Raw genomic sequence first — 109,375 nt, 5'->3', positions numbered from 1 at the left:
GGCCTCGCGGCCTGCCACGCCTGGGCGCTCACGCCCGAGGAGGTGTTCCGCAAGGTCTCGCCCGCCGTCTGGACCGTGAAAGGCGAACGCGGTAACAACCAGACCGCCATCGGCAGCGCGGTGGCCGTGACCTCGGGCGCGCTGGCCACGGCCTGCCACGTGGTCGACGGCGCCGTCTCCGTCACCGTGGAGCAGGGCCCGACCACGCTGCGCATTGCCCGCATCGTGCGCGACCCCGATCCGTCGCGCGATCTGTGCGTGCTCACGAGCGAAGCGCCGCTGCAGCTGCCCGCCGTGCAGATCGTGCCCGCCGCCGAGTTGCGCGTCGGCCAGCGCGTGTTCGCCGTCGGCAGCCCGCACGGCCTCGAACGCACGCTGAGCGAAGGCCTGATCTCGGCGCTGCGTCCGCGCGCGCCCGGGCAACTGCCGATCGTGCAGACGTCGGCGCCCGTGTCTTCAGGCTCCAGCGGCGGCGGGTTGTTCGACACCGAGGGCCGGCTGGTCGGCGTGACCGACAGCATCGCGCCCGGCGGCGCGAACCTCGGCTTCGCCTACCCGGCGCAATGGGTGATGGAACTGCCGCAGCGCGTGACCACGGAGCTGGCGACATGGCGCGATCTGCTGAAGAGCACCGGCGTGGTGTTCGGCCCCAACGGAGAACCCGCGCCTTCCGGCCACGCCGAGCTGTCGGACCTGCAGGCCCTGCCCTCCATCGGCGCCGACCCGACCCCGGTGCGCAACGCCTACCGCCAGTTCCTGCTGCAGGCCCGTCCCCGCATCTTCCTGATCACGAGCGACCAGAAGTTCGGCACCGCGACCAGCTCGGCCGCGCTGACCGCGCATCTGAAAGGTTGCACTGAACGCAAGGTGACGTGTGCGGCCTATGCGGTGGATGACACGGTGGTGTGGGGCCAGCAGCAGGCCGCGAAGTAGCCGGGGCTTACTTGACGCCGGCCTTGCGGAGCTCTTCCGCCGTGATACGGACGGGCTTCTGGCCCCGCTGAACCACGATGGCGGTGTTGGTACGCACCGCGGCCTCGCGCGCGGCCCGCGCGGCGCGCCGGATCGCAACCAGCGAAGCGGCCAGATCCTTGTCCTTGGCTTGCATGAGCTGTTCACGGGTCATGGTGCTTCTCCCCATTCGATGAGATCCGGCTCTTCGCCGGCGTTGTCGTACAGCGCCCACGCGTCTACCGCGACGCGATAGCGGTCGTCGAAATTCCGGCGCCCCGCCTCGAATCGGCGGCGAATCACATCTTCGGGAATGTGATGCCCGCCCTGCCGGACACGCTCGGCGACGCGCGCCACTGCAAATTCTGCCGTCGGAAGGGCCAGAAAGAAAAGGCTCACGTGGTAGCCCGACTTTCTCCACGCATCAATGTGGCGCAGATAGCCCAGTCCCGACAGGGTCGTCTCGAAAGCAAAGCTCTCTCGGCGACGGGCGCACTCCGCAATCTCCACCAGCATCAATCGCCCGGCCTTGATGGCCTCGGCCTCCGGTGCGAAAGGCGACAGCCCGGCTGCGATCAGGTCGGCATTGATGAAGCGCGCGATTTGCGCTTCCTGTGGAAGAAAGGCGCGGGCGAAAGTGGTCTTGCCCGCACCGTTCGGTCCCGCAATGATGACGATCTTGGGATGGCTCATCAAAGCAGGAGATGCGCGCTCAGGAACTGAACAAGAAGTTCATCACGTCGCCATCCTTGACAACGTATTCCTTGCCTTCCGAACGCATCTTCCCCGCGTCCTTCGCACCCTGCTCGCCCTTGAAGGCGATGTAGTCGTCGAACGCAATGGTCTGGGCGCGGATGTAGCCCTTTTCGAAGTCGCCGTGGATCACGCCGGCGGCCTGCGGGCCGGTGTCGCCGATGTGGATGGTCCAGGCGCGCACTTCCTTCACGCCGGCCGTGAAGTACGTTTGCAGGCCCAGCAGCTTGAAGGCGGCGCGAATGAGGCGGTTCAGGCCCGGCTCTTCCTGGCCGATTTCGGCGAGGAACATCTTCTTGTCTTCGTCGTCCATCTCGGCCAGGTCGGCTTCGATCTTGGCGCAGATGGCGACCACGGGCGCGCCCTGCTTGGCGGCGTACTCGCGCAGGCGGTCGAGGTAGGGGTTGTTCTCGAAACCGTCCTCGGCCACGTTGCCCACGAACATCGCGGGCTTGGCGGTGATGAGCGTGAAGCTCTTCACCAGCGGCTGTTCTTCCTTTGTGAACTCGAGCGCGCGCACCGGCGTGTTCTCGTTCAGCGCGGCCTGGCAGCGCTCGAGCAGGCCGACGAGCTTCTGCGCGTCCTTGTCGCCCGAGCGGGCCACCTTGGTGTGGCGGTGCAGCGCCTTCTCGACCGTGGCCAGGTCGGCCAGGCAGAGTTCGGTCTGGATCACTTCGATGTCGGAGATCGGGTCGACCTTGCCGGCCACGTGGATCACGTTCTCGTCGTCGAAGCAGCGCACCACGTTCACGGTGGCGTCGGTCTCGCGGATGTGCGCCAGGAACTTGTTGCCCAGGCCTTCACCGGTGCTGGCACCGGCCACCAGGCCGGCGATGTCGACGAACTCGACGATGGCGGGCACCACGCGCTCGGGCTTGACGATCTCGCTCAGCTGGTCGAGCCGCGGATCGGGCACTTCCACCACGCCCACGTTGGGCTCGATGGTGCAGAACGGATAGTTTTCCGCTGCGATGCCGGCCTTGGTCAACGCATTGAAAAGGGTGGATTTACCGACGTTGGGCAGGCCGACGATGCCGCATTGCAAACTCATGGGAGGTCCTCTTGGGTAACCCCCGATTTTAGGCTGACCGGGTTCTCCCCCGGGCTGGGCCCACTTCCGGCCACTGCCGCGAACCTTTTCCCAGACGTTCAGCGGCGCACGAAGACCCTCTGGCAGCAGGTTTCCGGCCCCAAAAGCTCAGGGTTAGACCCGACTCGCAAACGTTTGCGCAAACGTTTCCCTCGATTAACATCGGAGCCCCCGGCACAGACCGGCGTTCCGCTCTGACCCCTCATTTCAGGAGACATCCACCATGAAGTTCACCCGCCGTACCCTGCAAAGCGCTGCCGCACTGACCTTGCTGGGCGCCATCGCCGGAACGCCCGCCTTCGCGCAGGACAAGCCGAAGGTCGCGCTGGTCATGAAGTCGCTGGCCAACGAGTTCTTCCGCACCATGGAAGACGGCGCCAAGGCGCACCAGAAGGCCAACGCCGCGCAGTACACGCTGGTGGCCAACGGCATCAAGGACGAGACCGACACCGCCGCCCAGATCAAGATGGTCGAGCAGATGGTGGCGCAGAAGATCAACGCGCTGGTCATCGCGCCCGCCGATTCGAAGGCGCTGGTGCCGGTGATCAAGGCCGCCATCGACAAGGGCATCCTGGTCGTGAACATCGACAACCAGCTCGACGGGGCCGCCCTGAAGGAAAAGGGCATCCAGGTGCCCTTCGTCGGCCCCGACAACCGCGCCGGCGCCAAGCTGGTGGGCGACGCGCTCGCCAAGGAGCTGAAGTCGGGCGACAAGGTCGGCATCATCGAAGGCGTGTCGACCACCTTCAATGCGCAGCAGCGCACGCTGGGCTACCAGGACGCCATGAAGGCCGGCGGCATGACCGTGGTCGGCGTGCAGTCGGGCCAGTGGGAAATCGACAAGGGCAACACCGTGGCCGCCGGCATGATGCGCGAGCACCCCGACCTGAAGGCCCTGCTGGCCGGCAACGACAGCATGGCGCTGGGCGCGGTGGCCGCCGTCAAGGCCGCGGGCAAGACCGGCAAGGTGCTGGTGGTGGGCTACGACAACATCGGCGCCATCAAGCCGATGCTGAAGGACGGCCGCGTGCTCGCCACCGCCGACCAGTTCGCCGCCAAGCAGGCCGTGTTCGGCATCGAGACCGCGCTGAAGGCCATCGCCGACAAGAAGAAGCAGTCGGAAATGCCGGCTGAAGTGAAGACCGACGTGGTGCTGGTCACCAAGTCGTCCAAGTAAGCCCGAGCCCTCCGTTTCCCTCGACAAGAAGAAGACTCCGTTTTGACTGCCGCCACCGACGCCGCCCTGCACCCGCCCTTACCCACCGCGGTGCTCTCTTTGAGCACCGTGGGCAAGGACTACGCGGCGCCGGTGCTTGATGGCGTCTCGCTCGAGTTGCACGCCGGCGAAGTGCTGGCGCTCACGGGCGAGAACGGCGCAGGCAAGAGCACGCTGTCGAAGATCGTCTGCGGGCTGGTGCAGCCCACGCGCGGCGGCATGCTGCTGGACGGCCAGCCCTTCGCGCCGGCCTCGCGCCGCGACGCCGAGCGCCTGGGCGTGCGCATGGTCATGCAGGAACTCGGCCTCGTCACCACGCTGTCGGTGGCCGAGAACCTGCTGCTCGACCGCCTGCCGCACAAGAGCGGCTGGATCCGCCGCGCCACGCTGCACGAGCTGGCTGAGCGCCAGCTCGCCAAGATCGGCCTGGACGGCATCGACCCGGCCACGCCGGTGGCGCGGCTGGGCATCGGCCAGCAGCAGATGGTGGAAATTGCGCGCAACCTGCAGGACGACACGCGCGTGCTGGTGCTCGACGAGCCCACCGCCATGCTCACGCCGCGCGAAACCGCGCACCTGTTCGAACAGATCGAGCTGCTGAAGCTGCGCGGCGTGGCGATCGTCTACGTGTCGCACCGCCTCGAAGAACTGCAGCGCATCGCCGACCGCGTGGCGGTGCTGCGCGACGGCAAGCTGGTCGACGTGCGCGCCATGGCCGGCGTGCGCGAATCCGAACTGGTGCAGCGCATGGTCGGACGCGCGGTGCACGAGCACGAAGGCCGCGCGCGCCGCGTGGCGGGCCCGGTGCTGCTGAGCGCGCGCGGCATCGGCCGGGCGCAGGTGGTGCGCGACGTCGATCTCGAACTGCGCGCGGGCGAAGTCATGGGCCTGGCCGGGCTGGTCGGCTCGGGCCGCACCGAACTCGTGCGGCTGCTGTTCGGCGCCGACCGCGCCGACCGCGGCGAGGTCGTACTGCACGACGGCACGCCCGCCGCGCAGCCCGTGCAACATGCGCGCAAGGGCTGGCGCTCGCCGATGCAGGCCATTCGCGCGGGCATCGGCCTCGTCACCGAAGACCGCAAGTCGCAGGGCCTGCTGCTGTCGCAGCCGATCCGCGTCAACGCCACGCTGAGCGACCTCGGCGCGATCTCGCATGCCGGCTGGCTGCGCCGCACCAAGGAGCGGCAGATTGCACGCCGACTGGTGGAGCTGCTGCGCATCCGCTCGCGCAGCATCGAACAACCCGTGTCCACGCTCAGCGGCGGCAACCAGCAGAAGGTGGTGTTCGCGCGCTGGCTGCACCGCGAATGCAAGGTGCTGCTGCTGGACGAGCCCACGCGCGGCGTGGACGTGGGCGCGCGCGCCGACCTGTACGCCGAACTCGACCGCATGACCGACGCCGGCAAGGCGCTCCTGATGGTGTCCAGCGACCTGCGCGAGCTGATGGCCATGTGCGACCGCATCGGCGTGATGAGCGCCGGCCGGCTGGTCGCGGTGTTCGAGCGCGGCGAATGGAGCGAACAGTCGCTGCTCGCCGCCGCCTTCAGCGACGCCACGGGCCGCGTGCCCGGTTCCCCGGCGGATTCCGCCCCTTCCGCATCCGCCCCGACTTCCGCCGACGCCTGACGACCATGAACGCAGCCTCTCCCTCTTCTCCTGCTTCCGCCGCCACCAGCAAGCCGCCGTCCGCACTCAAGGGCCAGCTCGGCACCTACCTCGGCCTCACGGTCGTGCTGCTGGGCATGATTGCGCTCTTCGGCTCGATGAGCGAATACTTCCTCACGCGCGAGACCTTCATCTCCATCGCCAACGAAATCCCGGCGCTGGCCGTGATGGCGGTGGGCATGACCTTCGTGCTGATCATCGCGGGCATCGACCTGTCGGTGGGCTCGGTGCTGGCGCTGAGCGCGGCCGTCACGGCCGCCGCCATCCTCGAATGGAAGCTCTCGGTGCCGCTGGCCGCGGTGCTGGGCCTGGCCACTGGCCTCATCTGCGGCACGGTGACGGGCGCGGTGTCGGTCGCCTGGCGGCTGCCGAGCTTCATCGTCTCGCTGGGCATGCTCGAAGCCGTGCGCGGCGGCGCCTACCTGGTCACCGACTCGCGCACGCAGTACGTGGGCGACGCCATCTCGGGCCTGGCCGCGCCGTGGATCGGCGGCATCTCGGCCGCCTTCGTGCTCGCCGTGGTGCTGGTGGCCGTGGGGCAGCTGGTGCTCACGCGCAGCGTGTTCGGCCGCCACGTGGTGGGCATCGGCACGAATGAAGAAGCCATGCGCCTGGCGGGCATCGACCCGCGGCCGATCCGCATCATCGTGTTCGCCGTGACCGGCCTCTTGGCCGGGCTCGCGGGCCTGATGCAGTCGGCCCGCCTCGAAGCGGCCGACCCGAACGCGGGCGTGGGCATCGAGTTGCAGGTGATCGCGGCCGTGGTCATCGGCGGCACCAGCCTCATGGGCGGGCGCGGCTCGGTGGTCAACACCTTCTTCGGCGTGCTGATCATCGCGGTGCTCGAGGCCGGCCTGGCGCAGGTGGGCGCGAGCGAACCGAGCAAGCGCATCATCACGGGCGCGGTGATCGTGGTGGCCGTCATCATCGACACCCTGCGCCAGCGCCGGGCCGATCGTCGACTGGCCTGAGCTTCCACAGGAACAAAGACAACCATGGCCACCATCAAGGACGTCGCCCTCCAGGCGGGCGTTTCCGTCACCACCGTGTCGCACGTCGTCAACGACACGCGCCACGTGAGCGCCAAGGTGCGCGAGCGCGTCGAGCTGGCGATCCGCGAGCTGGGCTACGTGCCCAACGCGATGGCGCGCAGCCTCAAGAGCAACACCACCTCGACGCTGGGCATGCTCATTCCCAACAGCTCGAACCCCTACTTCGCCGAGATCGTGCGCATCGTGGAAGACCGCTGCTTCGGCGCCGGCTACACGCTGGTGCTGTGCAACACCGACGACGAGCCCCGGCGCCAGAGCGTGTACCTGCAGGTGCTGGCCGAGCGCCGCATCGACGGGCTCATCGTGGTGTCGACCGGCGCCGACGAGGACGACTCGCTCGCCACCCAGCTGCGCGGCCTGCGCATTCCCACCGTGCTGGTCGACCGCGAGATCGCCGACCCGGCCTGCGACCTGGTGGAAACCGCCCACATGCAGGGCGGCCTGCTCGCGGTGCGGCACCTGCTGTCGCTGGGCCACAAGCGCATCGCCTGCATTGGCGGGCCGCTGGGCGTGACCTCGAGCGAGCAGCGCATCGAAGGCTGGCGCATGGCGCTGGCGGAAACCGGCTCGCCGCCGAACGCCGACGCGCTGCTGTGGCGCGGCGGCTTCACCAGCCAGGGCGGCTACGAGGCGATGCACGCCATCCTGCGCACCGAGCAGAAGCCCTCGGCCGTGTTCGTGTGCAACGACCTGATGGCCATCGGCGCGCTGCGCGCCGCGCATGAAAGCGGCGTGCGCGTGCCCGACGAACTGTCCATCGTGGGCTTCGACGACATCGAACTGTCGGCCTACACCAGCCCGCCGCTCACCACCGTGGCCCAGCCCAAGGAGCGCATCGGCGCGCTGGCGGTCGACATGCTGCTGGAACGCATGGGCGGCAAGCGCCGCGACGCACGCAAGGTCGTGCTGCAGCCCGAGCTGCGCGTGCGCGCCTCGACCGCGCGCCACGCGGGCTTTCGCGAAACCGGCGTGACCCCCGCCCCTTCCACCACCGCCACACCTTCCAAGTCCCGCACCTCGTGAGCCTTCAGCCTCTTTCTTCCTCCAAGGCACCGCGCATCGTGGTGCTCGGCAGCCTGAACATGGACATCGTGCTGCGCGTGCCGCACGCGCCGGCCGCGGGCGAAACCCTGCTGGGCCGCTCGATCGACGCCATCCCCGGCGGCAAGGGCGCCAACCAGGCCGTGAGCTGCGCGCGCGAAGGCGCGCAGGTGCAGATGATCGGCTGCGTGGGCGACGACGCGCATGGCGCGGCCCTGCGCGAGGCGCTCGCGCGCGACGGCATCGACACCGCCGCGCTGCGCACCGTGGCGGGCGAGCCGACCGGCACGGCGCTGATCCTCGTGGAAGACAGCGGCCAGAACCGCATCGTGATGATCCCCGGCGCCAATGCGCAGGTCGCCATCGACGAGGCCTCGCTGACGCAGCAGGTGCAGGGCGCGGCCTTCCTCGTCGCGCAGTTCGAGACCCCGATGGACCAGGTCGCGCGCGCCATCGCACTCGCGCACGGCACGGGCTGCAAGGTGCTGCTCAACCCCTCGCCGGTGCAGCCAATCGCCGAGGCGCTGTGGCCGCAGATCGACACGCTGGTCGTCAACGAGATCGAGGCGCAGACGCTGTGCGGCCAGTCCGCCGACAGCCCGCAGGACGCCGCCCGGGCCGGCCAGGCGCTGCGCGCGCGCGGCATCGCCCGCGTGGTCGTGACGCTGGGTTCGCGCGGCGCCGTGGCCATCGACGCCGACGGTGCGCGCCACCATCCCGCGCCGAAGGTGCAGGCCGTCGACACCACCGCCGCCGGCGACACCTTCCTGGGCGCGCTCGCCGTGGCCCTGGGCGAAGGCCAGTCCTTCGACGAGGCCGTGCGCCTGGGTGTCCGCGCCGCCGCGCTGTGCATCCAGCAGCCCGGTGCCCAACCCTCCATTCCGCTGCGCGACGCCGTGCTGCGCAGCCCCCTGCCCCCCGACTGGATCACGCTGTGAAACGCTCTCCCCTGCTGCACGCCGAACTCTCCCACGTGATCGCCTCGATGGGCCACGGCGACATGCTGGTGATCGGCGACGCCGGCCTGCCCATTCCCGACGGCCCGCGCCGCATCGACCTGGCCGTGGCGCGCGGTGTGCCGGGGATCACCGATGTGCTCAAGGCGGTGCTGTCGGAGATGCAGGTGGAAAGCGCGCTGATCGCGCGCGAGGCGCTGGAGCCCTTGCCTGCCGGCACGCTGCCCGCGTGGTGCGAAGGCCAACTGGGCGTGGTGCCGCAGGTCATCTCGCACGAAGAACTGAAACGCGTGAGCGCACGCGCCAAGGCCGTGGTGCGCACGGGCGAATGCACGCCCTACGCGAACATCATCCTGGTCGCGGGGGTGGCGTTCTGAATGGGCCTCGACGCATCGGTCCGCTGCAACTGCTGGGAGCGCGGCCTGACCCGGCCGACGCCCCTGGCACCGCGCATCGTCATCGACGAAGAGGGCTATCCCGCGTTGAAGGACGACGACGACCCGGACTTCGGCGTGTTCTGGGAGTGGCTTCAGACATGCTGCGTCCACCCGGGCATGAAGCAGGCCCACGAGCACCTCGCGAACTGGCACGGCTATCGGGAGTTCTTGCATGCGCTGCACCAGGCAGGAGATGCCGAGCGCTTCCCGACGCTGTTCGACAACCTGCCGGTGGCGAATGGCGGTCTGGCACCCGCCGCCGTGGCATCGCGCATGCTCGCGGAGCTGTCGGACTTCGAACAGTCCGCGCGCTTCGGCCAACGCTTCGTGCTGCTGGACTCGACCTCAGGCGATGAACTGCGCAGTGCCTCGGCGTCGCACGAGTTTGTGCTGACGTCCGAGCTGCGTCTGGGCGTTGATGCCGAGGGCTTCTTCGTCGTGTCGGGAGACGCCGACGTGCTGTTTCGCAGCAAGCGCTTCACGCAGGCCCTGCTGGTGCCTGAAGACTCAGACCCGGTCAGGTCGGGCCCTGCGCTTTTGACTGATCTGGATTCAGGCAGGAGCTTTCGCTGCGCGCTTGCGATGCCTGGCCCCGACATTGCCTGGCCCGACGGTCGCATGCAGAACGATGCGGGTCAGTGTTGCTCCAGCTACCCGACGGCGGTTCATTTCGAGATGCGCGACCGCACGAGTGCCGACTTCAACTACATCGTCGAGCCGCTTCGAATTTTGTGCAGCGCAGCCATCGAAACGGGAAATCCGATTCGCTGGTCGTAAAGACCACGGCGCTTACTCGAACCTGTAGTTCGCGCCCACCACCTGCCCCACCTTGAGCATGTGCTCCACGCCCTGCACCACGATGCAGTTCATGCCGAAGGTGATGCCGCCGTCCACGCGCGCGTCGGCGCGGTAGGTGCGCAGCATGTCGCCGACCTCGGGGCTGCTGAGCGCGGTGGCCGGGTCGATGTCGGGAATGGGGCAGCGCGTGCAGGGCTTGACCGGGCGCAGCTCGGCCTCGCCTTCGCCGGTGGTGACGTGCAGCGCGTCGACCCGGTCTTCGTCGTGCGACTCGATGCCGGCCAGCACGATGTTCGGGCGGAAGCGCTCGATGCCGACCGGGCCGTGGCCCGCCGCCGCCAGGCGCTCGTTGAGCTCGGCGATCGAGCCCTCGCTGGCCACCAAGAGCGGGAAGCCGTCGGCGAACTGGTTCAGCGCCTCGACGCCGTCGGTCCACTTCAGGCTCGACAGGCGCTGGTGCTCGGGGTCGAAGCGCACCAGGCGCAAGGTCTGCGGCTTGCCGGGCTCGGAAAGAAAGTCGCTGAACCACTGGGCGGCGATGTCGCCCATGTCGTAGGCCGCCACCTCGTCCTTCCACACACGCACGCGCACCGGCTGCTCGACGCGGTCGAAGGCCAGGTGCAGCGCCAGCATGCCGGGCGCGCGCAGCACGACCTCGGTGTGCTTCATCTGCGGCTGGATGAGCGCCATGCGCGGCAGCTGCCGCTGGGTGACGAACTCGCCCTGCGCGTCGACCACCATCCAGGCGCGGTCGAACTCCAGGCCGGTTTCGGTGAGCAGCATCTCGTCGAGCTCGACGCCGGCGCACGACTTGACGGGGTACACGAACAGGCGGGCGATGGTGGCCTGGAGATCGAAAGCGGACGGCTGCGACACGGTGGGGGTTCCTTTGAAATCGCTGGGCATTCTCCCGCATGAACGGGTATCGGCGCCCGTGCGCGAGGCAACTCCTACAATCATCCGATGGCCCTTTCCCCCGAAGTTTGTATCCGCGGCGCCGGCATCGTCGGCCGCACGCTGGCGCTGCTGCTGGCGCGCGAACGCGTGCGTGTCGCGCTCGTGGTGCCGCCGGCCCCTGCGGGCAAGGAAGACATCCGGGCGTACGCGCTCAACGCGGCGTCCCGCACCATGCTCGAATCGCTGCGCGCCTGGCCCGATACGGCCCATGCCACGCCGGTGCACGAGATGCAGGTCCACGGCGACGATGGCGGCCGCGTGCAGTTCAGCGCCGCGCGCCAGAAGGTCGAGGCGCTGGCCTGGATCGTCGACGTGCCCGCGCTCGAACAGCAACTGGCCGACGCGGTGCGCTTCCAACCCCTGATCGACGTGGTGACCGAGCCCGTGGCCGCGCCGCTCACGGTGGTGTGCGAAGGCAAGGCCAGCGCCTCGCGCGCGGCGCTGGGCGTGAGCTACGAGGTCACGCGCTACCCGCAACACGCCATTGCCGCGCGGCTCGAGGCCGCGCACACGCACGACGGCATCGCACGCCAGTGGTTCAACGACCGCGGCGAGGTGTTCGCCCTGCTGCCGCTGGGCGGCGTGCACGGCAAGACGCTGGCGCTGGTGTGGTCGGTCGACCAGCTGCGCGTGCCCGAGCTGGTCGCGCAAGGCGCCGATGAATTCAACGCCGCGGTGAGCGAAGCCAGCCACGGCGAGCTGGGCTCGCTGCGGCTCACGAGCGAACGCGCCGTGTGGCCGCTGTCGCGCGCCATCGCCGACCGCTGGTCCGGCACGATGCCCGGCCAGCCCACCCAGTCCTGGGTGCTCGCGGGGGACGCCGCGCACACGGTGCATCCGCTGGCGGGCCAGGGCCTGAACCTCGGCCTGGCCGACGCGGCCGCGCTGGCCGACGTGATCCGCACCCGCGACTACTGGCGCAGCGTGGGCGACGCCCGCCTGCTGCGCCGCTACGAACGCGCCCGCCGCGCCGACGTGCTGCAGATGAGCCTGGCCACCGACGGATTGCAGCAACTTTTCTCGCACAACCTGGGTCCATTGCCTGCGTTGCGCAACTGGGGCATGCGCGGTTTCGACCGCACGCGCTTCGTGAAGCACTGGATCACCGCGCAAGCCATGGGCCTGAAGTCCTGACACCCCGCGCCCTCCAGCCCTCCACCTTTTTCCCGAAACCTTCCCGATGACCTTCGTCCGCCACCTTCTCGTCGCCGCCTGCGCGCTGCTCACGCTCTCCACCGCCGGCGCGGGCGAGGCCGAGATCCGCAAGAACCTGCCGACGCACATCCCGCAGCTGCCGCCCATCGAGGAAGTCACCAAGACGCCCGTGCCGGGCCTGTACGAAGTGCGCGTGGGCGGCAGCCAGCTGCTCTACACCGACGAGCAGGGCAACTACCTGCTGCAGGGCAATCTGATCGACGCCAAGACCCGCCGCAACCTCACCGAGGAGCGCGTCGAGAAGCTCACCGCCGTCGCCTTCGACAAGCTGCCGCTGAAAGACGCGATCAAGATCGTGCGCGGCAACGGCAAGCGCAAGGTTGCGGTCTTCGAAGACCCGAACTGCGGCTACTGCAAGCGCTTCGAGAAGGACATGAAGAAGGTCGACAACGTGACCGTCTACATGTTCCTGTACCCCGTGCTCGGCCCGGATTCGACCGCCAAGTCGCGCGACATCTGGTGCAGCAAGGACCCGGGCAAGGCCTGGGGCGACTGGATGGAAAACAGCGTCAAGCCCGCCGCCGCAGCCACCAGCTGCAACGTGACGGCGCTGGAGCGCAACGTGGAGTTCGGCCGCAAGTACAACATCACCGGCACGCCCACGCTGATCTTCACCGACGGCAGCCGCGTCCCGGGTGCGATTCCCGCCGAGCAGGTCGAGAAGCAGCTCGCCGCCGCCAACTGATCCGATGGCGACCACCTCGACTTCCCGGCGCACGGCCGCAGCCACCGCCACGCCCGCCGTGCATTGCCGCGTCGAGTGCGCCGACCTGCATGCGCGCCTGTTCGCCGTCACGCTGACCATCGCCGCACCCGCCGCGCAGCAGCGCGTGGCGCTGCCGGTGTGGATTCCGGGCAGCTACCTCGTGCGCGAGTTCGCCAAGAACCTGCAGGGCCTGCGCGCCACGCAGGGCCGCCGCAAGCCGTTGCTGACGCAGCTGGACAAGTGCAGCTGGCAGATCGACTGCGTGCCGGGGCAGCCGCTGGTGCTGCACTACCAGGTGTGCGCCTACGACAACTCGGTGCGCACCGCCTGGCTCGACGCCACGCGCGGCTTCTTCAACGGCACCAGCGTCTGCCTGCGTGTCGAGGGCCAGACCGAGGCGCCGCACGCGCTGGAGATCGTGCCGCCCGCGCTGCCGGCCGACGCCGCGCGCTGGTCGTGCGCCACCGCGCTCGTGCCGACGAAGGCCGACAAGCACGGCTTCGGCAGCTACCGCGCCGCCGGCTACGACGAACTGGCCGACAGCCCGGTCGAGATGGGCGCCTTCTGGAGCGCCGAGTTCGAGGCCTGCGGCGTGCCGCACCGCTTCGTGATCGCGGGCGCCGCGGCCTCGTTCGACGGCGAGCGCCTCATCGCCGACACCAAGGCCATCTGCGAAGCCGAGATCCGCTTCTGGCACGGCGACAAGGCCGGCAAGCGGGGTGGCCCCAAGCTGCCGATCGACCGCTACGTGTTCATGCTCAATGCGGTGGACGACGGCTATGGCGGGCTCGAGCACCGCCATTCCACCGCACTCATCTGCAACCGCCGCGACCTGCCGCTGCGCGGCGAAAAGAAAAAGCAGCCCGAGGGCTACACCACGCTGCTGGGCCTCATCAGCCACGAGTACTTCCACACCTGGAACGTCAAGCGCATGCGCCCGGCGGAGTTCGCCAGCTACGACTACAGCCGCGAGAACTACACGCAGCTGCTGTGGTTCTTCGAGGGCTTCACGAGCTACTACGACGACCTGCTGCTGCGCCGCGCCGGCCGCATCGACGACGCCGCGTACCTGCGCCTGCTCAACAAGACCATCAACCAGGTGCTGCAGACGCCCGGCCGGCTGGTGCAGCCTGTGGCCGACGCGAGCTTCGACGCCTGGGTCAAGTACTACCGCCAGGACGAGCAGACGCCCAACAGCACCGTCAGCTACTACACCAAGGGCGCGCTGGTGGCGCTGTGCTTCGACCTCACGCTGCGCCAGGAAGGCAAGGGCACGCTCGACGACGTGATGCGCCACCTCTGGACGCACAGCAACGGCGGCCCGATCAGCGAGGCCGACATTGCCGCCGCGCTCGAAGCCGTGGGCGGACGCTCGTACGCCCCGGAACTCGCGCGCTGGGTGCATTCGACCGACGAACTCCCGCTGGCCGATTTGCTGCGCGCGCACGGCGTGGCCACGCTCGACGACCCCTCGCAACCCGCGCAGGCGCTCGGCCTGCGCGTGGCCGAAACCGGCGGCAGCGTGCAGATCAAGGTGGTGCTGCGCGGCGGCGCCGCCGAAAAGGCCGGCTTCTCGGCCAACGACGAATGGATCGGCATCGAGCTGCCGGCCGTCGGTGGCCGCAAGGGTGCGGCGCAACCTGCACAGGCCTGGCGCCTGACCAAGCTCGACGACCTGGCGCTGTACCTCGGCGATGCCAGCAAGTGCACCGCCATCGTCGCGCGCGACCGCCGGCTGCTGCGCCTGCCGCTCACGCTGCCGACGGGCTCGACCACGTGGCGGCTGTTCTCGCACGACGCGGCCAAGATCACGGCCTGGCTCGCCGCCAAGCCTTGATTTCTTCCGTTCAGGCCGGGTGATCGACGGCCGCCGCCAGCGGCGGCCGCACGAACAGCATCAGCTGCGGCTCGCCCACCAGTACGCAGGGCTTGCCGGTGCGGCGGCAGTGGTCCTGCACGCGCCAGTAGGCGCCGTGGCTCACGCAACCGGTCTGGCAGATCACAAGGTCGGCGGCGCGCAGGCCCGCCTCGAGCGCCGCAGGGTCGTCGGCCTCGTCGCCGCCGTCGTGGTGCAGGTAGTGGCCGCCGGCAATCTCCACGAGCTGGCGCGCCAGCGAAGGCGCCTCGGGCGCCGCTTCCGAACGGCCCACGCACAGCACCGACTTGGCCCGCAGGTCGGCCGGCACCTGCGGCCCCGGCGGCAAGGCATGGTGACGCCGACCGCCCGGCGCCAGCAGCGCATGCAGGCGCTGGGGCAAGGCGCTGCCTTTGGCCGCGCGCGCCGCCAGCTCTTCGCGAACGATGGCAATCGCCGAGTCGCGCGCCACCAGTGCGCCGCGCAGCCGCACGATCTGCGCCTCGAGCCGCTCGACCCGGGCGGCCTGCTCCACCAGCAGGCGCGAGCAACGCTCCTGCACCCGGGCATAGGCCCGCAGCAACACGGCATGTTCTTGCATCGGGAAGTCCATGGCGGTCATTCTAGATGAGAACAATTCTCAAATGAAACACCCGCGCGTCAGCGGGCCCGAAGCCTGGCTGGGTATAGTGGGACGCGTTTTTTTCCCCACCTCCCCCGGAGACAGCGACACCATGAGCTACGAAAACATCGACGTGCGGACCGAAGCAGGCAAGGTCGGCATCATCACCCTCAACCGCCCCAAGGCCCTCAATGCGCTGAACGACGCGCTGATGACCGAGCTGGGCCAGGCGCTCAAGGCCTTCGACGCCGACGACGCCATCGGCTGCATCATCCTCACGGGCAGCGAGCGCGCCTTCGCGGCCGGCGCCGACATCGCGGCGATGGCCAAGTACAGCTTCATCGACACCTACAAGGGCGACTACATCACGCGCAACTGGGAAACCATCCGCTCGATCCGCAAACCCGTCATCGCGGCCGTGAGCGGCTTCGCGCTGGGCGGCGGCTGCGAGCTGGCGATGATGTGCGACTTCATCATCGCGGCCGACAACGCCAAGTTCGGCCAGCCCGAGATCAAGATCGGCGTGATCCCCGGCGCCGGCGGCACGCAGCGCCTGCCGCGCGCGGTGGGCAAGAGCAAGGCCATGGACATGGCGCTCACCGCCCGCATGATGGACGCCGCCGAAGCCGAGCGCGCGGGCCTCGTGAGCCGCGTGGTGCCGTTCGAGAAGCTGGCCGACGAGGCGCTGGGCGCCGCGCTGATCATTGCGGGCTTCTCGCAGATCGCCGTGATGGCGGCCAAGGAATCGGTCAACCGCGCCTTCGAGAGCGGCCTGAGCGACGGTGTGATGTTCGAACGCCGCCTGTTCCACGCGCTGTTCGCCACGCAGGACCAGAAGGAAGGCATGGACGCCTTCCTGGCCAAGCGCCAACCGGACTTCAAGAACGCCTGATCGGCTGAATCGTCACGGGCCCGGCGACCGCCACGGTCGCCGTCAGCGGGTCCGCGACAGCGCCGTGCGCAGCGCCTCGAGCGCCTGCGCCGGCGGCGTGCCGACGGATGCGGGGCCGCCCGGCTGCGGCGTCCACCGCACCTGGTCGCCGGCGATCTCGAGCACGGCCAGCAACGCGCCGTCGCGCCGCAGTTCGATGCGCGCCTCGACCGGCGAACTCAACTCCCCGCCCGCCACGGTGGCCGCGCGCGCCACGGTGTTCACCAGCGCCGCCAGGCCTTCGGTGTCGCCGCGCGCCTGGTGTGTGGTGGTGCCGGCGCGCGTGATGTCGAGTGCGGTCCAACGATCCAGCGCTGTGAAGCCGCCGGTCATGACGGCTTCGGTAGCGGCGCGTGGTGCGGCTGCCTTGGCAGCAGCCGGTGCGGGCGCAGCGCGGCGCTGCATGCCTGCGACGTTCGCACTGGCACCGCCTTGTGCGGCGAGTGATGAGGCCGTGTCTGCGGACTCGCGCTGCATCGGCGCGGCGGGTGCTGCGGCCGGTGCTGGTGGTGCGGCGGCATAGGGCATCGGGCTCTGGCCGACATCGGCCATGGGAGGCGCTGCGGACATGGGCGCCGACGCGATGGCGGGTGCGGCGGGCGCCGGCACAGGCGCCGGGGCTTGCACCACCGGGGCTGCAGGCGCCGCCTTTTCCAGCATCCGTTCTTCGTCCTTCTGAATCGACGCCGCAGCAGCGACTTCGCGCCGCCGCGATGCGTCACGCGCTTCGGTTGCTTCGCGCTGCTTCAGGGTCTCTTTCGCATCGCGCGCCGCTTCGCTGCGTTGAGCAGCGGGCGGCGTCATGTCTGCCGTTGCGGCCGGTTCAGCGGCAGGCGCGGCTTGCACCGACGCCACTGCCGGCGCTTCGGCCGTTTGCGCAGGCGGTGCCGACGCGGGCGCGGGCGCCCCGGCCACTTGCGCTTCGCCATCGAGCCCCGCTTCGGGTACCGGCTCGCGATGCCACAGCACGGTCACGAAGGTTGCGACGAGCACGGTCGCGAAGGCCGCGTTCCACGGCATGCGCGAGCGGGGACTGCCGCCGCCGAACAGGCGTCGCCACCACGGCGCGGTCTCCGCCGGATGACTGGTCGCCGGTGCGGAAGCCGCGGCGAGGTTGTGCGCCATCTTCAGGATCGCGTCGCGCGTGTGGGCTGCGGGCACGGCATCGCGGTCGGGTGCGTGGTCCAGCGCGCGACGCAGCCGCGGATCGTGCAGGTCGTCGTCCATGCCGGTGCTCATGCCCGCTGCTCCAGCACCGACAGGTAGCGTTCCATGCAGCCGCGCAGCTTCTGCAGCCCGTAGCGCAGGCGGCTGCGCACGGTCTCGAAGCCGATCTCCAGCCGGGCCGCGAGCGCGTCGACGGTCAGGCCGTCTTCATGGTGCAGGAGAAAAGCGGCGCGCTGCTCGGCCGGCAGTTCGTCGAGGCAGGTCAGCAGCCGGCGCCCGGCAGCACGCCAGAACGCCAGCTCTTCGGCCGACGGGTGCGCCGACAGGTCGGTGGCGCCGTGCACGCCACGGTCGAGCGCGGGCACCGCGTCGCCGTCGTCGTCGGTCGCATGGCCATCGAGCGTCACCTCGCGCCCGCTCACGCGCAGGCGGTCCATCGCGAGGTTGTGCGCGATGGTGAAGGCCCAGGTGCGCCAGGTGGCGCCCTGCGGCGAGAAGCTGTCGCGCGCCGAGATGATCCGCACCCAGGTGTCCTGGAACACCTCGTCGGCCTGCGCCGCCAGCCGCGCGCCGAGCAGGCGCTTGACGAAGCGAAACAGGCCGCCTTCGTGGCGTGCGTAGAGCACGTCGAAGGCGGCGGCATCGCCGTGGGCGTAGGCCAGCATCAACTGATCGTCGGGCATGGCGTCGCGCGCAGTGGCGGCTTGGGCGGAAGGGGCGCGGGGCAGCGCAGACATCGAAGGATTGTCACCCGAGCTTGTACGGGCCAGCGGCGCGATCGGGGTTAAGTCGGGGTGCGATCCGATGCGTTCGGACGCAGAAAAATCGACCAGAAAACGCGGGGTGTTGAACTGAGCCCAAAGCCTGGGCTATAATTTTGGGCTTCGGTGCAGTTTTGTACTGAACGGCTCTTTAGCTCAGTCGGTTAGAGCGATGGAATCATAATCCACAGGTCCGCGGTTCGAATCCGTGAAGAGCCACCAACACCACTTCCCCGCCTCGGCGGAGAAGTCAAAAAAGCCCTCAGTTTTCAACGACTTAGGGCTTTTTTCTTGCCCGGAACGTCCTCAGGAGCCCACCGGCACCCGGTCCAGCCGGAACGCCTCGGGCTCGCAGTGCACCAGGCGCCAGCCGTGGGCGCCGTGCAGCTGCAGCTCGTCCACCACGTCCGTCAGCGTGCCGATGAGTTCGTTGCCCCAGAACCTGCGCGCGCCGCGCACGGGGTTGAGCATCTGCCGCAACCGCGGAATCGACAGCACGCGCTCGGCGTTGAAGAAGAACTCCAGCGCGAGGTCGAAGGTGACCGGGTCGACGCGCTGCGTGCGGCCCGGGAAGCTCACGCTGCGGTCCATCGGCTGGAAGCTGTAGGCCCCCCACACGAGCGGTGCCGGCATCGCGCACGCCAGGCCGCGCGTCCTGAGCGACAGCAGGATGGTGCGGTAGAAATCGTCGAACGCCGGTGCCGCCGCGGGCGGACGCCCCCGCAGGTGCCGCGTCGGCGCCGGGCCGGGCGCCTCATGTGCCAGCCGAACGACCTTCGTCCCCATCGACGACAGCACGTCCGGTGCCTCCTCGCGCGCCGCCTCGGGCACATCGGCCAGGAACAGCAGGTTCAGGCGGTCGCCCAGCGCCTCGAGTTCGTCGACGCTGGTGAACACCAGCGGCGCCACGCCCAGCGCGCGCAGCACGCGCAGCGCATGGCCGAGCACGCCGATGCGGCGGGCGGGGCGCGCCAGGGGCCCCGAGGGTGCGGCGAAGAAGCGGCTCATGCGCGACGCGCCTCGCGGTTGCCATGAGATTCCTAGTGCTTGCTGAATGAAAAAACGGGACCGCAGCGGCACGCGCACGCGCAGCGCCAACTCTTGCGGTTTGTTGACCGATGACTTTAGGAAGACGGTCCCGTTCCATCCATCGGACGAGTCCGAAAGCGGGTGCGGCAGACATAGGCTCAGGGCGAAACTGTGAACAAAGCCCCCAGGAGTTCGTACAAAGCACAAGGCCCTTGCCAGTCGACGACGGGCAAGGGCCTTGAAGAAGACAGCGCCGCAGCGCGAAGCAGTCAGCGTCCGAGGTCTTTGGCGGACACGCCGCCGATGCCCCAGTTTTCCTTGGGCATGTCGTGCAGCCACACGCGCACGTTCTCCTTCGGCGCGTCGACGGCCTCGACGATGGCGCGGGTCACTTTCTCGATCAGCGCGCGCTTCTGTTCTTCAGTGCGGCCTTCGATGAGGTAGATCTGTGCAAAGGGCATTCGTGTACTCCTGTTCAGTAGTTCAGTGCTTGATGCAGATCAGACGAAGCGCAGGCCCACGCTGCCCATGCCCTGCACCTTCAGCGTGACGGCATCGCCCGCCTGCACGGCCACGGCCTCGGTGATGCCGCCCGACAGGATCAGCGTGCCCGCCGGAATCTCCTCGCCGCGCGCGCCCAGGTGGTTGGCCAGCATCGCAATGGCCGCGGCCGGGTGGCCGAGCACCGCGGCGCCCGCGCCGAAGGCCACGGGCTGGCCGTTCTTCTCGAGCACGATGCCCACGGTGCGCAGGTCGACCTCGCTCGCGGGCACGGCACGACCGCCCACCACGAAGCGCGAGGCCGAGGTGTTGTCGGCCACCACGCTCTTGAGGTCGAACTTGAAGTCGCGGTAGCGGCTGTCGATCACCTCGATGCCCGGCAGCACGAAGTCGGTGGCCGCGAGCACGGCGCCGATGTGGCAGCCCGGGCCGCTGAGCGCGCGCTTGGTGACGAACGCGATCTCGGGCTCGACCTTCGGATGGATGAGCTCGCTCACCTTGCATTCGCCGCCTTCGGGCAGCGCGTAGTTGTCGGCCATGAAGCCGAAGACCGGCGTGGTCACGCCCATCTGCTTCATCTTGGCGTGCGAGGTGAGCCCGGCCTTCAGCCCGATGATGCGGTGGCCGCGCGCGAGCTTGCGGCGGCGGATCTCGTTCTGGATGGCGTAGGCGTCGTCCCAGTCCATCTCGGGATGCTCGTCGGTGATCTTGGGCGTGTCGCGCGCCTCGAGCTCGCAGGTCTCCAGGTGCTCGGCGAGCGCGGCGATGGTGTTCTTGTCGAGCTTCATGCCGCGACTCCTTCCTGTTGTTGCTGCTGCACGGCCTGGCGTGCGCGGGCCAGCGTGATGGCCGTGTCTTCGATCATGTCTTCCTGCCCGCCGACCATGCCGCGCCGGCCCAGCTCCACCAGGATCTCGCGCGCGGGCACACCGTATTTCTTCTCTGCGCGCTTGGCGAACAGCAGGAAGCTCGAGTACACGCCCGCGTAGCCCAGCGTGAGCGAGTCGCGGTCGACGCGGATCATGTGGTCCATGATCGGCACGACGCGGTCCTCGGCCACGTCCTGGATGCGGAACACATCGACACCGGTCTCGATGCCCATGCGATCGCACACCGCCACGAACACCTCCATCGGCGTGTTGCCCGCGCCCGCGCCCAGGCCTGCGGCGGCGGCGTCGATGCGGTTGGCGCCGGCCGCAACGGCCGCGACCGAATTGGCCACGCCCATCGCGAGGTTGTGGTGGCCGTGAAAGCCCAGCTCGGTCTCGGGCTCGAGCGCCGCGCGCACCGCGCCGATGCGCGCCGTGACATCGTCGGGCAGCATGTGGCCCGCCGAGTCGGTCACGTAGATGCAGTTGGCGCCGTAGCCTTCCATGAGCAGCGCCTGGCGCACCAGCGTCTCGGGCGAGGCCATGTGGGCCATCATGAGAAAGCCCACCGTGTCCATGCCGAGCCGGCGCGCCATGGTGATGTGCTGCTCGGACACGTCGGCCTCGGTGCAGTGCGTGGCCACGCGCACGGTGTGCACGCCCAGGCCGTGCGCCATGCGCAGGTGGTCCACGGTGCCAATGCCAGGAATCAGGAGCGCCGACACCTTGGCCTGCTTCATGAGCGGAATCACGGCGCCTAAATACTCCTCGTCGGAATGCGCGGGAAAGCCGTAGTTGACCGAGCTGCCGCCCAGGCCGTCGCCGTGCGTCACCTCGATCAGCGGCACGCCCGCTTCGTCGAGCCCGCTGGCGATGTGCGTCATCTGTTCGAGCGTCATCAGGTGGCGCTTGGGGTGCATGCCGTCGCGCAGCGTCATGTCGTGCAGGGTGACGCGACGGCCCTTCAGATTCGTGTTCGTCGTGGTGGTCATGAGGGTGCTCCTAGGCCACGGCGGGCTCGGGTTGCGGGAGGCTGGCGAGCATCGCTTCGGCGAACATTTCGGCCGTGCGCGCCGCGGCGGCGGTCATGATGTCGAGGTTGCCGGCGTACTTGGGCAGGTAGTCGCCCAGGCCTTCCACCTCCAGGTAGATCGACACGCGGTGGCCGTCGAAGACGGGCCCGTTCACGAGCTTGTAGCCCGGCACGTACTTGCGCACCTCGGCGATCATTTCGTGCACCGAGGCCGTGATGCGCGCCTCGTCGGGCGCGCCTTCGGTGAGGCAGTGCACCGTGTCGCGCATGATCAGCGGCGGCTCGGCCGGGTTGACGATGATGATCGCCTTGCCCTTGGCCGCGCCGCCCACGCGCTCGACCGCACCGGCCGTGGTGCGCGTGAACTCGTCGATGTTCTTGCGCGTGCCCGGGCCGACCGAACGGCTCGACACGGTGGCCACGATCTCGCCGTAGGCCACCGGCTGCACGCGCGACACCGCCGCCACCATCGGGATGGTGGCCTGCCCGCCGCAGGTGACCATGTTGACGTTGGCCGGCCGCGCGCCGCCTCCCATGAGCAGGCTCTTGAGGTTGACCGGCGGCACGCAGAACGGGCCGATGGCCGCGGGCGTGAGGTCGATCATCAGCACGCCCAGCGCGTTGAGCTTGGCGCTGTTCTCGGCGTGCACGTAGGCGCTGGTGGCGTCGAACGCGATCTGCACGCCGTCGGCCTGCACATGCGGCAAGAGGCCGTCCACGCCCTCGGCCGTGGTCTTCAGGCCCATCTCGCGGGCGCGCTTGAGGCCGTCGGATTCGGGGTCGATGCCCACCATCCACACGGGTTCGAGCACCGGGCTGCGCTGCAGCTTGGCGAGCAGGTCGGTGCCGATGTTGCCGGGGCCGATCAGCGCGCACTTGATCTTCGTCGGGGTCGTCATGGGGTTGTCTCCTTCAGTGGAAGCGCACCGAGCAGCCGCCGAGGCCGCCGATCGAGACGCGGAAGTTGTCGCCGGCCTTGGCGGGGAACATCGCGGCGAGCGCGCCCGACAAAATCACCTCGCCCGCCTTGAGCCCGATGCCCAGCGCACCGAGCGTGTTGGCCAGCCACGCGACCGCGTTCACCGGCGAGCCGAGCGCGGCGGCGCCTGCGCCGGTGGCGATGATTTCGCCGTTCTTCTCGAGCACCATGCCGCAGGTCGCCAGGTCGATGCGGCGCGGATCGACCGCGTGGTCGCCCAGCACGAACACGCCGCACGAAGCGTTGTCGGCCACGGTGTCGGCGATCTGGATCTTCCAGTCGCGGATGCGCGAATCGACGATCTCGAAGCAGGGCATCACGCACTCGGTGGCGGCCAGCACGTCGGCGTTGCCGATGCCGGGGCCCATGAGGTCGCGCTTGAGCAGGAAGGCGATCTCGCCCTCGGCCTTGGGCTGGATGAGCGTGGTGCTGTCGATCGACTCGCCCTCGCCGACGACCATGCCGTCGAGCAGGTAGCCGAAGTCGGGCTGGAACACGCCCAGCATGTTCATCACGGCGCGCGAGGTGACGCCGATCTTCTTGCCGACGACGCGCTCGCCGGCGTCGAGGCGGCGCGCGATCATGCGCTGCTGGATGCCGTAGGCGTCGGCGATGGTGATGCCTGCGTGCCGGCTGGTGAGCGGGTCCACGACGCTGCGCTCGCGCAGTGCGTCGTAGAGCTCGTCGCCGAGCCGCTGGATAAGGGTGGGGTCCATGGGGGGTTCTGTCCTTTGCTCTGTCTCGGGTGAATCAATCAATCGGTCGATCGGCTTCGTTGAGGAAGTCGCCGACCAGGCGGGCGAAGCGCGCGCTGTGCTCGATCTGCGTCCAGTGGCCGCAGCGGCCGAACACATGCAGCTGGCTGCGGGGAATCCACTGGCTCAGCGTGAGCGAGGTGGCCAGCGGGATCACCTGGTCTTCGCGGCCGTGGATCAGCAGCGTCTCGTGCGGCAATGCGCGAATGGCGGCCTCCGGGCTTGCCATGGCATCGACCCAGCGCTGGCGCGGCGCCGGGAACATCGCGCCGAAGGTCTCCTGGAAACCGGGCCGCGTGCTGGCCTCGTAGCGCAACTGCGCGAGCTCGTCGGTGACGAGGGCGCGGTCGAACGCGAACACGTCCATGATCCGGCGCATGTTCGCGAACGAGGGCGTGTAGCCCCACACGGCGTCGAGCCCCGGCGTGATCGCGAAGGGCACGCCCACACTGCCCATGAGCACCAGCCGGCGCACGCGGTGCGGCGCGCGGATGGCGAGTGCCAATGCCAGCGCACCACCGAAGGAGTTGCCCACCACGTCGGCGCGTTCGATGTCGAGCGCGTCGAGCAGGTCGAGCGCCTGCTGCACCCAGGCGTCCATGGTGTAGGCCGCGCCGGGCACGCGCTCGGTGAAGCCGAAGCCGGCCATGTCGGGCGCGATCACGCGGCGCGTCTGCGCGAGCACCGGCAGCACCAGCCGCCAGTTGGCCCACGCACTCACGCCCGGGCCCGAGCCGTGGATGAAGAGCACCGGCGCGCCCTCGCCCAGGTCGTGGACGTTGGTGTGGAAGGCACCCGTGCGAATGCTGTTCGCGATTTCGGGGTTGCTCACCGCCGGGCCCTCACAGCTTGATGCAGACGTTGCGAAGTTCTGTGTAGAACTCGAGCGAATGCACGCCGCCTTCGCGGCCGATGCCCGATGACTTGGCGCCGCCGAACGCGGTGCGCAGGTCGCGCAGGAACCAGCTGTTGACCCAGCAGATGCCGACCTGCACCTGCCTGGCCACGCGGTGCGCGCGGCCCAGGTTCTCGGTCCACACGGTGGTCGCCAGGCCGTAGTCGGTGGCGTTGGCCAGCGCGATGGCTTCTTCCTCGGTGTCGAAGGGCGCGATGTGGCAGCAGGGGCCGAAGATTTCCTCGCGGATCACCGAGGCCGTCTCGGGCAGGCCGGTCCAGATGGTGGGCTGCACCCAGTGGCCCTCGGCCAGCGCGCCGGGCATCGAGGGCACGCCGCCGCCGGTGACGACGGTGGCGCCTTCCTTCACGGCCTTGGCGTAGTACGACAGCACCTTCTGCTGGTGCTCGCGCGAGATCAGCGGGCCGATGCCCACGCCGGCTTCTTCCGACGGCCCCGGCTTGAGCGCCTCGGCCCTGGCCTTGAGCGCCGCGACGAACTTGTCGAAGATGGGCCGCTGCACGTAGACGCGCTCGGTGCCCAGGCACACCTGGCCGCAGTTCTCGAAGGCCGAACGCGTGATGCCGGCCACGGCCTTGTCGAAATCGGCGTCGGCGAACACGATGCCGGCGTTCTTGCCGCCCAGCTCGAAGGACACGGGCCGCACGCCCTTGGCGGCCGCCCCCATGATGGCTTCGCCGGTGCGCGTCTCGCCCGTGAAGGTGATGCCGTCCACGCCCGGGTGCGTGGTGAGGAACTCGCCGGCCGAGTCGGGTCCGAAGCCGTGCACCACGTTGTAGACGCCCGGCGGGATGCCGACCGCGTTCATCACCTCGCCCAGCAACGTAGCGGTGGCCGGCGTTTCCTCCGAAGGCTTGACCACCACCGTGTTGCCGCAGGCCAGCGCGGGGCCGACCTTCCAGGTCATGAGCAGCAGGGGCAGGTTCCACGGGCACACGACGCCGATCACGCCCAGCGGCGAGCGCACGGCGTAGTTCAGCGCCTGCCCGCCGTCGGGCGTGGCCATCTCGAAGCTCTCGGTGGGCACGTTCTTCACGATGTCGGCAAACACCTTGAAGTTGGCCGCGCCGCGCGGGATGTCGACGTGCGAGGCCAGCGCGTGCGGCTTGCCGGTGTCGGCCATCTCGGCCGCCAGGAAGTCGTCGAAGCGCCGGTTGATCTCGTCGGCGACGGCATGCAGCAGCTCGACGCGGCGCGCGACGCTCATGCGGCCCCACTCGCCGTTCAGTGCCGCACGCGCGGCGCGCACGGCCGCGTCGACCTCGGTCGCGCCTGCTTCATGCACCTTGCCGATGACGCGGTTATCCACCGGCGCGCGGTTGTCGAAGGTCTTCGTCGTGGCGACGAACTCGCCGCCGATGAAGTTCATGAACTGTTTCATCACACCGTCTCCTTCAGGTCACCACGCTCAGGAAGTTCTCGTTGAGCTTGCGGTCGTGATAGAAGATCGCGCGCCCGAGTTCGTCGTCGGTCCACACCAGCGGCGGCTTGTCGGGGTAGAAGATGTAGCCGCCCGAGAACACCTCGTTGCGGTTGCCGCTCGGGTCGAAAAAGTAGATGGTTTCGCCGCGCGTGATGCCGTGGCGCGTGGGGCCGATGTCCAGCGACACGCGCTTCTTGGTGATGATGTCGGCCGCCTTGAGCACCTCGCCCCAGTTGTCGAGCAGGAACGAGGCGTGGTGGAACTTGTTCTTTTCCGGGTGGCGGATGAACGCGATGTCGTGCGGCTTGGTCGAGCAGGTGAGAAAGGCCGCGATGTGCATGCGCTCGGGGCCGGCCACCACGCTCTCGGCCAGCTGGAAGCCCAGCACCTCGGTGAACAGTTTCATGGTGCCGTCGAGGTCGTCGCCGTACAGCAGGCAGTGGTCGAAGCGCGAGGGCGCCATGCCTTTGAGGTCGTCGGGGTAGACCTCGGGGTTTTCATACGGCATGCCATTGCCGACCTTTTCCTTCTCGGCGAAGAGCTCGATGGCATGGCCGGTGGGCACGGTGAAGCGAAAGCGCGGGCCGGTGCGCAGGTGCTCGCCGGCGTCGATCCACTGCATGTCGGTGGCCAGACCGCTGGCCTTCAGATCGGCGGCGAGCCGGTCGAGCGTGGCGGGCGAATCGACGCGAAAGCCCATGAAGTCCATGCCGGCCTCGTCGGCTTCGCGCAGCACGACGCTGTGGTGGTCGTGCTCGTCCCAGGCCTTGAGGTAGATGCGGCCCTGCGCATCGCGCCCGGTTTCGATCAGGCCCAGCACGTCGCGGTAGTGCGTGAGGGCGGCCCCGAGGTCGAGCACGCGCAGTTGCACGTGTCCGGGGCGAATGACGCCAGTGAGTGCCATGGAAGTCTCCTTTGGTGGGTGAGGGAAAAGTTCAGGTGGGGGAACGGGGAACGGCGGGCTGCGACGCGAGCAGTCGCCGCTCGATGCAGCGCGCCAGCTTCTCGACGGCGCGCAGGGCCAGGTCGCTCTGCGGATACGCGCGGCAGGCCAGCACGTAGCCCTGGGCTTCTTCTTCGGCGCTGACGTGGCAGCGGCTCATGCGCTCGCGGCGCACGGCGCCCGACTCGATGCGCACCTTGCACACGCCGCAGCCGCCGCCGCGGCAGCCGACCGGGATGCCCTTGCGGCCCAGCTGCTCCATGCCGCCGAGCAGGGTCTGGTCGGCGCGGCACACGTAGTGCTCGTGGGTGTTGCCGATGGCGACAGAGAAGCGCATGACCGGCTCCACGTCACAGCGCCTTGAACAGCGGGCTGCGCGGCGCGGCAGAAGCGGCATCGGCGGCGGTGAAGAATTTCTCGGTGTAGATGTCGCGCTCGAACAGGCGGCCCTGCATCAGCGTGGCGATGCAAGCCTCGGTCATCGGCGGCGGCCCGCACAGGTAGGCCTTGTGGCCGCGGAAGTCGTTCGCGAAATGGGCCTTCAGCGCCTCGTGCGCAAAGCCGCGCGCGCCGTGCCAGTCGCTGTCGGCCGGCAGGTCGGACAGCACGGGCACGTAGGTGAAGTTGGGGTGCTGTTCGGCGAGCTGCTCGAAGAGTTCGCGGTAGTACAGCTCTTCGGCATTGCGCGCGCCCTGCACCAGCGTGATCGGCAAGGTGCAGCCTTCGGCGAGCAGATCGAGCACCATCGACTTCGGGCTCGACAGGCCCGAGCCGCCGGCCACGAAGATCATCGGCAGGCCGGCCGACTTGCGCACGAAGAAGCGGCCGTTGGGCGCGGTGAAGCGCAGGCGCTGGCCCACCTGCAGGTCGTCGTGCAGCCAGCCGGTGGCGCGGCCGTTGGGCACGCGGCGGATGTGCAGCTCGACGAGGTGGTCGTCGGGTGCGTTGGCGATCGAGAAGGCGCGTGCGCCCTCCACGCCCGGCACGTGCAGCATCACGTACTGCCCGGCCTGGAACGGCGCCGGCCGGTCGGTGCGCAGCCACAGGCCGCGGATGGTCGGCGTGAGCATGCGGGCCTCGACCAGCTCGGCGTCGAAGTCTTCCAGCGGCAGGAACTGCGCGTCGGGGTCTTCGTCGATCTCGGCCTCGATGACCAGGTCGGCCTGCGCCATCGCGCAGCACGCGAGGATCTTGCCGTCGTCGCGCTCGAAGTCCATGAGCGCGAAGTTGGACGCGTCGCCATGCTCGCACTCGCCTTCGAGCACCTGCACCTTGCAGGTGCCGCACACGCCGTGGCCGCAGGCGTGGGGCAGCCACACGCCGGCGCGCAGGCAGGCATCGAGCACGGTCTGTCCGTCGCGCGCCGCCACGGCCTGGCCGAGCGGCTCGATCATGATCTGGAAGCTCATGGCAAGGCCCTCCCGTGCTCAGCTGAACGAGCCGCCGATGCCCGTGAGCCCGGGCGTGCGAAAGCGCAGCGCCGACTTGTGGACCAGGCCGTTGTCGGCCAGCGACTTCGCCGCGTCGGGCGCGAAGGGCTTGCCGGAGTCGAACCATTCGACCTTCGACCAGTCGACCTTTTCGAAATCGGGGTGGCTGCCGTACACGCCGGGCAGCACGTCGCTGATGAGCGCGCCGAAGGGCATGGCCGCGGGCAGCGGCAGGCACACGGGGGCGCAGAAGAGCAGGTGGTCTTCCCAGCCGATATAGAGCAGGCGGTTGCCGTGGAAGCGGTCTTCGCTGTCCATGACGGTCCCGGTGTAGCCGGGGGCGAGTGCAACAACAGACATGTCGTTCTCCTTGTTTCGGGGTGAGCGCCGCCCGCACCGTGCGTGGGGCACGACGGGAGCGCGGGGGTCGATGAGGGGTGGTGGGGCCGGGTGCTCAGGCCACCTTGGGCTCGGCCGCCGACAGGTCCTGCCCTGTCCAGCGTTCCCAGTTGGCCTTGTCGGGCGAGGTGTTGAACTCGCCGTTGTCGGCGCCGGCGTTGATGTGGTAGTAGTCGAGCACGGCCGCCAGCGGGTTGAAGCCTTCCACCGTCGGGTCGGTGCCCTCGGGGAAGCAGTTGCCCTGGTAGATCTGGTGCACCGGCAGCCAGGCCTGTACGTACTTCTCGGGCTCGCCGTCGAACACGTCCTTGCAGCCGTCGGAGCAGAAGTGGTACTTCATGCCGTGGTAGCTGCTCTCGCGGTAGCAGATCTTGGTGGGGTCGTCGGGCTCGGTGAAGGCCATCGGAATCTGGCAGGTCTGGCACAGCATGGGCAGCGTGTTGTTGAACCAGCGCTTGCCCTGCTTCTCCTGTTCGGCCAGCCACTCGAAGCGCGGGCGGTACAGGCTGTCAAAGGTCTCGGGGTACTTCTCGGCCAGCCAGCTCATCTCGTCGGGCTTGGGTGCCCAGACGTTGAAGTTGGCGGCGTGGCCGTAGTTGTTGAAGATGGCCCAGGCCTCGTGCGAGATGCGGCTCTTTTCCTTCGAGGCGACCTCGTGGTACTTGGGCATGCGGATGCCGTAGCGCGCGAGGTCCTCGAACAGCGCACCGCCGTTCTTCTCGAAATACATCTCCCAGGCTTCGGACCAGCTCATGACGCGCTTGGGCAGCATGTAGTCCATCATCATCGCGACCAGCGTGAGCAGGCGGTAGCCGCGCCAGAACCACTTGTCGACCCACTTCTGCACGATGGGCACGTTGTCCGGGTCCTGCTCGAGGATGAACTTCACCACCTCCAGGCCCAGCGTCATGTGGCGCGACTCGTCGCTCTGCGCCGAGAAGCCGAAGGTGACGGTGGCCATGTCGCCGTTGTAGGCAGCGCCGCTCATGAAGGGCATGAACAGCAGGTTGGTCAGCACGTACTCGAACGAGAACGAGATGGCGGTGATGAACTCGAAGGGCCCCGCGCTCATCGCGTCCTCGAAGTAGCTCTTGGGCACCGACAGGTACCACACGCGGTCGTGCATGTGCTGCGGGTCGTGCAGGCCGTGGAAGTACTTGTTGAAGTGGCTGATGGTGTGGAACTGCGTCTGCGCATGGCGCAGCTCGTCGATCGACTGCATCTGGCAGGCCACGCGCGCGCCCACGCCGCGCAGCGAACGCCCGGCCATGGCATAGCCGCGGTGCGCCGCGTACTCCAGCGGCGAGACGCCGGTGAGGAACAGCTTGAGCGTGTTCAGGTAGCGCGGGTCGCTGATGTTGAACTGGCCGTTGTTCTGCTGGAACGCATCGATGATGGCGTAGAGCTTTTTCTCCTTCTCGCCCTGGAACTTCCAGTAGGCGTCCATCGTGAGGCGGAACGGGTCTTCCCACTTATCCCAGTCGTGGATCTTGATGCCCTCGAACTTGTCGAACGGGAACACGTCGTCCATCGACTGGTAGGTGGTCTCCCAGCCGAGGCCGCGCGTCATCATGGCGTAGCGTTCCTTCAGGCCGAGGCGCGGGGTCGTGGGGGTCTTTGCTGCTGCTTGGGTGGTCATGGCGTGGTCCTTGGTCGTGGTCCGGTGCGGGCTGGGCTCAGGCGCCCCAGTGGAGGGTGAATTCGTCGTCGGTTTCTTCGATGCTTCCGGACAGCGAGATCAGGCTCAGGTGCAGCTCCTGCAGGTCCCAGCGGCGCCCGACCAGGGCTTCGACGCTCTCGCGGCGGATCACGAGGCGGCCGGGCGCGTCGATCTTCACCATCGCGGGGTACTCGGTGACGGTGGCCCCGGGGTTGTCGGCCACGATGGCTTCGACGATGGCGCGTGCGGCCTCGCCGGTCTGCAGCGCGATGAAGACGGGCGGTCGGGACACTTCGGCGGTGGCGGTGGTCATGGGGTGGTCTCCTTGGTTCGATCGGTTCAGGCGGCAGCGCCGGTGCGCACCAGGCGGGCCACGCGCGCATCGAGCGCGGCGTGCAGCGTCTTCAGCACCTCGGCCCCCTGTGCGCCGAGCGCCAGCGCGGCCAGCGGCGCCAGCGCCTGCACGGCCTGGTCGCGCCAGCTCGCGTACCACTGCGCAAGCAGCTCGGCGTTGGCGGGCGACTCGTCGGCGGCGGTCTTCAGCGTGGCGTCGACCCAGCGCACGTTCTCGTCGAACCACTCGTTCATGAACTCGGTCAGCATCGCCAGCGCGTTGCCGGTGGCGGCGCTGTGCGCGTTCACGTAGTGGCGGTAGATCAACGGGTACAGCAGGCCGTCGAGCACGAGGTTCTGGGCCACGAAGACCTCGAACCAGTCCTTGGTGACGAAGAGGTTCTCCATCAGGCGGCGCACGCCCTGCCAGGCCGGGTGCGCAAGCCAGGCTTCCTTGCCGGCGTCCAGCGCGCGGCCCGAGTTGGCGTCGATCTGCAGGCCGACGCGCGAGAGGTACTGCGCGATGCCCAGGCGGTCCATGGCCGCGTAGATGAAGGGCTGCGTGATGGCCGTGCCGTAGCCGTAGCCGCAGCAGTAGCTGTGGTTCATGTTGGCGCCCCACTCGTAGTGGCGCAGCGGCACCAGCACCTGCTGCAGCGACTCGCGCACGCCCGCATCGGCCTGGGCCAGCAGCTGGCGCTTCTCGGCGAACTCGAACTGGCGGTCGGCGCCTTCCCCCTGGCGCGCGCGGGTCATCGTGTACACGCCGTAGTAGTAGTGGCGCGGGTCCTTGAAGCTGTACCAGTCGGCCATCACGAGGGCCGTGCGGCGCTTGTCGTACAGCGCGTGCTGCGGATCCCACAGCGGCCGGTAGTGGAAGTTGGCGGTGGGCTGCATGTCCAGCGTGGCCTCCTGGTAGCGCGAGGCCGGCTTGTCGCCGAGCCGCCGCGCCACATGCGAGAAGGTCTGCCGGATCGGCCGGATGTCCGAGGTCTTGATGTCGACTTGCACGGGGTGTCTCCTTGGTTGTCGCGGGAAAAAATGCAGGGTGGTCGTCAGTGGTCGATGCCGGGCGCGCCGAAGCGCCACTTCATGCGCTCGAAGTCCAGCCGCGCGCCCTCTTCGGTGCTCAGGTGGCGCACCGCGTGGCGCGCGCAGAACTCGCGGAACTGGTCGAACTGCAGCACCAGCTCCACCGCCAGCTCGGGGTCGCCGATGGCGAACTCGAACTCCACGAAGCGCGTGCCGCGCGTGCCGGTGACGCGCACGAAGCACGGCTGGCCGGTCATCTGGGCGGCGCTGCCGCTGCGGGGGTCGGGCTGCATCGAAGGCATCACTTGTTCAATCCATCAACAGGTGGACGGCACCAGCGCCGCCCGGCCTGATAAGGGCAACGGGCGTGCCAGCGTGGCTAAGTGATTGATTTGCATGGGCCCGCTGCGCCTGCGGGCCCGAAGCACCGGGAAGTCCCGGATGCTGGTTTGATCATTTGCTGCAGTGCAGCTTGATCAAATGGTGAAAACCGGAAAACGCCGGCCGGCGTCCGCTCAGGACGTGGGCAGGCCTTCTTTTTTCAGCCGGTAGGCCAGCTGCGGGCGCGTGATGCCCAGGATGCGCGCGGCCTGCGACAGGTTGCCCTTGGCGCGCTGCATCGCGGTCTGCATGAGGCGCTGCTCGAGCGAGGCGATGTCGATGTTCTGCTCGAGTACGCGCTGGCACAGTGCATCCAGCTCGCTCGCGTCGGCGCCCGAAGCAGACGCGCCCGTGGCGACCTTGCCGCTGGCGTCGAGCTGGTTGTCGGGCGGCGCGCCCGGCGGCTGCATCCACAGGTGGCAGGCCTCGATGTCGCCGTGGTCGGGCGCCAGCAGCACGGCGCGCTCGATCACGTTCTCGAGCTCTCGGATGTTGCCGGGCCAGGCGTGCTTGTGCACGTCGAGCGCGGCCTTGTCGGTGAGGCCGCGCAGCTTCTTGCCGTACAGCGCGCTGTACTTCTCGACGAAGCGCGCCACCAGCGCCGGGATGTCGGCAGTGCGCTCGCGCAGCGGCGGAATCTGGATCGGGAAGGTGTTGAGCCGGTAGAACAGGTCGGTGCGGAACTTGCCCGCCTGCATGGCCTGCTGCAGGTTGACGTTGGTGGCGGCCACGATGCGCACGTCGACCTTCGTCGGCTGCTCGGCGCCCAGGCGCTCGACCTCGCCGGTCTGCAGCACGCGCAGCAGCTTGACCTGCGCGGCCAGCGGCAGGTCGCCCACCTCGTCCAGGAACAGGGTGCCGCCGTGCGCGCGCTCGAAGCGCCCGGCGCGCGCATGGTGGGCGCCGGTGTAGGCGCCCTTTTCCACGCCGAACAGCTCGGCCTCGATCAGGTCGGCCGGAATCGCCGCGCAGTTGACGGCAATGAAGGGCTGCTTGCCGCGCGGCCCGTTGTCGTGCAGCCAGCGAGCGAACACTTCCTTGCCCACGCCGGTCTCGCCGAGCAGCAGCACGGTGATGGCGCTGTCGACCGCGCTGCGCATGAGTTCGAAGGCAGCACGGAAACCCGGCGACACGCCGACCAGCTTCTGGTCGTACTCGCGGCGCGGCTGCAGGCGGCGCAGGTGCTGCAGGCCGAGGTTGAAGTCGATGAGCTTCTCGGCCACGTGGTGCTGGCGGAAGTACTCCAGGTAGTGCTCGTCGTTCCACGCCTCGGCGGCCTGGCCGACGATGCGGCAGCGGCTGTCGCCCATGCTGGTGCATTCGACTTCCTTGAACACCACCAGCCGCCCCATGAAGGCGGTGGTGTAGCCCGAGGCGTAGCCGATCTGCGACCAGCACTGCGGGTCTTCCCCGTAGCCGAAGTCGGCCACGTGGGCTTCGCATTCCCAGGAGTTCTCCCAGAGGAATTCGCCGTAGAAATGCTTGGTGGCCACGTCGAGGTCGACCTGCACCTTCTGCACCGAGACGATGCCCTCGATGGAATGCAGGCGCGGCCCGAGCATGAAGGCGTCTTCGGCGCGCATGCCGGCAAGGCGCTCGCGCACGGCCACCTCGCCGTCGCGCAGGCCGGAAGCAAAACCCATGCGCACCAGCAGGCCGCGCGCACGCTCGATGCCCAGCGAGTCGAGCAGTTCTCGGCGCAGTTCGGCGAAGGCCCGGGCATGCATGAGCAGCATGCGCTGCTCGTCCAGCCAGATGTGGCCCGAGCCGGCGCTGAAGCGCAGGAGAGAAAGAAGTTCTCCCACCATGTCCCCTTTACTTGTCTGGAATCCGTTCCTCCTACATTCTCCTGCAAGGACGGACGACAAGGCTGCTCAATCAACAGGCAACGTGGTGCGAAGCCGCGCCAATGCTCGCTCTGCGGGTCCGCCTCCTCAAGCAACCCACAGAGTTATGCACAGAAAGAACGAACAACTGTCATCAGGTTGACTTGGCTGCAACGTAGCCCTTGAACTGCTCTCGCAGCTTGGTCTTCAGCAGCTTGCCGGTGGCTGTATGCGGCAGGCTGTCGACGAAAGCCACGTCGTCGGGCAGCCACCACTTGGCCACGCGTTGCGAAAGAAAAGTGAGCAGTTCCTCGCCCGTGACCTCTGCGCCTGCACGCTTCACGACGATCAGCAGGGGCCGCTCCTGCCATTTCGGATGCGCGATGCCGATCACCGCCGCCTCGGCCACGGCGGGGTGCGCGCTGGCCGCGTTCTCCAGGTCGATCGACGAGATCCACTCGCCGCCCGACTTGATGACGTCCTTGGCGCGGTCGACCAGCTGCACATAACCGTCGGCGTCGATGTTGGCCACGTCGCCGGTCGGAAAGAAGCCCTCGGCATCGAGCACGTCGCCGCCTTCGCTGCGGAAGTAACCGCTCGCAATCCACGGACCGCGCACATGCAGGTGGCCGAAGGCCACGCCGTCGTGCGGCAGGCGCTGGCCGTTCTCGTCGACGATCTTGAGCTCCACGCCCCACACGCCGCGGCCCTGGCGCATCTTGACCGTGGTCTGCTCATCTTTCGGGAGCGCGAGGTGCTTGGGCAGCAGGTTGCCGATCACGCCGATGGGGCTGGTCTCGGTCATGCCCCAGCCCTGCACGAAGTCGGCGCCGAAGTCGCGCTCGAAGCGCTCGATCATGGCGCGCGGCGTGGCGGCGCCGCCCACGCCGATGCGCTTCAGGCCGATGGCGCGGGTGTCGATCTCGGGGTGGGCGTCGAAGTACTGGAACAGCATGAGCCACACGGTGGGCACCGCCTGCGAGAAGCTCACCTTCTCGTCGCGCATCAGTTCGTACAGGCTCTGGCCATCGAGGTGCGGGCCGGGCATGACGAGCTTGGCGCCCACCATCGGCGCCGAGTACGGCATGCCCCAGGCGTTGGCGTGGAACATGGGCACGGCCAGCAGCAGCGTCATCTGCGAGCACACGCCGAAGGTGTCGGGCGCGCATTCCATCAGCGAATGCAGCACGGTGGAGCGATGGCTGTACAGCACGCCCTTGGGGTTGCCCGTGGTGCCCGAGGTGTAGCAAAGCGACGAGGCGGTGCGCTCGTCGAACTCGGGCCAGGTGTAGTCCTCGCTCTGCGCGCCGATGAGCTCGTCGTAGCACAGCAGGTTGGGCACATCGATGGCCGGCATGTGGGCGCGGTCGGTCATGGCGACGAAGGCGCGCACGCTCTTGAGCTTGGGAGCGAGCTTCTCCACCAGCGGCGCGAAGCTGGTGTCGAAGAACAGCACCTTGTCTTCGGCGTGGTTGACGATGTAGTCGATTTGCTCCGGAAAGAGCCGCGGGTTCACCGTGTGCAGCACCGCGCCCGAACCCGACACGCCGTAGTACAGCGCCAGGTGCCGGTAGGTGTTCCACGCCAGCGTGCCCACGCGGTCGCCGGGCGCCACGCCCAGCGCCTTCATCGCGTTGGCCACCTGCTTGGAACGCCGCTGCACCTCGCGGTAGTTGGTGCGGTGCACCGGGCCTTCGACGGTGCGCCCGACGATCTCGACGTGAGGGTGGAAGGTGGCCGCGTGGTCGATGAGCGACGAGATCAGCAGCGGGCGGTCCTGCATCAGTCCGAGCATGGTGTGTGTCTCCTGTGGTTCTTTTGAGCGTGCTCTTGCGAAGGCTACTTCACGGCGATCGAATCGCCCATGGGCTCGAACTCCTTGCCGTTGAACTGCACCAGCTGCAGCGTGTTGAACGGAAAGTAGTCGGTGGCCGAGGTGTTCAGTGCAATGCCCGGCAGCAGCATGCCGGTGCGCATGTTCTTCAGCGTGGTGGCCTGCTTGAGCACGTTCTCGCGCGTGAGGTTGTCGCCCGAGGCCTTGAGCACGGTCTCCATGGCCTGCGCCACGCCGTAGCCGTACACGCCGGCGGCGTTGTTCACGTCCTCATTCGGTGCGTACTTCTTCATGAAGGCCAGGAACTCCTGCGTGGCCGGGTCGTTGGCCCAGCGCGGCTGCGCGGCGTCCTTGAAGAAGGCCATGGCCATGATGCCCTTCGACTTTTCGAGGCCCGCGGGCTCCAGCGTCATCTTCACGTAGGCCGACACGTAGGTGAGGTACTGCTGCTTGGGCTTCCAGCCGATGTCCCACGCCTTGCGGATGGCCTGCGCCGCGAAGCGCGCGGTGGCAAAGTTGACGAACACGTCGGCGCCCGACGACTGCAGCTTGATGATCTGCGAATCGACCGTCGGGTCGGCCACTTCGAAAGAGGCCTCGGCCACCACCATCGACGCCTTGTCGCCCAGGCCCTTCTTCAGGCCCTTGAGCAGGTCCTTGCCGAAGTCGTCGTTCTGGTAGAGCACGGCGATCTTCGCGTTGGGCATCGTCTTGAGGATGTTCTTCGCGTAGAGGCTGCCCTCGCCCTCGTAGCTGGGCATGTAGGGCGTGGTCCAGGGGTAGGCCTTGGGGTCGTTGAAGCGGTCGGCGCCCACGCCCAGGAACAGGTGCGGCACCTTCTTGGCGTTCATGTAGCGCTGGATCGCGGCATTCGATGCCGAGCCCAGGTTGCCGTACACGGCGAGCACCTCGTCCTGCTCGACCAGCTTGCGCACCACCTCGGTGGTGCGCGGCGGCGTGTACTGGTCGTCGTAGCTGATGAGCGTGACCTTGCGGCCGTTGATGCCGCCCTTGTCGTTGACCATCTTGAAGTACGCCTCGTTGACCTTGCCGACGATGCCGTACGACGACACCGGGCCGCTGTAGGGCATAGCCATGCCGAGCTTGATCTCGGTGTCGGAGGCGCCGGTGTCGTACTTCTTCTGCGCGAGGGCCGCGCCGGCGGTGAACAGGAGGGCCGCGCCGCCCAGGGCGGCGGCCAGTCGAACGATGGAGGTCATGGAAGCTTCAGTGGAAAAACGAAAAGGGAGAGATCAGGAAAGAAGCGCTCAGTCGCCCAGCACCTTGCCGAAGGGCTCGTAGCGCGTGCCGTTGAAGCGCACCAGCTGCATGCGCTCGATCGGATAGAAGTCCGTCGGCGAGGTCTTCACCTCGATGCCCGGGTAGAGCATGGGCGGGCTGTACTGCAGGTTGGCCGCCACCTTCATGATGTTGGCGCGCGTGAGGTCGTCGCCCGCCTTGCGCAGCACCTGCTCCAGCGTCTGCGCCGACGAGTAGCCCAGCACGTTGAGCGAATCGCTCAGGTCGCCCGAGGGGTAGTACTTGCTGAACCAGGTCTTGTAGTCCTCGTACTCCTTGGAACCCTTCCACATGTCGTCGGCCGGGTCGCGCAGGTAGGTGGCCGAGATCACGCCCACCGCGTTCTCGGGGCCGGCCGGCTTGATCACCGCCGACACCGACACCGACACGCTCGACAGGTACTGCGTGGGCTTCCAGCCGATGTCGGCCGCCTTGCGGATCGCCTGCGCCGCGAACTTGGGCGTGGTGATGCTGAAGAAGGTGTCGGCGCCCGAAGCCTTCAGGTTGACCATCTGGCTGTCGATGGTCGGGTCGGTCACCTCGTAGGTCGACTGCGCCACGATCATCGTCTTGGCCTTGTCGCCGAGCGCCTCGAGAAAGCCCTTCAGGAAGTCCTTGCCGAAGTCGTCGTTCTGCATGAGCACGGCGATCTTCGCGTTGGGCTTGGTGGAGAGGATGTGCTGCGCGTAGATCTTGCCTTCGGTCTGGTACGTGGGCTGCCAGCCCATGGTCCAGGGGAAGGCCTTCGGGTCGCCGAAGCGCGTGGCGCCCGTGGCCACGAACAGCTGCGGCACCTTCTTGGCGTTCATGTAGCGTTGGATCGCCAGGTTGTGCGCCGTGCCCAGCGGGCCGAAGAGCACCAGCACTTCATCTTGCTCCACCAGCTTGCGCGCCTGCTCCACCGTCTTGGCGGGGTTGTAGGCGTCGTCCAGCGAGATGAACGTGACCTTGCGGCCGTTGATGCCGCCTTCGGCATTGACCTTGGCGAAGTAGCCCGCCGCCGCCTTGCCGATGGTGCCGTAGGCCGACACCGGGCCCGAGTACGGGACGATGTGGCCGATCTTGATCTCGGTGTCGCTCGCGCCCGGGTCGTAGCGCTTCTGGGCCTGCGCCGTGAAGGCCGTGGCGAGGCCGAGCGTGGCGGCCAGGCCGGCGCCGAGCAGGCGGCGGCGCGTGCCGGGGCGGGCGGAAATGAGGGAACGTGTCATGGTGTTGTCTCCGTCGTTCTCGTGAAAAAGAAGCTGCGGCCGCGGGCCTCTTGCCGGCCTTGTATCGGTCTCTTGCGGACCTCGTGCGGCGTTCGGGCTGGATGGTAGGCAGCGCCTCCTGCGCGTCACATCGTCGGAACGGACGATTGAGAGCGGCTGAGGGTTGCCCCTAGCATGAGCCTCGACACGGAGACACACCCACCGCCGCGCAACGCGGCGGGCACCGAAGGCAAGCACCGCATGGACCTCACGCTCAATCCCCGCTACGAAGCCTTTCGCGACGAGCTGCGCGCGTTCCTCGCCACGCACGGCCACCGCTCGGCCTTCGCGCGCACCGCCGAGCGCCCCGACGCCGACGCCCTCGCCTGGCAGCGCCTGCTGCTGGACCACGGCTACGCGGGGCGCACCGTGCCGCGCGACTACGGCGGCCACGGCGCGGCGCCCGACGTCATGGAGTCGCACCTCATCACCGAGGAGTTCGCGCGCGCCGGCGTGGCACCGCCGCTGGGCAACCAGGGCATCTCGATGCTGGTGCCCACCCTGCTCGAGCTGGGCACCGAAGCGCAGCGGCGCGAATGGATCGGCCCCACGCTGCGCGGCGAGGTGGTCTGGTGCCAGGGCTACTCCGAGCCCGGCGCGGGCTCCGACCTGGCCTCGCTGCAGACGCACGCCACCGAAGACGGCGGCGACTTCGTCATCAACGGCCAGAAGATCTGGACCTCGACCGCGCACGTGGCCGACATGATCTTCTGCCTCGTGCGCACCGAGCCCGGCGCCGCGAAGCACGCGGGCATCAGCTACCTGCTGTTCTCCATGAAGACGCCCGGCATCGAGGTGCGCCCGCTCAAGACGATGACGGGCCATGCCGAGTTCAACGAAGTCTTCTTCACCGACGTGCGCGTGCCACAGCACCAGATCGTGGGCCAGCGCGGCGACGGCTGGAAGGTGGCCAACGCCACGCTCAAGCACGAGCGCGGCTCGCTCGGCAACCCCAACCTCACGACCCAGCGCTACCAGGAGCTCGCCACGCTGATGCAGGCCGAGACCGTCGACGGCACGCGCCTCATCGACCAGCCCGTGCTGCGCGACCGCCTGATGCGGCTGCAGGGCCAGGTGCTGGCGCAGAAGTGCCACGGCCTGCGGCTGCTCACGGCCGCGGCCAGGGGCGAAGACCCCGGCCTGGCCGCGCTGGTTGTGAAGCTGCAGGGCTGCGAGCTGCGCCACCAGCTGGCCGCGCTCGCCATCGACGCGCTGGGCGAACTGGGCCTGTTGATGCCCGGCAGCGCGCACCTGCGCGCGCAGGCGCTCTGGCAGGAGCGCTACATGTTCGACCTGGGTTTGATCATCGGCGGCGGCACCGCGCAGATCCAGAAAAACATCATCGCGGAACGCGGGCTGGACATGCCGCGCGAACCCCGCCTCGCCTGATCGGTTGAAAGAAAGCACGCCATGGAATTCGCCCTCTCCGCCGACCAGAAGCTGCTGCAGGACAGCCTGCACCGCGCACTCGAAGGCGCCTGCCCACTCGACCGCGTGCGCCGCGTCGCGGCCGACGACCTGCCGCTGGACCGCGAGGTCTGGCGCACGCTGTGCGAGGTCGGCGTGCCGGCCCTGCTCGTGCCCGAGGCCTTCGGCGGGCTCGGCCTCTCGCTGCTCGATGCCGCGCTGGCCGCCGAGGAATTGGGCCGCCATGTCGCGCCCACGCCTTTTCTGGGCACCGCCGTGCTCGCACCGCTCGCGCTGCGCGAAGCCGGCAGCGCGGCGCAGCAGGATGAATGGCTGCCGCGCCTGGCGGCCGGCGAATGCATCGCCGGCGTGGCCATCGCCGAAGCCGTGGCCGGTGCGCGCGATGGCGCCGGCGTGACGGCGGCGGCCGACGGCACGCTCGACGGCAGCGCGCTCTTCGTGCTCGACGCGGGCGCGGCCGATGTGTTCATCGTGGCCGACCGCGCGGGTGGCCTGCACCTCGTGCGCGCCGATGCACAGGGCCTCACACGCGGTGCGCTGCGCAGCATCGACGCCACGCGCCCGCTCGGTGAGTTGCACTTCGCACAGGTGAAGGCAGAACGACTTCCCAACAGCGGCCCCGCCACGCTCGCGCGCCTGCGCAGCGCGGGCTGGGCCCTGCTCGCCGCCGACACGCTCGGCGCGGGCGAAGCCATGATCGGCCAGGCCGTGGCCTACGCCAAGGAGCGCCGCCAGTTCGGCCGCGTGATCGGCTCCTTCCAGGCCGTGAAGCACCTGTGCGCCGAGATGGCCGCCGCGCTGGAGCCCGGCCGCGCGCTCGTCTGGTACGCGGCGCATGCCTTCGACGCATTGCCCGAAGAAGCCGCGCTGCTCGCCGCGCACGCCAAGTCGCACCTGAGCGAAACCGGCACCTTCGTCGCCCGCACCGCCACCGAGGTGCATGGCGGCATGGGCATCACCGACCTGCTGGGCCTGCATTACTGGTTCAAGCGCATCGGCTTCAACCGCCAGCTGCTCGGCGGGCCCGAGCGCGTGCGCCACCTCGCCGCCGAGATGCAGGGCCTCGTCGCCGCATGACCTCCCACCCTATGACCACCACATCACCCGCCCCCCGCATGCTCGAAGGCCTGCGCATCGTCGACCTCACCACGGTGATCTTCGGCCCCTACTGCACGCAGATCCTCGCGGACCTCGGCGCCGAGGTGGTCAAGGTCGAGCCGCCTGAGGGCGACAGCATCCGCATCATCGGCACGCCGCCCGTCACGCCGCTGATGAGCCCCGTGCACCTGCGGCTGAACCGCGGCAAGCGCTCGGTCGACTGGGACCTGAAGAGCGAGGACGGCCGCGCCGCGATGCGTCGCCTCATCGAGACCAGCGACATCTTCATCCACAACGTGCGCAGCGACGCCATCGCGCGCGCGGGCCTGTCGTACGACGAGGTGCGCGCCATCCGCCCCGACATCGTCTACGTGCACTGCACCGGCTTCGACCAGCGCGGGCCGTATGCCGCGCTGCAGGCCTACGACGACATCATCCAGGCCGCCTCGGGCATCGCTTCGCTGCCGCCCAAGGTCGACGGCAACCCGCAGCCGCGCTACGTGCCGATGACCATGGCCGACAAGGTCTCGGGCCTGCACGCGGCGTATGCCGTGCTCGCCGCCGTGGTGCACCGGCTGCGCACCGGCGAAGGCCAGCAGGTGGAGGTGCCGATGTTCGAGTCGCTCGCCAGCTTCAACCTCGTGGAGCACCTGTGCGACAAGACCTTCGTGCCGCCCACCGGCCCCGCGCTGTACCCGCGCCAGATCGACCCCATGCGCCAGCCCATTCGCACGCGCGACGGCTACATCGCCATTGCGCCCTACCTGGACGACCGCTGGCTGCGCTTCTTCGAGGCCACCGGCCATCCCGAGGTGCTCGAGGCGCCCGAGCTGGCCGACAAGGCGCTACGGCGCAAGCACATGAGCCGCATGTACGAGGCCGCCGCCGCCATCCTGCCCGAGCGCACCACGGCCGAATGGCTCGACATCCTGAAGAAGGCCAACGTGCCCGCGATGCGCGTGAACGACATCGCCGACCTGCCCGACGACCCGCAGCTGCAGGCCACCGGCCTTTTCCGACAGCGCACGCACCCGACCGAAGGCGCGTATCTTGAAGTGCGCCCGCCGGTGCGCTTCTCGGGCTATGCCTACGCCGACCTGTCGCACGCCGCGACACCCGGCCAGCACAGCGCCGAAGTGGCACGCGAGCTGGGCGTGACCCTCATGAACGAACGAAAGAACGCCGCATGACCATGACTGTCTACGACGCCGTCGCAAGCCGCCGCTCGGTGCGCGAATTTCTCGACCGCCCCGTGCCGGCCGACACGATCCGCCGCGTGCTGCAGGCCGCGCTGCGCGCGCCCTCGGGCGGCAACCTGCAACCGTGGCACCTGCACGTGGTGGGCGGCGAGCGCCTGGACGAACTCAAGGCCCTCATGCGCACCCGCGTGCAGGAAACGCCCGGCGGCGAAGGCAGCGAGTACGACATCTACCCGCGCGAGCTGGTCGCGCCGTATCGCGACCGCCGCTTCGCCGTCGGCGAGGCGATGTACGCGCGCCTGGGCATTCCGCGCGAGGACAAGGCCGCGCGTTTGAAGTGGTTTGCGCGCAACTTCCAGTTCTTCGGCGCGCCGCTCGCGCTCTTCTGTACCGTCGACCGCCGCATGGGTCCGCCGCAGTGGTCCGACCTGGGAATGATGTTGCAGAACGTGATGCTGCTGCTGCGCGCCGAGGGCCTGGACAGCTGCCCGCAGGAGTGCTGGGCCATCTACCCCCAGACCATCGGCCGCTTCATCGACCTGCCGCCCGAACGCATGCTCTTCACCGGCATGGCCATCGGCTACGCCGACCGCGACAAGCCCCTCGACGCCCTGGAGACCGAGCGCGCGCCGCTGGACGACGTGGCCGAGTTCATCGGCATCTAGGAAGGCAATCACCCATGGACGATTGGGAAAGCGCCTGGGCGCCGATGGTGGCGCGCGTGGGCGAAGACTTTGCGAACGGCGTGATTCGCTGGGGCGCCGACGTGATCGAGGCCGGCGCCGTGCGCCGCTATGTCGAGGTGCTGGAGTTCGACTGCCCGCTGCACCAGGGGCCCGACGCGGTCGCGCCATCGACCAGCCTCGCCAGCCTCACGCTGCCGCCGATGTGGGCCCCGGGCCAACTGCCCGTGTTCACCAGCGATGCGCGCAACGCCGAACCCGAGCGCAGCCCGCTCAAGGGCACGCGCCCCGAAGGCATGCCGCCCACCACCGCCTACATGGCGACCGACTACGAGGTCGACTACCTGCAACCCGCGCGCCTGGGCGACCGCCTGGGAAGGCGCGGCAACCGGCTTGTGCGCTGCGAACCCAAGGCCACGAAGGTGGGGCGCGGCGCGTTCACGACGTGGGAGTACGACATCGTGAACCAGCGCGAAGAGGTCGTGGCCCGCTGCCGCTTCGGCATGTACCACTACCTGCCGCACTAGCGAACAAGCATCCGATTCAGTGCGGCCTCCCGCACCGGCGCGCCGCCTCCCGTGCGCAGGGCATTGGGTGCTCCCCGCAGCGAAATCAAGGAGGAGGGGCGAAGCCCCGGGGGACATTCGCGGAGGGGAGTACCCGATGTCCTGTGCACGCGCCCTGAACCGACCCACAACGCCTCACAAGCAAAGCAACAAGATGAACTGGCAAACACAACGCCGCTGGGAAGAAGTCAACGAGGGCGACCCCTTGAACCCCGTGCCCTTCCCCCTCACCGTCTACCGCCTCGTGATGGCCGCCGGCGCCAACCGCGACTTCAACGCCATCCACCACAACACCGAGCACGCCCGATCGACCGGCGCCCCCGAGATGTACGCCAACGTGATGCTGCTGCAGGGCATGTGGGAGCGCGCGATTCGCGAGTACATCGGCACGGCCGGTGTGCTGCATGCCATCCGCGGCTTTCGCATGAAGTCGTTCAACACCGCGGGCGACACCGTCACCGTGCGCGGCCAGGTCGAGCGCAAGTGGATCGACGACAACGCCGACGCCGCGCACCGCCACCGCCTCGACCTGCGCCTGTGGAGCGAGAACCGCCACGGCGTGTCCGTCGGCCCCGGCCTGGCCGTCGTGAGCCTGCCGCTCTGACATCGCGCCCAGACAGAAAAACCATCGGAGACAAGACAGACATGCACTACAGCAGATTCACCCGCCGCCACGCCTTCGCGCTGGCAGCCGCCCTGGCCACCGGCAGCGCCTTCGCGCAGCAGCCAACCTGGCCCGACAAACCCATCCGCATGATCGTGCCCTACGCCGCAGGCGGCGGCACCGACGTGTTCGCGCGCATCGTCGCCGAGGGCCTGGGCAAGCGGCTCGGCCAGAGCGTCATCGTCGACAACCGCCCCGGCGGCAACGGGCAGATCGGCATCACCGCCGTGCAGCGCGCACCGGCCGACGGCTACACCGTGCTGTTCTCGCTCACCTCCATCATCCAGAACCCGCTGCTGTACCCCAACGCCGGCTTCGATCCGTTCAAGGACTTCGTGCCCGTGTCGGAAGCCGGGCGCCTGCCCATCGTCTTCACCGTGAGCAACAAGCTCGGCGTCGACACCCTCGACGGCTTCGTAAAGCTCGCGCGCGCCGCGCCCGGCAAGTACTCGTACGGCTCCTACGGCAACGGATCGAGCGCGCACCTGTACGCCGAGGTGCTGCAGGACGCCGCGGGCATCCAGCTGCTGCACGTGCCCTACAAGGGCGAGGCGCCGGCCATCACCGACCTGCTCGGCGGCACCGTCGATGCCGTGTTCGTCTCGGCCAAGGGCGTGGGCCCGCACGTCGCGGCCGGCAAGGCGAAGTCGATCGCCGTGGTCGGCACCGCACGCGCCCCGCTCGCGGCCAGCGTGCCCACCTTCAAGGAACAGGGCTTCGCCGGCATGGAGTCGGTCGGCTGGTTCGGCATCTACCTGCCCGCCGGCACGCCGCAGCCCATCGCGCAGCGCCTCTCAGCCGAGGTGGCCCAGGTGGTGCAAAGCCCCGAACAGGCCGCGCGCATCGAAGGCCTGGGCGTGATCCCGGTCGGCAGCACGCCCGCGCAGCTCACCGCCACCATGCGCGCGGACCAGGCGCGGTGGAAGCAGGTGATCCAGGCCAAGAACATCAAGCTCGATTGAGGCCGCACGCCATGACACGTCTTTCTTCTTCCACGCTCGGCTTCGCGCTGGCCGCCTTGCTCACGCTGCCTGCCGCCGCGCAACAGCCACCGACCGACTACCCCTCGCAACCCGTCACCCTCGTCGTGCCCTTCCCCGCCGGCGGCATCACCGACAACATCGCGCGGCTGGTCGCGCAGGAACTCGGCTCCGCCTGGGGCAAGCCCGTGGTCGTCGACAACCGCGTGGGCGCCAGCGGCACCATCGGCGCCGCTGCCGTCGCACGCGCCCCGAAGGACGGGCACACCGCCCTCTTCACCATCACCACGCACGTGCAGATGCCCGCGCTGCAGCGCAAGCTCTCGTACGACGCGGTGAAAGACTTCGCGGCCGTGTCGCAGATCGGCATCTCGACCTCGGCCCTGGTCGTGACGCCCGACGTGCCCGCCAAGACGCTGGCCGAACTCGTCACGCTGCTCAAGGCCGAGCCCGGAAAGTACTCGTACGGCTCCACCGGCGTGGCGACCACCTCGCACATCTACGGCGAGCTGTTCAAGAAAGAAGCCGGCGTCGACATGCCGCACGTGCCCTACAAGGGCGCCGCGCCCATGGTGACCGACCTGCTGGGCGGCCACATCCGCGTGGCCGTGCTCGACACCGGCACCGCCCTGCCCTACCTGCAAAGCGGCAAGCTGCGCGCGCTGGCGGCACTGGGCACGCAGCGTTCGGCCACGCTGCCGCAGGTGCCGACCTTCCAGCAGGCGGGCTACGCGGGCTTCGAGCCCTATGCGTGGATTGCGCTCTTCCTGCCGGCCGGTACGCCGCAGCCGCGCGTGGACAAGATGTCGAAGGCCGTCGCCGCCATCATCGCCAAGCCCGAGGTGCAAAAGAAGATGCGCGACATGAACATCGAGCCCGCGGGCAGCACAGCCGCCGAGTTCGCCGTGGTGCTGCGCCAGGACGCCGACACCTGGAAGCGCGTGATCGACAAGACCGGCATCCGCCTGGAGGACTGACCGATGACGCCTCCTCCCCTTTTTCGCGGCGCCCTCGAAGGCGTTAAGGTGCTCGACCTCTCGTCCGTGGTGCTCGGCCCGCTGGCCAGCCAGATGCTCGCCGACATGGGCGCCGACGTCATCAAGGTCGAAGCGCCGCAGGGCGACCTGGCCCGCTCGGTCGGGCCCGCGCGCCACAAGGGCATGTCGTCGCTGTACCTGTCGTGCAACCGGAACAAGCGCAGCCTCGTGCTCGACCTGAAGCAACCCGCCGCGCGCGAGGTACTCGACACGCTGGTGCGCGGCAGCGACGTGCTCGTGCATTCGGTGCGCACCGACGCAGCGGCGCGCATCGGCATCGACGCGGCGCGGCTGCGGGAACTCAACCCGCGCCTCGTGAGCGCGCACGTCAAGGGCTTCTCGGACGAGGGGCCGCATGCGGGCCTGCCGGCCTTCGACGACATCATCCAGGCCGCATCGGGCCTGGCGCAGCTGCAATCGATCTACACCGGCGAGCCGCGCTACATGCCCGCGCTCGTGGCCGACAAGACCACGGCGTTGTACGCGGCGTATGCCATCGTCACCGCGCTGTTCCACCGCGAACGCAGCGGCCAGGGGCAGGCGGTCGACGTGCCGATGTTCGAGACCATGACCGCCTTCAACATGGTGGAGCACCTGTGGGGCCACACCTTCCAGCCGCCCATCGACGACATGGTGTACGGCTCGATCCGCTCCGGCGTACGCAAACCTTTTCGCACGGCCGACGGCTACATCGCGCTGGTGCCCTACACCGACGCGCAGTGGCTGCGCTTCTTCGAGGTGGTGGGCCGCCCCGAGCTGCGCGAGGACGAACGCTTTGCCACGCTGGCAGCGCGCGTGCGCAACCACACGGTGGTGTTCGGCGAACTCGAACGCGCCACCGGCGCGCGCACCACGGCCGAATGGGTCGCGGCGTTCCGCCAGGCCGACATTCCGGCGATGCCGATCCAGACGCTGCAGCAGCTGCCCGACGATCCGCAGCTGAAAGCCAGCGGCCTGTGGCACGACGCCGAGCACCCGACCGAAGGCACGCTGCGTTTTCCCGGCGTGCCGTTCACGCTGTCGGCCACGCCGGGCGGCGTGCAGCGGCTTGCGCCGTCGCTGGGCGAGCACACGGACGAGGTGCTGGGGGAGTTCGGGTTCGAACGCGCGGCGGTCGATGCGCTGGTGACCGCCGGCGTGGTGGCGCGGGCCTGAGGTCTATTCGAGTTTCAGGTTCATGTCCTTGATGAGCCGCGACCACAGCAGGTTCTCGCGCCGCACCGCCGCCATCAACTCGCCCGGCCCTTCACCCGAAGGCTCCAGCCCCAGGCCGATCATGCGTTCCTGCAGATCAGGCTGCGCCACGGCCTGGCGCACCGCGCCGGCGAGCTTGTCGATGGCCGGCTGCGGCGTGCCGGTGGGCGCGAAGAAGCCCCAGAATCCGCCGTGCTCGTAGCCCTTGAAGCCCTGCTCGGTGAAGGTGGGGATCTGCGGCGCGAGCGGCATGCGGCGCGTGCCGAACACGCCCAGCAATTTCGCGCGGCCCGACTTCGCGTGCGGCAGCGCTTCGCCCATGGTGACGAAGCCGCCCTGCACCTGGCCGCCGAGGATGTCGATCATCAGCGGCGCGCCGCCCTTGTAGGGCACGTGCGTCATCTGCAGGCCCTCGTCGCGCATCAGCTTCTCGCCGTAGAGGTGGCCCGACGAGCCCTGCCCCGCCGAGCCGAAGCTCAGCTTGCCGGGCTGCGCCTTGGCCATGGCGACGAACTCGCGCATGCTCCTGGCCGGCACGCCCTCGCCCACCGCGAACACGAGCAGGCCGTAGTTCGACAGCGACACGGGCGCGAAGTCCTTGAACACGTCGTAGCCGGGCTTGGCCATCAGCAGCGGTGCAAGCACGAAGGAGTTGACGGCGAACAGCAGCGTGTGGCCGTCGGCCGGAGCCTTGGCCACGAAGGACGCGGCAATGGCGCCGTTGGCACCCGGCTTCGGGTCGATGAGCACCGGCTGGCCCAGCGGCTTGGCGATGCGTTCGCCGATGGTGCGCGCGATGCCGTCGACCAGCCCACCGGCCGCCGACGACACGATCACCTTGATCGGCTGGGTCGGGTAGGCGTCGGCCGCCTGCGCCTTCGGCAAGGCACCGAGCGCGGGGGCCAGCAGTCCGCTCGCGCCCCATTGCGCGAATCGACGTCGTTGCAGCATGAAGAGGTCTCCTGTTGGTTTTCTTGACGATGAAAGCGGTTCAGCCCGCCGCGCCCCACACGGCCAGCGCATCGAGCGCCTCGACCGTGCGGCCGTCCACCCGCAGCGGGTTGACTTCGAGCGAGACCAGTTCGGGGCCGAGCGCAAGCGCGGCGTTGCCGATGGCGGCCACGGCTTCGGCGATGGCGTCGCGGTCGGCCGCGGGCGCGCCGCGCCAGCCGTCGAGCAGGCGCGCACCGCGCAGCTCGGCCAGCATGTCCTTCACCTCGGCGGGCGTCACGGGCAGCAGGCGCAGGCTGGTGTCGCGCAGCGCCTCGACCCAGATGCCGCCGAGCCCCACGGCCAGCGCCGGGCCCCACTGCGGATCGCGCACGGTGCCCACGAACAGTTCGAGCCCGCCCTGGCGCATGGGTGCGACGAGGATGCCGTCGATCTCGGCCTCGGGCCGCGCCGCGCGCACGCGCGCGTCCATCGCCAGCCAGGCGGCGCGCACCGCGTCAGCGCCCTGCAGGTTGAGCGCCACGCCGCCGACCTCGGTCTTGTGGGCGATCTGCGCCGAGGCGATCTTCAGCACGACCGGGCCGCCGAGTTCCTGCGCAATGCGCGCGGCCTCGTCGGCACTGCGCGACAGGCGCACGGGCACCACCGGCACGCCGCGCTGCGAGAGCCAGTCGAGCGTCTCGCGCTCGGAACGCAACGGCTGCGAGGGTGGCGTAGCCGGCACAGCAGCAGCGACACCTTGCGCTTGTTGACGCCGGCGCAGCGTTTCAGACCAGCGGTGCACCGCCCCCGCCGCGCTCATCGCGTGGTGAATGCCGCAGGCGATGTGGCGGATGCCGGTTTCGGCGATGAGTTCGCGCGATCGCTCGCTCACCTGCATCACGTAGTGGCTGCAGACGATGGCGGGCACCGGGCTGGCGGCCAGGCCGCGCGCCACCTGCGCGAGCACGGCGCGGTTCAGCGGCGTGTCGTTGGCCGGCGCGTTGGGCACGTCGGCCACGACGATGGCAGCGCCCAGCGCGGGGTCGCGCACCAGCGCTTCGAGCGCGTTGCCGAACAGCTCGGGCTGCAGCATGGCGGCGCCGGTCACGTCCAGCGGGTTCTGCGGCGTGCCGTAGCCCGGCAGCACCTCGCGCAGCGCGGCCTCGGTGGTGGGCGCGAGCGGCGTGAGCACCAGGCCTTCTTCCTCGGCGCGCTCGGCAAAGATCTCGCACATGCCGCCCGACATCGACACCGCCGCCAGCCCGCCGGCCGCGAAGGGCCCGGTCATGCTGGCGAAGGCGGCGGTGAACACCAGGTCTTCGATGGAGCGCACGCGCATCAGGCCCAGGCGCTGGCACATGGCGTCGAACACGCGGTCGTCGCCCACCAGCGAGCCGGTGTGGGCCTGCGCGGCCTGCGCCGTGATCTCGCTGCTGCCCATCTTCAGCACCACGATCGGCTTGGCCACGGCCAGCGCGCGCTCGGCCGCGGCGGCAAAGCGCTGCGGGTCGCGCACAGTCTCGGCGAACACGGCGATGGAACCCGTGTGCTCGTCGTCCACCAGGTAGTCGATGACCTCGGCGATGTCGATGTCCGACTCGTTGCCGGTCGACACCATGCGGCTCAGGCCGATGCCGTGCACCTGCGCCATGAACGACAGCTGCCCCGCCAGCGCGCCGCTTTGCGACACGATGCCCAGCGTGCCCGCCGGCAGCGGCTCGCGCAGCGAGGCGGTCCACACGGCCGAGCGGTCGACGAAGTTGACGAAGCCCAGGCAGTTCGGCCCGAGGATGCGCAGGCCGCGCGATCGCGCCTTGGCCGTGAGCAGGCGCTGGCGCTCGCGGCCTTCCTCGCCGGCTTCGGCAAAGCCCGAGCTCAGCAGCACCGCGTTGCCGATGCCCGCGCGCTGCAGGTCGGCCAGCGCATCGTCGAGCGCGTCGGCCGGCACCATCAGCAGCGCCGTGTCGACCGGCTCGCCGATGGCCTCGGCCGAGGTGGCCGCCGCCATGCCATGGAAGCTCCCGCCGCGCCGGTTGACCGGGTAGAGCTGGCCCGCGTAGCCCAGCGTGCGCAGGCTGGCGAGCGCCGCGTTGGACCACACCGAGCGCTCGGTGGCGCCGACGAAGGCGATGGCCTTGGGATGGAGGAAGCAGTGAAGAGAAGAAGAGGAAGAAGAAGTCATGGCAGCAGGAAGAAAGGTCGGGTTCAGTCGTCGAGCTTGATGCGCAGGTCGCTCACGAAGCGCTTCTCGTCGGCATAGGTCTTGTGCGCCCAGGCCGTGTAGGCGGGGCTGTCCATGTAGAACCTGACGTAGTCGTTGAGGTCGAGCGTTCGCAGGAACTCGGGGTCGTCCACGGCCTTGCGGAAGGCCTCCTGCAGCGCCTGCACCACCTTCGGGTCCATGCCGCGCGGGCCGGCGATGCCCCACGAGCCGTTGGCCACCACGTCGTAGCCCAGCTCCTTCACGGTCGGCACGTTCAGCCGCGTGGGCGAGCGCGCCTCGTTGAAGGTGGCCAGCAGGCGCACGCGCCCGCCCCCCACGGCGGCGCCGAAGCCGGCCTCGGAGACCGCGTCCACATGGCCGCCCATGAGCGCGTTGTACAGCTCGGCCGCGCCCTTGAAGGGAATGAAGTTGAACTTCACGCCGGCCAGCGCGGCCAGCCGCTCCATCGACACGTGCGAGGTGCCGCCGCGCCCGGTGGTGCCGTACGACACCTCGCCCGGTTTGGCCTTGGCCGCGGCCAGCAGCGCGTTCAGGTCTTTCCACGGCGCGTCCTGGCGCACCGTGATGCCCAGCGTGGCGGCCGTCACGTTGGCCACGTAGGTGAAGTCGGTGGCCGGGTCGTAGCTCACCTTCTGCAGGTGCGGCAACCGGTACAGCGAACTCAGCATGAGCGACAGCGTGTAGCCGTCGGGCGCGGCCTTGCGCGCCATGGTGGTCGGCGCCAGCGTGGCGGCCACGCCGGGCTGGTTGAGGATCACGATCTGCTGCTTCAGCTCGCGCGAGGCCGCCAGCGCCAGCGCGCGTGCCTGCACGTCGGTGGCGCCGCCCGCGGGGTAGGGCACCAGCAGCGTGATCGGCTGCTTGCCGAACAGGCCCTGGGCGCGCGCCAGGAAGGGCAGCGTGGTGCCCGCGGCGGCGAGCGCCACGCCGTGGATCAGGCGGCGGCGCGCCGGGTCGGTCGGGAAGGAATGCATGGCTTGTCTCCGGTCGGTCGAATCTGTCGTTCTGCGGCGATGGTCGCGCGCAGCCCTTGGCCGGTCACCGTCGCTTCGGACGACTTTGGCCGCCAGGGCGCTTCCGATCCCGTCGCTTCCGACGATGCCGGCGCGGCGCGTCCCTTCCATACTCGGCGCGCAACAACGCATCGACCGACGGAGACCGCAGTCCATGGACCTCACCCAGCCCCTGCACAAGGCCCTGCAGGAACGCCCCGGCGCCACCGCCCTCGTGTGCGGCGAGCGCCGCAGCACCTTTGCCCAGTTCGTCGACCGCGTGGCGCGGCTGGCGGCCGTGCTGCAGTCGCTGGGCCTGCAGCCCGGCGACCGCGTGGGCCTGCTGGCGCTGAACTCCGACCGCTACGTGGAGTACCTCTACGCCACCTGGTGGGCGGGCGGCGTGATCAACCCCGTCAACATCCGCTGGAGCGCGCGCGAGGTCGCGTACTCGCTGGACGACTGCGACACACGCATCCTGCTGTCCGACGCGCACTTCGGCGCCGTGGCGCAGCAGCAGCGCGAACTCGCGCGCTCGCTGAAGACGCTGGTGCACTTCGGCGACGGCCCCGCGCCCGACGGCATGGCCGATGCCGAAGCCCTCATGGCGCAGGCGCAGCCCGTGCCCGACGCGCGGCGCGGCGGCGCCGACCTGGCCGCAGTGATGTACACCGGCGGCACCACCGGCCTGCCCAAGGGCGTGATGCTCACGCACGGCAACCTCTACACCGGCCAGCTCTCGGCCAACATGGCCGCCACGCGCCCCGCCGAGGCCGTGGGCCTGAACATGGCGCCCATGTTCCACGTGGGCGGCACCGGCCTCACGCTGCAGCTGATGATGCGGCTGTGCACGCAGGTCATCATTCCGGCCTTCGACGAAGTGAAGGTGCTCGAGGCGATCCAGAACGAGCGCGCCAGCGAGACCTTCATGGTGCCCACCATGCTCAAGCGGCTCATCGAGCACCCGCGCTTCGGCGAGTTCGACACCACGCCGCTGCAGCTGGTGCTGTACGGCGCCGCGCCCATCGACGACGCGCTGCTGCTGCAGGCCATCGACAAGCTGCCGCGCGCGGGCTTCTGCCAGCTCTACGGCATGACCGAGCTGTCGCCCGTGGTCACCGTGCTGCCCACCTGGTGCCACCACCCTGACCAGCCGGCCGCGCGCCGCCGCTCGGCCGGGCGGCCCGTGCCCATCGCCGAAGTGCGCATCGTCGATGCCGAAGGCCAGCCTGTGCCGAACGGCACCGTCGGCGAGATCGCCGCGCGCGGGCCGATGGTGATGGCCGGCTACTGGAACAAGCCCGAACAGACCGTCGAGGTGCTCCGCGATGGCTGGATGCACACCGGCGACGGTGGCGTGATGGACGCCGACGGTTTCGTCTACGTGGTCGACCGGCTCAAGGACATGATCGTGAGCGGCGGCGAGAACATCTACTCGGCCGAGGTCGAGAACGCCATCACGCAACTTCCGCAGGTCTCGATGTGCGCCGTGGTCGGCGTGCCCGACGACCAGTGGGGCGAGCGCGTGCATGCCGTGGTCGTGCTGCGCGCCGGCGAGGCCCTGAGCGCCGAGGCGCTGGTGGCGCACTGCAAGACGCTGATCGCCGGCTACAAGTGCCCGCGCAGCGTGGAGTTTCGCGCCGAGATTCCGCTGTCACCGGCGGGGAAGATGCTCAAGTACAAGCTGCGCGAGCCGCACTGGGAAGGGCGCGCGCGCAAGGTGGGGTGACGCGCCGGCGGTGTGTGTGCGGATGTGTGCGGGTGTGTTTCACCTGCTTGGGGTATGGTGGCGGGCCGCCACCTGCACCTGCACCTTCTGCGACATGCACCGCCGCCTCCTCGCTCTCGCCCTGCCCTGCTTTCTGCTCCTTGGCCTGTCGCCCGCCTTTGCGAACGGCAGCCTGCAGTGCGACGGCCGGCCGTATGCGGTCGAGATCCAGTTCAGCCTCTCGACCGGCCAGCTGACCGAACTGGTCGTCGCGCGCACCGGCCCAGGCACCGAGGGGAGCGAGCGCTTCACCCTGCAGCAGCGCTTCGTCGACCATCGCCAGCAGCTCATCCGCGCGCGCGGCACCGGCCTCGAACGGCCACAGGTGGCCGTGGCGCTGCGCGTGGCCGGCGCGACGGGCACGCTCAGCTACCGCGGCGCGCAGTACGAGCTGCGTTGCAGCTGGACCGCGCTGGGCTGATCCACCCTTCACGCTTTCCATGCCGCAAGACCGCACCCTTCTTTACGCAGGACGCGGGTTCGAGGTGGCGCATGTGCGCCTGCACGCGCCGCAGGGGCCGGCGTGGAGCGACCTGTACACCGTGGCCTCGCCGCGCGTGGTCTTCCCCATCGGGCGCACGCGGCTCGACGTGCGCTCGGGCGACCACACCTGGCTGACCGACGCGCTCACCGCCATCCGCTTCGGCGACGCCACCGCCTACCGGCTGCGGCCCGAGACCGCGACCGTGCGGCACAGCCTCGTGGTCAGCGGCCAGGCATCGGTGAGCCCGGCCCACGGTGAAAGCGCGGCGGGCGTGAGCGTCTGCCTGCTGACCCCGCAGGCGCTGTACCGCATGCACGCGGCGCGGCGCCAGTTGCCGGACACCGACAGCGCACAGGCCGCGGCCTTGGTGGCCGCGCTCGTCGCCGAACTGGGCAGCGCGCCGCACCAGGCGCCCTGGCACGGCGCCGTCGCGCGTGCACGGCAGCTGCTGCTGTCCGAAGGCAGCGGCCCGGGCGCGCGGCCTGCTCTCTCGCTGGACGAACTGGCCGAGGCCGTGTCGCGCTCGCCCTTTCACCTGGCGCGGCGCTTTCGCCAGCAGACCGGCCTGAGCCTGCACCAGTACCGCCAGCACCTGCGGCTGGCGGCGGCGATGGAGCGGCTGGCCGACGGCGAACGCGACCTGGCGGGCCTGGCGCACGACCTGGGCTACTGCAGCCAGAGCCACCTGGGCGCCGTGTTCCGGCGCGGCGTCGGCGTCACGCTCGGCGAGGCCCGCCGCGTGCTCGGGCCTGCCGACGCAGCAGGCGCACGAATCTGATAGCTTTCGCGCCGGCCGGGCCACAGACTGGCCCGATGACGACATCGCCTCGCACCCTCTGGACCGGCGCACTCGCCGCGCTGGCCGCCGCCCTCATCGGCAGCGCCTGGCAGCTGCTGTCGCGCCACGGCGTGACCGCCACCGCGCTCGGGCCGATGGACCTCGCCCTGCTGCGCTACGGCATTCCCGCGCTGCTGCTCAGCCCGCTGTGGCTGCGCGGCAGGCTCGTGCCGCCGGGTGCGTCGCGCGGTGCGCTCGTGCTGCTCGTCGTCGGCAGCGGCCTGCCCTTCGGCCTGCTGGTGCTGGCCGGCGCGCAGTGGGCGCCCGCCAGCCACATGGGCATCTTCATGGCCGGCAGCCTGCCGCTCTTCACCGCGCTGGGCGCGTGGGTCTACCGGGGCGAGCGCGTGCATGGCCTGCGCCTGCTCGGGCTGGTTGGCATCGCCGTCGGCATGGCCGTGTTCGCCGCGGGCAACTTCGGCGAGGGCCTGCGCCAGCAGCACTGGCGCGGCGACCTGCTCTTTCTGCTGGCGGCCCTGCTGTGGACCGTCTACTCCCTGGCCTTCGGCCGCTGCGGCATGAGCGCATGGCAGGGCGCGGCCTTCGTCAACGGTGCGTCGACCCTGCTGCTGTTGCCGCTGCTGTGGCTCGCCGGCCCGCCGCGACTGTTCGCCGCGCCATGGACCGACATCGCGATGCAGGCCGCAGGGCAAGGCGTGGTCGCCGGCCTGCTGGGGCTGGTGGTCTACGGCGTGGCGATCACGCGGCTGGGCGCCGCACGCGCCGCGCTGTCGTCCGCGCTCGTGCCCGTGCTGACCACGCTCGGCGCGGCATGGTGGATGAACGAGCCCGTCACGCGCGCCGCGCTGCTGGCGCTGTCGGTCGTGGTGCCCGGCGTCGTGCTCGCGAGCGGCGCGCTGCGGTGGCGGGTGCTGGCGCCGCGCGACAGCGAAGGGCGGGCCCCGGGGCAGAATGCTGCGGCGCCCTTGCCCACTTCCGAAAGCACTCGCCCATGAAGAAAAAGATGAATCGCCTTCGCACCGCCACGCTCGTGGCCGCCTCGTTCGCGTCGCTCTTCGCCTTCTGCGGCGCGGGCTGGGCGCAGCGGCCGGAGCCGCAGCAGCAGCAGCAGCAGCTGCAAGCACAGCAGCAGCCCCCGGCATCGCCACTGCACCGCAGCGTCGTGCGCGTGCCCACGCCCTTCGTCGAGAACGGTGCGCCCGTCACGCTCGAGATGGTCATCTACAAGCCCGACGGCGCCGGCCCGTTCCCCACCGTCGTGTTCAACCACGGCTCCACCGGCATCGGCAACGACCCGGCCTTGTTCAAGCAGACCTGGGCCCCCGAGCGAACCGCCCGCTGGTTCACGCAGCGCGGCTGGCTCATCGCCTATCCGCAGCGGCGCGGACGCGGCCAATCGGACGGCCTGTACGACGAAGGCTTCACTGCGAAGCGCGAGCACTACAGCTGCGAGCCCGCCATCGCCCTGGCCGGTTTCGACCGCGCCGTGGCCGACCTCGACGCCGCCGTCGCGTGGCTGCAGCGCGACCCCGACGTCGACACCCGCCGCATGGAAATCGCAGGCCACTCGCGCGGCGGCATCCTCGCGGTTGTGTATGCGGGCCTGCACCCCGACATGTTCCAGGGCGTCATCAACTTCGTCGGCGGCTGGATGGGCGACAAGTGCCCCGGCAACGCCGCCGACGCCATCAACCCCGCCACCTTCCGCCGCGGCGCGGCCTTTGCCAAGCCCACGCTGTGGCTCTACGGCGAGAACGACCCGTTCTACGCGATGTCGCACAGCCACAAGAACTTCGAAGCCTTTCGCGAAGCGGGCGGCAAGGGGCGCTTCGAGAGCTTCACGCTGGAGGGCGGCGCGAGCGGGCATGGGTTGCTCGGGCAGCAGGGGCTGTGGGGGAAGGCGGTGGAGGCGTATCTGGCGGCGCCGTAAGGTGGTGCGGCACCGTCGTGCGCTAACGGCGCAGGTCGGCTGCCGCGGCGTTCAACTGCGCAATGAAGTCAGGAAGAGGAATACGTGAGCCCAGGCTTCCGTCCTTCGCGGGGAACGCAACGCAGAGCTGGTCCCGGCCTTCCTCGCGGTCGAGCAGCAACAAGAACTGACCATCGAAACTCAGCTCTGCGACGAGGTGCTCGTGCGCTGTGTCGCTCAGGATGGTGGTTTCCCATTTCTCGTTGTTCATGTCTGCTCTGCGGATGGAAGATGACGCTGCCGTGCGCTGCGGGTTGAGGTTCAGCAGGGCCGGATGATAGGTCGACAGGTCTGCGAATCCACCCTCGCCCCACCTGCCAATCACTGCGTGCAGCTCTTGGTGGAAGCGGTGTGCAATGAGCGCCTCGCGCGATTCATCCCTCTTCGAATCGGCTCGAAACGGAGGCTGAAAGACCCAGCGGCGCGCCGACGGGCCGGGGATAGCCCACTTCGCTCAGGATTTCATCGAAGTCCAGGTGAAGCAGTTCGACAAGCTTGTCGATATCCCGCAGTTTCATGGTCCCGTTCGCCATCAAGGTTGCGGCACGCCGTTCTGATGTGCCGAGCGCACTCGCTACGTCGCCGAGGGTGAAACCGGCGGTGGCAAGCTCTCTTCGAAGAATCGCAAGTAGATGCGGAGTTCCGTGCATCGGTGGACTGGCCATAGTGAAACCCGCGCTTGAATCGCGCGAAGCTAATCAGCGCGATTGTTCCGAGCATGGCGATGATCCCGGCGTGTTATCCGGGAGGTAGCGTTTCCTGCCACTCCGGGTATCCCGGTATCGCGGACCCGCGCAGGGCCTTTTTTCTTCATCCTTCCCGGCTTCACCCACCGGAATTTCGGGACGGAGGCGGAGGGCAAAATGCGCCTGAGCGACCGCCCGTCGATGCTGTGAACTTGTTGCAAGCGACTTGGCCGCACCTCTTCGCGCCGTCATCGGGCGATCCGTGCAAACGACATGCAGGGACATCTACGAAATGAAAGACATGACAACGCCTCTGCGACGGCAGTTGAGTGGCGATCTGCTCCTGGCAATGAAGGCGAAAGATTCCGTCGCAATCTCGGCATTGCGATCCGTTCTTTCCGCGCTGGACAACGCTTCGGCCGTTCCGGCAAGCACGGTCCCCGTTCCAGTCTTCGGTCTGAATGGCGACGTTCCCAGAAGAGAGCTTTCGGACATGGATTGCCAGGAGATCATCGGCGCCGAGATAGGCGCCTGGTCTTTGGCGGCCCAAGAGCATGAGCGCCTTGGGAATGGCGATGAAGCGGCCCTCTTGCGTGCGCAGAAAGCTGCGATCGAGCGCTACATGGGAACCGGTGAGCGCACCCCACAGGCCCTTTCAACCGATCGTGACGGAAACGCCGCTGCTGGTGAGCGGTGAGGTCAGGCGCCGGACGTGAGTGAGGCGAGGCAAGCCACGTCAATCAGCGTTGACCTCTTAAGGCTTGCCAGCACCGCGCCGCCTCCATATCACGGCGTCCGCCAAGTAGTGATGGAAGTTCAGGACGAAGTGCGCAATAAGAATGGTTGGAAGTCCCAGCCAAAGAAGGCTCTCTCCCACATGATCGGCGGCCAGAAACAAAGCAGCTCCCCCGATAGAACACGTCAGAAAAAATGTCGCTGGCGATTTCAGAACCTCAACCAACGACTTGCGACGCACCGAAGCACTGTCTGATTCTTCACTGCTTTGTCCCGTCATGACTTCGGTTCGCCGTTGGCGATACACGAATATCAGGTACTGAATGTTGTGCCAGACGTTGACTACCAACCAGCCCACCGTGATGTCGCTGATCCAGACATAGCCAACCAACGAAATCACCAGGTGCGAGAGCACGAAGCTGTTGAAGGGCTCATTCGCCGGCTTCTCGCTCCTGGCCTGCATCATCAGGTGAGCGAACCAGAACAATGCACCGGCGATGGCTGCGACGCCCACCGCAAAGGCCAACTCCTGCGGAACGGGAGGAAACCAGATGGGGTACCCCAGGAAGTTTTGGGGCGCCTGCGCACTGCGATGCAGGTACCCCCACGCAGGAAACAAATAGAGCAGCAAATATGGCAGCTTCCGATAAGGCACCTGAAGCCGATGGTCATGGCGTCTGGCGATTCCATAGCTTTGGCGGGCAACATGGAACGTCTGAAGCACGAAATACAGGGCGAGCAGCCCGGCCGCTTCATAGGCCAGCGCAATGACCGTCAAAGCCGCCAATATCAAGAGAGGTGCGACAACGATCAGGACCCAGCGCAGGCGAAGGCGCGAATAGATCGCGCCGATGCGCGTGTAGGTCGCAACCAGATGAGGGTTCGCCAGCATCCATATGTTGATATAGAGAACGGCCAGCATCATCGGCGCGGACCACGAGGCCAGCGCGCCGGCCGTCAGCGCTGCGAACAGGTTGCCAAAGATGAACCAATGCTCCTGGCGCATCGCGGTGTTTGTGCCGCTCCCCGACGCAGGCTGCGCGTGGACGGTCATGTCACGGCAATCGCAGCACGCTGAGGCCGTGGCGATCCGAGGGGCGCCTGTTTGGGAGGCACCGAAAACACGGAGCGAGGCCGCAGATAGCGCTCGAGGTCGGTACGCATGCTTTCGTATGCCCCATCTCGCGCCGCCGTGAATCTCGGCTCGAGGCTTGCACGGCTCATGACGCCAGACAAGCCTGCGGGGGGAAGCTGCTGGTACGGATCGTAGTCTTCGGTGACCTCGCACGGGTAGCAGTGCCCGTCAGCGTCGTACTGGCTGTGGATCTTCACCTTGTAGACCACACCGCCCTCCTTGGCTGGATCGACGGGAAAACTGAAAGCCAGAGTGAGCTCCGACGCCTTTGAAGGGGCCTCGCTTTCAATGGGCAGAAAGCCGGCGCTCCGGTAGGCGCGAACAATGTTTTCCTTGAGACTGGGCAAACTGAGGCCAACGAAGGCGTTACCGAACAGGGCCTGCTCCCCTTCCCATTGCCGCTTGTAATTGAACCGAAACGCAGGGTCGACATGTTCGCGCCCCACGGATTCGAGCGTCGCGTACGCGTTGTCGATGGCCGGTACGAGCCGCGCGCTCAGGTCGTACTGGGCCATCCAGGGAAGCGCTTTGACCTCTTGCGCATTCTTGATCTCGGCAAATCTCAAGAAGCATGGATTGCACTTCTTCTTGCCGTCGAGCAACTCGTCGGCGGATACGAGAACGGTGGGAACGAACTGCACCTTCGAATCCGCATTGAATTTGAACTCGAAGACCGTCGATTTTTTCTTCTGCTCATCCACGGCGACGAAAGAGAAGTCTGACTTCTGAAACGCCTTACGCACCATCGACCTGAATTCCGCCACGCTGACATTTCGATAGGCAGCGACGGGGAAGGTGGGCGTTCCGACCTTGTAGCTGAGATCCAGAACGCTCCGATACAGCTGAGGCTGAGCGAAAGCGGTCAGTCCGACCAGCAAGAAGCATCCGCCAAGCAAAGCTTTTCGAATGCCGGAAGTAAATACCATGTGTGCTCCCTGTAACAGCGCCCGTGTGTGCGTGGAGTCGCCATTGGCGCCAATTGATTTTTTGACGAATGTCCAATACCGGCCGATAACGCGGCTCCGAATCGTCGCATGGAACCTCTCTGCGAGATAGGCACGGCCTTGGTTAAACGCCTCAGACAAGCATCCATCGGCACGATGGAATTCGGCGTTTAGCGAAAAAGTTCCGAGACCAATTGGGGGCTCAAACCCCTGTTGCCTACAAACGACGGCTTCCGCCTACAGAGCGCCCCCTCCATTTGTGTCCCCAAATTGAGCACAATCCCCCCATGCCAAACATCGCCTCCATCCTCAAAGCCGAAATTTCCCGTGTCGCTCGCAAGGAAGTGCGAGCGGAAATCGAAACCCTCAAGAAGGCCTCCGTCGCGCACCGGGCATCGATTGCCGACTTGCGCCGTCAGGTGAGCGCGCTCGAAAAGGAATTGCGCAAGGTCGCCAAGGGCTCCGCGCGTCAGGCACCCGCCGCAGCCGGTGCTGCCGGCAACGACGCCGACGCAGTCGGCCCCAAGCGCCGCTTCAGCGCCAACCGGCTGGCCGCGCACCGCGCCAAGCTCGGGCTGTCCGCGGCGATCTATGGGCAGTTGGTTGGCGTGTCGGGCCAGACGATCTATCACTGGGAACAAGGCAAGGCGCGTCCGCGTGCGGCGCAGCTGGAGCGACTGGCCACGGTGCGGGAACTCGGGGCGCGCGAGATTGCAGAGCGGCTGGAAGCGCAGTAAGCAAGTCACCCGCCGCACACCATGAAACTCGGTTACACCATCGTCTACGTTCCCGACGTCGCCGAGTCGCTGAAGTTCTTCGAGCAAGCCTTCGGACTGCCCACGCGCTTCCTGCATGAATCAGGCACTTATGGCGAACTCGAAACTGGCGAGACCACGCTGGCGTTCGCCGCGCACGCGCTCGGCAATTCCAACTTTCCGGGCGGGCATGTCGCCGCCTCGGAATCCGCGCAACCGCTGGGCATGGAGCTGGGCCTCGTGACGCCCGACGTGCCCGCCGCGCACAGCCGCGCGCTCGCAGCCGGCGCCACGCAGCTGTCGGCGCCGGTGACCAAGCCCTGGGGGCAGGTGGTCTCGTACGTGCGTTGCCCCGACGGCACGCTGGTCGAGCTGTGCTCGCCCATCGGCGGCTGACGGGCGCCCTGCCCCACTAGCGGCTGGCCGGCGCCTACCGGGCATAGCGGCCGATCCACGTGCCGGCCTTCGTGATGTAGCCACGGACGCCATCGCGCACGACCTCGAGCACCTGTGGATCGAACGACAGATCGATGTCGTCGTACACGGGGTCGATGACCACGTCGCCCGTGGCATCGATGCATCCCCATTTGTTGTTGGTGTGCAAAAAGACGGCGAATCCCGCGTAGCAGAAGCTCGACAGGTCGTCGAAGACGGGGTCGATCGCCACATTCCCGGCCGTGTCGATGAAGCCCCATTTCTCCCCGATGCGGACTTTGGCCAGTCCGTTCCTGGCGAAGCCGGAAGCCTCCACATAGCGGGCCGGAATTCGGGGTTCACCGCTCGCGTCCATGTAGCCATGGCGATGGTTGCCTCCCTTGAAGGTCGCCAGCCCGCACGCATCGAACTCACCGAATGTCTTGAATGCCGGGCGCAGCACTTCCTTGCCGGTGACGTCGATGAATCCTGTGAAGTCGGCGCGCCTGGCCTTGGCGAGACCATTGACGGCGAATGCACCGATCCCGTCGTAGAGGGTCGGAACCACCAGTTCCCCTCGGACATCGATGCATCCGCAGGTGCCTTCCGGTGTGCGGATCGTCGCGAGGCCCGAGTCGTCGAACGAGCGGGCATACTCAAAAACCGACGCGAAGACCTTGCGGCCCTTGGTGTCCACAAAGCCGTGCTGAAACAGCTGTTCCCGGTCGAGGATCACCTTGGCGATGCCCTGGTTGGAAAAATCTTCGGCCTGATGGAACGACGGGCCGACCACGGTGCGACCCGTTCGATCGATGAACCCGAGGCCCGTTTCGCTTTCGAGATCCAATCGCGCAACCGCAAGGCCATTCGTGGCAAAAGGCCCGACGTCATGGAACTGCGGAGGAACAACGACCTCCCCTCCGAGATCGATAAATCCGAAGAGGCCGCTCGTAGCGGATCTGATGAGAAGCATGGTCTCTTTCGCTGTACCGAGGGACAGTCGAAATGATACGGAGGCTTCTCAGGCGCAGATTTCTAGTCGATCAACGCCACCGCCCGCCGCGCAACCCCCGCGGCCTGCGCGCCCACCTGCACCGCATCGGCCGCCGCCGCGCTGCCGCTCTTCGCGCGCGCCGCGATGCCTTCGAGGATCACGGCGAAGCGGAACAGCGAGAACGCCAGGTGGAAGTTGGTCACCGGCTCGGCGCAGCCGCCGGCCTGCTGGTAGTGGGCGATGTACTCAGCCTGCGTGGGAATGCCTTCGGCCGCGAGGTCGATGCCCTGCATGCCTTCGAACTCGTCGGCGCCGGTGTGCCAGGCCATGCAGTTGTAGGCCACGTCGGCCAGCGGGTGGCCCAAGGTCGACAGCTCCCAGTCGAGCACGGCGATCACGCGCGGCTCGGTGGGGTGGAACATGAGGTTGCCGAAACGGAAGTCGCCGTGCGCGATGGTGGTCTGGTCGCCCGGTGGCAAGTTCGCGGGCAGCCAGGCGATGAGGCGGTCGATGTTCGCGTCTTCGCGGGTGCGCGACGCCTCCCACTGCCGGGTCCAGCGGGCGATCTGGCGCTGGAAGAAGTTGCCGGGGCGGCCGTAGTCGGTGAGGCCGACGGCGGCAAGGTCCACCGCGTGCAGGCGCGCCAGGGTCTCGGCCATCGCAAAGTAGGAGGCGCGGCGCTCGGCGGGCGCGATGCCGGGCAGCGCGTAGTTCGACAGCACGCGGCCTACGAGCTTCTCCATCACATAGAAGGGCGTGCCCGCCACGGCGCGGTCGTCGCAGTACAGCACGGTGCGCGGCACGGGCACGTCGGTGGCGGCCAGGGCGCGCAGCACGCGGTACTCGCGGTCGACCGCGTGGGCCGAGGGCAGCAGTTCGCCGGGCGGCTGCTTGCGCAGCACCAGCGCGCGGTTGTCGAAGTCGACGAAGAAGGTGGGGTTCGACTGCCCGCCGCCGATGCGCGCCAGGCGCATCGGGCCTTCGAGCTCGGGCAGCGCCTGCCGCAGGTGGCGCTGCAGGCGGTCGGCGTCGAACTCGATGCCTGCTGGGGTGGCGTCTGCAGCTGCGCTCATGGCCGGCGGAACACGGGCTCGCGTTTCTCCAGGAAGGCTTTCACGCCTTCGGCGAAGTCGGGCCGGTCGATCAGCTCGCGCTGGCGCTCGGCCTCGTGGCGCATCTGGCCGACGAGCGACTGGCCCGCGGCCGATTCGTACACGGCGCGGATCTCGTGTGCCGCGTGCGCGGGCAGGCGCGCGAGCCGCTGCGCAACGGCCACGGCCTGGGCGCGCAGTTCGGCGTCGTCCACGCAGGCCCACACGAGGCCCCATTGCGCGGCCTGTTCACCCGACAGGCGTTCGCCGAGCAGCGACATGCCGACGGCGCGCGCGCGGCCCACGAGCCGTTCGAGGAACCAGGTGGTGCCCAGGTCGGGCACGATGCCCAGGCGCGGCATGAAGGGCAGGTAGAAGTAGGCCGATCGCGCGACCAGCACGACGTCGGCGGCCAGCGCCACGCCCACGCCGGCGCCCGCGGCGGGGCCGTTGATGGCGCTCACCACGGGGAAGGGCATGCTGCGCAGGTCTTCGATGAGGCGGTTCGACAGCGCCTCCATCGCGTCGGCCGTGCGCTGGCCCAGGCTGCCGGGCGCGCTGGCGTCCATGCTGCCCAGGTCTGCGCCCACGCAGAACGATTTGCCGACGCCGGTGAGCACCACGGCGCGCACCTCGCCTTCGTCGCGCAGCTGCGCGAGCCGCTGGCGCAAGGCCTCCTGCAGCGGCACGGTGAGCGGGTTGAGCCGCTTGGGAATGTTGAAGCTGAGGATGGCGACGTCGCCGTCGCGCTCGTACAGAAGGGGGTCCTGGTCGTCAGGCTGGCTCATGAGTGGGCTCCGAAGGGCGTGAGTAGGTAAAGGCGTTCACTTCATGTTCAGCGCGGGCCCGACCGGGTCGAGGTCCACGCCGTTGAAGCGCACGGGCTGCATGGAGGCGTACGCGTGCAGGTCAGCGGCCGAATTGGCCATGGTCACGCCGGGCAGCAGCATCGAGATGCGCGGGCTCTTGAGGGTGCTGGCGGCCACGCGCACGCTTTCGCGCGTGGGGTTGGCGCCGGCCTCGCGCAACACATGCGCCATGAGCTGCGCCACGATGTAGCCCGACACGCCGCTGCCGTTGCTCGGGTCGACGCCGCTGGCGTGGGTCTTGAGCAGCTCTAGGTACTCGAGCACCTCGGGGTCGCGGCTCCAGCGCGGGCTCATGGGCTCCTTGTAGACGGCGAGCGCGACCACGCCCTTGGCCTTGTCGGCGCCCGCGGGCTCGAAGGCCATCTTCACGGAGGCGGCGGCAAAGTTGAGGTAGCGGTCGGGCGTCCAGCCCACGTCGGCGACCTTGCGGATGGCCTGCGCGGCGGTGCGCGCGGTGGCGGCCATCACGAGCACGTCGGCACCCGACGACTTGAGCTGCACCACCTGCGAATCGACGGTGGGGTCGGTCACTTCAAAGGTGGCCTGCGCCACGATCTTGGCCTTGCCCTGCTTCGACAGGCCTTCCTGCAGGCCCTTGAGAACCTCGCGTCCGAGGTCGTCGTTCTGCATGAGCACGGCGATCTTGGCGTCGGGGCGGTTCTCGATGATGTGGCGCGCGAACACGCGGCCCTCGCCCTGGTAGCTGCCGAGAAAGGGCACGGTCCACGGGTACTTGGCAGCGTCGTCGAACTGCGCGGCGCCCGACTGCACGAACAGCTGCGGCACCTTCTTGGCGTTCATGTAGCGCTGGATGGCCATGTTGGGCGCGGTGCCCAGGTTGCCGAAAATGGCGAGCACCTGGTCTTCCTCGACGAGGCGGCGCGCCACCTCGACGGTCTTGGGCGGCGAGTACTGGTCGTCGTAGATCAACAGGCGCACCTTGCGCCCGTGGATACCGCCCTGCTCGTTGAGTTTCTTGAAGTAGGCCTCGGCCACCTTGCCGACCACCGAGTAGCCCGACACGGGCCCCGACAGCGGCATGGGCATGCCCAGCACGATCTCGGCGTCGCTCACGCCGGCTTCGGGCTTCTTCTGGGCCAGGGCCGGCAGGCTGATGCAGAGCGTGGCAAGGCCGGCGGCCAAAGCCGTGCGGCGGGAAAGCGGATGAACCATGTCGCGTGTCTCCTTCTGTGTTGCTGAGTGGCCGGGTGGCCTGCGTCGTCAGTCGTCGTCGGAAAGCGGTTCAGGCGGAGGTGGCCCGGTTCGGCCCCATGTAGCCGAAGAGGTGGCCCGCCACCTTGCGCATCTGGATCTCTTCGGAGCCCTCGGTGATGCGGTAGCGGCGGTGGTGGCGGTAGATGTGTTCGAAGGGCTTGTGGCGCGAGTAGCCGATGCCGCCGTGCACCTGCATCGCGCGGTCGGCGGCCTCGCACACCAGGCGGTTGGCCCAGTAGTTGCACATCGAGACCTTGTCGGACAGCTGCTTCTCGACCTGCGGCTTGGGCATCTGGTCCATCTGCCACGCGGTCTTGCGGATCAACAGGCGCAGCATCTCGACCTGCGTGGCCAGCTCGACCAGCGGAAACTGGATGCCCTGGTTGCGCGCCAGTTCCTCGCCGAAGGGCTTGCGCTCGCGCGCGTACTTCACGCTCTCGCGCACGCAGTAGTCGGCGGCGCCCAGGCTCGACGCGGCCTGGCGGATGCGGTTCTCGTGCACGAAGTGCTGGGCAATGGCCAGGCCGCCGTCGAGCGGGCCGAGCACGGCGTCTTCGGGCACCCACACGTTCGTGAAGCTCACGCGCGGGTGGTCGGTGGGCATGTTGAAGGTCCAGAGGTACTCCTCGATCTTCACGCCCTCGGCCTGCGCGGGCACGAGCAAGGCGCTGATGCCGCGCGCGTCGCCGTCGCGCCCGCTCGTGCGTGCGAAAAGCACGCAGTGCGTGGCGGTGTGCATGCCGGTGGTCCACATCTTTTCGCCGTCGATGCGAAAGCCGGCGCGGCCGTGGCGCACCTCGGGCACGGCGCGGGTTGCCATGTGGGTGGCGTCGGAGCCGTGCTGCGGTTCGGTGAGGCCGAAGGTCAGGCGCACACGTTCGTCGAGCATGCCCTGGATGAGTTCGTCGCACTGCGCGGGCGTGCCGAAGTCGCGAATGGCGAGCACGAAGGGGTTGTTGGCGACGATCGAATGCTCGTTCTGCAGGTCGTTGTGCAGGCCCAGGCCGCGCGCCGCAAAGTGCTCGCGGATCACGGCCATCCAGAGGTTGCTGCCGTCGCGCCCACCGAATTCGGCGGGCAATGCAAAGCGCAGGTGGCCCGCGCGGTCGGCGCGGTGGCGCGCCTCGGCCAGCAGCGCCTCCCACTCGGGACGCGGCAGGCCGCCGTTCTCGAAGTCGGTGCGGGCCCATTCGCGGCGGTGGTCGAAGAAGCGCTCGTTGTCGTCCTGCGCCTGCAGCGGTGCGATCTCGCGATCGATGAAGGCGTCGAGTTCCTCAAGATAGTCGACGAGGTCGCGGGGCAGGTCGAAGTCCATGGCTCAGTCTTTCTTCTTCGTGCCGGCGGCATAGCCGGGCTGGTCGATGGCGAGCTTGTCGCGCGTGGTCTGGCGCAGGTGATCGATCAGGCCGGGGGTGGCGGCGTCGAGTTCGCCTGTGGCGATGCGAGTGCAGAGCAGGCGGTTGGCTTCGGCCAGGTCGGCGGGTGCGCCGGGGCCCAGCAGCGTGTGCAGCCGCGTCAGTTCGCTGGCCTGCGCGACGGGGCCGAGTTGCACTTCGCGCCGCGCGATGTCGAGCGTGTTCGCCGCCACGCGCGCGTGGAACGCGACCTGCCCTTCGGTGGCAGGCACCACCTGCTCGCGCAGAAAGGCGGCGACGGCCTCGAGCAGCTCGGCGACGTCGGGACGGTCCTGCATCAGGCGGCCTCTTCCTCGGGGGTGAGCAGCGCCAGCAGGTCCGACTCGGCCTCCGACGCGCGGCGGCCGATGGCGGCCTTCTCGACATCGCGCTCGCGCCCGCTGAGCCAGGCATGCACCATGGCTTCGCAGACGATGCCCCACTTGAGCGTGCCCAGCACCTCCCACCAGCGCACGCGATCGGCATCGACCTGCCCGCCCTCGGCCGTGTAGCCCTCGAAGAGCTGCTCGCGCGTGCCGAAGCCGCCCACGGGCAGCGCGCCGTGGCCAAAGCGCCAGGAGCGCACGCACATCCAGCCGAGGTCTTCCATCGGATCGCCGAGGTGCGCGAGCTCCCAGTCGAGCACGGCGCGCAGGCCCTCCTCGCCGACCATCAGGTTGCCGTTGCGGAAGTCGCCGTGCACGAGCACCGGTGCGGGCACGTCGGTTGGTGCGTTTTCGCGCAGCCAGCGGAAGGCGAGTTCGAACACGGGGCACGCGGTGCCGTGGCTGCGGTGCAGGCCGAGCTGGAAGTCGAGCTCGGCCCGCGCGGCGGCCGTGCGCAGCGGCGGCAGCTGGTGCGCGGGCAGGCGGTGGATGCGCGCCATGGCCGCGCCGCACTGGCGCGCCAGCACGCGGCGCGCGCCGGCCAGGCGTTCGTCGCGCACGATGCGGCGGCCCAGGGTCTCGCCCTCGATGCGGTCCATGACGAAGCCTTCGCCGAGCGCGTCGGCCGGCTGCAGCACATGGCGCACGCCGGGCACGGGCACGCCGCCTGCGCGTGCGGCCTCGATGAGCTTCGCCTCGGCCGCGAGGCCCGCGGTGCCCAGGGCGCGCGCGCCGCTGGCATCGGCCGCGCGGCGCAGCACCAGCGGATGGGCATGGCCCGCGCCGGTCGTCGTTACATCGAAAGCCCAGGTCTGCTGGCTGGCGCCGCCCGAGAGCCGGCGCACGGCCTGCACCGCATGACCATCGGGCACGAGCCGCCCGGCCACCCGCTGCAGTGCGTTCGCGATCAGTGTCGCGTCATCGTGCACGGGCGAAGCGTGCCTGGAGCTTGCGCAGCAGCCCGACCACGCCGCCGGGCATCGCGAACATGAAGGCGATCAGCACCACGCCGTACACCGCCCAGGGCGCGGCCTTGGAGACCTTCTCGGCCAGCGAGGGCACGAACATGATGAAGATGGCGCCGAAGATCGCGCCGTACAGCGTGCCCACGCCGCCCACCACGATGCCCACCAGCAGCGAGATCGACAGGAACAGCGTGAACGAATCGGGCGCCACGAACTGCACCGCAATGGCCGACAGCGCACCGCCCACGCCGGTGTACGCGGCCGACACGCCGAAGGTCATGGCCTTGTAGTGGCTGTTGTCCACGCCCATCGCCTCGGAGGCCATGGCGTGGTCGCGGATGGCGCGCATGGCCCGGCCGCTGCCGCTTTGCAGCAGGTTGTGGGCAATGAAGAACATCACGACCGCGACGAACAGCGAGAACAGGTAGAGCCACTGGTCTTCGTTCAGCGGCAGGCCGAAGGGCGCGGCGGGCTTCATGAGCACGATGCCCTGCACGCCGCCGGTCCAGGCCTCGAGGTGCTTGTACTTGAGCAGCTGCGGCATCGCCACGCCGAGCGCGAAGGTGGCCAGCGCCAGGTACAACCCTTCGAGCTTGAGCGCGGGCCGACCGAACAGGTAGCCGACGATCAGGCACACCACGGCCGCCGCCGGCACCGTGAGCCAGTACGGCACGCCCGCGTGCTCCATGAGGATGCCGGTGGTGTAGGCCCCAATGGCATAGAAGGCGCCGTGGCCCAGCGAGATCTGCCCGTTGTAGCCCGTGAGGATGTTCAGGCCCAAGAGCGCAATGGCATACGAGATCACCATCGTCGCCTGGAACAGCTGGTAGCCGCGCGCCACGAAGGTGATGCCGATGGCCAGCACGATCAGCAGGCCGACCCACATGAGCGGGGAGCGCGAGGGCTTGGTAGCTCGTGCATCGGCGGACCCGGCGAGCGGTGCCATGGCGGTCGGCAGGGAGGAAGCTTGGGGGGAGTTCATGCGATCAGACCCGGGTGACCAACTTGCGGCCCATGAGGCCGGAAGGCTTGACGATGAGCACGCCGACGATCAGCACCAGCGCCACCGACAGCTTGAGTTCGGTGCCCACCACGTAGGTGCCGATGAGGTTCTCGAGCACGCCGACGATGAAGCCGCCGAGCACCGCGCCCACGGGGCTGTCGATGCCGCCGATGAGCGCACCGGCAAAGGCGTAGAGCAGCACGCCGGTCATCATGTGCGGGTCGAGGAAGACCACGGGCGCGACCATCATCCCGGCCACCGCGCCGATGGCGCCGGCCAGGCCCCAGCCCAGCATGAGCATGCGACCGACGTTGATGCCCACCAGCCGCGACGAGGCCGCGTTCTGCGCCGCGGCGCGCATCGCCAGGCCCAGCGGCGTGAAGCGGAAGAACGCGAACAGCAGCAGCACCACCAGCAGCGTGACGCCGATGGCGCCCATCTCGTGCGCCGACATCATGGCGCTGCCGAACCACGCGTCCGACGGGAACGGGCTCGGGAACTGCTTGATGGTGTAGCCGAAGAGCCAGCCCGCCAGGCTGTGGAAGATCACCAGGAGGCCGATGAACACCACCACCACCGACAGCGCGGGCTTGTCGTGCATGGGCCGGATGACGGTGAACTCCACCACGGCCGCGAGCACGAAGGACAAGGCCACCGTCGCGACGAAGGCGGCCCAGTACGGCAGGCCGGCCTGCATGAGGCTCCAGGCGATGAAGGTCGAGAACATCGCCATCTCGCCTTGCGCGAAGTTGATGTGGTGCGTGGCCTGGTAGATCATCACCAGCGCCAGCGCAACGCTGGCGTAGATGCCGCCGGTGGCCAGGCCCGCCAGCAGTTGGTGCAGGAATGCGTTCATCGGTGTGAGGCCCCTATTCGCCCAAATAGGCTTTACGGACTGCGTCGTTGCGGCGGATCTCGGCGGCCGTGCCCGAGAGCACGATGCGGCCGGTTTCCAGGAGGTAGGCCGAGTCGGCCAGGTCGAGCGCGAGCTTGGCGTTCTGCTCCACCAGCAGGATCGACACGCGCTCTTCCTTGTTGATGCGCCGCATGATCGAGAAGATGTCCTTCACGATGAGCGGCGCGAGACCGAAGGAGGGCTCATCGAGCAGCAGCAGGCGCGGCTTGCCCATGAGCGCGCGGCCGATGGCCAGCATCTGCTGCTCGCCGCCCGACAGCGTGCCGGCCTGCTGGGCATGGCGCTCGCGCAGGCGCGGGAAGTAGTCGAACACGCGCTCCATGTCGGCATCGATGCCGTCCCTGCTCGCGCGGGCGTACGCGCCCAGCCGCAGGTTCTCCTCGGTCGTGAGGCCCAGGAAGGTGCCGCGCCCGTCGGGCACGTGGCCCACGCCGGCCTTGGCGATCTGCTCGGTGGAGCGGCCGTCGATGCGCTGGCCAGCCAGCATGATGCGGCCCTCGGTGCTCACCATCATCTGGCACAGCGCGCGCAGCGTGGTGGTCTTGCCGGCGCCGTTGGCGCCCAGCAGCGCCACGACCTGGCCGGTGGGAATGTCGAGGTCGATGCCTTGCAGCACGCGCGTCGGGCCGTACGCCGCATGCAGCCCGCGCACCTCGAGGATGTTCGTCGTCATGCCATCGCCTCCGCTTCTGCTTCCTCGCCCAGGTAGGCGCGGATCACCTCGGGGTGCGCACGCACCTCGGCCGGCGTGCCCTCGGCGATCTTCTTGCCGAAGTTGAGCGCCACCACCTTGTCCGACACGCCCATCACGAGGCTCATGTGGTGTTCGACCAGCAGCACCGTCACGTTCAGGCGGTCGCGGATGTCGCGGATCAACGTGCCCAGGCTTTCGAGTTCTTCGTGGTTCAGGCCGCAGGCCGGCTCGTCGAGCAGCAGCAGCTGCGGCTCGGCCGCCAGTGCGCGTGCCAGCTCGACGCGCTTTTGCGTGCCGAACGGCAGGTCGGCCACTTCGCGTTCGGCCACGGCCTCGAGGTCGAGAAAGTGGATCAGCTGGTCGGCCCGCGCCCGCGCCTGCGACTCGATGGCCGCCACGCCGGGCAGCCGGAAGGCGTTGCGCAGGAAGCCTGCGTGGTGCTTGCTGTGGCAGCCCACGAGCACGTTGTCGCGCACGGTCATCGTGCGAAACAGCGCCAGGTTCTGGAAGGTGCGCCCAATGCCCAGGCCCGCCATGCGGTGGCGCGGCAGGCGCGTGAGCGGGTGGCCGTCGAACTCGATGCGGCCGGCGCTGCACTCGTACAGGCGCGAGAGACAGTTGAACAGCGTGCTCTTGCCCGCCCCGTTCGGCCCGATGAGGCCGCAGATCTGGCCCCGCCGCACGTCGAACGAGACGCCGTCGAGCGCCACGATGCCGCCGAAGCGCACCGACACCGCGTCGATGCGCAACAGGGGGGTGTTCTTCTTGTCTCCGCGATCGGTGTCATGAATCATGCGTCGATCTCTTTTTGTGAGGGAACGGAAAAGGTCAGCGCCGCCCCCGCGGGCGCTGCCAGGTTGGCGGCGCGAGGGCCGCCCGGCTTCGTCAGAGCCGCTCGATGATGGTCACATTCGCCATGCCGCCGCCTTCGCACATGGTCTGCAGGCCGTAGCGCTTGCCGCGCTGGCCCAGGGCGTTCACCAGCGTGGTCATCAGCTTGGTGCCCGAGGCGCCCAGCGGGTGGCCCAGCGCGATGGCGCCGCCGTTCACGTTGATGCGGGCCGGATCGGCGCCCAGCGCCTTCAGCCAGGCGATGGGCACGGGCGCGAAGGCTTCGTTGACTTCGTACAGGTCGATGTCCTCGATCTTCATGCCGGCCTTCTGCAGCGCGCGCTGCGTGGCGGGCAGCGGGGCCTCGAGCATGATGACCGGGTCGTGGCCCAGCACGCTCATGTGGTGGATGCGCGCCAGCGGCTTCACGCCCAGCGTCTTCAGGCCGCGCTCGTTCACCACCATGAGGCCGCTGGCGCCGTCGCAGATCTGGCTGGCGGTGGCCGCCGTGCAGCGCCCGCCTTCGGCGATGAGCTTGACGCCGGCGATGCTCTCCAGCGTGGCGTCGTAGCGGATGCCTTCGTCGGTGGTGTGCAGCTCGCCGGTCTCGGTGCCGTCGGCCATGCGCACGGCCACGGGCACGATCTCGCGCTCGAAGTGGCCGGCCTTGGTGGCGGCGATGGCGCGGTGGTGGCTTTCGAGCGCGTAGCGGTCGAGCGCTTCTTTCTCGATGCCGTAGTTGCGCGCGATCATCTCGGCGCCCGTGAACTGGCTGAACTGGATGCCGGGGTAGCGCTTTTCCATGCCGGGGCTCACGTAGAAGCCCAGGTTGTTCTTCAGCGGCAACGTGGTGGGCAGGCCCATGGGCACGCGGCTCATGCTCTCGACGCCGGCGGCGATGACGATGTCCATCGTGCCCGACATCACGGCCTGCGCCGCGAAGTGCAGCGCCTGCTGCGACGAGCCGCACTGGCGGTCGACCGAGGTGGCGGGCACCGACTCGGGCAGGCGCGAGGCCAGCACCGCGTTGCGCGCCACGTTGGAGGCCTGCTCGCCGGCCTGGCCGACGCAGCCCATGATGACGTCCTCGATCAGGGCGGGGTCGGCGTCGGTGCGCTCCACGAGGGCGTTGAGCACCTGGGCGGCCAGGTCGGCCGGGTGCCATCCGGCGAGGCGGCCGTTGCGGCGGCCACCGGCGGTGCGCGCGGCGGCGACGATATAGGCTTCGGGCATGTGAAATCTCCGGTGAGTGATCGGTTCGCGTCCTGCGCATTGTTGGCGCCACGCCGCCGCACAGCGTCGTCGGAACCGACGATTTTCGGGCGCCCCACCCTCCGGGCGCCCCACCCCTCACCGGTGGCCGAACACGGGCGGGCGCCGCGCCAGGAAGGCGCGCAGGCCCTCGTGCGCGTCTTCGGTGGCGAAGCGCGCGTGCAGCTGGCGCCGCTCGAACAGGATGCCCTCGGACAGCGACGACTCCCACGCGCGGTTGACCGACTCCTTGATCGCCACCAGCGCCGGCAGCGAATACGCCGCGATGCGCGCGGCCAGCGCCAGGGCCTCGGGCATGAGCGCCTCGGGCGCGACCACGCGCGACACCAGGCCGCAGCGGTCGGCCTCGGCCGCGTCGAGCACGCGCGCGGCCAGGCACATTTCCATCGCCTTGGCCTTGCCGATGGCGCGCGGCAGGCGTTGGGTGCCGCCGGCGCCCGGCAGCATGGCGAGCTTGACCTCGGGCAGCGCGAAGCGCGCCGATTCGGCGGCCAGCACGATGTCGCAGGCCAGCGCCAGCTCGCAGCCGCCGCCGTAGGCCACGCCGGCCACCGCGGCGATCACGGGCTTGCGCACGCGGCGGATGGTTTCCCAGTTGCGGGTGATGAAATCGTCGCGCCCCACGTCGGCGTAGCCCCAGTCGGCCATGGCCGCGATGTCGGCGCCGGCGGCGAAGGCGGTGTCACCGCCGGTGACGACGATGGCGCCGATGCCCGCGTCGGCATCGAAGGCCAGCAAGGCGGCGCCGAGGGCGTCCATGAGCGCGTCGTCCAGCGCGTTGAGTTGGCGCGGGCGGTTCAGCGTGATCACGCCGACGCGGCCGTCGACATGGGTGAGCACGGGGGCGTCGGGTGTGGTCATGGGCTCAGTCCACCACGATCTTCTGGCGCACGATGAGCGCGGACAGCATGGCGCCTTCATCAGCCAGCAGCTTGCGGAACTCGGGCGTGCTCATGACCACGGGCTCGGCACCCAGATCGCCGTAGCGCGACTTGACGGCGGGCAGCGCCAGCGCCTTGCCGAGCTCGGCGCTCATGCGGGCCAGCACCTCGGGCGGCGTGCCGTTGGGCGCCCACATGCCGAACCAGATGTCGAGGTTGGCGCCCGGGAAGCCCTGCTCGCCCACGGTAGGCACTTCGGGGAAGAAGGGCGAGCGCTTGGCGCTCACGATGCCCAGCAGCTTGGCCTTGCCGGCGCGGATGTGCTGGAAGGCGATGCCGGGGTCGCAGACGAAATCGGCCTGGCCCGAGAGCACGTCCTGCAGCGCGGGCGCCGCGCCGCGGTAGGGCACGTGCGTGACCTGCGTGCCGGTGGCCTGCTTGAACAGCTCGCAGGCCAGGTGCGGCGGCGTGCCCGCGCCGGCCGAGGCGTACGAGAGCGTGCCGGGCTTGGCCCGCGCCAGCATGACCAGCTCGCGCACGTCTTTCGCGGGCAGCTGCGGCTTGGCGACGAGGTACATCTGCGTGCGCCCCACCGTGGCCACCGGCGTGAGATCGCGCGAGGGCAGCAGGCTCGCCTTGAAGAGCGAGGGGTTGGCGGTCTCGACTGAGGTCGGCGCGATGAGGAAGGTGTGGCCGTCGGGCGCGGCGCGCACCACCTCGGCGGCCGAGATGTTGCCGCTGGCGCCGGGCTTGTTGTCGATCAGCACGGTCTGGCCGAGCGACTCCGACAGCGACTGCGCGAGGATGCGCGCCATCACGTCGGTGCTGCCGCCGGGCGCAAAGCCGACGACCACGCGGATGGGCTTGGACGGCCACGCGCCAGTGGGCGTGGTTGCAGGCGCCTGGGCCCAGGCCGCGTGGCCGGCGAGCGCGAGGCCACCCAGTGCGGCCACGGCGCGGCCCAGCCGCCGGCCCACGCCGGCGGCGAATTGCTTCTTGTGCATGTGTTGTCTCCGTTGTGGTGTCGAAAGGATCGGCAGGTGCGCTCAGGCGGCCGGGGCGCCCGATTCGTCCGCGCGCAGCAGGTCGCGCAGCTTGAATTTCTGGATCTTTCCGGAGGGCGTGGAGGGCATGCTCTCGCGCACCACGAGGCGCTCCGGGATGTACTGCAGCGCCACCTTCTCGGCCTTGAGGAAGGCGACGATCGACGGCAGGTCGACCTGCCGCCCCGGCCTGGGCACCACCACCGCGCAGGCGCGCTCGCCCAGGCGCTCGTCGGGGTAGGCGACCACGGCGGCCATGGCCACGTCGGGGTGGCGGTACAGCAGCGACTCGATCTCGACCACGGGGATGTTCTCGCCGCCGCGGATGATCACGTCCTTGGTGCGCCCGGCGATGCGCACGTAGCCGCGCTCGTCGATGCGCGCGAGGTCGCCGGTGTCGAACCAGTCGGCCGCGTCGGTGCCGTTGAGTTGCGGGCGCTTCAGGTAGCCGCCGAAGTTGGAGCAGGCGCGCAGCAGCAGCTTGCCGACCTCGCCGGCCGGCAGCACGAGGCCGTCGACATCGACCACCTTGAGCTCCACGCCGGGCAGCGGGCAGCCGTCGGTGTGGATGGAACGCTCGTCGTCGTCGTCCAGCCGCGTGAGCGTGACGGCGCCGTTCTCGGTCATGCCCCAGGCCGACACGATCTTGGCGCCCAGCGCCTGGCGGGCCTGCTCGACCAGCGCGCCCGGAATGGGCGCACCGGCGCAGAGAAAGGCGCGCAGCGTGGGCACGGCCGTGCCCGACTCGGCCACGGTCTTCGACAGGTCGGAGAGAAAGGGCGTGGACGCCATGGTGAAGCTCACGCCCTCGGCGTTGATCGAGGCGATGGCCTGCTTCGGCTCCCAGATGTCCTGCAGCACGACCGAGGCCTGCAGCACGATGGGCATCATGAGCCCGTACATGAAGCCGGTCTGGTGCGCCATGGGCGAGGCCATGAGCACGACGTCGCTGGCGCCCAGGCCCAGGCGCTGCGCGTAGGGCACGATGTTGGCCATGGTGGTGTTGGCCGAGTGCATCACGCCCTTGGGCTCGCCGGTGGTGCCCGAGGTGTAGATGAGCTGGGTCACGTCGTCGGGGCCGGGCCGGTGCTGCTGCAGGATCTGCGCGGCATCGGGCTCCTGCCCCCATGCGGGGCCGGCCAGCAGTGCCTCGAAGCTGTTGGCGCCGCTGCCGCCGACCACCACCACCTGCGCCAGGTCGGGCAGGCCGGCCTGCAGGCCCGTGGCCATCTGTTCGAAGTCGAAGCCCCGGAAGCGCGCCGGCACGACCAGCACCTTGGCCGCGCCGTGCCGCAGCATGAACGACAGCTCGCGCTCGCGGAAGATGTGCATCAGCGGGTTCATCACCGCGCCGATGCGCGAGCAGGCCAGGTAGGTCAGCGTGAACTCCCACCAGTTGGGCAGCTGGCAGGCCACCACGTCGTTGCGGCCCACGCCCAGCCGCGCCAGGCCGACGGCGATGCGGTCGGCCATGCGGCCCAGCTCGCGGTAGGTGAAGCGCACGGTGGCGGCCTCGCCCTCGCCGTCCTTCACGCGCACCGCAGTGAGCGCCACTTTGTCGGGACAGGCGGCAATGCAGGCGTCGAGCGCATCGTTGATGGTGCGGTCGTGCCACAGGCCCTGGGCCACCATGCGCGCGCGGCGCGGGGGCAGCAGTACGGCGTCGAATTCCATGATGTCGTGTCTCCTCTTGTTGTGCGAACCGGAAAACCAGCGAACCGCCGACTACGCCGGCACCGCCGAGCGCCCGGCGCGCGTGCGGGCGACGATGGTCTTCATGATCTGGGCCGTGCCGTCGCCGATCTGGAAGCCCAGCACGTCGCGCAGGCGCTGCTCCATCGGCCCGCGGTCGTAGCCGCCGTGGCCGAACATCAGCAGGCACTGGTGGATGGCGTCGTAGGCCAGCTTGGGGCCCCACCACTTGCACATGGCGGCCTCGGCGGTGTGCGGTGCGCCCTTGTCCTTGAGCCACAGGGTCTGCAGGCACAGCAGGCGCGCGGCCTCGATCTGCGTGTCGAAGTCGGCCAGCGGATGCGACACGCCCTGGAACGCCGACAGCGGCTTGCCGAAGGCCTCGCGCTGCGCGACGTACTCCCAGGTTTCTTCCAATGCCACGCGCGCCACGGCCAGCACCTGCAGCCCGATGAGCGCGCGCGAGAAGTCGAAGCCCTGCATGACCTGCACGAAGCCCTTGTTCTCCTCGCCCAGCCGGTGGTCGACAGGTACGCGCACGTTCTCGAAGAACAGCGAGCCGCGCCCGATGGCGCGCTGGCCGTGGCAGTCGAAGCGGTTGCGCGTGACGCCGGGCAGGTCCATCGGCACCAGCAGCGCGGTCACGCCGTGGGCGGCCGATTCGATGCTGCCGGTGCGCCCGAACACCACGGCCGCGTCGGCCTGGTCGGCGGCCGAAATGGAGGTCTTCTCGCCGTTGAGCACGTAGTGGTCGCCCACGCGCTCCACGCGCAGGCGCAGGTTGGCGGCGTCGGAGCCGCCGCGCGGCTCAGTGAGCGCAATGGCGAACAGCGCCTCGCCCTGCGTGAGCTTCGCCAGCCACGGCGCGACCACTTCGGGCCGGCCGTGCTCGCAGAGGATCTGGCCGTTGAGCGAAGCCAGCAGGTTGATGTAGCTCAGGCTCAGGTCGGCGCGGGCGATCTCTTCGTGGATCACGCCGGCGGCCAGGCAGCCCAGGCCCTGGCCGCCGTGGGCCTCGGGCAGCTCGGGCGCGATGAAGCCCATCTCGCCCATCTCGCGCATCAGCGCGCGGTCGAGCACGCGCGTGGCGTCGCGCTCCAGGAAGCCGGGCGCCACGCGCCCGGTGGCGAAGCGGCGCGCATGCTCGGCCAGCGTCGCCAGGTCGTCGTCGATGTACGGGTTCATCGCGGTGGTCCTGCTGCGGCTACTTGGCGTACTTGCGGAACTCGGGCTTGCGCCGTTCCTGCAGGGCCGCGACGCCCTCGCGCGACTCTTCGGTGTCGTAGTACAGCTTGAGCGCGTACATGCCCAGGCCCGCGATGCCGGCCTGGTGCGCGGTGTCGGCATTGAAGCTGCGCTTGGCGATGGCCAGCGCGGTGGGGCTGCGCTCGCAGATTTCCTCGGCCCACTTCTGCACCTCGGCGTCGAGCTGCTCGTGCGGCACCACCGCGTTGGCCAGGCCCATGGCCACGGCCTCGGCGCCGCTGTAGCGGCGGTTCAGGTACCAGATCTCGCGCGCCTTCTTCTCGCCGACCACGCGGGCCAGGAAGGCGGTGCCGTAGCCCGGGTCGACCGAGCCCATCTTCGGGCCGACCTGGCCGAACACGGCTTTCTCGGACGCGATGGTCAGGTCGCAGATGGTGCACAGCACGTTGCCGCCGCCGATGGCAAAGCCCTGCACGCGCGCGATGACGGGCTTGGGCACGTTGCGGATGGCGTCGTGCAACTCTTCCATCGGCAGGCCGATGGTGCCGCGCCCGTCGTAGTTGCCGTTGTGGGCCGACTGGTCGCCGCCGGTGCAGAAGGCCTTCTCGCCGGCGCCGGCCAGCACGATGGCGCCCACGCCGCGGTCGTAGCCCGCGCGGTTGAGCGCGCGGATGATCTCGTCGCAGGTCTGGCCGCGGAAGGCGTTCATCTTCTCGGGGCGGTTGATGGTGATCCACGCCACGCCGTTGCGCACGTCGTAGAGGATGTCTTCGAAGTCGGGGGATGCCATGGGGGTCTCCTGAAAGGTGTCGGGTGTGTGTGGGGGGGGAGTCAGCCGTTCATCGTCAGGCCGCCCGAGACGCTCAGCACCTGCCCGGTCACGAAGGCCGCGTCGTCGCTGGCGAAGAAAAGAATGGCGCCCGGCAGGTCGTTCGGCTGGCCGATGCGGCCCAGCGGAATGGAGCGCGTGAAGGCCTCCATGAGCTTCTCGGGGTTGCCCGCGCCTTCCTTGTATTCGGCGAACAGTGCGGTGTCGGTGGGGCCGGGGCACACCACGTTCACGGTGATGCCGTGGCGCGCGTGCTCGCGGGCGATGGTCTTGGAGAACGCCACCAGCCCGCCCTTGCAGGCCGCGTACACCGCCTCGCCCGACGAGCCCACGCGCGCCGCGTCGGAGGCGATGTTGACGATGCGCCCCGCCTTGCGCGCGGCCATGCCGGGCAGCACCGCGTGGTGCATGTGCAGCGCGCCGGTGAGGTTGATGGCGATGAGCTTGTCCCACTGGGCGGGCTCGGTCTTGGTAAAGGGCTTGAACACGTCCCAGCCGGCGTTGTTGACCAGCACGTCGACCGGGCCGAAGCGCTCCACCACGGCGGCCACGGCCGCGTCGACGCCGGGGCGGTCGGTGATGTCGCAGCGGAAGGCCTGGGCCTGGCCGCCGTCGGCGCGGATCTGCGCGGCCACCGCTTCGGCGGCCTCGAGGTTCATGTCGAACACCGCCACGCGGGCGCCGTCCTGGGCGAAACGGCGGCTGGTGGCGCCGCCGATGCCGCCACCGCCGCCGGTGACGATCACTGTCTTGTCCTGAAATCGCTGCATCTGGTTCTCCTGGGGTGCGAGGGCTTGCTATATCGTTGGGCCGTTGGGCGCCATTTTTGAGGCATTTACGTAAATACGTTGACGTATTATTAGATGCAGCCATGGCGTCGCGCAAGCCTTTCCGAAAGAAAAACATGCCAAATACTAATGAAAATACCGACGCAGCACGCATGGCGCTGGCCAACCGGGTGTTCTTCCGCCTCTATCAATGCGCAAACATGTTGCATAAAACCGGCAGCCGAGCGGTCGAGGCCGAGGGCCTGACGACGCAGCAATGGGCCGTGCTCGGCGCCCTGTCGCGCGACGAGGCCGAGGGAGGAATGAGCGTGGGGGACCTGGCGCGCTACCTGAAGGTCAGCCGCCAGAACCTGTCGGGCCTGGTCAGCCGCATGGAGCGCGACGGGCACGTGACGACCGCGCCCGACAGCCGCGACCGGCGGTCACGGCTGGTCACGATGACCGGGTCGGGGCAACACGTGTGGAAGGTGGAAGCGCAGCCGAAGATCTACGCCTACTACGAGCAGGTGCTGGACGGGTTCTCGGTGAACGACGTCACGCACACCCTGCACTACCTGCTGAAGCTGCTCGACAACATGCAGCGGGTGGACGATGCGCAGGGGGGAGCGGAAGAGCCGGCGGAATGACGCCGGCCCCCGCGGCCTGAATCAGGCCTTGGCCAGGCGCTTAGCCATGCTCCAGCGGTGCACCTCCGACGGGCCGTCATAGATTCGGAAGGCCCGCATGTCGCGGAAGATGCGCGCAGCCACGGTCTCGTCCGAGACGCCGCTCGCGCCCAGGATCTGCACCGAGCGGTCGACCACGCGCCACTCGGCCTCCGAGCACAGCACCTTGGCCACGCTCGACTCGTGGCGGCCCTTGCCGCCCTGGTCGAGCACCCACGCGCAATGCCAGATGGTCAGGCGCGAGACGTGCAGGTCCATGTCGTTGTCGGCCAGCATGAAGCCCACGCCCTCGTGCTCCACCAGCGCATGGCCGAAGGCCTGGCGGCGGCGGGCGTAGTCGGCGGCGAGCTCGTGCACGCGGCGCGCGGCGCCGAGCCAGCGCATGCAGTGCGTGAGGCGCGCGGGCGCCAGCCGCACCTGCGCGTAGCGAAAGCCCTCGCCGATGGCGCCCAGCACGTCGGTGGCCGGCACGCGCAGGCCGTCGAAGCGCACCACGCCGTGGCCGCCGGTGAAGCAGCTGTCGAGTGCGTCGATCTGCCGTTCGATCACGATTTCGGGCTGGTCCATGTCGGCCAGGAACATGGTCGACGAGCCGTCTTCCATGCGCGCCATGATGATCGCGAAGCCCGCGCCGGTGGCGCCGGTGATGAACCACTTGCGCCCGGTGATCACGTAGTGGTCGCCGTCGCGCACGGCCACGGTCTGCATCATCGACGGGTCGGAGCCGGCGCCGGGCGGCGGCTCGGTCATGCAGAAACACGAGCGCACGTGGCCGTCGATGAGCGGCTGCAGCCAGCGCGCCTTCTGCGCCGGCGTGGCCACCACTTCCATCAGGTGCACGTTGCCTTCGTCGGGCGCGTGGATGTTGAGCGCCACCGGGCCGAGCGGCGAGTAGCCCGCCTCCTCGAACACGATGGCCTTGTCGACGTGCGACAGGCCCAGCCCGCCGTGTTCCTTCGACGCGTGCGGCGTGAGCAGGCCGGCGCGGCGTGCGCGCGCCACCAGCTCGTCGCGCAGCGCCTCGGCGGGGCCGTGCGAATCCTGCCGGGGGTCGGATTCGAGCGGAATCACCTCCTCGGCGATGAAGCGGCGCGTTCGTTCCTGCAGGTCGAGCTGGGCCGGGGTGAGGCTGAAGTCCATGGGGACGCTCCTTCTTTCTCTGTGAAATTCAAGGATGGACGGATTGAAGACAATGCGGCGCATGGTGCCGACGCGGGCGCGGGTTTCGAGTCGTGAGCGGGACAAGCCCGCCGGATTCGTCCGTTCCGACGATGCCGCGGCCCGGCCTGCGCCCAACACTGACACGCCATGAACACACCTGCAACCGACAACGACGACAACGTCCTCCTGCTCACCCGTCCGCAGGACGGCTGCGCCTGCCTCACGCTGAACCGCCCGCAGGCGATGAACGCCCTGTCGCTCGCGCTGCGGCGCGCGCTGGTGCGCACGCTCGACACGCTCGCGCAGGACGACAGCGTGCGCGTGCTCATCCTCACCGGCGCAGGCCGCGCCTTCTGCGCCGGCCTGGACCTGCGCGAGATCGACCCGGGCGCCATCACCGGCGACGCCGGCACCGACGTGGCCACCGCGCTCGCGAACTTTCCGCGCCCGGTGATCGGCGCCGTGAACGGCGCGGCCATCACCGGCGGCCTCGAGGTGGCGCTAGCCTGCGACCTGCTGATTGCGTCGAGCGAGGCGCGCTTTGCCGACACCCACGCGCGCATCGGCGTGATCCCGGGCTGGGGGCTGTCGCAGCGGCTGTCGCGGCTCATCGGCATTGCGCGTGCGAAGGAGATGGCCTTCAGCGGCAACTTCGTCGGTGCCGAGCAGGCCGAGCGCTGGGGGCTGGTCAACCGCGTGACGACGCCCGAGCAGTTGATGCCCCAGGCGTTGGCACTGGCCGCCGACATCGCGAGCGCGCTGCCCGAGATGCTGCCGGTCTACAAGCGCCTGATCGATGACGGCCATGCGCGCAGCTTTGCCGAAGGCATGGCGCTGGAGCAGGCCGCCACGCGCGAGTGGGCCGCGTCGCTCACGCCCGAGGTGCTGCGCGCGCGGCGCGAGGCGGTGCAGGCGCGCGGGCGTGCGCAGAAGGGCTGACGACGGCCCTTCGCCCCGGCCTCAGCGTGGCGCCATGCGGATCGCGCCGTCCAGCCGCACGCTCTCGCCGTTGAAGTAGCCGTTGGTGATCATCAGTTCGGCCAGCGTCGCGTACTCGGCCGGGTTGCCCAGGCGCTTGGGGAAGGGCACCGAGGCGGCCAGCGCGGCCTTCACGTTGTCGGGCGCGCCCTGCAGCAGCGGCGTGTTGAAGATGCCCGGCAGGATGGTGTTCACGCGGATGCCCTCGCCCATGAGGTCGCGCGCGATGGGCAGCGTCATGCCGACCACGCCGGCCTTCGAGGCGGTGTAGGCGGCCTGGCCTATCTGGCCGTCTTGCGCCGCGACCGAGGCGGTGTTGACGATGGCGCCGCGCTCGCCGTCTTCCAGCGCATCGAGCGTGAGCATGCCGGCCGCCGACTTGGCGATGCAGCGGAAGGTGCCCACGAGGTTGATCTGGATGATGCGGTCGAAGTTGGCGAGCGGAAAGTGCTTGATCTCGCCCGAGGCCTTGTCGCGGCTCGCGGTCTTCACCGCGTTGCCGGTGCCGGCGCAGTTGACCAGCACGCGCTCCTGGCCGTGCGCGGCACGCGCCTTGGCGAAGGCCGCGTCGACCTGCTCTTCCGACGTGACATCGACCTTGCAGAACACGCCGCCCAGCTCCTTGGCCAGGGCCTCGCCCTGCTCCACGTTGAGGTCGAACAGCGCGACCTTCACGCCGTGGCTGGCCAAGCGGCGCGCGGTGGCGGCCCCGAGGCCCGAGGCGCCGCCCGTGACGACGGCGGCAATGCTGGAATCGAGTTGCATCTCTTGTTGTCCTTGGATAGAAAGAGAGAGAGAAAGGAAGAAAGAAAACCGAAAACGCCTGCCGTTCAGACCGGGTAGTAGCGCAGCTTGCGCGCCGCCATCTCGCGCATGCGCGCCGTGGGCACATACGGCGCGCCGAGCGCCGCATGTTTGTCGCACAGCGCGACCACGCGGTCCAGCCCCAGCCAGTCGGCGTACTTGAGCGCGCCGCCCGCGTAGGCCGGAAAGCCCACGCCGAGCAGCAGCGCCATGTCGAGCTCGGCCGGCGTGGCGACCACGCCGTCTTCGAGCGCGTGCGCGGCCTCGACCACCATCGGCAGCATCATGCGTTCGACGATCTCCGCGTCCGCGAAGTCGCGCCGGCCCTGCGGCTGCAGCGTGGCGACCAGCGCATGCGCCTCGGGCGCGGCCGACTTGCGCGGGCGGCCCGTGGGGTCGTTCTCGTAGCGGTAGAAGCCCGCGCCGTTCTTCTGGCCGTAGCGCTTGTTCGCCACCATGAGCTTCACGGCGTTGCGTTCGAGGGCCGGCATGCGCTGCGGGTAGCCCGCGGCGATCACGTCGCCCACGTGCGCGCCCACGTCCATGCCCACCACATCCTGCAGGTAGGCCGGGCCCATGGGCCAGCCGAAGGCCTCCATCGCGCGGTCGACCGCTTCGAAGTCGGCGCCGTCGGCCACCAGCTGCACGAAAGCGTTGATGTACGGCGTGAGGATGCGGTTGACCAGGAAGCCCGGGCAGTCCTTCACCACGATGGGCGTCTTGCCCATGGCCACGGCATAGCCCACGGCGGTGGACACGGCGGCGTCGCGCGTCTTCGCGCCCTGGATCACTTCCACCAGCTGCATCACCGGCACGGGGTTGAAGAAGTGCATGCCGACAAAGTCTTCAGGCCGCGCAAGCGGCTGGGCGATGTCGTCGATGCGCAGGCTCGAGGTGTTCGAGGCGATCACGGTGCCGGGCTTGACGCTGCCTTCGAGCACGGCCAGCACCTTGCGCTTGACCTCGAGGTTCTCGACCACGGCCTCGACCACGCAGTCCACGCTGTCGAAGCCGGCCTCGTCGAGCTGCGGCACGATCGACGCTTGAATGGCATCGGCCTTGGCCTGCGCGAGCCGGCCGTTCTTCACCTGCTTGGCGAGCTGCTTGCCGGCCTCGGCCATGCCCAGGTCGAGCTGCGGCTGCGCGATGTCCTTCATGCGCACCGGCGTGCCGCGCAGCGCGCTGGTGTAGGCGATGCCGCCGCCCATGATGCCGGCGCCGAGCACGGCCGCCTGCTTCACCGGACGGCCTTCGCGCGCGTGGCGCTTGTAGAGCTTCTTGAGCGCCTGGTCGTTGAGAAAGGCCTGTACCAACGAGGTGGCGGCCTGCGTCTTCGCGACGCGGCCGAAGGCGGCCGATTCGAGGTCGAGCGCGCCCGCGCGGTCGCGGCCGGCGGCCTCGGCCATCATTTCGAGCGCGATGATTGCTGCGGGCTGGTGCTTGCCACTGCGCGCCGCCACCTGCGTGCGCGCGGCCTCGACCAGCGCACCGGCCTCTTGCTTCGACAGCGCCAGCGGCGCGCGTTTGCGTTGCTGCACCGCCTGCCAGTCGATCTCGCCGCGCACCGCGCGCTGCAGCAGCGCGAGCGCGCGTTCGCGCAGGGCCTCGGACGCGGCGACCTCGTCGGTCACGCCCGCGGCCAGCGCGGCCGGCGCCTTGGCCGGCTTGCCGCTCGCCACCCAGTCGATGGCCGTGGCCAGGCCTGCGAGACGCGACAGCCGCACCGTACCGCCGAAGCCGGGGAACAGCCCGAGCTTCACCTCGGGCACGCCGACCTGGGCCGTGTCGGCCATCACGCGCAGCGGCGCGAGCATCGCCAGCTCCAACCCGCCGCCGAGCGCGAAGCCGTTGATGGCGACCACGCTGGGTACCTTCAGGTCTTCGAAGGCGTTGAACAGCTCGTTGCTGGCGCGCACGCCGCGCGCAATGTCGGCCTCGGCCTGCTGGAAGGTGGCACCGAACTCGGTGATGTCAGCACCGACGATGAACACGTCTTTCGCGCTCGTCACCAGCACGCCGCGCACATCGGGCGAAGCCGCGATGCGCTCGGTGGCCTGGCGGAACTCGTCGACGGTGCGTGCGTCGAGCTTGTTGATGGCCTCGCCGCGCCGGTCGAAGCGCAGCTCCACCAGCCCGTCCTGCAACGGCAGGACTTCGATACTTTCGCCTTGGAACAAAGGGGGTCTCCTCGCGGCCGGCGACACGCCAGCCTGTGGGAAAAAGTTTAGGGACGCGCCCTGCGTGCAGGCATCGTCCGAAGCGACGATTACAGGTGGCCGCGCGCCTGCAGGTAGTCGCGCACCGCCTCGGCGGCGGGGTCGCCGACCACGGCGAACTCGTCGGTGAAGAAGATCGGCGAGGCGGCCAGGTCGATGAAGCGGCGCTCGTCCGCCAGCAGCTCCGCGCTCGCGCGGCGGGCTTCCTCGCGCCGCGCACCGGTGCGCGCTTCGAGGCTGTCCCACCACAGCTCGGCCACGCCGTCGAAGGGCGCGGGGCTGCCGCGCGGCACGGCCAGCGGCTGCACCAGCGCATCGTCGAGCGTGTGCGATTGCACGTAGCGCCGCAGGCCCAGCACCTCGGCGCGTTCGGCGACGAGCGGTGCATGCACGTCTCGCCAGTGGTGCTGGAACTGCGCGCGGTCCAGGTGCGGCAGCCGCCGCAGGCAGAAGACGAGCTTGATCATCGGCGCACCCGGATCAGCCCTTCCTGCGCGACCGAAGCCACGAGCCGGCCGGCGCGGTCGAACAGCGCGCCGCGGCAGAAGCCGCGCGCATGCTCGGCCGAGGGCGAGTCGGCGTCGTACAGCAGCCAGTCGTCGCAGCGGAAGTCGCGGTGGAACCACATCGCGTGGTCCAGGCTCACGCCCTGCACGCCCGGTTGCTGAAACGCCAGGCCGTGCGGCTGCATCGCCACGCCCATGAAGCTGTAGTCGGAGGCGTAGGCCAGCATGGCCTGGTGCAGCAATGGGTCGTCGGGCAGCGCGTCGGCGGTGCGCAGCCAGAGCTGGCTGTGCGGCGGGCGCGGGCCGGCCGTGACGGGGTCGCGCGGATCGACGTAGCGGAACTCGATGGGGCCCTCGACGCGCACGCGCGGGCCGGCGCGCGGCGTGAGGTCTTCCGGTGGTGGCGCCTCGGGCATCGCGCACTGGTGCGACACGCCTTCCTCGCGCCGATGGAACGAGGCCGACATGTGGAAGATCGGCTCGCCATGCTGGATGGCGACCACGCGCCGCGTGGTGAAGCTCGCGCCGTCGCGGATGCGGTCCACGTCGTAGACGATGGGCGCGGCCTTGTCGCCCGCGCGCAGGAAGTAGCCGTGCAGCGAATGCGCCGCATGCCCGTCGACCGTGCGGGCCGCGGCCATCAGCGCCTGCCCGAGCACCTGGCCGCCGAAGACGGCGGGCGCGCCGATGTCGGTGCTGGTGCCGCGAAACAGGTTTTTCTCGAGCTGTTCGAGCTGCAGCTGCGCGACCAGCGACTGCAGCGCTTGCGCACGGCCTGGGCTCACGCGGCGTGCTCCGTCGGATAGAACAACGTGTTCGACTGCGCGCGCTTGCGCAACGCATTCGTGGGCTTGAATCGCTCGCCGTGGCGCCGTGCGAGTGCATCGCAGCGCGCGACGAAAGCCGCGAGACCGACGGTCTCGATGTACGAGAGCGTGCCGCCGGTCCAGTCGGGGTAGCCCAGCGCAAGCACCGCGCCGAGGTCGGCTTCGACCGGCTGCTTCAGCACACCTTCTTCGAGGCAGCGCGCCGCTTCGAGCGCGAGCAGCGACAGCAGGCGTTCGCCCACGGCGCGTGCATCGGGCTGCGATGCAGCGGCTTGTCCCGCCGTTGCATCGGCAGTCAGCGGACTCTCGCCCAGCCCGGCCTGCCGCGCGGCATTTGCGATGAGCGCAGGCGACACGCCCTCGCTCAACAGCGTCGCACCTTCACTGCGGTACAGCTGCCGCAGCCTTTCGACATACGCAGCATTGACCGTACTCAAGTCGCCCTTGCGCCGCAGCGCCGCGCCCCGGTTCACGAACAGCGTGCGCATCAGGTTGCGCGCCACCGGGCCGGCCAGCAAGGGGCCGAAGCACTGCGCCTCGACCGCCAGGCCCGCGTCCATCGGCAGCTGCGTGCCTTCGTACACGGCCGACAGGATGGCCAGCGGCGCCGGCAGCTGGTCGTGCGTGTCGCGCCGCACCTGCGCCAGCGTGGCGCCGAAGCTCGCGCCCGCGTGCGGTGCGAGTGCGCCTGCGCCGCCCGGCACCTGGAAACCCTTCACGTCCCACGGCTGCTGGCCGGCGTCGGGGTGGTCGAGCACCCAGCGGCGGGCCACGGCCACGAGCTGGTCGGCCGGCGCGAGCGCATCGACCATGCCCAGCGCCAGCGCTTCGGCCGGCGCTACATGCCGGCCCGACAGCAGCAGCGGCAGCGCGCGCGCAATGCCGATGAGGCGCGGCAGCCGCTGCGTGCCGCCGCCCACCGGCAGCAGGCCGACCGTGACCTCGGGCAGCCCGACCACCGCGCGCGGCTCGTCGAGCAGCACGCGGTGATGGCAGGCCAGCGCGAGTTCGAAGCCGCCGCCCAGTGCCACGCCGTTGATGGCCGCCGCCACGGGCTTGCCGCAGCGCTCCAGGTCGCGCAGCGCGCGCCCGCCGGGCGCAATCGCCTCGACGGCCTCGGCCGCGCCGCCGCCCGTGGCATGAAAGCCCACGAGGTCCTTCAGGTCGGCCCCGGCCATGAAGCCGCTGGCCTTGCCCGAGGTGATGACGGCGCCGCGCACGTCGGCGCGCTGCGCGATCTGCGCCACGACCTCGCGCAGTTCGGCCGTGAAGCCGGGCGTGAACACGTTCATCGGCCGCTCGGGCACGTCGAGGGTGAGGAGCGCGACGCCATCGGCATCGACCTCGAATCGGATGTGGGAAGGCATAGGAAAAAAGGAAAGAGAAGACGTGCTGCTCAGACGCGCTCGATCACCAGCGCGGTCGATTGCCCCGCCGCGGCGCACAGCGTGACCAGGCCCATGCGCGCGTCACGCCGCTCCAGTTCGTCGAGCAACGTGCCCGTGAGGATCGCGCCGGTCGCGCCGAGCGGATGGCCCAGCGCGATGGCGCCGCCGTTCACGTTGATGCGCGAGGGGTCGATGTCGAAATGCCGCGCATAGCGCATCGGCACCACCGAGAAGGCTTCGTTCACTTCGAACAGGTCGATGTCGCCGATGCTCAGGCCGCAGCGTGCCAGCAGGCGCTCGGTGGCCGGCATCGGGCCGCCCAGGCTCAGCAATGGTTCGTCGGCGCACGAGGCGCTGCCGACGATGCGCGCGCGCGGCTTCAATCCGTTGCGCGTGCCGTAGTCGCGGTTGCCCAGCAGCACCGCGCAGGCGCCGTCGACGATGCCGCTCGAATTGCCGCCCGTGTGGATCGGCGCGATGTGCGACAGCTGCGGATAGCGCTGCAGCAGGATGGCTTCGTAGCCCTGCGCGGCCACGCCGGCGAAGGCGGGCTTGAGCTTGGCCAGGTCGGCCATGGTGGTACCGGGGCGGTTGGCCTCGTCCTTCGCGAGCACGGTGCGGCCGAGCCGGTCGCGCACGGGCACGAGCGAGCGGTCGAAGCGGCCCTCGGCCTGCGCCACGGCGGCGCGACGCTGGCTTTCCACGGCGTAGGCATCGACCGCCTCGCGGTCCACGCCGTCGAGCATGGCCATCAGGTCGGCCGCCACGCCGTTGGGGATGTAGGGATAGCGCTGGCCCACGGCGGGGTCGGTGTAGACCGCGCCACCGTCGCTGCCGATGGTCACGCGCGACATCGACTCCACGCCGCCGCCGATCACCGCGTCGGCCTGGCCCGAGGCCACGAGGCCGAAGCCCATCTTCAGCGTGTCGAGCGCCGAGGTGCAGAAGCGGTTGAGCTGGAAGCCCACCACGCTGTCGCCGTAGCCCGCCGACAGCAGTGCCACGCGCGCGATGTCGGCGCCCTGCTCGCCCACGGGCATCACCACGCCCAGGCCCACGTCCTCGATCTGCGTGGGGTCGAGTGCATGACGTTCGCGCAGCGCCTGCAGCACCTGGGTGGCCAGCTGCACCGGCGTGATGGGGTGCAGCGCACCGTCGGCGCGGCCCTTGCCGCGCGGCGTGCGCACGTGGTCGTAGATGAAAACGTCGTCGGTCATGGGCAGGGCGCCGCCCGGGTGCGCAAGGCCACCGGATGCAGGGGAATTCAGTTTGTCTGCGGCCAGTTTAGGAAGCAGAATCGGTGGCCGGAATCGTCGGAAGCGACGGAATTTCCAGGCACTCACTCCCCCTTCGCGATGCCTGCTCCAGCCCCCGTTCCCCCCTCTTCGCTCCGGATTCTCGAGACCAAGCTGAACCCGCCGGCCTTCGTGGCCACGCAGGTGCCGCGCACCGCCATCAGCGAAGAGATCGCGGCCGCCACCGTCAAGCTCGTGCTGGTGCGCGCGCCCGCCGGCTTCGGCAAGACCACCGCCATGGCGCAGATCCGCGAGCGCATGGACGCGCAGGGCATCGCCACCGCGTGGCTCACGCTCGACCGCGCCGACAACGACGTGTCGCGCTTTCTCAACTGCCTGGCCGAGGCCGTGCAGCGCATCGGCGTGGACGAGCCCGCAAGCCACGCGCCCTTCGACGCCGTGGCCGCGCTGGCCGCGCACGACTCGCCCTTCACGCTGTTCCTGGACGACTTCGAGGTGGTGCAGGAACCCGCCGTGCTGGGCCTCGTGCGCGAGCTGGTGGAGCACCTGCCGCGGCGCGGGCAGATCGTGATCGGCTCGCGCAGCCTGCCCGACCTCGGGCTGGGCCGGCTGCGCGCGCGCGGCCAGCTCATCGAGATCGACACCGACCGCCTGCGCTTCTCTCTGGAAGAAACCAGCGCCTTCATCGGTCTGCGCCAGGCGCATGCGCCGCACGCCGCCGCGCAGCCGCCGCAGGCGCTGCCGGCCGACCTGCTCTCGCAGCTGCACCGCAAGACCGAAGGCTGGGTGGCGGCCATCTGGCTGGCGTCGATGGCGCTGGAGCGGCACGGCATCGAGACCGGCTTCATCGAGCGTTTTTCGGGCTCCGACCGCGCCGTGGCCGACTACCTGGCCGAAGACGTGCTCGCGCACCAGCCGCCCGAGATCCACGACTTTCTGCTGCGCACCAGCATCCTGCGCCAGCTCGACGCCTCGGTGTGCCAGGCGCTCAACCCGCGCGGCGACAGCGCCGTCATCCTGGAGCAGCTGGCCGCCGCCAACCTGTTCCTCACGCCCGTCAGCGGCGACGCCGGTGGCGAGGTGCGCGCGTGGCGCTACCACAGCCTCTTTGCCGACTTCCTGCGTGCGCAGCTGGCGCGCGAGCGGCCCGGCGAACTCGCGCGGCTGCATCTGGCGGCCTCGGGCTGGTACGAGTCGCACGGCCGGCCCGTGCCCGCCATCGACCACGCCATCGAAGGCGGCGACCATCCACACGCGCTCACGCTGCTCGACAGCTACGCCGAGCAGTTCCTCGAGCAGGGCCGCATGCGCATGCTGGCGCGCTGGTTCTCTGCCATTCCCGAGCACCAGCTGCGCGAGCACCCGTTCCTGCAGCTCATCGCGCTGTGGGCCACCTGCTTCACGCACGGCCCGTGGGACGCCATGCGGCTGCTCGAACAGTCGGGCTGCCTCGACAGCCCTATTCCCGAGGTGCGCGCCAACGCCCACACGCTCATTCCGCTGCTGCTCGCCATGGAAGACCAGCACGACGCCGCGTACGAAGCCGGCCGCGAAAGCCTCGCGCGCCTGCCCACCGGCCTCGCCTTTGCCGAGGGCGTGCTGCTCAACGCCATGGCCCACATCCTCGCGGTGCGCGGCGACCAGCGCGAGGCGCAGCGCCTGCTCGAGGCCGCGCGGCGCGAGCAGGGCAACAGCACCTTCAACCGCATGTACACCGAGTCGCTGGCGGGCCTGTTCGACCTCACCGAAGGCCGGCTGCGCCAGGCCACCGCGCGGCTGCGCATGGCGGTCGACTCCACGCACGCCGTGTCGTACAACCACAGCCACGGCAACGCCTGGGCCGGCGTGCTGTACGCGGGCGCCGTGTACGAGACCAACCAGCTCGTGCAGGCCGAGCACCTGCTGAACGTGTACCTTCCGCTGGCGCGCGACGTGGGCCTGCCCGACCACATGATCCTGAGCCACGTCATGCGCTCGCGCATCGCCTTTCACGCGGGCGACATCGACGCCGCGTTCCAGGCCCTGACCGAACTCGAATACCTGGGCCACCACCGCCAGCTGCCGCGCGTGGTCGCGGGCGCCAAGCTGGAACGCGCCCACATGCTGCTGCTGCAGGGCAACGGCCCCGCCTCGCGCGACGAGCTGCAGCGCGCCGACGACCCCGAGCTGTGGGAGCGCGAGCGCCGCCAGCGCCTGCCCGCGCACGACCTCGACTACCTCGCGCTCGCGCGGGCGCGCTGGGACATCGCCTTCGGCGACGCGCGCGCGGCCCTCACCGTGCTCGACGCCGAACTGCACGCCGCCGTGGCCGCCAACCGCAACCGCCGCGCGCTCAAGCTGCGCGTGCTGCGCGCGCTGGCACTGCAGCGCGCGGGCGACCTCGCCACCGCGATCGAAGAGATCGGCGCCGTGCTGCAGGCCGCGAGCCAGGAAGGCTTCGTGCGGCTGATCCTCGACGAAGGCCCGGCCGTGGGCACGCTGGTGCACCGCTATGCCGCCGCCATGCAGCAGGAAGCCGGTGCCGTGGCGCCCGTGCTGCGCAGCGACCCGATCCTGGCCGACTACCTGCAGCGGTTGCTGCAGGTGCTCGGCCCGCCGCCCTCGCCGATCGACGCCGAGGCGCCCTCGGGCGACGCCACCAAGGAGCCGCTCACGCGCAAGGAGATCCGCGTGCTGCAACTGCTGGCCGAGGGCTACTCGAACAACGCCATGGGCGAGAAGCTGTTCGTGTCCGAAAGCACGGTGCGCACGCACCTGCGCAACATCCACATGAAGCTGGGCGCGAAGCGGCGCACCGAGGCGGTGGCGATTGCGCGCAAGTTGGGCGTGATCCGGTAGAAGAATCCGTGCGGCACGCAATGAGCGGCTTTTATTGCCCCGGAAAACCAAGGCTCGGAGCGGAGGAAAGCTAAAGTTGCTCCATGCAAGCAAATGATCCAGAGCCGACGGCAAGACCGAGGCTCAACCGACCGAGCCTCCCAACGCTTCTAAGCATTGCTGCTGCAACTGCAGCATTCGGAACGGTAGCGCTCCACTTCTTGGGCGACGCCGCCCATCGCGCGTATCTGAATGCTTGGGGAATCGACTCCGGCCTGTTTCCCAAGGCGGCGGACTGGCTGATCATCAATGGCTACTACGTGCTCTTCGAGCGCTTCTTCGCCTTCCTGCGAGCAGCTGCAAGCAATCTCTTGATATTTTTCGGAACCGCGATCGGTGCGGGTCTTTATGTATTCGTTCTCTTGACACCCCTCGGGACCCCAAGCGCATCGAAATGGCAATGGTTTGAAAAGCGCTCTCCCTGGTTCAAAAGACTGGTGCGGCAGACAACGCTGACAGTGCTCGTCATCGGCCTTCTTCCTCTTGCGCTCGTGGTTGTTACTGCCTTCATGGCGATACCCGCCATCGTTGGCGAGACAGCGGGTCGCGCAATCGCAGAACGCGAAGAACTCGAATATTTGAACGGATGCGTCACGGCCAAGTACTCCTGCGTTGAGGTATCGAAAGACGGCGCACCTGTCGCAAAGGGCTTCATCATGGAAAGCTCGGTCTCGCATCTGGCGATCTTCGACACCGACTTGAAGCGCGCCCGCTTGCTCTCGAGAGAAGGCACCCAGGTCTTGACCCGCCGAATGCTCAAGCCGCAGGACTAGCTGAGCGGGAATCGCCCTTCTTCGCCATCAGGCCGCCAGCCGCTGCCGCTTGTCCTGCGCGTCGCGCCCCGCGATGTGCTCGCGCGCGCGCTTCCAGTCGTCGTCCTGCCACTGCGACATGCGCGAGAAATTCCCGCCCGTGGCCTGGAACTGCGCGCCGTCGATGGCGATGGTCTGGCCGTTGACGTACTCCGAGCCCGGGCCGAGCAGGTAGGCCGCGAGGTTGGCCAGCTCGGGCATGCGGCCGTTGCGCTCCATCGGGTTGCGCTCGGCCTTGTGCTCGCCGCCGCCGGGGTTCAGCCGCGCGCTCATGCCCTCGGTGGGGAACAGGCCCGGCGCGATGGCGTTGAAGCGGATGCCGCGCCCGGCCCACTCGACCGCGAGCGACTGCGTCATGGCATGCAGCCCGGCCTTCGACATGGCCGAGGGCACCGTGAAGGGCGAGCCGTTCCACACCCAGGTGGTGAGGATCGACAGCACCGACGCGGCCTTGCCTTCGGCCAGCCAGCGCTTGCCGCACTCGAGCGTCATGCAGAAGCTGCCGCGAAAGACGATGCTCGAGATGGCATCGAAGGCGCGCGGCGACAGGTCTTCGGTGCGGCTCACGAAGTTGCCCGCGGCGTTGTTGACGAGGCCGTCGAGCGCGCCGCCGTCGGCCCAGATTTCATCGAGCATCTCGGTGATCTGCGTGTCGTGGCGGATGTCGCAGGTCTTGGGCGTCACGCGCCCGCCGTGCAGGTGCATCAGCTCGGCCGCGGTTTCTTCGAGCACGGGCGCGCGGCGTCCGCAGATGTAGACGTGGGCGCCGAGCAGCAGCAGCGCCTCGCTCATCACGCGGCCCAGGCCGCTGCCGCCGCCGGTCACGAGGTAGCGGCGGCCGGCCAGCAGGCCGGGCTTGAACATCAGGTCGTCGAGGGTCATGGAAATCCTTGTGTGCGGTCCGTTGGAATTCGGAATGAAGCTCAGCGCCCCGTGTAGACGGGTGCGCGCTTCTCGAGGAAGGCGCTCATGCCTTCGCGGAAATCGCGGGTCTGGGTGCACAGCACCTGGTTGCGGTCTTCCATGGCAATCACCGCTTCCATGCTGCCGGCGTCCACGGCGATGCCGAGCGCCTCCTTGGTCAGGCGCAGCGCCACGGGTGTGGCGTTGAGCATGTCGTCGGCCAGCGCCTGCGCCTCGGCCTGCAGTGCGGGCAGCGCATCGACACGGCTCACCAGGCCCAGCGCGTAGGCACGCTGCGCGTCCATGAAGCGGCCGGTGAGCATGTACTCGGCCGCGACCGAGCTGCCGACCATGCGCGGCAAAAAGTAGCTCACGCCCACGTCGCAGGCCGACAGGCCGATGCGGATGAAGGCGGCGTTCATGCGTGCGTCGGGCGTGGCCAGGCGCACGTCGGAGGCCAGCGCGAGCGCAAAGCCGCCGCCGCTGGCCGCGCCCTGCACCACGCTGACGATGGGCTGCGGGCAGCGCCGCATGGCGAGCATGATGTCGCGGATGCCCTTCTGCTGTTCGAGCATGTCGGCCACGCCGAGGTCTTCGCCGCCCACCTGTTCCTTCAGGTCGAGCCCGGCGCAGAAGGCACGGCCCGCGCCCTGCAGCACGACCACGCGCTCGGGGCTGCGTGCGCTCAGGCCCTCGAAGTAGGCGCGCAGCGCGCGCACCAGCACCGGGTCGAGCGCGTTCAGGCGCTCGGGGCGGTTCAGCGTGAGCCAAGCGACCTCGCCGCGCCGCTCGACCTGGAGCACCTCGTTCATCGCCGTCACAGCGCGCGCGAGATCACTTCTTTCATGATCTCGTTGGTGCCGCCATAGATGCGCTGCACGCGCCCGTCGGCGTACATGCGCGCCACCATGTACTCGGTCATGAAGCCGTAGCCGCCAAAGAGCTGCAGGCATTCGTCGACCACGCGGCCCTGGGTCTCGGAGCCCCAGAGCTTGGCCATGGAGGCGGTGGCGGTGTCGAGCTTGCCGGCCACGAGGTCTTCCACGCAGCGGTCGATGAAGGCGCGGCCGACCTTGATCTGCGTGGCGATCTCGGCCAGCTTGAACTTGGTGTTCTGGAAGTCGGCGATCGGCTTGCCGAAGGCCTTGCGGTCGCGCACATAGTCGAGCGTGGCCTGGTAGGCGCCTTCCATGGTGGCCAGCGCGTTCACGCCGATGATGGTGCGCTCGTACGGCAGGTCGCTCATGAGCTGGAAGAAGCCCTGCCCTTCCTGGCCGCCGAGCAGCGCGTCGGCCGGCACGTGCACGTCGTCGAAGAACAGCTCGGAGGTGTCCTGCGCCTTCATGCCGATCTTGTCGAGCACGCGGCCCACGCGGTAGCCCTCGCAGCCCTCGGTCTCGACGATGAGGATCGAGGTGCCCTTGGCGCCCTGCGTCGGGTCTGTCTTGGCCACGACCAGCACCACGCCCGCGAGAAAGCCGTTGGTGATGAAGGTCTTGGAGCCGCGGATGCGGTAGCTGCCGTCGGGCTGCTTCTCGGCGCGCGTGCGCACGCCCTGCAGGTCGGAGCCGGCGCCGGGCTCGGTCATGGCGATGGCGCCGACCAGCTCGCCGCGCGCCATGCGCGGCAGGTAGCGTTGCTTCTGTTCCTCGGTGCCGTGGTTCAGGAAGTAGTGCGCCACGATGGTGTGCACCGAGCTGGCCATGCCGCTGAGCGCGCGGCGCGCCTTCTCCTCGTAGAACACGGCCTCGTGGCGGAAGTCGCCGCCCGCGCCGCCGTAGGCCTCGGGAATGTCGGAGCACAGCAGGCCGAGCGCGCCGGCCTTGCGCCAGACCTCGTGGCCGACGTGACCGCGCTTGCGCGCCTCTTCGTCGTGCGGCACGACTTCGGTCTCGACGAAACGCACCACGTTGTCGCGGTACAGCTCCAGTTCTTCGTCGCTCCACGAGCGGCGGAAATCGAGGGGCATGGGGTGTCCTTCAGTGTCTTGGAATTGGGGGAATGGGTTCAGCCGACGCGGCGTTCCTTGCCGGCCCAGAAGGGTTCGCGCAGCTGGAACTTCTGCAGCTTGCCGGCGGCCGACAGCGGCAGCGCATCGCGGAACTCCACGCTGCGCGGGCACTTGTAGTTGGCGATCTGGTCGTGGCAATGGGCAATGACGTCGTCGGCCGTGAGCGGCAGGCCTTCGCGCAACACGATCACCGCATGCACGCGCTCACCCCACTTGTCGTCGGGCACGCCGATGACGGCCGACATCAGCACCTGCGGCATCTGGGCGATGGCGTTCTCGACCTCGGCCGAGTACACGTTCTCGCCGCCGCTCACGATCATGTCCTTCATGCGGTCGACCACGAACAGCAGGCCGTGCTCGTCCATGTAGCCGCCGTCGCCGGTGTGCATCCAGCCGCCGCGCAGCGCCGCCTCGGTCTCGGCGGGCTTGTTCCAGTAGCCCTTCATGACCATCGGTCCGCGCGCGACGATCTCGCCGACCTGGCCGGGGGGCAGCTCGTTGTCCTCGCCGTCGACGATGCGGATCTCGGCCACGGGCACCGGCGTGCCGGCCGCGCGCAGCAGGCGGTTGCGGTCGGGGCCGGGCAGGTGGAAGTGCGGCATCAGCACGGCCACGGTGGGCGACAGCTCGGTCATGCCGTAGGCCTGCGAGAAGCTCGTGGCGGGCAGCGCGGCCATGGCCTGCTCGAGCAGCGCGACGTCGATGGGCGCGGCGCCGTACAGCAGCATCTGCAGGCTCGACAGGTCGAACTCGGCAAAGCGCGGGTGCTCGATCACGCGCTTGATCATGGTGGGCACCAGGAACATCTCGGTGGCGCGCGCGGCCTGGATGGCCTGCAGGATCGCCACCTCGTCGAACATCGGCACCACGTGCTGCGGTACCAGCCGCAGGATGCTCTGCAGCGACAACCCGCAGCCGGCCACGTGGAACATGGGCACGGCGATGACCACGGCGGCGTTGCGCGTCTCGCGCGGCACCGCGGCCACCGAGCTCAGCGCGTTGATGTAGAGGCTGCCGTGCGTGAGCATCACGCCCTTGGGCCGGCCGGTGGTGCCGCCGGTGTACATGATGGCGGCGAGTTCGTCGGCGCTGTGCGGCGCATCGTCGATGGGCTGCGCGTCGGCCAGCAGCGCCTCGTAGCCGACCATGCCCTCGGGCACGGGACCGTCGCCGCAGTACACCACGGTGCGCAGCGAGGTCGAGAGCCTGCGCAGCTCGCCGGCCATGGGCGCGAACAGGTCGTCTACCAGCAGGATGCGCGTGTCGCAGTCGTCCAGCGAGTAGGCGACCTCCTTCGGGTTCCAGCGGATGTTCACCGGGTTGATGACGCCGCCGCCCCACCAGGTGCCGAAGAAGAACTCGACAAAACGGTGCGAGTTGAGGCTCATCATGCCGACGCGGTCGCCGCGCGCCATGCCGAGCTGCTGCAGCACGGCGCCCAGGCGCGCCACGCGGTCGGTGAGGGTCGCGAAGTCCAGGCGGTGGTTGCCGCAGACCACGGCGGTCTCGCGGGCCTTCTCGCGGCGGCCCTTGTGCAGGGGCTGGGTGAGGAACATGGTGTCGTCTCCTTGGTGGTTTTTTTCGTCAGGCAACCCGGCGTGCGTGGCCGGCCCAGTGCGGCTCGCGCAGGCGGTACTTCATGACCTTGCCGGCGCCCGAGATCGGCAGCGCGTCGACGAACGCGACGCTGCGCGGGCACTTGTAGCCGGCGATCAGTTCACGGCAATGGGCGATGAGCGCGTCGGCATCGACATCGCTGCCGGGCTTGCGCACCACCACCGCATGCACGGCCTCGCCCCAGCGCTCGTCGGGCACGCCGATGACGGCGGCGGCGGCCACCGCGGGGTGGCGTGCGAGCGCGCCCTCGACCTCGGCGCAGTAGATGTTCTCGCCGCCGCTCACGATCATGTCCTTGTAGCGGTCGACGATGAAGACGAAGCCGTCGTCGTCCATCCGCGCGGCGTCGCCGGTGTGCATCCAGCCATCGCGCAACGCGGCGGCCGTCTGCTCGGGCAGGTTCCAGTAGCCCTGCATCACGCACGGGCTGCGCACGGTGAGTTCGCCCACGGTGCCGCGCGGCACCTCGCGGCCGTCGCCGTCGCACACGCGCAGGTCGATGCCCGAGAGCGCCTGCCCGGCCGAGGCCAGCTTGCCGAGCTTGCGGCCTTCGGGCGAGTGGTAGTGGCGCGTGAGGTAGCTCACGCCGGCCGACAGCTCGGTCATGCCGTAGCCCTGCGCGAACTCGGCCTGCGGAAAGGTCGCGAAGGCGCGCTCCAGCAGCGCCTCGGTGATGGGCGAGGCGCCGTAGCCGACGAAGCGCACGCTCGACAGGTCGGCCTGCGCGGTGCGCGGGTCGTCCACCAGCATCTGCAGCATCGCGGGCACGGCCATGAGGTTGGTGGCGCGGTCACGCTCGATGGTTGCGAGCATGCCGTCCACCGTGAAGCCCGGCAGGATGATCTGCGCGCAGCCCATGAGCACGCCGCGCAGCAGGAACGACAGCCCCGCCAGGTGAAAGAGCGGCGCCACCTGCAACAGCCGCGCGCTGTCGTCGAAGAAGGCGCCGAGCATCGACACCTGCGCATTGATCACCAGCGCCGCGTGGCTGAGCATCACGCCCTTGGGCCGGCCGGTGGTGCCGCCGGTGTAGAACACGCCCGCCAGGTCGTCGCCGCCGCGCAGCGCGTCGGGCACGGGCTCGCTCTCGCGGACCAGCGCTTCGTAATCCGTCATGCCCGTGGGCGCCTGGCGCTCGCCCATGTAGACCCAGGTGGTGACGGCGCGCGCCGCGGCGCGCAATTCGTCCGCCGTCGCCAGGAACTGGTCGTCCACGAACAGGATGTGCGTCGCGCAGTCGTCGAGCGAGTGCGCCATCTCGGCCACGCTCCAGCGCGTGTTGACCGGGTTGACCACGCCGCCGGCCCACCACACGGCCAGGTAGTACTCCAGCGTGCGGTCGGCGTTGAGCGCGAGCACGCCCACGCGGTCGCCAGGCTGCATGCCCAGGCGGCGCAGCCCGCCCGCCAGGCGCGCGACGCGCTCGCCGAGTTCGCCGTACGTGCGCGTGCGGCCCTGGAACACGGTGGCGACGGCGCGCGGGCTGCACTGCATGGCGCGGTGCAGGGCCTGCGTGAGGTACAGCGGCGGTGGCGTGGTGGGCATGGACAAGGCTCCTGTCGGTGCGGTGCGGAAATGCCATGCATGCGCGAACGCGCATGCCCGGAAAACAAGGACGTCAGCGGGCTTCGGCCACGGGCGCTGCCGCACCCCAGCGCTTGAGCAGCGCGGGCCCGTCGTCGGGCGACACGGCCGGCGGCACGACCGGCGCGGTGCGGCTGAAGCGCGGCGCGGGCGCGGGCTGCACCACGCCGCCCACGGTGGCGAAGGTGCCGCGCGCCACGTTGTGCGGATGCTGCGGGGCCTCGTCCCAGTCGAGCACGGGCGCGAAGCAGGCGTCGCTGCCTTCGAGAAGCACGCACCACTCGTCGCGCGTGCGGGTGCGGAACACGTCGGCCAGGCGCAGCTTGAGCAGCGGCCAGCGGTCGGCGTCCATCTGGGCGTCGAAGGCGGGGTCGTCGACCAGGCCGCAGCGTTCGCGCAGCAATGCGTAGAACTGCGGCTCGATGGAACCGATGGCCACGTACTTGCCGTCGGCGCAGGCGTAGGTGTCGTAGAAGTGGGCGCCGCCGTCGAGCAGGTTCTCGCCGCGCTGGTTGCTCCACTGGCCGGCCGACTTGAAGCCGTACATCATGGCCGACAGCAACGCAGCGCCGTCGGTCATGGCGGCGTCGACCACCTGGCCCTGGCCCGAGGCCTTGACCTCGTGCAGCGCGGCCAGCAGGCCGAAGGCCAGCAGCATGGCGCCGCCGCCGAAGTCGCCCACGTAGTTCAGCGGCGGCACGGGCGCCTCGCCCGAGCGGCCGATGGCGTGCAGCGCGCCGCTGATGGCGATGTAGTTGATGTCGTGGCCGGCCGCGTGCGCCAGCGGGCCGTGCTGGCCCCAGCCGGTCATGCGGCCGTAGACCAGGCGCGGGTTGCGCGCCAGGCATTCGGCCGGGCCCAGGCCCAGGCGCTCCATCACGCCGGGGCGGAAGCCCTCGATGAGGATGTCGGCGCGCGCGATGGCGTCGAGCACCGGCGCGGCGGCGTCGGGGGCGCGCAGGTCGACCTCCCAGGTGCTGCGCCCGCGCGCCAGGATGTCGTGGGGGTCGCGCCGCGTGCCGGGGCGCGCGATGCGCAGCACCTCCGCGCCCATGTCGGCGAACAGCATCGCGCAAAAGGGGCCGGGGCCGATGCCGGCCATCTCGACGACCCGAAGTCCTTTCAGGGGTCCTGCCATGTGTGTCTCCTCTGGCGCGCACCCGGCGGCCTGTTGTGTGAAGGCATCTTGGCGCGCGGGCGCCGGCGTCGCATCGTCGGAAGCGACGAAAGCGCGGAAAGACGTTTCAGCGCCCCGTGAAGACGGGCGCGCGCTTGGCCGCGAAGGCGGCGGCGGCCTCGCGGAAATCCTCGGTCTTGAGCGCCAGCACCTGGGCGCGGTTCTCCACCTCGAGCGCGGCATCGAGGCTCGGCGCCTCGAGGTTGGCCCACATGAGCTGCTTGGTGTGGCGCGTGGCATAGGGGCTGTTGCGCAGCACGTCGGCGGCCAGGGCGAGCGCGCGCGGCAGCAACGCGTCGTCATCGACCAGCGCGGCGACCAGGCCGACGCGCTCGGCCTCGTCGGCCGGCACGGGGCGGCCCGTGAGCATGAGCTCGAAGGCGCGCGAGGCGCCCACCAGCCGCGGCAGGTGGTAGCTGATGCCGCACTCGCCGGCCGTGAGGCCGATGCGCACCGCGCCCACATGGAACGACGCCGAGCGCGCGGCCACGCGGATGTCGGCGCCCAGCGTGAGCGCAAAGCCCGCCCCCACGGCCGCGCCGTTGACGGCGGCGATCACCACCTTGTCGAGCGCGCGCAACCGCCGCACCATGCCGGCGAACAGCTCCTGCCCCGCCATCAGGTCGGCCACCGAGGGCTCGCCGTCGAGCGGCTGGTCGTCGCGGCGCGTGAGCGGCGTCGTGAGGTCCCAGCCGGCGCAGAAGCCGCGCCCGGCGCCGGTGAGCACCAGCACGCGCACGCTGTCGTCCTGCGCCAGTGCGTCGAGCGCGGCGCACAGGCGCCGCACGGTGGGCTGGCTCAGCGCGTTCAGGCGCGCCGGGCGGTTCAGCGTGAGCAGCGCAATGCCTGCGCGGCTGCGGTCGAGGAGGATGTCGTCGTCTGCTTTGCTGTCGGGCATGGCGGTCTCTTCCTTGTTCAGCGGCCACTCCAGCGCGGCGCGCGCTTCTCGATGAAGGCGCGCGGGCCTTCCTTGAAGTCTTCGCTCGCGGCCACGCGCTCGAAGGCGTCGCGCGTGAGGGCGCGCAGCGCGGCTTCGTCGAGCCCGCTGTTCGCCTCGCGCGCCACGCGCAGGCTCTGGCGCACCGCCACCGGACCGTTGCGCGCGATCTCGGCGGCCAGCGCCAGCGCGGCCTCGCGCAGCCCATCGACGTCATCCACGAGGCGGTTGACCAGCCCGAAGCCGTGCGCGCGCTCGGCATCGAGCTGGCCGGCCGTGAGGATCAGTTCGAGCGCGATGTTGGGCGGAATGGCGCGCGGCAGCCGGTACAGCCCGCCCGCCGCGGCGATCAGCCCGCGCAGCACCTCGGGCAGGCCGAAGGCGGCCTGCCGCACGGCCACGACGAGGTCGCAGGCCAGCACGAGCTCGGTGCCGCCGGCCAGCGCCTTGCCGTTGACGGCGGCGATCCACGGCTTGCTGCGCTCGCGGTACACGAAGCCCGCGAAGCCGCCGCGCTCGGTGCGCAGCGCACTGCCGCGCCCGGCCGACACTTCCTTCAGGTCGGCGCCCGCGCAGAAGGCCTCGCGGCCGGCGCCGGTGAGCACCACGGCGCGGATGTCGTCGTCGGCCTCGGTGGCATCGACGGCGGCTTCGAGGCCCGTCGCCACGTCGCCGTTGACGGCGTTGCGCGCCTCGGGGCGGTCGATGGTGACGAGGGCGACATGGCCCGGCAGGCGTTCGACAGTCACTGCGCTCATGACACGCTCCAGTTCAAGAGTTCATCGGTACCCGCTGTCACCATGCCGCCGCAACCGACGGGGCTGCGGTCCAGGTCGGTCAGCACCTTCAGCGAAGCCGCATCCGTGGCCTCGACGCGCGCCATGAGCCGTTCGCCGGCCGGCGTGCGCGCGATCACGATGCCCTGCGAGGGCTGGCCGTCGCGGCCGTAGACCACGGTGAAGGTCTCCAGCGTGGCGGCGCCCGCGTACTGCAGCACCAGCGGCGGCACCGGGCCGCGCCGCGCATCGGCGGCGGCCTGCACGTCGTAGTCGGGCTTCGGAAGCCCTTGCGGCGGCGGGCTGGAGCCCAGCACCAGCGCGTGGTGCTTGGTGACGTACTCACCCTGTCCGTAGAGCAGCGCCGCCTTGCCCTTCGGCGCGGCGCGCAGTGCGCGCACCAGGCCGGCGGCGGCGTGCGTCATGTAGTCGTTGAGCGGCGCGCCGAAGAAGCTCAGGCCGCCGGTGGAGGTCATGCGCGCCTCGGGCGCCAGGCCCAGCGTGCGGCGCGCCATCTTGGGCACGATGGGGAAGCAGCTGTACAGCTCCAGCATCTCGAAGGCCGAGGCGTCGCCGCCGACCTGCGCGAGCACGGTTTCCATCACCAGGTCCTGCGCGTGCGAGCGGTGGTACTGGTCGCGCTGCAGGTAGTCGCGCGGCTCGCGCGCGGCGGCGCCGTCCCACACGTAAACCCAGCGGTCTTCGGGAATGCCGAGTTCGCGCGCATGGCCCACGCTGGTGAGCAGCACGGCCGCGCCCATGTTGACCAACGGGTTGGCCACCATGTGCTTGGTGTAAGGCCAGGCGATGAGGCGGTTGGCCGCGTCGACGCGGGCGATGTCCTCGGGCGTGAAGGGCTTGCGCAGCCAGGCGTAGGGGTTGGCGGCGGCCACCTCGGAGTAGCGCGCCCACAGGCGCGACGACTCGTCCTGCGCCTGGCGCGGCGTCTGGCCCCAGTGGGCGAGCGCGGCGTTCTCATAGAACGGGTAGATGGTGGTCGGCATGGCCGCACCGAGCTGGATCGCCACCGGGTGGCAGATGTCGGTGCCGCGCACCAGCTTCACGCTGTCGTCGCGCGGGGTCCAGGCCAGCGGGATGCCGAGCTTGGCGGCGGCGTCCACCGTGTAGCGCGCCTCGGCGCCGGTGATGGCGGCCACCTGGCTCTCGCCGCGCGCGATGCGCAGCGCGGCTTCGTGGATGTAGCGCACCGGCGCTTCGCCGCCGGTGACGCCGTAGACGCTGCGCGCCGGGCTGCAGCCCAGGCGCGCGTTGAGCAGCGCGGGCGCGTCGGTGTAGGGCCACGAGTACTCGCAGACGACGTCGAGCGAGTCGAGGCCGGCCAGCAGCGCGGCGGCGCCGCTGTCCTGTGCGGCGGCGCGCATGGCGCGCGCCATCAGCTCGATGGGTTCGAGGCCTTCGGCGGCCTCCTTGGTGCGGTGCGTGATCTCGCCGACGCCGACGATGACCGGCGTGCGGTCGTCCAGTGCTGTCATGGGGTTAGTGCTGTGAGAGGGGTTGTTGTTGCTGAAGCTGCGCCACGCGGCGCAGGTGCCACGCGGGCGGGCCGAACTGGCCTTCGATGAGGGTGGCGCGGCGCACGTAGTGGCCGACGGCGAGTTCTTCGGTCATGCCCATTCCGCCATGCAGCTGCACCGCGCCCTGCCCCACGGCGCGGCAGGCCTTGGCGACCGCGACCTTGGCGGAGGACACGGCGCGTGCGCGCTCGGATGCGGTCGTTCCCGTGCCGAGCGCCTCGCCCACGCTGGCGGTGAGCGCGTCGGCCTGTTCGAGCGCCATGTGCATGTCGGCCAGCCGGTGCTGCAGCACCTGGAAGCTGGAGATCGGCACGCCGAACTGCTTGCGCTGGCGCACGTAGTCGAGCGTGTCGCGCATCAGCCGGCGCAGGATGCCGATGGATTCGGCGCAGACCGCGAGCGTGGCCTCGTCGAGCGCCTGCTCGATCTGCGGCAGCGCTGCGCCTTCCTCGCCGAGCAAGGCATCGGCGTTCAGGCGCACCGCGTCGAAGGCGATGTCGGCCGCACGGCCGCCGTCGCGCGTGCGGTAGGCGCGCAGCTGCACGCCAGGCGCGTCCTTGGGCACGACCAGCAACGACAAGCCCTTGTCGCTGCGCGCCGTGACGATGACATGGCTGGCCCACGGCGCGGCCTGCACCACGGCCTTGCGGCCGTCGAGCCGCAGCCGGCCGTCGGCCTCGCGCACGAGCGTCGTGCGCACGTCGTCGCGTGCGTGGCGGCTGTGCGGCTCATCGTGCGCGAAGGCCAGCACGGCCTGCCCGGCAACGACGCGCGCGAGCAGCGCATCGGCCTGCGCGCCCGGATGGCGCTGCAGCAGGCCGGCGCCGATCACCAGCGTGGACAAGTAGGGCTCGGCCGCGAGCGCGCCGCCTAACGTGGGCAGCAACGCGAGGTGCGCGGCCAGCCCGAGGCCCAGTCCGCCCTGCGCTTCGGGCAGGGCCGCGCCCAGCAGCCCGAGGTCACTTGCCAGGCCTTGCCAGAACGGCGGCGGTGCATCGTCGGCGGCGGCCAGCGCCTGCAGGCGTTGCTCGAAGCCGTGCTGGTCGTCGAGGTAGCGCGCGAGGCTGTCGCGCAGCATCGCGAGGGTGTCGTCTTGGTCGGTGAGGGTGGTCATGGCAAGCGGGCCTCAGCGGGATTGCAGGAGCTGCGCCGCGATGATGTTGCGCTGCACTTCGTTGGAGCCCGCGTAGATCGATGCGGCGCGGTCGTTGAGGTAGGCCGACATCGAGAACACCGCCTCCTCGGGCACGGCCAGCGCGCCTTGCAGGCTGTCGTCCAGTGGCAAATCGGCCGCGGCGTAGTGGGCTGCGATCTCCACGCCGAGTTCGGTCAGGCGCTGGCGCAGCTCGGAGCCCATCACCTTGCCCATCGAGGGCCGGATGCCGTGCGGCTCGCCGCGCGCCTGGGCGCGCAGCGACTGCAGCTCGGTGGCCTCGACCGCATCGATGGCGCAGTCCATCTCGGCCAGGCGCAGCACCATCTCGCGCGCCTCGTCGGCAGCGGACTCGCCTGCAGCCGCGAAGGCGCTGTCGGCCGCGGCGCGCAGCCGGCGCAGGCGCGCGCGCAGCATCGGCGCCCAGGCCCCGCCGCGCTCGTGCTGCAGCAGGTACTTGGCCACCGTCCAGCCCTGGTTCTCCTCGCCGATGAGGCCGCAGGCGGGCACGCGCACGTCGTCGAAGAACACCTGGTTGAGCTCGTGGTCGCCCGAGATGCTGATGATCGGGCGGATGGTCAGGCCGACCTGGGGGATGTCGAAGCACAGGAAGCTGATGCCCTGCTGCGCCTTGCCGCCCGAGGCCGTGCGCACGAGGCAGAACATGCGGTTGGCGTACTGCGCGTGGGTGGTCCAGATCTTGGTGCCGTTGATGACGTAGTCGTCGCCGTCACGCACCGCCTTGCACTGCAGCGACGCCAGGTCGGAGCCCGACTGCGGCTCGGAGTAGCCCTGGCACCAGTAGTCCTCGCCCGAGCGGATGCCCGGCAGCCAGGCCTGCTTCTGCGCCTCGGTGCCGAAGGCGATGATCACCGGCGCGACCATGCCGGGGCCCATGGGCGCGCGCGGCGGCGCGTCGGCCGCAGCCAGCTCGCTCGCGAAGAGGTAGTGCTGCATCGGCGTCCAGCCGGTGCCGCCGTGTTCCACCGGCCAGTGCGGCACGCTCCAGCCCCGCCGGGCCAGCACGCGGTGCCAGCGGTTGCCGTCGGCATAGTCGGTGAAGATGCCGGAGCAGCGACGCCCTGCGGCGCGCAGCTCAGGCGTCAGCTCGCGCGCGAGAAAGTCGCGAACCTCGTCGCGAAACGCGGTCTCCGCCGCGCTGAGGGTCCAGGCCATGGTGTTGTCTCACAGGGTTCACACCCGGCAAGTGTGCGGCGCGCGCGCCGGCACGGCATCGTCGGATCGGACGAACGTGGGCGCCCCGCCTCGGCGGTGAGCGCTTTTTTCTTCAGTTCTTCCGTCGGGGCCCGTGCAGGGCCGGACGTTCAGGCGGCGACCGCTTCGCGCGCCGGCACCGCTTGCGTCCCGACGGGCATGTGCTGCGCCCAGTCGATGATCTCGAGCGTGCCGTCGGCATGCTCGGCCAGCGCGGTGAGGCTTTCCACCCAGTCGCCATCGTTGCAGTACAGGATGCCGTCGATGTCGCGCATCTCGGCGTGGTGGATGTGGCCGCACACCACGCCCTGCGCGCCGCGGTTGCGGGCCTCGCGGGCCACGGCGTTCTCGAAGTCGCCCACGTAGCTCACGGCGCGCTTGACCTTGCCCTTGAGGTACTTCGAGAGCGACCAGTACGGCAGCCCCATGCGCGCGCGCAGCGAGTTGAGGTGCCGGTTGAGCTTGAGCGTGAACTCGTAGAGCGAGTCGCCCACGTAAGCCAGCCACTTGGCGCACTGGATCACGCCGTCGAACAGGTCGCCGTGGATGATCCACAGCTTGCGGCCGTCGGCCGTCTCATGAATCCACTCGTCGGCCACGTCGATGCCGCCGAAGTTGTGGTTCAGGTACTTGCGGGCGAACTCGTCGTGGTTGCCCGGAATGAAGATCACGCGCGTGCCCTTGCGCGCCTTGCGCAGCAGCTTCTGGATCACGTCGTTGTGCGCCTGCGGCCAGTACCAGTGGCGCTTGAGCTGCCAGCCGTCGATGATGTCGCCGACCAGGAACAGGGTCTCGCACTCGGTGTGCTTGAGAAAATCGAGCAGCGCCCGGGCCTGGCAGCCGGGCGTGCCCAGGTGCAGGTCGGAGATCCAGAGGGTGCGATAGCGCAGCGCCGGACGCGCCGCATCGTCGTCCTCCGGCTCGGGAGGCTGGATCGCGGTGTCGCGCCAGGCGCGAAGGAAAGCGTCGTCGCGTTGCATGGTCCGGCAGGTTCGCAGCCGCGCATGACCGCGCGATGGCGACTCCGTGACATCCCGGTGACGCGTGGCACCGGGGCAACGCCACAATCGGACGATGCGCTCTGGCCAGATCATCGTTCTCGTGTCCCCCGTGTTCTTTCTGCTGATCGCGATCGAGTTCGCGGTCGGCCGCGCACGCGCCCGGCGCGGCACCGGGCAGGACACCTACCGCCTGGCCGACGCCGTGAACAGCATCGGGCTGGGCATGCTGAGCCAGATCAGCGCAGTGCTCACGGGGCTTTTGCGCGTCGGCATCTACACCGCCGTGTACTCGGCGGTGGCGCTCTTTCCGCAAGAGGCGGCGGGCGAGTTCTGGACCACCTGGTACGGCTGGCTGCTGGCGCTGGTGTTCTACGACTTCTGCTACTACTGGCTGCACCGCATGGGCCACGAGTCGGCCGTGCTGTGGGCCGCGCACGTGGTGCACCACCAGAGCCAGCACTACAACCTGTCGACCGCGCTGCGCCAGACCTCGAGCGGCGCGCTGCTGGGCTGGATCTTCTACCTGCCGATGGCCGTGGCCGGCGTGCCGCCGCTGGTGTTCGTGGTGGTGTCGCTCATCGACCTGCTCTACCAGTTCTGGGTCCACACCGAACAGGTCGGCAAGCTCGGCTGGTTCGACCGCTGGTTCTGCTCGCCCTCGAACCACCGCGTGCACCACGCGGTGAACGACACGTATCTGGACCGCAACTACGGCGGCGTGCTGATCGTGTGGGACCGCCTCTTCGGCACCTTCCGCGAAGAAGACGAGCGCTGCGTGTACGGCACGCGCGGCGAGCTGAAAAGCTGGGACCCGCTGTGGGCCAACGCCGAGGTCTACTGGGCGCTCGCGAAGGATTCATGGCATGCGCGCCGCTGGTCCGACAAGCTGCGCGTGTGGTTCAAGCCGCCCGGCTGGCGCCCGGCCGACGTGGCGGCGCGCTACCCCAAGCCTGCTTTCGACATCGCAAAGGTCACGCGCTACGAGCCCCCGGTGAGCCGCGGCGTGCAATGGTTCGCGGGCCTGCAGTTCCTGGCGCTGCTGGCCGGCGTGACGGTGTTCCTCTGGTACTCCGACGCCGTGCCGCTGCCGCAGGCCGCAGTCTGGCTGGCCGCGCTGACGGCCGGGCTGTGGGCCGTGGGCGCGGTGCTGCAGGGCCGGCTGTCGGTCACCGAGGTGCTGCTGGTCGAGGCCGCCGCGCTGGCCACGGCGAGTGCAGCCCTGGGCATCGGCTGGCTGCACCTCCTCTTCAAGCCATTGGCGCTGGCCATCGCGATCGCCTTCGCGGCCCGCCGCGCGCAACGCCAGCCCGGCGGCATGACGCGCTTCGATGCGCTGCTGCTGACCGGCCTGGTCTTCTCGCTTGCAGGCGACGTGCTGCTGATGGGGCCGGCGAACCTCTTCGTGCCCGGGCTCGTGTGCTTCCTGCTCGCGCACCTGATGTACATCGCGCTGTTCCGCATCGGCGTCGGGCTGTTCCCGCGACCCCGCGCGCTGGCGGCCACGCTGCTGATCGGCGCGGGCATGTACGCCTTCCTGTGGCAGGGCGGCCTGCCGGTGGCGCTGCGCATTCCGGTCGGGTTCTACGTGGTGGTGATTGCCTGCATGGCGGCGCAGGCCATCGGGCGGGCGGCGGTGCTGCGTTCCAGCGACCCGGCCGCGCTGTGGGTGGCGGTGGGCGCCTGCTTCTTCATGCTGAGCGACGCGCTGCTGGCGATCAACCGGTTCGTGTCGCCGCTGCCGCTGGCGTCGCTGTGGGTGCTGACTACGTACTACACGGCGCAGATGTTGATCGTGCGGCACGTCCGGCGGTCGACGCCCTGACTTGCTGCTGAAGACGCAGCCCGGCCTGCTAGTCGGCCGGGCGCCCCATCGTCGGCGGGCCGATCTCGAACGATGCCGTCTGGATGAGGCCCTGGCGGACCACGTAGACGCACACCATCTCCACGGTGCCGATCCCCTCCGGGAAGTTGCGCGTCACCACCTCGTGATCGACAACGACATGCCCCATGACTGAGCGCTGCAACAGGCGTGCATGCAGGTCAGGCTCGGCAAAGCGAATCGCGGTCCGGGCGCGCAACTCGGCATGCCCGGCCGCCAGCAGCTTGCCTGCCAGTTCGAATTGCCTGGCGTCCTCGGCGTAGGTGGCCAACCACGCGTCGAGGTCCTTGGCGTTGTAGGCGGCCAGCTGGCGCTGCACCACGGCTTCGGGGGACGGATCGAGGGTCATGGACTCCAGCCTTGGTTCGACAGCGCAGCCCGGCGTCTCAGTCCGCGCAGCGCTGGATTTCGACCGTCGAGTGCCGGATCTCCTCATGCATCGAGAAGCACGCCCGCACCTGATCTGCGGTGAGCGATGCCGAATGCGTCACCACCGTGAGCGCGCAGGCGTACGCATCGCGGCCGACGCGCCAGACGTGCAGGTCGGCCACGCGGGTTTCGGAGTCGGCCAGCATCGTCTCGACACCTTCGCGGATTTCGGCGGTGACGGGGTGGTCCATCTCGCGGTCGAGCAGGACCTTGCCGGTTTCCTTCAGCAGGCCCTTGGCCCAGACGGCGACGAGCACGGCGCCGACGATGCCCATGGCCGGATCGAGCCAGGACCAGCCGTAGAACCAGCCGCCCAGCAGCGCCGCGATGGCCAGCACCGAGGTTGCGGCGTCGGCCACCACGTGCAGGTAGGCGGAGCGCAGGTTGAGGTCGTGGCCATGCGCGTGATCGTGATCGTGGTGGTGGTCATGACCGTGCCCGTGGTCATGGCCGTGATGGTCGTGCGAATGCCCCAAGAGCCGCGCGCAGACCAGGTTCACCACCAGCCCCAGCACCGCGATCGAGATGGCTTCGGGGTAATGGATGGCCACGGGCGACCACAGCCGCTCCAACGAGCCGATCACCATGAGCGCGGCGACGCCAAGCAGCAGCAGCGCGCTCGCGAAGCCGCCGAGCACCTCGATCTTCCAGGTGCCGAAGGCAAAGCGCGGGTCGCGGGCGTAGCGGCGCGCGGCGGCGTAGGCGAAGGCGCTCAGGCCGATGGCCAGCGCGTGCGAGCTCATGTGCCAGCCGTCGGCCAAAAGCGCCATGGAGTTGAACCACCAGCCGGCGCCGATCTCGACCACCATCATGGCGGCGGTGATCCACATCACGAGGCGGGTGCTGCGTT

107 protein-coding genes and 1 tRNA gene (2 of these 108 running past the window's edge) are annotated in these 109,375 nt (G+C 69.3%); 35 read left to right on the top strand and 73 right to left on the bottom strand.

What is annotated here, in order from left to right; translation table 11 throughout:
* Positions 1-933 carry the 3' portion of a S1C family serine protease gene (locus tag AC07Q9_RS20695; protein WP_495311655.1) on the top strand. Its footprint begins 54 nt before the window's first position, so 933 of the gene's 987 nt are visible here — the last part of the coding sequence; its start codon lies off the left edge, out of view; the stop codon is at positions 931-933.
* A gap of 7 nt (positions 934-940) precedes the next feature.
* On the opposite strand, the gene AC07Q9_RS20690 is transcribed toward AC07Q9_RS20695, so the two are convergent.
* Genes AC07Q9_RS20690 through ychF form a run of 3 tightly spaced genes read right to left on the bottom strand, consistent with a single transcriptional unit; the run spans position 941 to position 2,755 of the window.
* A complete protein-coding gene (locus AC07Q9_RS20690) occupies positions 941-1,126 on the bottom strand; it encodes a hypothetical protein (RefSeq protein ID WP_489061681.1) in 186 nt (61 codons plus the stop codon).
* Positions 1,123-1,644, bottom strand: coding sequence for an ATPase (locus AC07Q9_RS20685; RefSeq protein WP_099792943.1), 522 nt, complete (start codon positions 1,642-1,644; stop codon positions 1,123-1,125). The genes AC07Q9_RS20690 and AC07Q9_RS20685 overlap by 4 nt, the downstream gene beginning before the upstream one ends.
* A gap of 19 nt (positions 1,645-1,663) precedes the next feature.
* Complete coding sequence (gene ychF, locus AC07Q9_RS20680) at positions 1,664-2,755, bottom strand: redox-regulated ATPase YchF (RefSeq protein ID WP_307584454.1); 1,092 nt, start codon at positions 2,753-2,755, stop codon at positions 1,664-1,666.
* A gap of 262 nt (positions 2,756-3,017) precedes the next feature.
* On the opposite strand from ychF, the gene AC07Q9_RS20675 reads away from it, so the two are divergent.
* The 7 genes from AC07Q9_RS20675 to AC07Q9_RS20645 are packed head-to-tail and all read left to right on the top strand — an operon-like array spanning position 3,018 to position 9,938.
* The gene (locus AC07Q9_RS20675; protein WP_101490361.1) at positions 3,018-3,971 is read left to right on the top strand and encodes a sugar ABC transporter substrate-binding protein; all 954 of its coding nucleotides are present in this window, start codon (positions 3,018-3,020) and stop codon (positions 3,969-3,971) included.
* Positions 3,972-4,013: 42 nt separating this feature from the next.
* Positions 4,014-5,636: a sugar ABC transporter ATP-binding protein gene (locus AC07Q9_RS20670; RefSeq protein WP_495311654.1), complete on the top strand. Its 1,623-nt coding sequence runs from the start codon at positions 4,014-4,016 to the stop codon at positions 5,634-5,636.
* A gap of 5 nt (positions 5,637-5,641) precedes the next feature.
* Positions 5,642-6,646, top strand: a complete 1,005-nt coding sequence (locus tag AC07Q9_RS20665; protein ID WP_495311653.1) for an ABC transporter permease — start codon at positions 5,642-5,644, stop codon at positions 6,644-6,646.
* Positions 6,647-6,670: 24 nt separating this feature from the next.
* Entirely contained in the window at positions 6,671-7,750 is a 1,080-nt protein-coding gene (locus tag AC07Q9_RS20660) for a LacI family DNA-binding transcriptional regulator (RefSeq protein WP_062482006.1), read from the top strand.
* Positions 7,747-8,706 (top strand): ribokinase, encoded by a 960-nt coding sequence (gene rbsK / locus AC07Q9_RS20655; RefSeq protein ID WP_495311652.1) that lies wholly within the window; start codon positions 7,747-7,749, stop codon positions 8,704-8,706. Before AC07Q9_RS20660 ends, rbsK begins: the two co-directional genes overlap by 4 nt.
* On the top strand, positions 8,703-9,101 hold the full coding sequence (gene rbsD, locus AC07Q9_RS20650; protein WP_307696937.1) for a D-ribose pyranase: 399 nt from the start codon (positions 8,703-8,705) through the stop codon (positions 9,099-9,101). Before rbsK ends, rbsD begins: the two co-directional genes overlap by 4 nt.
* Entirely contained in the window at positions 9,102-9,938 is an 837-nt protein-coding gene (locus tag AC07Q9_RS20645; protein WP_495311651.1) for a hypothetical protein, read from the top strand. It begins immediately after the preceding gene.
* A gap of 12 nt (positions 9,939-9,950) precedes the next feature.
* Here AC07Q9_RS20645 and AC07Q9_RS20640 read toward each other — a convergent pair whose 3' ends face one another.
* Positions 9,951-10,835, bottom strand: coding sequence for an MOSC domain-containing protein (locus AC07Q9_RS20640; RefSeq protein ID WP_307638010.1), 885 nt, complete (start codon positions 10,833-10,835; stop codon positions 9,951-9,953).
* A gap of 87 nt (positions 10,836-10,922) precedes the next feature.
* Between AC07Q9_RS20640 and AC07Q9_RS20635 the strand changes: the two genes are divergently transcribed.
* Genes AC07Q9_RS20635 through AC07Q9_RS20625 form a run of 3 tightly spaced genes read left to right on the top strand, consistent with a single transcriptional unit; the run spans position 10,923 to position 14,674 of the window.
* Entirely contained in the window at positions 10,923-12,050 is a 1,128-nt protein-coding gene (locus tag AC07Q9_RS20635) for an FAD-dependent monooxygenase (protein ID WP_495311650.1), read from the top strand.
* Positions 12,051-12,096: 46 nt separating this feature from the next.
* The gene (locus AC07Q9_RS20630; protein ID WP_495311649.1) at positions 12,097-12,816 is read left to right on the top strand and encodes a DsbC family protein; all 720 of its coding nucleotides are present in this window, start codon (positions 12,097-12,099) and stop codon (positions 12,814-12,816) included.
* Positions 12,817-12,820: 4 nt separating this feature from the next.
* Positions 12,821-14,674, top strand: a complete 1,854-nt coding sequence (locus AC07Q9_RS20625) for a M61 family metallopeptidase (RefSeq protein ID WP_495311648.1) — start codon at positions 12,821-12,823, stop codon at positions 14,672-14,674.
* A gap of 10 nt (positions 14,675-14,684) precedes the next feature.
* Here the strand turns inward: AC07Q9_RS20625 and AC07Q9_RS20620 are convergent, their stop codons facing one another.
* Positions 14,685-15,293, bottom strand: coding sequence for a DUF2325 domain-containing protein (locus tag AC07Q9_RS20620; protein WP_495311647.1), 609 nt, complete (start codon positions 15,291-15,293; stop codon positions 14,685-14,687).
* 133 nt (positions 15,294-15,426) lie between these two features.
* Between AC07Q9_RS20620 and AC07Q9_RS20615 the strand changes: the two genes are divergently transcribed.
* Positions 15,427-16,206 carry an enoyl-CoA hydratase gene (locus AC07Q9_RS20615; RefSeq protein WP_062481985.1) on the top strand — a complete coding sequence of 260 codons (780 nt, stop codon included), beginning with the start codon at positions 15,427-15,429 and terminating at the stop codon, positions 16,204-16,206.
* A gap of 42 nt (positions 16,207-16,248) precedes the next feature.
* Here AC07Q9_RS20615 and AC07Q9_RS20610 read toward each other — a convergent pair whose 3' ends face one another.
* Together AC07Q9_RS20610 and AC07Q9_RS20605 are read right to left on the bottom strand one after the other, a co-directional pair.
* A complete protein-coding gene (locus AC07Q9_RS20610) occupies positions 16,249-17,484 on the bottom strand; it encodes a hypothetical protein (RefSeq protein ID WP_495311646.1) in 1,236 nt (411 codons plus the stop codon).
* The gene (locus AC07Q9_RS20605; protein ID WP_495311645.1) at positions 17,481-18,149 is read right to left on the bottom strand and encodes a sigma-70 family RNA polymerase sigma factor; all 669 of its coding nucleotides are present in this window, start codon (positions 18,147-18,149) and stop codon (positions 17,481-17,483) included. The genes AC07Q9_RS20610 and AC07Q9_RS20605 overlap by 4 nt, the downstream gene beginning before the upstream one ends.
* 169 nt (positions 18,150-18,318) lie before the next feature.
* Between AC07Q9_RS20605 and AC07Q9_RS20600 the strand changes: the two genes are divergently transcribed.
* Positions 18,319-18,395 (top strand) — tRNA-Met (locus AC07Q9_RS20600).
* Positions 18,396-18,479: 84 nt separating this feature from the next.
* Here the strand turns inward: AC07Q9_RS20600 and AC07Q9_RS20595 are convergent.
* The 20 genes from AC07Q9_RS20595 to AC07Q9_RS20500 form a co-directional block, all read right to left on the bottom strand.
* On the bottom strand, positions 18,480-19,181 hold the full coding sequence (locus tag AC07Q9_RS20595; protein ID WP_495311644.1) for a hypothetical protein: 702 nt from the start codon (positions 19,179-19,181) through the stop codon (positions 18,480-18,482).
* 290 nt (positions 19,182-19,471) lie between these two features.
* Positions 19,472-19,681, bottom strand: coding sequence for a 2-hydroxymuconate tautomerase (gene thmT / locus AC07Q9_RS20590; protein WP_307584560.1), 210 nt, complete (start codon positions 19,679-19,681; stop codon positions 19,472-19,474).
* A gap of 21 nt (positions 19,682-19,702) precedes the next feature.
* Entirely contained in the window at positions 19,703-20,491 is a 789-nt protein-coding gene (gene dmpH, locus AC07Q9_RS20585) for a 2-oxo-3-hexenedioate decarboxylase (RefSeq protein WP_095746803.1), read from the bottom strand.
* The gene (gene dmpG, locus AC07Q9_RS20580) at positions 20,488-21,564 is read right to left on the bottom strand and encodes a 4-hydroxy-2-oxovalerate aldolase (protein ID WP_495311643.1); all 1,077 of its coding nucleotides are present in this window, start codon (positions 21,562-21,564) and stop codon (positions 20,488-20,490) included. The genes dmpH and dmpG overlap by 4 nt, the downstream gene beginning before the upstream one ends.
* 10 nt (positions 21,565-21,574) lie before the next feature.
* The gene (locus tag AC07Q9_RS20575) at positions 21,575-22,504 is read right to left on the bottom strand and encodes an acetaldehyde dehydrogenase (acetylating) (RefSeq protein ID WP_495311642.1); all 930 of its coding nucleotides are present in this window, start codon (positions 22,502-22,504) and stop codon (positions 21,575-21,577) included.
* A gap of 13 nt (positions 22,505-22,517) precedes the next feature.
* Positions 22,518-23,300, bottom strand: coding sequence for a 2-oxopent-4-enoate hydratase (gene dmpE / locus AC07Q9_RS20570; RefSeq protein WP_495311641.1), 783 nt, complete (start codon positions 23,298-23,300; stop codon positions 22,518-22,520).
* Positions 23,301-23,334: 34 nt separating this feature from the next.
* A complete protein-coding gene (locus tag AC07Q9_RS20565; RefSeq protein WP_095746807.1) occupies positions 23,335-24,171 on the bottom strand; it encodes an alpha/beta fold hydrolase in 837 nt (278 codons plus the stop codon).
* Between the two features lie 10 nt (positions 24,172-24,181).
* Positions 24,182-25,636 carry a 2-hydroxymuconic semialdehyde dehydrogenase gene (locus AC07Q9_RS20560; RefSeq protein WP_495311640.1) on the bottom strand — a complete coding sequence of 485 codons (1,455 nt, stop codon included), beginning with the start codon at positions 25,634-25,636 and terminating at the stop codon, positions 24,182-24,184.
* A 13-nt stretch (positions 25,637-25,649) separates the two neighbouring features.
* Positions 25,650-26,582 (bottom strand): catechol 2,3-dioxygenase, encoded by a 933-nt coding sequence (locus AC07Q9_RS20555; protein ID WP_495311639.1) that lies wholly within the window; start codon positions 26,580-26,582, stop codon positions 25,650-25,652.
* Positions 26,583-26,613: 31 nt separating this feature from the next.
* Positions 26,614-26,958: a 2Fe-2S iron-sulfur cluster binding domain-containing protein gene (locus AC07Q9_RS20550; protein ID WP_307584416.1), complete on the bottom strand. Its 345-nt coding sequence runs from the start codon at positions 26,956-26,958 to the stop codon at positions 26,614-26,616.
* Between the two features lie 13 nt (positions 26,959-26,971).
* Positions 26,972-28,030: an NADH:ubiquinone reductase (Na(+)-transporting) subunit F gene (locus AC07Q9_RS20545; RefSeq protein WP_495311638.1), complete on the bottom strand. Its 1,059-nt coding sequence runs from the start codon at positions 28,028-28,030 to the stop codon at positions 26,972-26,974.
* Positions 28,031-28,048: 18 nt separating this feature from the next.
* Entirely contained in the window at positions 28,049-28,411 is a 363-nt protein-coding gene (locus AC07Q9_RS20540; protein ID WP_354344627.1) for a phenol hydroxylase subunit P4, read from the bottom strand.
* Positions 28,412-28,505: 94 nt separating this feature from the next.
* A complete protein-coding gene (locus tag AC07Q9_RS20535; RefSeq protein WP_495311637.1) occupies positions 28,506-30,089 on the bottom strand; it encodes an aromatic/alkene/methane monooxygenase hydroxylase/oxygenase subunit alpha in 1,584 nt (527 codons plus the stop codon).
* Positions 30,090-30,126: 37 nt separating this feature from the next.
* Positions 30,127-30,423 (bottom strand): MmoB/DmpM family protein, encoded by a 297-nt coding sequence (locus tag AC07Q9_RS20530; RefSeq protein WP_174250302.1) that lies wholly within the window; start codon positions 30,421-30,423, stop codon positions 30,127-30,129.
* A gap of 26 nt (positions 30,424-30,449) precedes the next feature.
* Positions 30,450-31,454 carry an aromatic/alkene monooxygenase hydroxylase subunit beta gene (locus AC07Q9_RS20525; protein WP_489061726.1) on the bottom strand — a complete coding sequence of 335 codons (1,005 nt, stop codon included), beginning with the start codon at positions 31,452-31,454 and terminating at the stop codon, positions 30,450-30,452.
* A 44-nt stretch (positions 31,455-31,498) separates the two neighbouring features.
* Complete coding sequence (locus tag AC07Q9_RS20520) at positions 31,499-31,768, bottom strand: phenol hydroxylase subunit (RefSeq protein WP_174250303.1); 270 nt, start codon at positions 31,766-31,768, stop codon at positions 31,499-31,501.
* A 222-nt stretch (positions 31,769-31,990) separates the two neighbouring features.
* Complete coding sequence (locus AC07Q9_RS20515) at positions 31,991-33,664, bottom strand: sigma 54-interacting transcriptional regulator (protein WP_492698655.1); 1,674 nt, start codon at positions 33,662-33,664, stop codon at positions 31,991-31,993.
* Between the two features lie 172 nt (positions 33,665-33,836).
* Entirely contained in the window at positions 33,837-35,477 is a 1,641-nt protein-coding gene (locus AC07Q9_RS20510) for a 3-(methylthio)propionyl-CoA ligase (protein WP_487849669.1), read from the bottom strand.
* Positions 35,478-35,521: 44 nt separating this feature from the next.
* Positions 35,522-36,736, bottom strand: a complete 1,215-nt coding sequence (locus tag AC07Q9_RS20505; protein WP_062475166.1) for an ABC transporter substrate-binding protein — start codon at positions 36,734-36,736, stop codon at positions 35,522-35,524.
* 48 nt (positions 36,737-36,784) lie between these two features.
* Positions 36,785-38,023 carry an ABC transporter substrate-binding protein gene (locus AC07Q9_RS20500; RefSeq protein ID WP_495311636.1) on the bottom strand — a complete coding sequence of 413 codons (1,239 nt, stop codon included), beginning with the start codon at positions 38,021-38,023 and terminating at the stop codon, positions 36,785-36,787.
* A 174-nt stretch (positions 38,024-38,197) separates the two neighbouring features.
* On the opposite strand from AC07Q9_RS20500, the gene AC07Q9_RS20495 reads away from it, so the two are divergent.
* From AC07Q9_RS20495 to AC07Q9_RS20455, 9 genes are all read left to right on the top strand, one after another.
* Positions 38,198-39,451, top strand: coding sequence for an acyl-CoA dehydrogenase family protein (locus AC07Q9_RS20495; protein ID WP_495311635.1), 1,254 nt, complete (start codon positions 38,198-38,200; stop codon positions 39,449-39,451).
* 21 nt (positions 39,452-39,472) lie between these two features.
* Positions 39,473-40,567: an acyl-CoA dehydrogenase family protein gene (locus AC07Q9_RS20490; protein WP_495311634.1), complete on the top strand. Its 1,095-nt coding sequence runs from the start codon at positions 39,473-39,475 to the stop codon at positions 40,565-40,567.
* 11 nt (positions 40,568-40,578) lie between these two features.
* Positions 40,579-41,778 carry a CaiB/BaiF CoA transferase family protein gene (locus tag AC07Q9_RS20485; RefSeq protein WP_495311633.1) on the top strand — a complete coding sequence of 400 codons (1,200 nt, stop codon included), beginning with the start codon at positions 40,579-40,581 and terminating at the stop codon, positions 41,776-41,778.
* 2 nt (positions 41,779-41,780) lie between these two features.
* Positions 41,781-42,452 carry a nitroreductase gene (locus tag AC07Q9_RS20480; RefSeq protein ID WP_139704416.1) on the top strand — a complete coding sequence of 224 codons (672 nt, stop codon included), beginning with the start codon at positions 41,781-41,783 and terminating at the stop codon, positions 42,450-42,452.
* A 14-nt stretch (positions 42,453-42,466) separates the two neighbouring features.
* Entirely contained in the window at positions 42,467-42,997 is a 531-nt protein-coding gene (locus AC07Q9_RS20475; RefSeq protein WP_495311632.1) for a hypothetical protein, read from the top strand.
* Between the two features lie 193 nt (positions 42,998-43,190).
* Complete coding sequence (locus AC07Q9_RS20470) at positions 43,191-43,640, top strand: hotdog family protein (RefSeq protein WP_495311631.1); 450 nt, start codon at positions 43,191-43,193, stop codon at positions 43,638-43,640.
* Between the two features lie 41 nt (positions 43,641-43,681).
* Entirely contained in the window at positions 43,682-44,662 is a 981-nt protein-coding gene (locus tag AC07Q9_RS20465) for a Bug family tripartite tricarboxylate transporter substrate binding protein (RefSeq protein ID WP_495311630.1), read from the top strand.
* An 11-nt stretch (positions 44,663-44,673) separates the two neighbouring features.
* The gene (locus AC07Q9_RS20460; RefSeq protein WP_495311629.1) at positions 44,674-45,657 is read left to right on the top strand and encodes a Bug family tripartite tricarboxylate transporter substrate binding protein; all 984 of its coding nucleotides are present in this window, start codon (positions 44,674-44,676) and stop codon (positions 45,655-45,657) included.
* 3 nt (positions 45,658-45,660) lie between these two features.
* The gene (locus AC07Q9_RS20455; protein WP_495311628.1) at positions 45,661-46,872 is read left to right on the top strand and encodes a CaiB/BaiF CoA transferase family protein; all 1,212 of its coding nucleotides are present in this window, start codon (positions 45,661-45,663) and stop codon (positions 46,870-46,872) included.
* A 3-nt stretch (positions 46,873-46,875) separates the two neighbouring features.
* On the opposite strand, the gene AC07Q9_RS20450 is transcribed toward AC07Q9_RS20455, so the two are convergent.
* The 3 genes from AC07Q9_RS20450 to AC07Q9_RS20440 are packed head-to-tail and all read right to left on the bottom strand — an operon-like array spanning position 46,876 to position 51,042.
* The gene (locus AC07Q9_RS20450) at positions 46,876-47,862 is read right to left on the bottom strand and encodes a Bug family tripartite tricarboxylate transporter substrate binding protein (RefSeq protein ID WP_493195694.1); all 987 of its coding nucleotides are present in this window, start codon (positions 47,860-47,862) and stop codon (positions 46,876-46,878) included.
* 40 nt (positions 47,863-47,902) lie between these two features.
* Positions 47,903-50,026, bottom strand: coding sequence for an acetate--CoA ligase family protein (locus AC07Q9_RS20445; protein ID WP_495311627.1), 2,124 nt, complete (start codon positions 50,024-50,026; stop codon positions 47,903-47,905).
* Between the two features lie 23 nt (positions 50,027-50,049).
* Complete coding sequence (locus tag AC07Q9_RS20440; protein ID WP_495311626.1) at positions 50,050-51,042, bottom strand: tripartite tricarboxylate transporter substrate binding protein; 993 nt, start codon at positions 51,040-51,042, stop codon at positions 50,050-50,052.
* 193 nt (positions 51,043-51,235) lie between these two features.
* Between AC07Q9_RS20440 and AC07Q9_RS20435 the strand changes: the two genes are divergently transcribed.
* The 5 genes from AC07Q9_RS20435 (at position 51,236) to AC07Q9_RS20415 (ending at position 56,041) form a co-directional block, all read left to right on the top strand.
* Positions 51,236-52,789, top strand: a complete 1,554-nt coding sequence (locus AC07Q9_RS20435; RefSeq protein ID WP_495311625.1) for a long-chain-fatty-acid--CoA ligase — start codon at positions 51,236-51,238, stop codon at positions 52,787-52,789.
* A gap of 94 nt (positions 52,790-52,883) precedes the next feature.
* Positions 52,884-53,249, top strand: coding sequence for a hypothetical protein (locus AC07Q9_RS20430; RefSeq protein ID WP_495302344.1), 366 nt, complete (start codon positions 52,884-52,886; stop codon positions 53,247-53,249).
* Positions 53,250-53,268: 19 nt separating this feature from the next.
* Positions 53,269-54,090, top strand: a complete 822-nt coding sequence (locus AC07Q9_RS20425) for a helix-turn-helix transcriptional regulator (protein WP_495311624.1) — start codon at positions 53,269-53,271, stop codon at positions 54,088-54,090.
* Positions 54,091-54,125: 35 nt separating this feature from the next.
* Positions 54,126-55,106 carry a DMT family transporter gene (locus AC07Q9_RS20420; protein WP_495311623.1) on the top strand — a complete coding sequence of 327 codons (981 nt, stop codon included), beginning with the start codon at positions 54,126-54,128 and terminating at the stop codon, positions 55,104-55,106.
* Positions 55,107-55,114: 8 nt separating this feature from the next.
* Positions 55,115-56,041 (top strand): alpha/beta hydrolase family protein, encoded by a 927-nt coding sequence (locus tag AC07Q9_RS20415; RefSeq protein WP_495311621.1) that lies wholly within the window; start codon positions 55,115-55,117, stop codon positions 56,039-56,041.
* A gap of 22 nt (positions 56,042-56,063) precedes the next feature.
* Here AC07Q9_RS20415 and AC07Q9_RS20410 read toward each other — a convergent pair whose 3' ends face one another.
* Complete coding sequence (locus tag AC07Q9_RS20410; protein ID WP_062475204.1) at positions 56,064-56,291, bottom strand: hypothetical protein; 228 nt, start codon at positions 56,289-56,291, stop codon at positions 56,064-56,066.
* A gap of 163 nt (positions 56,292-56,454) precedes the next feature.
* A complete protein-coding gene (locus AC07Q9_RS20405; protein WP_495311619.1) occupies positions 56,455-56,730 on the bottom strand; it encodes a hypothetical protein in 276 nt (91 codons plus the stop codon).
* A 337-nt stretch (positions 56,731-57,067) separates the two neighbouring features.
* Here AC07Q9_RS20405 and AC07Q9_RS20400 point away from each other — a divergent pair, with 337 nt between their 5' ends.
* Positions 57,068-57,463 carry a GatB/YqeY domain-containing protein gene (locus AC07Q9_RS20400; RefSeq protein WP_495311617.1) on the top strand — a complete coding sequence of 132 codons (396 nt, stop codon included), beginning with the start codon at positions 57,068-57,070 and terminating at the stop codon, positions 57,461-57,463.
* A 57-nt stretch (positions 57,464-57,520) separates the two neighbouring features.
* Here the strand turns inward: AC07Q9_RS20400 and AC07Q9_RS20395 are convergent, their stop codons facing one another.
* Together AC07Q9_RS20395 and AC07Q9_RS20390 are read right to left on the bottom strand one after the other, a co-directional pair.
* Entirely contained in the window at positions 57,521-58,555 is a 1,035-nt protein-coding gene (locus AC07Q9_RS20395) for a hypothetical protein (protein WP_495311615.1), read from the bottom strand.
* Complete coding sequence (locus tag AC07Q9_RS20390) at positions 58,552-59,562, bottom strand: hypothetical protein (protein WP_495311613.1); 1,011 nt, start codon at positions 59,560-59,562, stop codon at positions 58,552-58,554. Before AC07Q9_RS20390 ends, AC07Q9_RS20395 begins: the two co-directional genes overlap by 4 nt.
* Before the next feature lie 305 nt (positions 59,563-59,867).
* Here AC07Q9_RS20390 and AC07Q9_RS20385 point away from each other — a divergent pair, with 305 nt between their 5' ends.
* Positions 59,868-60,317: a helix-turn-helix domain-containing protein gene (locus tag AC07Q9_RS20385; RefSeq protein ID WP_495311611.1), complete on the top strand. Its 450-nt coding sequence runs from the start codon at positions 59,868-59,870 to the stop codon at positions 60,315-60,317.
* A gap of 21 nt (positions 60,318-60,338) precedes the next feature.
* Positions 60,339-60,731 carry a VOC family protein gene (locus AC07Q9_RS20380; protein WP_495311608.1) on the top strand — a complete coding sequence of 131 codons (393 nt, stop codon included), beginning with the start codon at positions 60,339-60,341 and terminating at the stop codon, positions 60,729-60,731.
* 34 nt (positions 60,732-60,765) lie between these two features.
* Here AC07Q9_RS20380 and AC07Q9_RS20375 read toward each other — a convergent pair whose 3' ends face one another.
* From AC07Q9_RS20375 to badH, 18 genes are all read right to left on the bottom strand, one after another.
* Complete coding sequence (locus tag AC07Q9_RS20375) at positions 60,766-61,722, bottom strand: WG repeat-containing protein (protein WP_495311606.1); 957 nt, start codon at positions 61,720-61,722, stop codon at positions 60,766-60,768.
* 62 nt (positions 61,723-61,784) lie between these two features.
* Entirely contained in the window at positions 61,785-62,816 is a 1,032-nt protein-coding gene (locus tag AC07Q9_RS20370; RefSeq protein WP_495311604.1) for a phosphotransferase family protein, read from the bottom strand.
* On the bottom strand, positions 62,813-63,622 hold the full coding sequence (locus AC07Q9_RS20365; RefSeq protein ID WP_495311602.1) for an enoyl-CoA hydratase-related protein: 810 nt from the start codon (positions 63,620-63,622) through the stop codon (positions 62,813-62,815). The genes AC07Q9_RS20370 and AC07Q9_RS20365 overlap by 4 nt, the downstream gene beginning before the upstream one ends.
* A gap of 36 nt (positions 63,623-63,658) precedes the next feature.
* Positions 63,659-64,876 carry an ABC transporter substrate-binding protein gene (locus AC07Q9_RS20360; protein WP_495311600.1) on the bottom strand — a complete coding sequence of 406 codons (1,218 nt, stop codon included), beginning with the start codon at positions 64,874-64,876 and terminating at the stop codon, positions 63,659-63,661.
* Positions 64,877-64,946: 70 nt separating this feature from the next.
* Positions 64,947-66,233 carry an acyl-CoA dehydrogenase family protein gene (locus tag AC07Q9_RS20355; RefSeq protein WP_495311599.1) on the bottom strand — a complete coding sequence of 429 codons (1,287 nt, stop codon included), beginning with the start codon at positions 66,231-66,233 and terminating at the stop codon, positions 64,947-64,949.
* A 3-nt stretch (positions 66,234-66,236) separates the two neighbouring features.
* Positions 66,237-66,611: a DUF6285 domain-containing protein gene (locus AC07Q9_RS20350; RefSeq protein ID WP_495311598.1), complete on the bottom strand. Its 375-nt coding sequence runs from the start codon at positions 66,609-66,611 to the stop codon at positions 66,237-66,239.
* Positions 66,611-67,627, bottom strand: a complete 1,017-nt coding sequence (locus AC07Q9_RS20345; RefSeq protein ID WP_495311597.1) for a phosphotransferase family protein — start codon at positions 67,625-67,627, stop codon at positions 66,611-66,613. The genes AC07Q9_RS20350 and AC07Q9_RS20345 overlap by 1 nt, the downstream gene beginning before the upstream one ends.
* Complete coding sequence (locus tag AC07Q9_RS20340; protein ID WP_307696475.1) at positions 67,617-68,549, bottom strand: branched-chain amino acid ABC transporter permease; 933 nt, start codon at positions 68,547-68,549, stop codon at positions 67,617-67,619. Before AC07Q9_RS20340 ends, AC07Q9_RS20345 begins: the two co-directional genes overlap by 11 nt.
* Before the next feature lie 100 nt (positions 68,550-68,649).
* Positions 68,650-69,522: a branched-chain amino acid ABC transporter permease gene (locus AC07Q9_RS20335; protein WP_056577629.1), complete on the bottom strand. Its 873-nt coding sequence runs from the start codon at positions 69,520-69,522 to the stop codon at positions 68,650-68,652.
* A 13-nt stretch (positions 69,523-69,535) separates the two neighbouring features.
* Positions 69,536-70,255, bottom strand: a complete 720-nt coding sequence (locus AC07Q9_RS20330; protein ID WP_495311596.1) for an ABC transporter ATP-binding protein — start codon at positions 70,253-70,255, stop codon at positions 69,536-69,538.
* Positions 70,252-71,070 (bottom strand): ABC transporter ATP-binding protein, encoded by an 819-nt coding sequence (locus AC07Q9_RS20325; RefSeq protein ID WP_390348494.1) that lies wholly within the window; start codon positions 71,068-71,070, stop codon positions 70,252-70,254. The genes AC07Q9_RS20330 and AC07Q9_RS20325 overlap by 4 nt, the downstream gene beginning before the upstream one ends.
* Before the next feature lie 91 nt (positions 71,071-71,161).
* The gene (locus AC07Q9_RS20320; RefSeq protein WP_492679994.1) at positions 71,162-72,340 is read right to left on the bottom strand and encodes an acetyl-CoA C-acetyltransferase; all 1,179 of its coding nucleotides are present in this window, start codon (positions 72,338-72,340) and stop codon (positions 71,162-71,164) included.
* A 117-nt stretch (positions 72,341-72,457) separates the two neighbouring features.
* On the bottom strand, positions 72,458-73,240 hold the full coding sequence (locus AC07Q9_RS20315) for an enoyl-CoA hydratase-related protein (protein ID WP_495311594.1): 783 nt from the start codon (positions 73,238-73,240) through the stop codon (positions 72,458-72,460).
* Between the two features lie 4 nt (positions 73,241-73,244).
* On the bottom strand, positions 73,245-74,264 hold the full coding sequence (locus AC07Q9_RS20310) for a tripartite tricarboxylate transporter substrate binding protein (RefSeq protein ID WP_495311592.1): 1,020 nt from the start codon (positions 74,262-74,264) through the stop codon (positions 73,245-73,247).
* A 42-nt stretch (positions 74,265-74,306) separates the two neighbouring features.
* On the bottom strand, positions 74,307-75,977 hold the full coding sequence (gene aliA, locus AC07Q9_RS20305; RefSeq protein WP_495311591.1) for a cyclohexanecarboxylate-CoA ligase: 1,671 nt from the start codon (positions 75,975-75,977) through the stop codon (positions 74,307-74,309).
* Between the two features lie 51 nt (positions 75,978-76,028).
* Positions 76,029-77,180, bottom strand: coding sequence for a cyclohexanecarboxyl-CoA dehydrogenase (gene aliB / locus AC07Q9_RS20300; protein ID WP_095746838.1), 1,152 nt, complete (start codon positions 77,178-77,180; stop codon positions 76,029-76,031).
* A 19-nt stretch (positions 77,181-77,199) separates the two neighbouring features.
* Positions 77,200-77,991 carry a 2-ketocyclohexanecarboxyl-CoA hydrolase gene (badI, locus tag AC07Q9_RS20295; RefSeq protein ID WP_095947987.1) on the bottom strand — a complete coding sequence of 264 codons (792 nt, stop codon included), beginning with the start codon at positions 77,989-77,991 and terminating at the stop codon, positions 77,200-77,202.
* A 41-nt stretch (positions 77,992-78,032) separates the two neighbouring features.
* Positions 78,033-78,800, bottom strand: a complete 768-nt coding sequence (gene badH, locus AC07Q9_RS20290) for a 2-hydroxycyclohexanecarboxyl-CoA dehydrogenase (protein ID WP_056577609.1) — start codon at positions 78,798-78,800, stop codon at positions 78,033-78,035.
* A 170-nt stretch (positions 78,801-78,970) separates the two neighbouring features.
* Here badH and AC07Q9_RS20285 point away from each other — a divergent pair, with 170 nt between their 5' ends.
* Positions 78,971-79,444 (top strand): MarR family winged helix-turn-helix transcriptional regulator, encoded by a 474-nt coding sequence (locus AC07Q9_RS20285; protein WP_221937705.1) that lies wholly within the window; start codon positions 78,971-78,973, stop codon positions 79,442-79,444.
* A 21-nt stretch (positions 79,445-79,465) separates the two neighbouring features.
* Here AC07Q9_RS20285 and AC07Q9_RS20280 read toward each other — a convergent pair whose 3' ends face one another.
* Positions 79,466-80,623 (bottom strand): acyl-CoA dehydrogenase family protein, encoded by a 1,158-nt coding sequence (locus AC07Q9_RS20280; RefSeq protein WP_095947984.1) that lies wholly within the window; start codon positions 80,621-80,623, stop codon positions 79,466-79,468.
* Between the two features lie 168 nt (positions 80,624-80,791).
* On the opposite strand from AC07Q9_RS20280, the gene AC07Q9_RS20275 reads away from it, so the two are divergent.
* The gene (locus AC07Q9_RS20275; RefSeq protein WP_495311588.1) at positions 80,792-81,583 is read left to right on the top strand and encodes an enoyl-CoA hydratase; all 792 of its coding nucleotides are present in this window, start codon (positions 80,792-80,794) and stop codon (positions 81,581-81,583) included.
* Positions 81,584-81,604: 21 nt separating this feature from the next.
* Here the strand turns inward: AC07Q9_RS20275 and AC07Q9_RS20270 are convergent, their stop codons facing one another.
* The 6 genes from AC07Q9_RS20270 to AC07Q9_RS20245 form a co-directional block, all read right to left on the bottom strand.
* Entirely contained in the window at positions 81,605-82,387 is a 783-nt protein-coding gene (locus AC07Q9_RS20270; RefSeq protein WP_495311586.1) for an SDR family NAD(P)-dependent oxidoreductase, read from the bottom strand.
* Between the two features lie 65 nt (positions 82,388-82,452).
* The gene (gene fadB / locus AC07Q9_RS20265; protein ID WP_495311585.1) at positions 82,453-84,603 is read right to left on the bottom strand and encodes a fatty acid oxidation complex subunit alpha FadB; all 2,151 of its coding nucleotides are present in this window, start codon (positions 84,601-84,603) and stop codon (positions 82,453-82,455) included.
* Positions 84,604-84,692: 89 nt separating this feature from the next.
* Positions 84,693-85,109 (bottom strand): EthD domain-containing protein, encoded by a 417-nt coding sequence (locus tag AC07Q9_RS20260; RefSeq protein ID WP_495311584.1) that lies wholly within the window; start codon positions 85,107-85,109, stop codon positions 84,693-84,695.
* Positions 85,106-85,933, bottom strand: coding sequence for an acyl-CoA thioesterase (locus AC07Q9_RS20255; protein ID WP_495262420.1), 828 nt, complete (start codon positions 85,931-85,933; stop codon positions 85,106-85,108). The genes AC07Q9_RS20260 and AC07Q9_RS20255 overlap by 4 nt, the downstream gene beginning before the upstream one ends.
* The gene (locus AC07Q9_RS20250) at positions 85,930-87,342 is read right to left on the bottom strand and encodes an enoyl-CoA hydratase-related protein (protein WP_495311583.1); all 1,413 of its coding nucleotides are present in this window, start codon (positions 87,340-87,342) and stop codon (positions 85,930-85,932) included. The genes AC07Q9_RS20255 and AC07Q9_RS20250 overlap by 4 nt, the downstream gene beginning before the upstream one ends.
* Positions 87,343-87,371: 29 nt before the next feature.
* Entirely contained in the window at positions 87,372-88,580 is a 1,209-nt protein-coding gene (locus AC07Q9_RS20245; protein ID WP_495311581.1) for an acetyl-CoA C-acetyltransferase, read from the bottom strand.
* Positions 88,581-88,718: 138 nt separating this feature from the next.
* On the opposite strand from AC07Q9_RS20245, the gene AC07Q9_RS20240 reads away from it, so the two are divergent.
* Positions 88,719-91,457: a winged helix-turn-helix domain-containing protein gene (locus tag AC07Q9_RS20240; RefSeq protein WP_062478179.1), complete on the top strand. Its 2,739-nt coding sequence runs from the start codon at positions 88,719-88,721 to the stop codon at positions 91,455-91,457.
* Between the two features lie 200 nt (positions 91,458-91,657).
* Complete coding sequence (locus AC07Q9_RS20235) at positions 91,658-92,269, top strand: hypothetical protein (protein ID WP_495311579.1); 612 nt, start codon at positions 91,658-91,660, stop codon at positions 92,267-92,269.
* A gap of 27 nt (positions 92,270-92,296) precedes the next feature.
* Here the strand turns inward: AC07Q9_RS20235 and AC07Q9_RS20230 are convergent, their stop codons facing one another.
* The 12 genes from AC07Q9_RS20230 to AC07Q9_RS20175 all read right to left on the bottom strand — a co-directional run bounded on the left by AC07Q9_RS20230 (position 92,297) and on the right by AC07Q9_RS20175 (position 106,196).
* A complete protein-coding gene (locus AC07Q9_RS20230; RefSeq protein ID WP_159272831.1) occupies positions 92,297-93,190 on the bottom strand; it encodes an SDR family oxidoreductase in 894 nt (297 codons plus the stop codon).
* 41 nt (positions 93,191-93,231) lie between these two features.
* Positions 93,232-94,023 carry an enoyl-CoA hydratase/isomerase family protein gene (locus AC07Q9_RS20225; RefSeq protein ID WP_495311578.1) on the bottom strand — a complete coding sequence of 264 codons (792 nt, stop codon included), beginning with the start codon at positions 94,021-94,023 and terminating at the stop codon, positions 93,232-93,234.
* 5 nt (positions 94,024-94,028) lie between these two features.
* Positions 94,029-95,180 (bottom strand): acyl-CoA dehydrogenase family protein, encoded by a 1,152-nt coding sequence (locus tag AC07Q9_RS20220; RefSeq protein WP_495311577.1) that lies wholly within the window; start codon positions 95,178-95,180, stop codon positions 94,029-94,031.
* A gap of 38 nt (positions 95,181-95,218) precedes the next feature.
* Positions 95,219-96,778 carry a long-chain-fatty-acid--CoA ligase gene (locus AC07Q9_RS20215; RefSeq protein ID WP_495311576.1) on the bottom strand — a complete coding sequence of 520 codons (1,560 nt, stop codon included), beginning with the start codon at positions 96,776-96,778 and terminating at the stop codon, positions 95,219-95,221.
* A 28-nt stretch (positions 96,779-96,806) separates the two neighbouring features.
* The gene (locus tag AC07Q9_RS20210; RefSeq protein ID WP_495311574.1) at positions 96,807-98,384 is read right to left on the bottom strand and encodes an acyl-CoA synthetase; all 1,578 of its coding nucleotides are present in this window, start codon (positions 98,382-98,384) and stop codon (positions 96,807-96,809) included.
* 73 nt (positions 98,385-98,457) lie between these two features.
* Positions 98,458-99,561, bottom strand: a complete 1,104-nt coding sequence (locus AC07Q9_RS20205; protein WP_062478197.1) for a CaiB/BaiF CoA transferase family protein — start codon at positions 99,559-99,561, stop codon at positions 98,458-98,460.
* 106 nt (positions 99,562-99,667) lie between these two features.
* Positions 99,668-100,498, bottom strand: a complete 831-nt coding sequence (locus AC07Q9_RS20200; RefSeq protein WP_495311572.1) for an enoyl-CoA hydratase/isomerase family protein — start codon at positions 100,496-100,498, stop codon at positions 99,668-99,670.
* A gap of 17 nt (positions 100,499-100,515) precedes the next feature.
* Positions 100,516-101,295 (bottom strand): enoyl-CoA hydratase-related protein, encoded by a 780-nt coding sequence (locus AC07Q9_RS20195; protein WP_495311570.1) that lies wholly within the window; start codon positions 101,293-101,295, stop codon positions 100,516-100,518.
* On the bottom strand, positions 101,292-102,806 hold the full coding sequence (locus tag AC07Q9_RS20190; protein ID WP_495311568.1) for an acetyl-CoA acetyltransferase: 1,515 nt from the start codon (positions 102,804-102,806) through the stop codon (positions 101,292-101,294). Before AC07Q9_RS20190 ends, AC07Q9_RS20195 begins: the two co-directional genes overlap by 4 nt.
* 4 nt (positions 102,807-102,810) lie before the next feature.
* Positions 102,811-103,962, bottom strand: coding sequence for an acyl-CoA dehydrogenase family protein (locus AC07Q9_RS20185; protein ID WP_495311566.1), 1,152 nt, complete (start codon positions 103,960-103,962; stop codon positions 102,811-102,813).
* A gap of 12 nt (positions 103,963-103,974) precedes the next feature.
* The gene (locus AC07Q9_RS20180) at positions 103,975-105,177 is read right to left on the bottom strand and encodes an acyl-CoA dehydrogenase family protein (protein WP_495311565.1); all 1,203 of its coding nucleotides are present in this window, start codon (positions 105,175-105,177) and stop codon (positions 103,975-103,977) included.
* 149 nt (positions 105,178-105,326) lie between these two features.
* Positions 105,327-106,196 (bottom strand): UDP-2,3-diacylglucosamine diphosphatase, encoded by an 870-nt coding sequence (locus tag AC07Q9_RS20175; RefSeq protein ID WP_062482079.1) that lies wholly within the window; start codon positions 106,194-106,196, stop codon positions 105,327-105,329.
* Positions 106,197-106,290: 94 nt separating this feature from the next.
* On the opposite strand from AC07Q9_RS20175, the gene AC07Q9_RS20170 reads away from it, so the two are divergent.
* The gene (locus tag AC07Q9_RS20170; RefSeq protein WP_495311563.1) at positions 106,291-108,039 is read left to right on the top strand and encodes a lysoplasmalogenase family protein; all 1,749 of its coding nucleotides are present in this window, start codon (positions 106,291-106,293) and stop codon (positions 108,037-108,039) included.
* A gap of 28 nt (positions 108,040-108,067) precedes the next feature.
* On the opposite strand, the gene AC07Q9_RS20165 is transcribed toward AC07Q9_RS20170, so the two are convergent.
* Positions 108,068-108,445 carry a nuclear transport factor 2 family protein gene (locus AC07Q9_RS20165; RefSeq protein WP_495311562.1) on the bottom strand — a complete coding sequence of 126 codons (378 nt, stop codon included), beginning with the start codon at positions 108,443-108,445 and terminating at the stop codon, positions 108,068-108,070.
* 37 nt (positions 108,446-108,482) lie between these two features.
* Positions 108,483-109,375, bottom strand: partial view of a CDF family Co(II)/Ni(II) efflux transporter DmeF gene (gene dmeF / locus AC07Q9_RS20160; RefSeq protein ID WP_495311560.1) — the 3' portion only. Its footprint extends 67 nt past the window's final position; only the last 893 of its 960 coding nucleotides appear in the window; its start codon lies beyond the right edge, outside the window; its stop codon occupies positions 108,483-108,485.

The sequence above is a fragment of the Variovorax sp. GW821-FHT09A10 genome (assembly GCF_059418385.1).
The sequence above is the reverse complement of the archived record's forward strand: the minus strand, read 5'-3'. Positions and strand labels throughout refer to the sequence as shown.

What these genes read in the sequence shown, in the direction of transcription:
- AC07Q9_RS20325 (WP_390348494.1), bottom strand. Translation starts at nt 71,070, where the DNA reads ATGATTCATGACACCGATCGCGGAGACAAGAAGAACACCCCCCTGTTG.
- AC07Q9_RS20320 (WP_492679994.1), bottom strand. Translation starts at nt 72,340, where the DNA reads ATGCCCGAAGCCTATATCGTCGCCGCCGCGCGCACCGCCGGTGGCCGC.
- AC07Q9_RS20515 (WP_492698655.1), bottom strand. Translation starts at nt 33,664, where the DNA reads ATGGTGGGAGAACTTCTTTCTCTCCTGCGCTTCAGCGCCGGCTCGGGC.
- AC07Q9_RS20450 (WP_493195694.1), bottom strand. Translation starts at nt 47,862, where the DNA reads ATGCTGCAACGACGTCGATTCGCGCAATGGGGCGCGAGCGGACTGCTG.
- dmpH (WP_095746803.1), bottom strand. Translation starts at nt 20,491, where the DNA reads ATGAAGCTCGACAAGAACACCATCGCCGCGCTCGCCGAGCACCTGGAG.
- dmpE (WP_495311641.1), bottom strand. Translation starts at nt 23,300, where the DNA reads ATGGACCCCACCCTTATCCAGCGGCTCGGCGACGAGCTCTACGACGCA.
- AC07Q9_RS20595 (WP_495311644.1), bottom strand. Translation starts at nt 19,181, where the DNA reads ATGAGCCGCTTCTTCGCCGCACCCTCGGGGCCCCTGGCGCGCCCCGCC.
- AC07Q9_RS20205 (WP_062478197.1), bottom strand. Translation starts at nt 99,561, where the DNA reads ATGGCAGGACCCCTGAAAGGACTTCGGGTCGTCGAGATGGCCGGCATC.
- AC07Q9_RS20340 (WP_307696475.1), bottom strand. Translation starts at nt 68,549, where the DNA reads ATGTGGGTCGGCCTGCTGATCGTGCTGGCCATCGGCATCACCTTCGTG.
- AC07Q9_RS20280 (WP_095947984.1), bottom strand. Translation starts at nt 80,623, where the DNA reads ATGGACTTCAGCCTCACCCCGGCCCAGCTCGACCTGCAGGAACGAACG.
- AC07Q9_RS20535 (WP_495311637.1), bottom strand. Translation starts at nt 30,089, where the DNA reads ATGACCACCCAAGCAGCAGCAAAGACCCCCACGACCCCGCGCCTCGGC.
- AC07Q9_RS20370 (WP_495311604.1), bottom strand. Translation starts at nt 62,816, where the DNA reads ATGAGCGCAGCTGCAGACGCCACCCCAGCAGGCATCGAGTTCGACGCC.
- AC07Q9_RS20415 (WP_495311621.1), top strand. Translation starts at nt 55,115, where the DNA reads ATGAATCGCCTTCGCACCGCCACGCTCGTGGCCGCCTCGTTCGCGTCG.
- AC07Q9_RS20380 (WP_495311608.1), top strand. Translation starts at nt 60,339, where the DNA reads ATGAAACTCGGTTACACCATCGTCTACGTTCCCGACGTCGCCGAGTCG.
- AC07Q9_RS20620 (WP_495311647.1), bottom strand. Translation starts at nt 15,293, where the DNA reads ATGCAAGAACATGCCGTGTTGCTGCGGGCCTATGCCCGGGTGCAGGAG.
- AC07Q9_RS20230 (WP_159272831.1), bottom strand. Translation starts at nt 93,190, where the DNA reads ATGACCCTCGACGACCTGATGTTCAAGCCCGGCCTGCTGGCCGGCCGC.
- AC07Q9_RS20165 (WP_495311562.1), bottom strand. Translation starts at nt 108,445, where the DNA reads ATGACCCTCGATCCGTCCCCCGAAGCCGTGGTGCAGCGCCAGCTGGCC.
- badH (WP_056577609.1), bottom strand. Translation starts at nt 78,800, where the DNA reads ATGCAGCGATTTCAGGACAAGACAGTGATCGTCACCGGCGGCGGTGGC.
- AC07Q9_RS20440 (WP_495311626.1), bottom strand. Translation starts at nt 51,042, where the DNA reads ATGCATTCCTTCCCGACCGACCCGGCGCGCCGCCGCCTGATCCACGGC.
- AC07Q9_RS20665 (WP_495311653.1), top strand. Translation starts at nt 5,642, where the DNA reads ATGAACGCAGCCTCTCCCTCTTCTCCTGCTTCCGCCGCCACCAGCAAG.
- AC07Q9_RS20500 (WP_495311636.1), bottom strand. Translation starts at nt 38,023, where the DNA reads ATGACACGTTCCCTCATTTCCGCCCGCCCCGGCACGCGCCGCCGCCTG.
- AC07Q9_RS20445 (WP_495311627.1), bottom strand. Translation starts at nt 50,026, where the DNA reads ATGACTTCTTCTTCCTCTTCTTCTCTTCACTGCTTCCTCCATCCCAAG.
- AC07Q9_RS20215 (WP_495311576.1), bottom strand. Translation starts at nt 96,778, where the DNA reads ATGTTCCTCACCCAGCCCCTGCACAAGGGCCGCCGCGAGAAGGCCCGC.
- AC07Q9_RS20625 (WP_495311648.1), top strand. Translation starts at nt 12,821, where the DNA reads ATGGCGACCACCTCGACTTCCCGGCGCACGGCCGCAGCCACCGCCACG.
- AC07Q9_RS20225 (WP_495311578.1), bottom strand. Translation starts at nt 94,023, where the DNA reads ATGAACGAGGTGCTCCAGGTCGAGCGGCGCGGCGAGGTCGCTTGGCTC.
- AC07Q9_RS20455 (WP_495311628.1), top strand. Translation starts at nt 45,661, where the DNA reads ATGACGCCTCCTCCCCTTTTTCGCGGCGCCCTCGAAGGCGTTAAGGTG.
- AC07Q9_RS20605 (WP_495311645.1), bottom strand. Translation starts at nt 18,149, where the DNA reads ATGTCTGCGCTGCCCCGCGCCCCTTCCGCCCAAGCCGCCACTGCGCGC.
- AC07Q9_RS20520 (WP_174250303.1), bottom strand. Translation starts at nt 31,768, where the DNA reads ATGCAGCCCGACCCCCGCAGCGGCAGCGCCGCCCAGATGACCGGCCAG.
- AC07Q9_RS20245 (WP_495311581.1), bottom strand. Translation starts at nt 88,580, where the DNA reads ATGACCGACGACGTTTTCATCTACGACCACGTGCGCACGCCGCGCGGC.
- AC07Q9_RS20195 (WP_495311570.1), bottom strand. Translation starts at nt 101,295, where the DNA reads ATGAGCGCAGTGACTGTCGAACGCCTGCCGGGCCATGTCGCCCTCGTC.
- AC07Q9_RS20200 (WP_495311572.1), bottom strand. Translation starts at nt 100,498, where the DNA reads ATGCCCGACAGCAAAGCAGACGACGACATCCTCCTCGACCGCAGCCGC.
- AC07Q9_RS20630 (WP_495311649.1), top strand. Translation starts at nt 12,097, where the DNA reads ATGACCTTCGTCCGCCACCTTCTCGTCGCCGCCTGCGCGCTGCTCACG.
- AC07Q9_RS20550 (WP_307584416.1), bottom strand. Translation starts at nt 26,958, where the DNA reads ATGCGCTTCTCTGTCGCCATCGGCAACACCCACGAGCACTACGTGTGC.
- AC07Q9_RS20390 (WP_495311613.1), bottom strand. Translation starts at nt 59,562, where the DNA reads ATGGTATTTACTTCCGGCATTCGAAAAGCTTTGCTTGGCGGATGCTTC.
- AC07Q9_RS20635 (WP_495311650.1), top strand. Translation starts at nt 10,923, where the DNA reads ATGGCCCTTTCCCCCGAAGTTTGTATCCGCGGCGCCGGCATCGTCGGC.
- AC07Q9_RS20360 (WP_495311600.1), bottom strand. Translation starts at nt 64,876, where the DNA reads ATGGTTCATCCGCTTTCCCGCCGCACGGCTTTGGCCGCCGGCCTTGCC.
- AC07Q9_RS20385 (WP_495311611.1), top strand. Translation starts at nt 59,868, where the DNA reads ATGCCAAACATCGCCTCCATCCTCAAAGCCGAAATTTCCCGTGTCGCT.
- AC07Q9_RS20660 (WP_062482006.1), top strand. Translation starts at nt 6,671, where the DNA reads ATGGCCACCATCAAGGACGTCGCCCTCCAGGCGGGCGTTTCCGTCACC.
- ychF (WP_307584454.1), bottom strand. Translation starts at nt 2,755, where the DNA reads ATGAGTTTGCAATGCGGCATCGTCGGCCTGCCCAACGTCGGTAAATCC.
- AC07Q9_RS20480 (WP_139704416.1), top strand. Translation starts at nt 41,781, where the DNA reads ATGACTGTCTACGACGCCGTCGCAAGCCGCCGCTCGGTGCGCGAATTT.
- AC07Q9_RS20180 (WP_495311565.1), bottom strand. Translation starts at nt 105,177, where the DNA reads ATGGCCTGGACCCTCAGCGCGGCGGAGACCGCGTTTCGCGACGAGGTT.
- AC07Q9_RS20610 (WP_495311646.1), bottom strand. Translation starts at nt 17,484, where the DNA reads ATGAGCACCGGCATGGACGACGACCTGCACGATCCGCGGCTGCGTCGC.
- AC07Q9_RS20260 (WP_495311584.1), bottom strand. Translation starts at nt 85,109, where the DNA reads ATGATCAAGCTCGTCTTCTGCCTGCGGCGGCTGCCGCACCTGGACCGC.
- AC07Q9_RS20190 (WP_495311568.1), bottom strand. Translation starts at nt 102,806, where the DNA reads ATGACAGCACTGGACGACCGCACGCCGGTCATCGTCGGCGTCGGCGAG.
- AC07Q9_RS20350 (WP_495311598.1), bottom strand. Translation starts at nt 66,611, where the DNA reads ATGCAGGACCGTCCCGACGTCGCCGAGCTGCTCGAGGCCGTCGCCGCC.
- AC07Q9_RS20275 (WP_495311588.1), top strand. Translation starts at nt 80,792, where the DNA reads ATGAACACACCTGCAACCGACAACGACGACAACGTCCTCCTGCTCACC.
- AC07Q9_RS20210 (WP_495311574.1), bottom strand. Translation starts at nt 98,384, where the DNA reads ATGCCCACCACGCCACCGCCGCTGTACCTCACGCAGGCCCTGCACCGC.
- AC07Q9_RS20560 (WP_495311640.1), bottom strand. Translation starts at nt 25,636, where the DNA reads ATGAAACAGTTCATGAACTTCATCGGCGGCGAGTTCGTCGCCACGACG.
- aliA (WP_495311591.1), bottom strand. Translation starts at nt 75,977, where the DNA reads ATGGAATTCGACGCCGTACTGCTGCCCCCGCGCCGCGCGCGCATGGTG.
- AC07Q9_RS20270 (WP_495311586.1), bottom strand. Translation starts at nt 82,387, where the DNA reads ATGCAACTCGATTCCAGCATTGCCGCCGTCGTCACGGGCGGCGCCTCG.
- dmpG (WP_495311643.1), bottom strand. Translation starts at nt 21,564, where the DNA reads ATGACCACCACGACGAACACGAATCTGAAGGGCCGTCGCGTCACCCTG.
- AC07Q9_RS20310 (WP_495311592.1), bottom strand. Translation starts at nt 74,264, where the DNA reads ATGCACAAGAAGCAATTCGCCGCCGGCGTGGGCCGGCGGCTGGGCCGC.
- AC07Q9_RS20365 (WP_495311602.1), bottom strand. Translation starts at nt 63,622, where the DNA reads ATGAGCCAGCCTGACGACCAGGACCCCCTTCTGTACGAGCGCGACGGC.
- AC07Q9_RS20315 (WP_495311594.1), bottom strand. Translation starts at nt 73,240, where the DNA reads ATGACCACACCCGACGCCCCCGTGCTCACCCATGTCGACGGCCGCGTC.
- AC07Q9_RS20475 (WP_495311632.1), top strand. Translation starts at nt 42,467, where the DNA reads ATGGACGATTGGGAAAGCGCCTGGGCGCCGATGGTGGCGCGCGTGGGC.
- AC07Q9_RS20690 (WP_489061681.1), bottom strand. Translation starts at nt 1,126, where the DNA reads ATGACCCGTGAACAGCTCATGCAAGCCAAGGACAAGGATCTGGCCGCT.
- AC07Q9_RS20170 (WP_495311563.1), top strand. Translation starts at nt 106,291, where the DNA reads ATGCGCTCTGGCCAGATCATCGTTCTCGTGTCCCCCGTGTTCTTTCTG.
- AC07Q9_RS20375 (WP_495311606.1), bottom strand. Translation starts at nt 61,722, where the DNA reads ATGCTTCTCATCAGATCCGCTACGAGCGGCCTCTTCGGATTTATCGAT.
- AC07Q9_RS20395 (WP_495311615.1), bottom strand. Translation starts at nt 58,555, where the DNA reads ATGACCGTCCACGCGCAGCCTGCGTCGGGGAGCGGCACAAACACCGCG.
- AC07Q9_RS20490 (WP_495311634.1), top strand. Translation starts at nt 39,473, where the DNA reads ATGGAATTCGCCCTCTCCGCCGACCAGAAGCTGCTGCAGGACAGCCTG.
- AC07Q9_RS20495 (WP_495311635.1), top strand. Translation starts at nt 38,198, where the DNA reads ATGAGCCTCGACACGGAGACACACCCACCGCCGCGCAACGCGGCGGGC.
- AC07Q9_RS20615 (WP_062481985.1), top strand. Translation starts at nt 15,427, where the DNA reads ATGAGCTACGAAAACATCGACGTGCGGACCGAAGCAGGCAAGGTCGGC.
- AC07Q9_RS20355 (WP_495311599.1), bottom strand. Translation starts at nt 66,233, where the DNA reads ATGGACTTCGACCTGCCCCGCGACCTCGTCGACTATCTTGAGGAACTC.
- AC07Q9_RS20460 (WP_495311629.1), top strand. Translation starts at nt 44,674, where the DNA reads ATGACACGTCTTTCTTCTTCCACGCTCGGCTTCGCGCTGGCCGCCTTG.
- AC07Q9_RS20240 (WP_062478179.1), top strand. Translation starts at nt 88,719, where the DNA reads ATGCCTGCTCCAGCCCCCGTTCCCCCCTCTTCGCTCCGGATTCTCGAG.
- AC07Q9_RS20405 (WP_495311619.1), bottom strand. Translation starts at nt 56,730, where the DNA reads ATGCACGGAACTCCGCATCTACTTGCGATTCTTCGAAGAGAGCTTGCC.
- AC07Q9_RS20425 (WP_495311624.1), top strand. Translation starts at nt 53,269, where the DNA reads ATGCCGCAAGACCGCACCCTTCTTTACGCAGGACGCGGGTTCGAGGTG.
- AC07Q9_RS20540 (WP_354344627.1), bottom strand. Translation starts at nt 28,411, where the DNA reads ATGTCTGTTGTTGCACTCGCCCCCGGCTACACCGGGACCGTCATGGAC.
- AC07Q9_RS20675 (WP_101490361.1), top strand. Translation starts at nt 3,018, where the DNA reads ATGAAGTTCACCCGCCGTACCCTGCAAAGCGCTGCCGCACTGACCTTG.
- badI (WP_095947987.1), bottom strand. Translation starts at nt 77,991, where the DNA reads ATGGCATCCCCCGACTTCGAAGACATCCTCTACGACGTGCGCAACGGC.
- AC07Q9_RS20470 (WP_495311631.1), top strand. Translation starts at nt 43,191, where the DNA reads ATGAACTGGCAAACACAACGCCGCTGGGAAGAAGTCAACGAGGGCGAC.
- AC07Q9_RS20645 (WP_495311651.1), top strand. Translation starts at nt 9,102, where the DNA reads ATGGGCCTCGACGCATCGGTCCGCTGCAACTGCTGGGAGCGCGGCCTG.
- AC07Q9_RS20175 (WP_062482079.1), bottom strand. Translation starts at nt 106,196, where the DNA reads ATGCAACGCGACGACGCTTTCCTTCGCGCCTGGCGCGACACCGCGATC.
- AC07Q9_RS20465 (WP_495311630.1), top strand. Translation starts at nt 43,682, where the DNA reads ATGCACTACAGCAGATTCACCCGCCGCCACGCCTTCGCGCTGGCAGCC.
- AC07Q9_RS20430 (WP_495302344.1), top strand. Translation starts at nt 52,884, where the DNA reads ATGCACCGCCGCCTCCTCGCTCTCGCCCTGCCCTGCTTTCTGCTCCTT.
- AC07Q9_RS20555 (WP_495311639.1), bottom strand. Translation starts at nt 26,582, where the DNA reads ATGGCACTCACTGGCGTCATTCGCCCCGGACACGTGCAACTGCGCGTG.
- AC07Q9_RS20575 (WP_495311642.1), bottom strand. Translation starts at nt 22,504, where the DNA reads ATGACGACCCCGACGAAGATCAAGTGCGCGCTGATCGGCCCCGGCAAC.
- AC07Q9_RS20435 (WP_495311625.1), top strand. Translation starts at nt 51,236, where the DNA reads ATGGACCTCACCCAGCCCCTGCACAAGGCCCTGCAGGAACGCCCCGGC.
- AC07Q9_RS20330 (WP_495311596.1), bottom strand. Translation starts at nt 70,255, where the DNA reads ATGACGACGAACATCCTCGAGGTGCGCGGGCTGCATGCGGCGTACGGC.
- AC07Q9_RS20505 (WP_062475166.1), bottom strand. Translation starts at nt 36,736, where the DNA reads ATGACCTCCATCGTTCGACTGGCCGCCGCCCTGGGCGGCGCGGCCCTC.
- AC07Q9_RS20420 (WP_495311623.1), top strand. Translation starts at nt 54,126, where the DNA reads ATGACGACATCGCCTCGCACCCTCTGGACCGGCGCACTCGCCGCGCTG.
- AC07Q9_RS20400 (WP_495311617.1), top strand. Translation starts at nt 57,068, where the DNA reads ATGACAACGCCTCTGCGACGGCAGTTGAGTGGCGATCTGCTCCTGGCA.
- AC07Q9_RS20185 (WP_495311566.1), bottom strand. Translation starts at nt 103,962, where the DNA reads ATGACCACCCTCACCGACCAAGACGACACCCTCGCGATGCTGCGCGAC.
- AC07Q9_RS20545 (WP_495311638.1), bottom strand. Translation starts at nt 28,030, where the DNA reads ATGAGCTTCCAGATCATGATCGAGCCGCTCGGCCAGGCCGTGGCGGCG.
- AC07Q9_RS20410 (WP_062475204.1), bottom strand. Translation starts at nt 56,291, where the DNA reads ATGAACAACGAGAAATGGGAAACCACCATCCTGAGCGACACAGCGCAC.
- AC07Q9_RS20530 (WP_174250302.1), bottom strand. Translation starts at nt 30,423, where the DNA reads ATGACCACCGCCACCGCCGAAGTGTCCCGACCGCCCGTCTTCATCGCG.
- AC07Q9_RS20335 (WP_056577629.1), bottom strand. Translation starts at nt 69,522, where the DNA reads ATGAACGCATTCCTGCACCAACTGCTGGCGGGCCTGGCCACCGGCGGC.
- AC07Q9_RS20220 (WP_495311577.1), bottom strand. Translation starts at nt 95,180, where the DNA reads ATGCCCCTCGATTTCCGCCGCTCGTGGAGCGACGAAGAACTGGAGCTG.
- AC07Q9_RS20685 (WP_099792943.1), bottom strand. Translation starts at nt 1,644, where the DNA reads ATGAGCCATCCCAAGATCGTCATCATTGCGGGACCGAACGGTGCGGGC.
- AC07Q9_RS20250 (WP_495311583.1), bottom strand. Translation starts at nt 87,342, where the DNA reads ATGCCTTCCCACATCCGATTCGAGGTCGATGCCGATGGCGTCGCGCTC.
- AC07Q9_RS20510 (WP_487849669.1), bottom strand. Translation starts at nt 35,477, where the DNA reads ATGCTCGGACTGATGCAGGACCGCCCGCTGCTGATCTCGTCGCTCATC.
- AC07Q9_RS20485 (WP_495311633.1), top strand. Translation starts at nt 40,579, where the DNA reads ATGACCACCACATCACCCGCCCCCCGCATGCTCGAAGGCCTGCGCATC.
- AC07Q9_RS20285 (WP_221937705.1), top strand. Translation starts at nt 78,971, where the DNA reads ATGGCGCTGGCCAACCGGGTGTTCTTCCGCCTCTATCAATGCGCAAAC.
- aliB (WP_095746838.1), bottom strand. Translation starts at nt 77,180, where the DNA reads ATGAACCCGTACATCGACGACGACCTGGCGACGCTGGCCGAGCATGCG.